Raw genomic sequence first — 115,343 nt, forward strand, 5'->3', positions numbered from 1 at the left:
CAACTCCACCCTGAGCTCTGAATTCTCCATTTGAAATATTGCCACCACTGCTGTTACCCAATCTTGCAATAGGGTTAGGTATTCTTTTTACCTGAAATTGAAATGATCCTACTAAATCATCATTGCTATTTATAACATCAAAGGTTAATTCTCCGGGACGAGTGGGTGAAACTCTATAGGGTGTACCAGAGGCATCAATGATATTGACACCCGCAGTAGAAGAAGAATTATTTTTAATTGTAAATTCTTCCCCATTACTGTTTTCAAGTTGTAATTCGTGTTCAACTCCGACATATAAAGTAGTTGGAACTGATCGCTTCAATAATACTTCTTGAGACGCATAATTCTCAATCGTACTTTCAAGTTGTTTGCACGAGCTCATAAAAATAAAGGAAAGGCAAATAAGTGAGATGTATTTCATCAGCTTGGGATAATTGAGAGGTTTGGCTTCTTATACTATAGCAATTTGAATGTGCAAAAACCAAGAAAGTTCGATTTCGCTATAAAATGGAGAATTGTATGTTTAAAAATCAGCGGTACTGACCGATAAATGTTAAGAGGGTGGACTAAATCAGATTAATTTAAATTATTTGGGAATTCCTGAACTTTAAGACCGAAAGTAAATGTTCACGAGGTAGCCATTAAGACCGTATGGTCATTGGCTTTTAATAAAATCGATATTTAAACATTATACAGGTATCTTTTCTATGAATCAGAAGCACAAAGAAACACTGCATCAGCTCGCAAAAGACGAAGATTCAGCAAAAAAACTTGAAGGGTTATTTAGCGAACTGGAAAATGAGAGGGACACTGCTAAAGAGCATCTAAACCTTCTGGAGAATGCAATACGCAGCGATTACGATTCAATTATTATTACGACTCTGGAACTTGATAAGCCCGGGCCGCAAATCGTTTATGTTAATGATGGATTTACGCGAATGACGGGGTATTCTCGTGATGAAGCAATTGGTAATACGCCGAGAATGCTTCAAGGTGAAAAAACAGATCGCGCTGTGCTGGATAAATTGAAAAAGCGACTCAAAGAGGGACAGGCATTTTTTGGCCACACAGTGAACTACCGGAAAGATGGAACTGAATTCATTAATCAGTGGGATATCCACCCTCTCACAAATGAAGAAGGTGAAATTACGCACTGGGTGTCTTATCAGCACGACATCACCGAGCGAAAACGATCTGAAAAACGGGTAGTTGATACAAATATCGAATTTGACAAACTTGCTGAAGAATCCAAGAAAACACTAATTGATCTGGATGAGCAGGGTAATATAGTTACATCAAATAAAGCCTTCAGGGACCTGATTGGTTTTGATAACGATGAGCTGAAGAAAAAGAAGGTTTGGGAATTGATGGCAGATCCACATGTTGAGACTTTCAGACATAAATTTGACGTCTTTAAACCAAGCGATTTCGATGATAAAGCGTATAGAGTGAGTTTGGTAAATAAAAAAGGAAATGAAATTGAAGTTGAGGCAAAAGCCCGGGTTTTATCTTCAAATGGCCAGAAAATTGTAAGAATTGCTTTTGAGAACAAATCGCTGCAAAAGCGGATTATGAGCATGCTGGCAGGCCGGGACAAAGATTTTGACCGTGTGTTCGATAAGTCAAAAGACTTTAACTATAAGTTGTTCCCCGTAGCAGAAAATCATTATCAATTTGATTATGTCACGGAAACATTTTCTGAGCTGACCGGCATTGCATCCTCAGAAATACAGCAAACTGAATTGAGCGATTTTATTCATGAAGATGATATAGAAAAAGTGCTGAATCATTTTGAGGTTGTCCTTGATGGAAAGCCAAATACTGAACAATTCCGCATCAAAACGAAAGAAGGCGATTATGTAGAAGTCATCGATTACGCCAAGCCGGACTGGGATATTGATGAGTCCACTGTGAAGGCGATTAAAGGCGCAACTTCAACCGAAGTTTCGTCAGAAAAAAACGCATAAATCCTTTGTCACTTCGTTAAATATAAAAATAACATAAAACGCTGGGTTGACCTGGCGTTTTGTGTTTCAAGAAGAACAGGTTTCAACTACGAAATCAATTGATACGAGAATCATCCCATCATTCCACAGAAAATTGTCTATTTTTAGGCGTTAATGTATGAGTAATATTAGAAGTAAAATGGATATTCAGGAAAAACAGGATCGAATTATAAGAGAATTTCAGGCGCTGGATGACTGGCAGGAACGGTATAAGCATATTATAAAAACCGGTCAAAAACTTTCTCCCCTGGAAGACGAACATAAAGTTGAGGATAATCTCGTTAGGGGTTGTCAGTCACAGGTTTGGCTTGTAACAGATTTTGAAGATGGCAACGTTATTTTCAGGGCAGACAGTGATGCTGCTATCACAAAGGGCCTGGTGGCATTGATGGTGAATTTTTATTCAAACGAAGATCCCGACACAATTTTGGCGACCAGTCCGGACTTTATCAAAAAGATTGGGATGCAGGAACACTTGTCTCCGACGCGATCTAACGGCCTCGCATCTATGATCAAACAGATGAAAATCTATGCTATGGCCTACAAGGCAAAAATGGCGCAACAAAACTAACCGTATCTTGCTCAATAACGTACCAAGTGGGTGCTTTTTAATTAAGTCAGAATCGGCCTATATTCTATCGGTTTCACTTTGTCAACTTTTATCAATTTTTCTTATTCCTAATCAATACGATTCATGAACTGTAAATCATTTCAAATTGGCTCTTTTTTTCTTTCACTTATAATTGCCGGAAATCTTTTTTTTGTTAGTTGCTCTGGTGATGGCAATAATGAAACAGCCTCGTCTGAATCATCAAATCAAACGGCACAAACAGTAGAGATACTGAAATACAGTGACTTCAGCTGTCCGGCGTGTGAGAGCTTCGTTCCTATGGAAGAACAACTTAAAAGAGAGTTTGGGGACATGGTCCGGATTACCTATAAACACTTTCCTCTTAGTGGATTTCAATACAGCCGACTGGCCGCTCACGCTGCTGAAGCCGCTCGCGAACAGGGGAAATTTGATGAGATGCACGATTTAATTTTTGAGAACCAGGCGGAGTGGTCACGCGGTAACGCACGGGAGCATTTTGAGAGTTATGCAGAGCAATTAAATCTCGATATGGAACAATTTCGGCAGGATGTAGAATCTGAAGAAATTGCTCAGCGAGTAGAAAACGACAGACAGGAAGGAATGAGACGTTCGGTAAGATCAACACCAACATTTTTTGTAAACGGACGCAAACTGCAGCAAAACCCCCAAAATTACGAGCAGATGAAATCTATCGTAGAACTCTACATGTATCGCTCGAACTGATTATGATATATGAATTCCTGAAAAAATCGCCGCAGTTTGATGACACGGTATTTGTTGCCCCCAGTGCTGATATTATTGGTGATGTAATCTTGGGTAGCGACAGTTCCGTTTGGTTTAATACAACGATTCGGGGTGATGTAAACTATATCCGGATTGGAGAGCGAACAAATATTCAGGATAACGCATCTATTCACGTGATGAATCAAACTGGCCCAACGCATATCGGTGATGACGTAACTATAGGCCACAATGCAATGGTTCACGGCTGTACAATTCACGATCGCGTTCTCATCGGAATTCACGCCACGATTTTGGATGAGGCGGTGATTCCCTCTGATGTGATCATTGCAGCAGGTACGCTGGTGCCGCCCGGCAAAACGCTGGAATCTGGTTATCTTTATATGGGGTCCCCCGCCAGAAAATCTCGTAAGCTTTCAGATCAAGAGATTGCATCCATCAAACAGTCGGCACAAAATTATGTGAAATATCAACGGACGTACCGGCAAGTAGACACTTACGACGAAAATCCTTTCTACACTTCAGAAAAAAAAGTTTGATGAGGCTGTCCTTTTGAGATCAAAACTGATCTAAAGAAATCTTCGTCATTATTCTATTGCTCTTCTTTCAACCCTGAGTGATAGACTAATCTATAATTTACCCTACCAGAGATAACGTCATTTAATATGGCCGGTATTTATATTCATATTCCGTTTTGCAAGCAGGCGTGTAGCTATTGTAACTTCTACTTTTTGACCCGAAAAGAGCTTGTAGAACCCTTTGTTGATGCTCTCATTGAGGAGATCTTATCCTACAGAAGTCATCCCTTTTCAGAGCAAATTATTAAGACTATTTATGTGGGCGGCGGAACTCCCTCGCTGCTTAACCATCAACAGCTGAAGCAGATCTTTGATGCACTTCGGGATGTTTTTGATATTGATGCGGAGGAGGTCACGCTCGAGATGAATCCCGATGATGTGTCGGTAGAATACCTTAACGGCCTTCAGGATTTAGGTGTGAATCGTGCCAGCATGGGTGTTCAGTCATTCGATCCGGCACTGCTTTTGTTCATGCACCGTGCACATGATCCTTCAGAAGCTGAACAGGCGCTGGAGATGCTCCGTACAGCAAACTTTCCATCATTTACTGCAGATCTTATTTATGGCAATCCCGGACAGAGTCTCGATCAGCTTGACAGAGATATTGACCGATTGCTTAGCTATAATCCATCTCACGTTTCTGCTTATTCACTAACAGTTGAAGAAGGTACCCGGCTTGGTAAGCAGGTTGAACTTGGCCGCATAGATGTGCCCGATGATGATATTGTGGCCGAACATTTTGATCTTGTAGAAAAGAAGTTGCTCAAAAAAGGAATTAAACGCTATGAAGTGAGCAATTTTGCAATGCCCGGAAAAGAAGCTATACATAACAGTAATTATTGGCGTCACGTAAATTATCTTGGACTTGGCCCGTCTGCTCACTCACTGTTTTGGGCTGATAATGGAGCCTGCCGGTGGAGCAATAAGAAGGATATTAAACTGTATTTGTCAAAAGATTGGGACCAGCTGATTGATGAAGAGACAACTCTTGACCTGGTGGATCTGGCGGAAGAGAGGTTGATGCTTGGGTTAAGAACAGTAGAAGGTATTTCACCCGGAGAGATGAAATCTTTGTACGGTTATGAACTCACTGAAAAGCAGCTTGAGTGGCTGATTGGACAGCAGAAGGAAGGATTTATTTTGCTTGATGAGGATCACATTCGCCTGTCTGCGAAAGGTTTAAAGATTGCGGACTATCTGATTCTTGATTTGATTTCGAAGCGTTGAAAGTGCATAGAGAATATATCAGATAAAATAAAAAAAGCCCCACCGCGATTAAACGATGAGGCCTGTAGGTGTGTGTGGTAAAACCTATTTAATAAGTGTCATTTGCTTAGTTTCCATGAAGTTTCCTGCTCTGATTCTGTACAGGTAGACTCCACTTGCCAGGTTACTTGCATCAAACACAACACTGTGCTGACCCGCACTCATTCTTGAATCTACAAGAGTCGAAACAAGCTGACCGCTGATATTGTAGACTTCGAGCCGTACTTCAACAGAAGCGGGCAGAGTAAACTCAATCGTAGACGTTGGATTGAATGGGTTAGGGTAATTCTGAGACAGTGTGAACTGTTTTGGATCCTCAGATAACTCGTTGGAAACACCAAGATTTCGAGTAATTGACAGATCAAACGGTTCATTGGCAAATCGGACACCCGCATCAGCCTCCGCTGTTACCGTCCAGATCAATTCAGCTGTTTCACCTTCATTGACTCCCCGTGCAGCGAGAGCTACATCAATGGTCTGGAAATCAAGAGTCAGGGTTGTTGCTGTCCCATTTTCATCGGCCTGAATACTTAGCAGCGGATCACTGAAGTCATTTCCAACACTGTCTGCATGCCATGTATATGTAACGGCTTCAGCAGAAACAGGCTCTTCCCAGCTAATGACTATCTCTGTATCCGGGTCGCCACTCATTAATTCCAGCAGCGTTCCGTCGTCAGGTGAAAGGAGCGCAAAAGTTCCGATGTTGATATCACCGGAAAGCTCAACGTTGCCTTCAAACGCACCTTTGTAAGGCGCCAATTCACTTCTGGTAGTGCCATCAATATCAGTTGTTACTGAAACAAGCGGTGTTCCGGCAAGGTTATCATCACCAATGGATGCACCAGCTAATCTTAGGTTTGTTGCTGAGACAAATTCAACGTCTGCTTCACTAGAATTTCCATCTACATCTAGCGCCTGCCAGTCTGTTAAGGTATCAAAGCGATCTGTTCCAAACTGTGCGACAGCTGCAGATGCAGCTATGTCGAAGTTATTATAGTTCGATTCGAATGTTTCCATAACAGGCCAGTAGTATGCATAGGCATCACTTGCATCATGTTCTACAGAGAACAGATTGTTCATGAAGCTCCACGTCTGAGCTGTTGACTCTACACCTTCAATACCCACTGCGGCCAGATTGCCGGTGTCGGCAGAAGATGACATGCGGAATGTATTATGGTAAATCGTGTTGTTTGAACTGCCGGCAGCGTTATTGAGTACAATACCATATGCGCTATTTCCGGTGGCGCTTCCTGTATTTTCAAATGAGGGCACCGCGAACGTATTATTAACGACCATGTGAGGGCCTAACGTAGCGTTGAACACGATTCCGCCTGCATATGCAGCTGATTCAGTTCTGTTAACCGCAAGAGCTTTGAACTCATTATTTTGAATCAGGGTTTCTCCGGAAGTCAGCACGAGATAAATTCCGGCATAAAAGCCTTGATCTTCCCGCGGATTAACGATCCATATGCTGTTGCCATCGTATACGTTATCCAGGTTCCAGAATGTTGTAATACCCCGGTGGTTCGCGTAAATATCGTTGTCAACAACAGAGGTGTTGTTCGGATTAGTTTGAGTTCCCCATAGGCGCAGTCCGTCACCATATGGTGTGCTTTCGGAACCAATAGTATTGTTTTCGATAAGCAGATTTACGATTCCGCCTGTATCCGCGTTATTTCTGCGAGCACGAATGCCGGCTGTTGCTGTTGCGGTACCGGTATAGGTAATATTGGTATTCTTAATCGTATTGTTAGCTGAAGCGCCATATACACTTACCAATCCGTTACCGCCAATCAGTTCATCTGATGAGGTAATAGTAAGATCACGTGTGTTTCCACCCGGTTCGTTAGAACCGTCAATGGTTACCCAGTTCGAGTTAAGGATCAGAAATCCCACGCCTTCGTTTTCATCTTCAGCAGTGTTATTAGCAGACACTGTGATTGTAGGTGAAGTTCCCGGAGCAGGCTTTATAGTGAGTCCGTTCATTTCAGTGAGATCGTCACGCGATATTTTAATGACGCTGGTGGTTTCATCGAGGTCTTCAGCGATATAGAAAGTTGCTGCAGATGCCAGGCCAACCTCATTTAGTGCGTTGACTGCCTCACCAAGCGATGCGAAACCTTGAGCGTTTGCACCCTGTGGAATGTAATAGTCTCCTGCAAGTGGTTCAAGAGGCTGTACCTCAGGTGTTGGCTCTCCCAGGTTTGAGAAATCGTCCTGATCATTTACGATCCATTCTGAATCATCGGCGTTCGTCCCGAAAGATGCCAGAGGGGTTGGGTTTCCTGCTGTTACAGATGGCTTTCGAAGAAGCGTATGCTCTCTGGCTCCCTCTACAACTCCGGCCACGTCCCAGTTGGTGTCACTGTCGGGGTCGCCAAATACATCGAGTCGTGTGGTATCTGCTGTCGCAGGATTGATGTGAATCAGAGCCCTGGCATCGTTTCCATTAAAATGAATTGGGCTGGGAAAGCCGAGGACTTCATCAGCATTTTCTGTTGCAAACAAGGTTGCGTCGACCTGGTCAGTTATTAACACATATGTGCCGCCTCCTTCAATGGAAGCCCCTTCAGCAAATTCGAAATAGAATTCCCAGCCGCCACCATTTGAGGACTGTTCAATCCGGTAGTTCGCGAGAGCTATCGTAGAGTCGGTATTATTGAAAATTTCCAGCGCTTTATTATTGCTGGACCCTTCAATGTATTCCGAGAAGAAAAGATTAGATGGCAGCTCAGCTACCGGCTCCTCTTCTATCGTTCCGGAAAATGCAGCTAATCCGTTTACACCTTCGAGGGCAAATACGTTGTAGGAGCCGTCATTGTTAACTCGAACTTGCCCTTCGCCGTGTATTGAACTAAATGTATCAACGTCATCGCCTAGCAAAGGAGTTTCGCCAACAGTAACAGGAGATAATGGATCAGTTACGTCATATATATAAACACGCCCGGTTTTGTTACCAGTATCAACTCCATCGGGTCGATATGTATAGACCGAAAGATAGTCAGAACCGTCTATTTGAAAAGCTTCGATTCCGTTTCTGGAGCCAGTGTAATTGGTTGCTGGAAACTGACTGTTTTCTACATACTCACCTGTGCTTGTATATCGTTTGGGTGAAGATCCGTTACCCGCGATATAAAAATCAGAACTTCCGCCTGTCATGAGTGGATAAGCGTCAGCATTGCCGGGAATAGCCACGTTTGAGCTTGAAAGGGTAATTGTATCAATCGTCCAGTTAGCGCCCTGGTCATCAGTTGTTGCAACGTGAACGATACCCGGATCGCTACTGGCTACCGGCATCCATACTTCAATCGTGTTGTCTGCTACAGAACCAACTACTGAAAATTTGTCTCCCACACGACCGTCTACGTTAATTGTGAGTGAATCAGCATAAGCCCCGCCTTCACTGGTCCACCAATAGAGACGGAATGGGCTCTCGGCAGACGTCGTAAGGTTTCCGAGAAATATTATTCCGTCATCGGAAATTTCTAGATCATTAAGAGCATATGTTCCGCCTGAAACGCCGGTGAGATCAAAAGGAGTGGAAGGTGTGATGTCATCACCCGTTTCTGCATCTATTACTCTTATAGTATTATTTGTTCTATCCGCAGCATAAATACGCTCATTTCCATCTACTGTACCATAACCAATCCCTCTCACAAAACCGGCTGAGAACCAGTCTGGTTTTGGGTTTTCGGCTCCGGTTCGATCCGATCGCTCCCAAACCGTTTGAAGTTCCTGAGCTTTTGCATCGTTGGTAAATCCGCCGAAAAGAAGAGCGGAGACCAATACATAAAAGCCAAATTTTAGTAATGTTGGATTCATATCGATTAATTTTAGATTAATAATTGTGACCAGCTCGTGAATTGAGGGTCATTTATCGCTGTTCGAGTACAAAGTTTTTACCTAGGTATTTGACAGGATTTGATTCTTGATAGTTAATCTAAAATCTTTTGATCAAAATGAAAGATTAAAAAGCGCTCGCGAGCCGAAAAGCGACTGATATGGGTGTGGAAGCGGTTCCAAAATAGTGAGGCGGTCGTTAAATTGCTAAGAAGTTTAAGATCCATAGGAGAAAGAGCGTTAAAAAAAGAATTTCTTAAGCATGGCGCCAAAAGATTTTCGCAGATTGTAAAATAAAAAAAGCCCCGCTTCTTTACAGAAACGGGGCTTGAATTCATGAATTAAAATTCAGCTTATCGGCTGAACGATACCACATCAGTTCCATTGAGAAACTCTGCTACGGATGCATGTCCGTTGCGAAGGGCAATCTGTACTGAATTGAACCCTTTGTTATTTCTCAGTGTCTGATCAGCACCGTTCTCTTTCAAATCTTTGACGATCGAAAGAATACCATTGGCTGATGCAACCATCAGTGCTGTATCACCACTGTTATTACGGCGGTTTACATCTGGATTATGCGCCAGTACAATGTCTATCATACGTGGGTTTCCAATTTTGGTTGCCAGCATCAACGGTGAATTGCCTGCCTGATCTACCGTGTCAACAGTTGCGCCTTCAGCAAGTAATACGTTTAAGCTGATGATATCGATGTTGTTTACTGCTTCAATAATATTTTCAGCAACAACAAAATCGGTATCAGTTGTGTGGTTAGTTTGCATCGCGTTTAGCGGTGCAAATGTCGCAAGTGAAATTGCGATTAGTGTAGCAATTATGGACTTCATTATAGTGTCTATTTTACTCTTATAAGTTTCCCTGATTATTTTTTATGCCGGGTTTTTGTCAGGATGTTAGGTGTATTTATCCGGCCTCTAAATTCGGTTGTTATAACGGAATAAAAATAAGGAAGGTTTCGGTTTTTGAGGGGTTTATATGCAACTCATAGAAAGTAATTTGAGCATGATAAACGGAGTAAATAAGTAAATCTGAATAACCTAAAATATTAAGTAAAATCGCTTACAATTTTCCAGAGATTAAAGTAGTAACGCGTAAAGATCGAGAAATGACAAAAATAATTTAAGTTTTTGAGCGAAATACTTATTTCTTGTGCTGTCATTCAGCAAATGATTTACAGGCCTGAGGGAAGATCAGGGTAATGTCTTGATAAAATAAAAGGGAGAAGGAAAATGTAGCCCAAAAGGCTCGGTAATAAACAAGTGAGCTTGCAGAAAAGGAAAGCTTGTTTGCCATGATCGAAACAAACGCATTTGAAAAACCGGGAGATTTTCGCTGATAAAATCGCCCGGTTTTGAATGCAGACTGATAATCAGCTACAGATCGAAGTCGCCGCTTTTCAATCGCCGTCCATAATCGACTGTCGCCTGCCTAACTTTCGGAGAGAGAAGCAGTGCCGATACCATGGTTGGTATTGCCATAATTGCAAACATACCATCTATAAGATTAATGACGGCATCAATAGAAACAACGGCCCCAAAAATAATGGTAACAACATAAAAATAGTTGTAATAATGCTGCCGTTCTGCCCCAATTAAAAAGCCAAGGCACTTGGTGCCGAAATAAGAGTACGTTAACATAGAGCTGATAGCGAATATAACAACGCTTACGACAAGAATATAGGCGCCTGACGGGCCATAAACCTCTACGAAAGCCATGAGTGTCATGGTGATGCCGTTATCAGTTGAACCGCGCCACACATCGGTTACGAGAATTGCCAGTGCTGTCATTGTGCATATCACTATAGTGTCGATCACAGGACCCATCATTGCAACAATTCCTTCACGAACAGGCTCCTTTGTTTTTGCCGCGCCGTGAGCGAGTGACTCTGTACCGATACCTGCCTCGTTGGAGAAAGCACCGCGCTGTATACCTGTTCTTATAATTTCACCTACAGCTCCGCCGAGGGCCGCCTTTGCCGTAAAAGCATCAGTAAATACTAGGGCGAAAGTTGAAGGTATGTCTGCTATATGAATAAAAAGAATATAGAGGACACTGAAAAAGTATAAAACTACCATAAAAGGAACCATCCGCGCGGCGACATGTCCGATGCGTTTGATCCCGCCAAATATAACCAAGGAAACCAGGCCTGCAAGCACAACGCCGGTAAGGAAATTTACCATAAAGAATCCCCCATCAACCTCCCAGCCGGCAGGTTCGTAGACAACGTCGCGTAGAATTTGAGTAAGCTGATTCGCCTGGAAAATTGGCAGAGGCCCGAAAAGGCCACCTAACGCAAAAAGAATGGCAAGCGGCTTCCATTTTGATCCCAGCCCTTCCATAATAACATACATCGGCCCGCCCTGAATGTCACCACGGGAGTCTTTTCCACGATAGAGAATGGCTAGGGTACAAGTGAAGAATTTTGTAGCTACACCCAGAATTGCGCTGACCCACATCCAGAAAAGAGCGCCAGGGCCTCCCATAAATATGGCCACAGCAACCCCGCTGATATTTCCAAGACCGACGGTGGCCGCCAGAGCACTAGACAGCGCCTGGAAGTGGTTGATGTCGCCCGGATCGTCGGGATCATCGTACTTTCCGCGCAGTAGTTCTACTGAATGTTTGAAATATTTATAGGGCGCTAATCGGGAGTAAAGAGCAAAAAAGACACCTCCGCCTACTAAAAGATAGACGAGAGGATCTCCCCACATAAACGATGAAAATTTGGCAAGAACTGATTCTAAAGTTTCCAGGGATAAATCCGGTTAATTTTCGTTTTAAAGTTAAATCAGAAGTGTTTAAGAATTAACCTAAACCATGTTATGAAAATAGCCTGATAGCTAATTATTTAATTAATCAAGAAATTGAATCCGCATGAGGAAAACAAATGATATGTGCTTTAAAGCCTAATTATCGCTTCGGATATAGTGTATGTAATCTATAGGAGGTGCATCGATTTCAGCCTGACCCAGTAAGAGGTTTATTTGTGCCCTGTGGTGCTGACCGTGAAGAATCAAGTGAGTGCAGATTTCACTAAAGCGACTGGTGTAGGTGACGCCTTTCGTATTTTGGTAAATGAGAGGCGTATCCATTTCCAGATCATGATCTCCAATTAAATCAATCCACTCTTTATGTATGCCTTTGGCTTCTGGTTTGATACCGTCGATATCATACTCATACCAAAGATCGATATGTGAAATATCTCTATCGAGTACCCGCCCATACCAAATGCGCTGGGCATTTACAATATGTGATAGAAACGCGATGCATGCCGGCCGACTGCTAAATTCTCTTCTTTCAGTGAGGAGGTCAGTTATTTTACGCGTACACCACAAATCAAAAATGAAAAGTCTCTGAATTGATTGTCGTTCGTTCATCAAACATTGAGGTTAAAATATTGAGAAATCCCGCTGAGAATAAACTGAACACTAATTGCCAAAACAATGAACCCCATCAGGCGTGTCATGACGTTAAGGCCTGTATAACCGATGTATTTCTTTGAAATCGGAGCAAGGCGCAACAGAGCGTATGAAATCAATACCACAAGAAGTATGGAAAGCGCGTGAATTAAATAATCTGAGGGTCCTGTAGCTTGAGAGGCAAATCCAATGACAACCGCAAGGCTTCCTGGTCCGGAGAGAATAGGGAGTGCAAGCGGACTGAATGAGACATCTTCTTTCTCCATGGCCGCTGCTTTTCCCTCTTCTGTGAGCTTTTTTCCTGGATCCTCAGGATTGAGCATGGCATACCCCGATCTCATAATAATGAGTCCACCTGCTATACGAACGCCAGGCAGGCTAATGCCAAAAAAACTGAGTACGTAAGTGCCAATCAGCAAAAACACAATCAGCAGTACAAACATGTAAATGGATGCTTTTTTGGCGGTACGCACTCTCTCCTCATCCGTAAACCGGTTGGTGAGAGACAGGAACACGGGGATTGCCGCCAGTGGATTAGCTACAGAAAAGAGCGACGTAAAACTGGCCAGTAAAAGCGCGATTGATGTAAATAAAAAAGAGCCGTTTTCGGCCAGTGAAGAATCAGATATAAGTTCAAACATACCCTCAAAGATAGAGAGGATTTCAAGACTTTTAAATGCCCAATATCGGAACATTAAAATTTGTATTTTTGATGCCTGAAAATGAATTGGCGTCACGCCATATAATTAACATGAGCGCACTGAGTAAATTAGTACACGGCACTTTTATGAATACAGATTTAATCAAAAAAGAAGTTTTAGAAATTATAGCATCAACTCACAGCAGGGATAAAACGCTGCAAGAAATTGCAGAATTATTGAACAGGGAAGTTCCTGAGTTTAACTGGACCGGCTTTTATCTGTCATCTGTCACTGAAGAGCGGATGCTCGAGCTGGGCCCTTATGTAGGAGAGGAGACCGATCACACGAAAATACCCTACGGGACGGGCATTTGCGGACAGGCGGCTGAAACGCTGGATACATTTGTTGTTCAGGATGTATCGGAAGCGGATAACTATCTTGCCTGCAGTGTAGATGTGAAATCTGAAATTGTGGTGCCAATCATGAAAAATGGTGAATTTGTAGGGGAGCTTGATATTGATTCCCATACAAAGCATGCTATTACAGAAGACCACAAAAACCTTTGTGAATGGATCTGCAAAGAGCTTGAGACAGTTTTTTAAAATTTAATAGATAAGAACAACACCTTAAAATGACTGTCAATTTTTAGATCCCAATTTTTACATGAAAAAACAACAGCAGCTGAATATCCCGAATGAACATCTGGAACTGTTCCGAACCATCGGAAAGGTTGCGGACTCACTCGGGCAGCCGGTATATGTGGTTGGCGGATATGTGCGTGACTACTACCTTGGTCGGCTTGATGCAGATGCGATTGCTGATATTGATTTTGTGACCGTTGGCTCGGGTATTAAACTTGCCAGGAAGGTAGCTAAACAGCTGGGGACAACAAATCTTTCGGTTTTTAAACGATTTGGCACCGCCCAGATTAAACATGATGATCTGGATCTTGAATTTGTAGGTGCAAGAAAAGAAAGCTACCGGCAGGATTCCCGGAAGCCGACCGTAGATGACGGCACACTTGAGGATGATCAGCTTCGCAGGGATCTTACCATTAATGCGCTATCCTGGAGCCTGAACGAAGATTCGTTTGGTGTTTTACACGATCCATTTCACGGTATCAAAGATCTTCAGGATAAACGCATTCGAACACCTATTGACCCGGAAAAAACGTTTGAGGATGATCCGCTGCGGATGATGCGGGCCGTTCGGTTTGCCACACAGCTTAAGTTTGAAATTGACGGTGAAACGTTCAAAGCCATTCAGAAAATGGCACACCGGTTGTCAATTATATCAAAAGAAAGAATTACAGAAGAGCTCAATAAAATTGTGCTGAGCCCCACACCATCTGATGGATTTGCCCTTTTACTTAAAACCGGTCTGTTGAAGGAGTTTTTCCCGGAAATGGTTAATCTGCAGGGGGTGGATGTTCGAAACGGTCAAAAACATAAAGACAATTTCTGGCACACACTGGAAGTGCTCGATAATGTGGCAAAAGTAAGCGATGACTTATGGCTGAGGTGGGCGGCCATTATGCACGATATTGCCAAACCTCCGACAAAGCGGTTTTCAAAATCAGCCGGGTGGACATTTCACGGGCATGATGCACTGGGTGCAAAATGGACCCCAAAGATTTTCAGGCGACTGGGCCTGCCTCTCGATGACCGCATGAAATATGTTAAGAAGCTGGTGCGACTTCATTTGAGGCCGATCGCACTTGTATCAGATGAGGTGTCGGATAGCGCAGTCCGTCGTCTGATTTATGAAGCCGGTGACGACATTGACGACCTGATGAAGCTATGCCGGGCCGACATCACCAGCAAGAATGAGTGGCGGGTTAAGAAATACCGAAGAAACTTTGATCGGGTCGAAGAGAAGATCGAGTCGGTGGAAGAGAAGGATAAAATGCGCAACTGGAAAAATCCTATCAGTGGTGAAGAGATCATGGAAGTGTTTGGTGTAAAACCCGGGCCTTTGGTTGGAAAGGTGAAAGATGAGATTAAAGAGGCAATATTGGAAGGTGATATTCCAAATACATATGAAGCTGCATACGACTACCTGATGAAACTAAAAGAGAAGTACTCCACAAATTGATTACTGATCAGCCAAAATATCAACCGTACAAACTGGGAAATTATGGACAATTTTACAATAATCGGATTAGCGGCAGGCTTCTGCACAACCGCAGCATTTTTGCCACAAGCGGTTAAAACATGGCGATCCAAGTCGGCCAAAGATCTGTCGCTTGGCATGTATCTTATTTTTTGTACCGGTGTTGTGCTTTGGCTTACGTATGGTATCCTCATATCAGACCTGCCGATCATCCTCACGAATTTAGTCACGCTGATATTAGCAATCAGTATTCTATATTTTAAACTGACATTCAAAGAATAAACGATCAACGTAAGTTATGAGCAACAAACTATGGATTGCGGAATCGTTTGGGAAAATAAACCTTGGGTTGCACGTTTTGGAGCGACTGCCAACCGGCTACCATCGAATTGAAACCGGGTTTGCATTTATAGAATGGAGCGATCGTTTTGAAGTGCAGGAAGCCGAAGCGTTCGATTTGGTGATGAAAGAGAGTGATATTCCCGCCGATGGAACGAACCTTATTACGCTTGCCTACGACGCATTTGATACTTACGTGGGTCTTAAAACGCAGTACCGGTTTGAGGTTACTAAGAATATTCCGGCCGGTGCAGGTCTCGGGGGAGGCAGCAGCAACGCGGCTCTAACATTCAGAATGTTGAATAAAATGGAAGGAGCCGGATTATCTGATAATGATATGGTTGATCTGTGTCGCGATCTCGGGGCAGATATTCCATTTTTTATTCATGGAAAGCCTGGAGTTGGAACGGGTATTGGCCAGGAAATTGAACACCTGGATATTCAGCCAGACGCGTGGATTGTTACTATTTATCCCGGGTTTGAAAGCTCTACAGCTGAGGCGTATCGAAACTGCGAACCCAATCCGGAACCGGATTTTTCAATAAAAGGAGTGTTGGAAGAGGAGCCGATTGAAGAGTGGCAGGTTCTACTTCAAAATAACCTGGAACCTGCAGTTATTCCGCGGCATGAGATGATTGGCAACATCAAAGATCAGCTGGTAGACTTTGGAGCCGACTATGCTGCAATGAGCGGCAGCGGTTCCACAGTTTTTGGAATATTTGAACAAGATTTTGTTGCTATTAACGCGTATGAGTCGTTTCATAATCTTGGATTTCAAACAAACTTGACACGGCCCAAATTTAAGCCAGATCACGGAATTTACATTAAAGATTGAATAAGTGGTTACAGCGCTTGCAAGGGCTTCATGCGCTGCAAATTCGGAAGCCTTAAAAAGATTAGAAGCTGTTTTATCTTTGAAGAAAAACAGGCATTTTTAAATAATTTTATAAACTAATATCCCCAAAATTTATGGCTGACAATAATAAAAGCGAAGTGAGAAGCGGAATGGACGTGAATGCATTCCGGGATGACATCAAGCAGCATTTGAGATACACCCTGGCGAAAGATGAATATTCGTCGACTGAATGGGATAACTACCGAAGTGTAGTCTTAACGGTGATGGACCGGCTGCATGACCGCTGGATTGAAACGCAGCAAAGTTACTATAAAAAAGACAGAAAGCGAGTTTACTACCTGTCGATGGAGTATCTGATTGGCCGCCTGATGGATAATATGCTTGTAAATTTAGGCCTGCAGGATGTTGCCGCAGAAGCCATGGAAGACATCGGACTCGACTATGACAAAGTTCGAGCTGCTGAGTGGGATGCCGGTCTTGGTAACGGCGGGCTGGGCCGGCTCGCTGCCTGTTTTCTTGATTCAATGGCTACACTGGGAATCCCTGCCATAGGTTATGGTATTCGATACGATTACGGAATTTTTTATCAATCCATCGAAAATGGCTACCAGGTGGAAAAGCCCGATCTATGGCTGCAGTATGGCAACCCTTGGGATATCGTTCGCCCAAAGGTGCAGTATACGGTTCCTTTTTACGGAAACTCGGTTGCATACAATGATGATGAAGGCAATGTGCGGTTTCGCCTTGAAGATACACATGAGGTGCGCGCTGTTGCCTATGATATACCCATTCCTGGGTACAAAAATGACGTCGTTAATAACCTTCGTCTCTGGAAGGCGGGGGCATCAGCGACCATAGATCTGAAAAGTTTCAACCAGGGTGAGTACATCGATGCCGTGCGTGATACACAGCTGAAAGAAAATATTTCACGCGTACTCTATCCGAACGATAAAATGTTTAAGGGGATGGAGCTTCGGCTCAAGCAGGAGTTTTTCCTGGTCACCGCTTCCTTACAGGATATTTTGAGACGCTTCAGAAAAACAGAGGACGACTGGACAAAACTTCCCGAAAAAGTAGCCATTCAGTGTAACGATACACACCCTAACCTCGCGATACCGGAATTGATGCGAGTACTGGTTGATGAAGAGGGCCTTGATTGGGATAAAGCCTGGGAGATTACGGAAAAAACCATGGCGTATACTAATCATACGCTGATGCCTGAAGCGCTTGAAAAATGGCCTGTGTCGCTGATGCGTAATTTGCTGCCGCGTCACCTGCAGATTATTTATGAAATCAACCGGCGCTTTCTGCAGAAGATTCAGGCAGATGTTGGCGACGATCGCGGAAAAATCAGCCGTTTGTCAATCATCGGCGAAGGCGAGGATCCCGTGGTTCATATGGCGTCTCTTGGCATCGTTGGGTCACATAAGATAAATGGCGTTGCGGCTCTTCACAGTGATTTGATTAAGAAGACGCTGTTTCGTGATTTCTACGAGATTTTTCCGGAGAAATTCACGAATAAGACAAACGGCATCACACCCCGCCGATGGCTGCGACAGTGTAACAGGGACCTGGCTGACCTGATTACATCCAAAATTGGAGAGGATTGGGTCACTGATCTCGATCAGCTCAAAAAACTGGAAGAGTTCGTGGATGACAAATCATTCGTGAAGAAATTCGTTGACGTGAAACAGGCTAACAAACAGCGCATGGCGGATTATATCAAAGAGCATCGTGATATAGAAGTGAACACGTCATCTATGTTTGATATCCAGATTAAACGGATTCACGAGTATAAACGTCAGCTGATGCTTACGCTCTACGCCATCACGCAGTACAACAGGATTAAGGAAAACCCTGATGGTGACTTTGTACCGCGGACCATACTTGTAGCAGGTAAGGCCGCTCCCGGGTATACTATGGCGAAGCTCTTTATCAAACTGATGAATGATGTTGGTGAGAAAATCAACAATGACCCGGATGTGGGCGATAAGCTCAAGTTTTTATTTCTTGAAAATTACAGCGTGACACTCGCTGAGAAAATGATTCCATCGGCAAACCTTTCTGAACAGATATCAACAGCCGGTAAAGAGGCATCAGGTACTGGCAATATGAAATTTGCTCTGAATGGCGCCCTCACTATTGGTACGCTTGATGGAGCCAATGTTGAAATTAAGGAAGAAGTTGGCGACGAAAATATCTTCATCTTTGGAAATACGGTGGATGATGTAGACCAGCTGCGGCGGGAAGGGTATAATCCGTGGGATTACTATAACGCAAACCCTGAGCTCAAGAAAGTGCTCGATCAGATAAAGAACGGATTCTTTAACGATGATAAAGAGCTGTTTGATCCGATTATCGACTCATTGCTCAATAAAGGAGATTACTTCCTGGTTCTTGCTGATTATGAATCGTATGTCGACAAACAGGGAGAAGTTGATGAGCTCTATAAAGATCAAAAAGAGTGGAACCGAAAGGCATTGCTAAATACCGCGCGTGTAGGAAAGTTTTCTTCAGACCGGACGATTCGGGATTATGCGGACGAGATCTGGAATGTGAAAGTAGAACGGTAAACAAAGCAATGCTGGCCGTGAGCTTTTTAAAAAGCTCACGTACACTTGCAATACAGTAAGCCGCGCTGATGATTATGTGTAGCCTGATGTTCTTCGGATTCATAAACTGATCACATCAATCATTTATATATCAGCACGATATTCCTTATTTTAACAAGCTGTAAATAACCGGATACCGGGCATCGGTATACAGATTCCGGTTTTTGGAAATTTTACTAATTAAAAAGATACTGACTTAACATGGCTAAAGAATTTGATGTTTGTGTAATTGGAACCGGCCCTGGCGGGTATGTGGCTGCCATTCGAGCAGCTCAACTTGGATTTAAAACAGCCGTTGTAGAAAAAAGATTTTTAGGCGGTGTGTGTCTGAATATTGGATGTATTCCTACGAAAGCACTTCTGCGATCAGCTGAAGTTTTTGAATCCATTGCCCACGCTTCTGATTATGGGGTGGATGTAAAAGAGTATAGTGCGAACTTTGACGGAATGATAAAGCGGAGCCGGAAAGTGGCTGACAAAATGAGCAAAGGCGTCAAGTTTTTAATGAAAGCCAATGACATTGAGGTTCTCAATGGAACCGGTGTGTTTAAATCTGAAAAAGAGCTGGCTATTCAGGATGATAAAGGAAAAGAGAAAGAGACGGTAAAAGCCAAGCATTTTATTATTGCCACGGGTGCGAGACCGCGACAGCTTCCCAACCTGGAAATTGACGGTAAAATGATTATCGACTCTGAGAAAGCCATGCAGCTCGATAAGCAGCCTAAAAAGCTGGTCATTATTGGTGGCGGCGCTATCGGATCTGAATTTGCCTATTTTTACAATTCTATTGGCACGGAAGTAACGTTAGTTGAGCTGGAAAAAACACTTGTGCCTGTCGAAGATGCCGATGTGGGTAAAGAGCTCAGTAAGATTTATAAGAAGAAGGGTGTCAATGTAATGACCGACAGCACTGTTGAAAAAGTCGAGAAGAAAGGAAAAGGCGTTAAAGTAACTATCAATACCAAGAAAGGCGAAGAAACAGTTGAGGCCGATATGGTTCTCTCCGCCGTTGGTGTGGTTGGAAACGTTGAAAACATTGGATTAGAAAAAGCCGGCGTTGAAACCAAAAAAGGCGACATTGTTGTTGATAAATCCACCTATAAAACTTCAGCCGATAATATTTATGCCATCGGTGATGTGATTGGCGCTCCCTGGCTTGCGCATAAAGCATCTCACGAGGCTACAGTGCTTGTTGAGCAACTTGCAGGCGAAAATCCCCACCCTGTTCGCTACGACAACATTCCGGGATGTACGTATTGTGAACCACAGGTTGCATCAGTAGGGTTAACTGAGCAAAAAGCGAAAGATGAAGGCTATGACGTGATGGTTGGAAAGTTTCCATTCTCCGCCAGCGGAAAAGCCGCCGGCCTTGGACACGAGGAAGGATTTGTAAAAGTTGTCTTTGATAAAAAATATGGCGAATGGCTCGGGTGCCATATGATTGGCTCACATGTCACGGAACTGATTGCCGAAGCTGTCGTGGCTCGCGACTTGGAAACCACAGGACACGAGATCATTAGCGCAGTTCACCCTCACCCAACAATGAGTGAGGCCGTAATGGAAGCCGTAGCAGAAGCATATGGCGAAGGAGTTCATCTTGGGTCAAAGCCTAAGAAAAAATAATGAACTCCGGCAGCTTGAAACTGTTATGCAATTACAAATTAAGTAAAAAAGCCGGGCACTCTACCCGGCTTTTTTATGCGACATCTGAGCAATCGTTGATTAACCTGGTTACCTGAGGCCGAATGTTATCATTGCTGAATTGCACGTAAAGAAGTCCGGTAAGGGCGATCGTTTAGCACATTCTTTTCCAATACTGTCATACCACGTCTCGGCGTGATATTTCCTGCCTTTTCGGAAACTGTAGATCCCACGTCGGGCGCGGAATAGAGTCCTTCATGGACTGCTTTAGCCATTTTTATCATATTTTTGAATCGAACTCAGGATGGTGGTGAGCAAAAAATAGAGATTGATTTTACACCCTGATTATTTCTGTTTTTGAATTTGAGGTATTACCTATTCAAGTATTACTTAGTTATATATAGACCAGAAATTACCGGACTGATTTTTCGTAAGCCTTCGTCATTTTAAGCCAGCATATCATTTTTGGATGCCCTATCTGATGACTTGACAATGGGTAGCTTTCCTTTTGAAAATACTATTCTTTTTGTGCACATCTAGAATTCACAATCAATCTGTATTTTTAAAGCAGATAAAAAGGTCATAAATACCGAATACATATAGGGTCATTTTAATGGGAGGCTTGAGATGGAAAGAAAAAATAAAAATAGAAAATTCAGAACTAACAGAGATCCGAAAGTTGATCTTAGGAAGTACTACACAATATTTTTTGAAGTAGGGTTAATAATAACGTTAATGGTGTTTATCGGGCTAACGCGGATGAACTTTGTACCATCCGATGAGCAAGATTTTGTTTTACAAACACAGGATGTTGTTGAGATGGAGGAAATTATCCAGACGAAACAGCGAGAGATGGTTCCGCCGCCACCACGTCCGCCAGTTCCTGTAGCAGTTCCAAATGATGTTATCATCGAAGACGTGGACATTGATATTAATGCCGAGCTTGATTTGTCTGCAGATGGATATTTGCCACCGCCACCTAAGTCAAAAGAAGAGGAAGTGGAAGATGAGCCGGAACAGGATTTCTTTATAGCTGTTGAAAAAATGCCTGAGATTATCGGTGGTATGAAAGGTATCCAAGAGAGGATTCAGTATCCCGAACTGGCAGTAAAAGCAAATATACAGGGACGGGTATACGTGCAGTTTATCGTCAATGAAAACGGTGAGGTTGAAGATCCCGTGGTACTCCGGGGAATTGGAGGCGGTTGTGACCAAGAGGCTGTCCGGGTAATAAAAGAAACAAAATTCTCTCCCGGAATGCAGAGGGGGCGCCCGGTGCGTGTACGGTATTCATTACCTATAATTTTCATGCTCCGTTAGTATTCGGTTGAAAAACCAGCGTTGACCAACCCCATTTGCCTGATTAGCAAATGGGGTTTCTGTTTTGAGGGCTTTTCAAGACAGTTTCTTGTCAAATTTCGGTATTATCGAGTTATCGAAAATCGGTTAGCGGCGCTCCGCTTTCTCACCTTTTCAGCGGCTGGTTTTGAACGATATCAAAATCCCTGGTTTTGCAAAGCCCTCTTATAAATGGTTATCTTTAATCATGGGAAATCGAGTAGAATTATTTGATTTAGGAACAATGCCTTACCGCAAGGCGTGGGATCTTCAGCGTAAAACACAGAAGCAGCTAATAGACCAAAAACTTGCGGCCAGGAATGATCCAAATCATAAAAAAAAGATACCGGACTCTTTAATTTTTGTTGAGCATCCCCACGTTTATACATTGGGTAAAAGCGGAGATGCAGCTCATCTGCTTAAAGGATTGGTCGAACTTAAAAAGATCGACGCTGATTTTATTGAAAATGATCGCGGCGGCGATATTACCTATCACGGGCCCGGTCAAATTGTTGGATATCCCATCCTGGATCTCGACCGTTACTTTACCGACGTCCATAAATATCTGCGATACCTGGAGGAAGTCATCATCAGAACATGTGCCGACTATGGTATAAGCGCAGGGCGTATTGATGGTCTGACCGGAGTATGGGTTGAAGATGAGAAAATTTGTGCAATGGGTATCCGCTGTTCTCGATGGGTAACCATGCACGGGTTTGCGTTAAACGTGAATGCCGACCTTAGCTATTTTGATCACATTGTCCCTTGCGGAATCCGTGATAAACAAGTGACTAGTCTCTCTAAAATTCTTGGCAAATTTATTGACATAGATGAGGTTAAACGCCGCGTAGCTCATCATTTTTCTGAGCAGTTTGGCGCAGAAATCTCGGAAATCTTTGATGGGGATCAACTGTTAAAGAAAATCAGAAAAACCAGTCGTGCCTGAGAAAAATTCTGCCGGTGCACAAGACGTACCACGTACGATTTTCTAACGAAATAAAAGTTTAACAACTCCTTTACGTTAGCAACTCCACCTTTTGATAAGATCCATCATAATCTTGCCAGCTTATTAACACCTTTGTAAAATTCACAGTATCTTCAGGTGGAAAAACTATTATAGTTTGCACTATCAAAAAAAGACGGCTAAATGATTAAAGAACTGAATGTATTAGAAGACTCTTCACCCGGCCAACGGCGTCCGGATTGGCTGCGTGTAAAACTACCATCAGGTGAAAAGTTTAAAGAAGTATCAGATACTATTCGAAAAAACAATCTGAACACAGTTTGTTCAGAAGCCCGATGTCCAAACATGGGAGAATGCTGGGGAGCCGGTACGGCTACCTTTATGATATTAGGTGATATCTGTACACGATCGTGTGCATTTTGCGCCATTAAAACCGGCCGCCCCGTGCAGGGATTGGATTGGGATGAGCCCCGGCGCGTGGCAGATGCCGCATCAAAAATGAAATTAAAGCATGTTGTGCTTACATCAGTAAATCGTGATGAGCGCAAAGATGGCGGAGCTCCTATATTTGCGGAATGCCATAAAGTTCTGCGTGAAATGATTGAAGGTGTAACTATTGAATCACTTATACCTGATTTCAGAGGTGCCTGGGATGATGCTCTTCAAATAGTTATTGACACCCCGCCGGATGTTCTCAGTCATAATCTTGAAACCGTACCCAGGCTTTACCGCTCAGTTCGTCCACAGGCGAAGTATGAACGCTCGCTGGAGCTGCTAAAACGCTGTAAGGATCAAAATCTCAGAACTAAAACCGGTATTATGGTAGGTCTCGGAGAGACCAGGGAAGAGGTCATTGAGCTGATGCAGGACTGCGTTGATCACAATGTTGATGTACTTACGATTGGCCAGTACATGCAGCCCACGAAAATGCACCATCCGGTTGTAGAGTGGGTTCATCCCGACCAATTTGCTGAATACAAAGAGATTGGCGAGAAACTCGGACTTGAACATGTTGAGAGTGGTCCGCTTGTCCGTTCATCTTATCACGCTGAGCGACACGTCTAAAAAGTTATCTCTCGATTCATTGTTCAATTTGTTATTATTGGAGAACGATGAATTATAACTCATTTGGAAACGCTTCCAATGCTCTCATTACTTTCTGTTATTGCTATTTGTTACCTGATAGGGGCCATACCCAGTTCGCTTTGGTATGGCAAAATCGTGCACAATGTAGATATCAGAGAGCACGGTAGCGGTAATGCGGGGGCAACCAATACGTTCAGAATTCTGGGTTGGAAAGCCGGCACAATTGTGCTGTTGTTCGATTTTGGGAAAGGATTGATATGTACTCTGTTCGTCAGCCAGCTGGCTTATCAAATAGGAAGTGGACCCGTTTCATTCTATGAAGGCTGGGATGTAGACTCCATGGTGCTGATCTTATGCGGAGTTGCTGCAGTTGTAGGCCATATGTTTCCCGTCTATGCAGGATTCAGCGGCGGCAAGGGAGCCGCGACAGCATGTGGCATGCTTTATGGAATAGAGCCGCTGTCGATATCCATCACGCTGGCAATCTTTTTAATTATTATGTTCTCCACTCATTATGTTTCTCTTGCCTCCATCACCGGCGCCTTTGTATTTCCTTTTTCTCAACTGATTTTACGTTATGGATTTGATTGGTACATCGATGGCAGCATTATGATATTCAGCTCATTGATTGCCCTGGGAATTATTGTTAAACATAAAGGGAATATTAAACGGCTGATTGAAGGGAATGAGAATAGGATTCAGTCTTTTAAACCCTCTGAAGGACACTTAAAACAGAAGGCAGACTCTTGAAAAAAGTAAGTATAATTGGTGCGGGAAGTTTCGGGACGGCTCTGTCCGTTGTATTAGGCCATGGAGGCTTCTCAGTAAGCTTATGGGCACGGGAACGCAACGTTATTGAAAAGATTAACTCGGAGCGCATGAATCCTGATTATATCTCTGATGTAGAACTTCCGGATTCTGTCAGCGCTACTGACTCTTTGAAAGTTGCTCTCGAAGATGCCGAAATTGTGCTATTCGCTACTCCTACTCACGCCCTCAGAGATGTCGCTTCAAATGTGAGGCCGTTGTTGACTGGCAAAGAGATTATTGTGACAGTATCCAAGGGTATTGAAAAGGATACGTTAATGACCCCCACGCAGATTCTTGTATCTGTGTTGGATGGTGTTGTATTAGAAGACCAAATTGGCGTTCTAAGTGGCCCCAGTCATGCGGAGGAGGTTAGCAGGTTCAAACCCACAACGGTAGTTGCAGCAGCTTACTCAAAGCGTGTAGCGCGTATTATTCAAGAGACATTCATGACGCCTATGTTCAGGGTCTACCTAAACCAAGACATCATTGGTGTTGAGATTGGTGCGGCTCTGAAGAATATCATGGCAATTGCGGCGGGTATTGCTGATGGAGCTGATATGGGGGATAATGCCGTGGCAGCACTCATTACACGCGGACTTCACGAAATGAAGCGAATGGGAGTGGCAATGGGTGCCTCACAGGATACCTTTGCGGGCTTGACAGGCCTCGGGGATCTAATTGTAACCTGTACGAGTGAGCATAGCAGAAACCGATATGTGGGTTATAACATCGGCCAGGGCAAAAAACTTGATGAAATAATTACAGGAATGAACATGGTGGCTGAGGGTGTTAAGACAACAGATTCAGTGAATCAATGGGCACAGAAGAACAGTATTGAAATGCCGATTACCAGTGCGGTTCATAAAGTACTTTTTGAAAATATGGACCCGACTGACGCACTAATTGAGCTGATGACACGTAATCCTAAGGAAGAGAAGATGATTTAACATTCTCCATCAGGAGCTTAGCTTGTGATGAGATGTTAAATAAAATACAAATAGACGGCAACATGAAGCTCCCCAACGGTGAAATTGTGATCTCCGAAATGAGTCCCGGAGATTTAAAGAATTTGGTACAAACCGGCGAAAGCACTCACCTCGAATTTAAACGCACAATACCAACCGCTAAAAAGATTGCGCGCGAAATTGCAGCCTTTGCCAATACAAGCGGAGGAACAATTTTAATTGGCGTGGATGATAACGGAACTATTCCAGGTATCAGAGAATACTTTGAGGAAGAATTTTTGCTGTTTCAGGCGGCCTACGATCACTGCGTTCCGGAAGTTCCCATCAAAATAGAACTCGTCCATTTCGGACCGGTTGACGTGATGGTTGTACGTGTACCGGAATCTAAAAATAAGCCCATATACAACAAGAACAAGAAAAAGCGGCGGGTGTACGTTAGAAGAAAAGACGCCAGTATGCTGGCAAGTGATGAACTGACTGAGATACTGAAACAGCAATATTCAAGCAAAGGTGTGACTTTTGAATATGGAAAGAACGAGCAGATGCTTTTTCGCTATCTAAACGAATATGGAGAAATTACCGTAAAAAGCTTTGCCAATTTGATTAATCAAACTAGTTACAGGGCGTCAAAAATTTTGGTTAACTTAGTGAGCGCTGGTATACTCAGTCTTTTCACTAAAAATGATATTGATTACTATACGTTTTCAAACAGAACAAAATCGTGATTTTATAGTATGGCTGTTAGAGAAGAAAATCTTGACGACGTTATTTCATCCCTGATTGATGACGATGGAGATGACACCAATGAGGCAAACGGACTTCCCGGTTTTCCAGAGGTATCTGGTGAGGTAGATGAACACCCGATAACTCTTACCGATCGGGCTGCAATTCAGATCCGGAAAATTAAAGAGAATGAAAATCTGGATTCTGAGCTTTATTTGAGAGTTGCCGTTGAAGGCGGCGGTTGCTCGGGGCTAAGCTATAAGCTGGGCTTTGATATCAAAACTGACGACGATGATATTTACGAAAGTCATGGTCTTGAAGTAATTGTGGATCCAAAACACATTATCTATCTGAACGGAATAACTATTGACTATCCGGATGGACTTGATGCAAGAGGGTTTACATTCGAAAATCCCAATGCAAGCGAAGCCTGTGGTTGCGGCTCATCTTTTGCGGTGTAGAGCTTTTTTGCTGACTCTTAATTATTGTCACTTCGAGATAAGGAATTGAGCCGAAAAAGTCCCCCTTTGAAGGGGGAAGAGGCTCGAAAGAGCCGAGGGGGATGACACGCTGAGCGTTGATTTGACTCTAATAATTAGATTTTACCCTTAATTTCACTGCGGTTCATCCCCCATTGCCCCCTTCAAAGGGGGACACTCTTCAATAAACTCTTATGATGAACTCACGTTAATTAGTAAAGTGAGAAAAGTTGACGGATGTGTTTTTTGTAAAACCAAAAGCCTTTGGATCTGTGAGTTAACTTAACTCAGTTACCGTTTCTCAGATCATGTTTGCCTGAATCCGATTCCGCGCGCGAAAATTTATCAGTAATAATTCGTACTCCCCGTTTAAACGTTATATAGTGCCACACCCATTCTGCAAATACACGGAATCTGTTTCTGAATCCAATCAAAAAGAAGATGTGTATGAGAGACCACAGCAGCCAGGCAGCGACTCCGCTGAATTTAAAACCTTTTATATCAGCAACAGCTTTGGCGCGCCCAATCGTAGCCATTGACCCTTTATCAGTGTAGCTAAAAGGTTTTGTTTTCTCACCTTCAACCATATCCTTTATTTTTTTCCCTACATATTTGCCCTGCTGTAGTGCCACGGGAGCCAATGCAGGAAGCGGTTCTCCATCTGAATCTTTTGAGTGGGCCGCATCTCCTATCACAAAAACGTTCGGAAAACCTTTAACAGACAAATCATCTTCGACAAAAACACGTCCCATTTTGTCCTGCTCAACAGAGAGAGAATCTAAAACAGGTGAGGATGTCACTCCGGCAGCCCAGATAATATTTGGTGTATTAATAACCATATCACCGGCGGTAACACTGTCGCTTTTAACATCTGTTACAGGCTGGTTCAGGATGACGGTTACGCCCATGCTTTCAAGATCCTGCTGTGCTTTTTTCGAGAGCGAATCGGGATACCCCAGCAATACCTTTGGGCCGGCTTCAATCAGGTAAACTTTTGTTTTATCCGGGTCTATATTCCTATAGTCGCGCATCATGTTACGCTTGGCAATTTCAGCAATAGCACCGGCCATTTCCACTCCCGTGGGACCCGCGCCAATAACTGCATAGGTTAAGTATGGCTCTTTATCTTCATCAGAGTTTAGCTGATCTGCGATTTCAAGTGAATAAAGTATTCGCTCCCGGATTGCGATGGCATCATCAATACTCTTTAAGCCGGGAGCATGCTTCTCCCATTCATTATTTCCGAAATAGTTGTACTGTGATCCGCAGGCTACAACAAGGTAGTCGTAACTAAGGGGTGAGCGGCCTTTAAACCGTAACAACTTTTCTTCCTTATCGATTGCTTCAACTTCACCAAGCACCGTTCTAATATTATCGTTTGAACTGAATATCGTACGAATGGGGACTGCAACATCACCGGGAGACAGAGCTGCCGTCGCTACCTGGTATAGAAGCGGCTGAAACAAATGGTGGTTTCTCTTATCAACAATTGTGACGTCAAAACCGGTGGCTTTCAGGCTTTTTGCGACTGAAATACCACCGAAACCGCCGCCAATAATGACTACTATTGCAGGTGAATTCATTTAGTTGAGTTTAGCTTTTGCGGATTCAGCCAGCTCGTGAATTTCCTGTTTTGGAATGGTTAGGCTGTTACCACAATAGTGGCAAACCACTTCCTGGCTTTCTCCTTCCATATCTTTGAGTTCTTCATAGCTCAGCATGGAAAGTGCATTTTTGAAACGCTCAGGCGAACATCTGCAAAAGAAATCAACCGGCTGTCGATCTAGTTCTTTTACGTTGAAAGGTGCTGATGAGCTTATCATGATATCGTCGATGTAGTGGCCCTCGTTAAGTAAATCTGCTACAGGAGGAAGCTCTTTTAGAGTATTCTGTAATGTAGTCATCACGTCTTCTTCAGCATCGGGTAAACGCTGTATCAAAACGCCGCCAGCTTGTTTCACGCTTCCGTCATCATTGAGAGATACATCCAGCAGAATACCGGAAAGCACCTGTTCTGACTGCGCCATAAAGTGGGCTATATCTGAATTGATATCGCTGTTGACGAGCTGGATTGTGCTTGTTTTAGGCTCTGCCTCATTATAGAGTGTTTTGGAGACTGTGAGCAGGCCTATACCGAGCCCGTCACTGATGTCCGTATCCGGCTGAGAATAGTCAAGCTCAGCTTGTGGATTTTGTACGTACCCGCGAACTTCGCCAACCCGATTGGCTTCGGCGGCAATCATGCCTACCGGTCCGTTGCCGTCAAAGCGGAGTTTGATCCTCTCTTCGCCTTTTAGTTCAGATGCCAGCAACATCGAAGCTGTTAGCGCCTTTCCGAGAAGTACGGTATTTAGCAGTGATAAGGAGTGGTTCTCTTGTGCAGTTTGAACGACGTCGGTGGTTTTCACAACGGAGATTTTAAATGCTCCATCTTCGTGTATACCTTTAATGAGGCGGTCTTTGAATTGAATTTCTTTCTTTAGTGACATATAAGTAAAAGGGATTGTAAAACGTCTTTTGGAGTTAATTGTCGCCGTATCTGTAACAAAAATATTTATTGATAGCTTCCGAAATGATGGAGAAAAATCTATTAAATAATGACATAATGACCAGTGTTAAGTCATAAATGAAATGTAGTAAGCAACCTGTCAGCACCCAGTGCCCCGAAGGGATCCCTATGGGGGATCTGACAGCGTTGGTTTTTTGACGCTGACATCCCGACCGCTGTCGGGACGGAAAAGAACCGGGAATGATGTCAGGTCTTTATTCGACAAATGTGAATTGACATGACACTATAGCCGGGAAGGAGGCTGCCTGTTTAAAATAGTTTTAAAAGACAGGTGAGATGTCAATCAAGCACAAACCGAAAAGTAATAGTTCCCCACTGCGGTTCCTGAGGTACACCCTGGGGGAGCCGCGAAAATCGCCAGCTTCTAAGTGTTCTCATGACTTCACGCTCAAGTTCTGGGTTCATCTTTCGCAGTGGAAACACACGGCCCAGGGATCCATCAGGGTTAACTTCAAACCGTATGGTAATAACAGCTTCGTTATTGGTCGGGTTCGACGGCAGGGGCTGAACCATTGGTGACCGATCGAGATCGCCTTCCCATTGCAGTTGATAGGGTGATGATCGATCCTCAGTGTTGCCTGTTCCCTGGTCAACGTTTACATCTCCTTCAAGGCCGCGTTCATCACCGCTTTCAGCAACGCCTTCCTGGATTTGCTCAGCCTCTTCGGTTTTGGGAGGGACTTCCGTCTCTTCAACTTCCTCGGTATCATCAGGCGTCTCGGGATTTATAATCTCAGTTTCAGGCGTTTCTATAACCTCTTCGTCCTGAATTTCTTCTTTTTGATCCGTAAGGTCAACAGGCTTTGTTGCCTCTTCTTCGGGCTGCTGGGGCGTTTCTGTAGGCTGAGTAATCTCGGGATCAGGATCATCAGGCTCTTCTTCGGCGGGATTTGGGCGGGTAGCAACCTCTTCCTGTTGCTGTTCAGCCTGCTGCGCCATTGTGCCGCTGCGGAATTCGCCAAGCGTTACTTCCATATAAGCTGGGCGATTTTCCACATCAAAATTAATAGTGTAGATGATGGCAAAAATGAGGAGAATCAGATGTAATCCAGCCGTAATGGCCCATCCGAAGAGGTCCTCGTTATCGATAAATCTGTTAATCCAGTTAAGCATTAATTAGACTCTTGTTCAGTTGCCATAACTATGTTCAGGTTTAAAGCCCTCCCGATGTTCATTGCCCGTACGGCATCTTCTACGCGGGCATCACGGTCAGCCCGTACAACAAGTGTGCTGTTTGGCCGCTGCTGATCCGCATTTCGAATCGCATTCGAGAGGTTACCAGTCGACACCTGTTCACCATTTACAAAGAAATTTCCTTCGCTTGTAATCGCTACTGAAATTTGTTGAGCTTCAGCAGTTGTGCCGGCTTCAGCACGGGGAATGTTTACCTTAATGCCAAAATTGGTCACAAATGATGAAGTCAACAGGAAGAAAATCAGCAGCAACAGAATAATATCTGTCAGCGATGATTGAGAGAACATCGACAGGGGCTCATTTTTTTCGCTGTCTTTTCGGAAATCCATTTACTACGCCTCCTGCTTTTTCTTGCGCGAAGGAGTTTGGAGAAGATCGACAAAGTCAGCCGATGCATTCTCAAGTTCAAATATCATTCGGTTAATTTTACCCAGCAGAAAGTTATAGAATCCGTAGGCGATAATGCCCACAATCAAACCAGTGGCAGTTGTAATCAAAGCCTCCCAGATGCCGCCTGCTAATACGCTGGGATTTACATTACCCTGCAGCGATTGAATGTCCATAAACGCCTGAATCATACCGGTCACCGTACCCGTGAATCCCACTAACGGCGCGACACCGGCAATTGTTGCGAGCCAATTCATCCGTTTTTCAAGATAATAGATTTCTTTTTTACCGGCATTCCGAATCGCTTCTTCGATATCACGAATGGGTCGGCCGAGACGGCGAATTCCCGATTTTAGAATCCGGGCTAGCGGTTTATCAAACTCCTCGCAATACTGGATGGCACGCTGCTGGCTGCCTGATTTAAGCAGAGACTCAATATTATTGAGCATTGCTGCCACGTCCATTTTAGAGTTTTCGAGTTTTCGCCAGCGTTCAGCAATCACATAAATAGCGAGCACCGAAAGTATAAATAGCGGAATCATTAAAACACCGCCCTGCGTCAGAATTTCTAAGAAAGACATAGACGTGTCCTCGTTTAGCATTTGAGCAAGGGTATCGGCTTCGGTAGCCTGGAATAACAGTCCTGTAATTATGTTCATGAAGATGATATTTACTGTATACGTTGAATAAAATTATCGTTGTTAAATGGCTCCGGAAGTGTGGTTGCTTCCTGCTGTGCCTCTCTGATTGTGGGAAATTGACCGATCCCAACCCGGTAATAAGTTTGTCCGTCGACCACTCGATCGTTCACCGTGATGCGAAATCCTTCCTGGCGGAGTTCATCGGCTGTTTGTTCGGCCACGCCGCGATCCCGCAGTGAATGCACCACAATGGTGAATACATCTCCCTCAGGCTCAGCAAGATCACCATACAGTCCATAAGGATCTGTTGTAGTTACCTCGTCGATCGGGTCATCGAGTGGCTCCGGATCATCCTCGGGCTCGGGTACTTGTACTGGTTGAGGTGGTTCAGGTTCCGTGTATGCCGTAATATCGCGTTCGGCGGTTACCGGCGGATCTTCCAGCTCAACGTCCTGCTGCTGAGAGGTTTCAGGTTGCTCGGGCGGGTTGATGAATTCCGTAAACACAAAATAGGCAGCAAACAAAAACACGCCGGCTAGCACCACAACAATGATCGTATTCATCGGGTCGCGCGATTTTGAAGCCGTTTTTCGTTTTGAATCACTGGCCTTTTTAGCAGGGGCTGTACCGGCTTTATTGATATCTTCTTTGGGCGTCGGTTCAGGTTTTACATCAGATTCTGACGGTTCTTCCTGGAACAGTTTGCCAAAGGGTTTTAAGATTTCAGTTTCATCATCGTCCTCATCATCCACGTGGCCGGCAAGTGTTTTTCCAATACCAAACACATCATCTGCATCGGTTTGGTCGCTATCAGACTCTTTTTCCTGATCGGCTGATTCCATTTCAGGTTCTTCTTCAGGTTGCTTCTTTGATGTAGGAGCAACGCCGGGCTTGGGTGGTTCCAGTTCTACTGGTTCCATACCGGCATGGGAGAAATTGATTTCTGAATCCAGCTTGTCGGATGCCCGAAATGTGAGTTTACCACCCTCATCAAAATAGAAAAGTCCAAAGCCTTTTATCTCAAGGGCTTTGCCGCGCTTTGATGCATCCAGTATTCGCGATATAAGCTCATCCAGTTGAGCTTCAACATCTTCACGTGTCATTCCGGTTTTTTCTTCCAGTAAGCTGATCAGCTCTTCTCTATCGATCGTCATTCGTGTGTGATATTTCCGGTTTGAATTCAATTTTATCTTTGGGCGGCATCAATACTACACGACCATCGTCTAATTTTTTCTGTGTCTGTGTTTGGTGAACTTTATGGAATTGTCCCAGCCCGTCAATCTGAACACGGTTTTCTTTTACTATCTGTTCTTTGACGACCTGTATAAAGCTTTTTATAAACTGTGGTTCCATTGCCTTTATTTAAAAGAGATATGTAATTCCAACGTAGGCCTGAAATCCCCGTTCGCGATAACCCTGCCAGATTTCATAGTCTACATCATTGATATTCAATAGCTTGGCGTAAATCCCGGCGTTTCCGGCAAGGGCAAGCTCAAAACGAGCACCAAGCAAAAAGTAGGGGTCCAGATCATTCCCAACAGGATTAAACCGGCTTCCTGAATAATCAACCCATCCTTCTACTACTAGATCTCGAACAGGGCGAACCGATGCTGTTCCCGTTAAACCGAGGGATTCAGTATAAGGTATTTTATCGTTGCCCGACAACCGCGGACGCTGCCAGTATGCATCGGCGCTGACCCAGAATTTTTCAGCCGCCAGTTGCTGCGAAAAGGAAGCATAAACTTTAAAGAAGTTAGCGTTTTCAAACTGCGGGCTGTAAGAATACCGGGTAGTAATATCTTGGGCGTCTGTTATCTGATTTCGTGTAAAATAAGTATGGTTCCGAATATGCTGAAACTGAATGCCGCCTGTAAACATAGTGCCGCTTAGCGGTTCTATGATGACTTCGGAGCGCAATTCGCTGGTATACTGGTGTGATAACGGCGTTGATAAGCCAATGAATCGGTTTATCGTTTGAAGGTCCAGTAATGAGTTGTAGTTGGGGCTTCCGGAAATACGTGCACGAAGATCAATTCCATCAAGCAGCGTGTGCCGGGCGTCTAACTTTGGAGCAATGTAGAACTTGGATTCGTTAGATGCATCAGACACCAGGGCCACGCCAAATGAGGCATCAATATCGGTTTGATAGTTCAAGAGCCGCTCGTACCGGGCGCCTGCCTGTGTTACACTCCAGCCGCTGGATTCATAACCAATCACGTCAATCGAGCCGGCATCAATATTAGCGTAAGCGGAAAAGACTTCTTCAGTACGTGAACCGGCCCATGAGTAGATTCCGTCCACAGTAACTCCCCATTCAGACGGAGTGCCCTCTGATGTCTGGCCGCCAGGATTTGAAACATCAAACTGGTGGCTGTAGAAGTTGAAATCTGATTGGAATCCTGTGACTGATGTTCTGTTAAATGCTAAACTTCCGCCAAAATTTCCGCCAGTACGGCTTGATCGCGCTCCTGCTTGTTGAAGGGGAGTTCCACCTACTTGATCAGCAGGCAGATAGTTGAAAGCTGAAAATACACCGCTATTTAATTTTAATAGCGCACTTTTAGACAGGCGAAGTTGAGCTCTGATGGTAGCGTTAAGATCACGGAATGAGCTGTCAAATTCATCAAGATGACCATTTGATGAGCGATGGCTGAGATTGCCCGACACCCAGTGCTTATTTCCAAAACCTTTAATTGCGTAAATATCAGCCTCGGGCGTTACGTAAGTTCCGATGCCAAGCCGTGCAAAACCAGTGGCCGGATCAACATAGGAAAGGGGCGTGTAGGTGGGGGCGTCGGGACGGTCGAGCTGACCCACAGGTACTGACGCTGCAATGGCTTCCTCTGATTCGATAAATGGAGTGCGATTAGGATTTATCTGAAAGACCCTCGGTTTTGGATTGAATCCAAGAATAGGCTGGCGCCGCAATCCGGGAAACCGGGCCTGGAACTGGCTTCGGATTTCAATATCCTGGGGGTCGATTTCAGGTAGAAGGTTTTGCTGAGCCTGCGGATCGGTCTGTTGCGCGTTCAGCGATATCGCAGAACCCATAAAGAGAAGTAGTAAGAATAAAAATGTGGCAGCGTTTTTTTGCATTGAGATATCGTTCAAAGTTCAATCCGGTAAAATATGAATTTTCAAGGGTTCTTCTTACCCTAAAAATTTAAGTTCGATTAATAATCTTTTTTTAAATAGTGATGAAGGAGTTACCCACCACTGACATAAAAACTGTTTATAAAAATCGAACTCAGATTATAGGAGCAAATGCATGTACTTTATTTAAAAAATGTTCCCAGCCTCTTCAACGGGTCAGGCCCTTCTTGAGTGTGTAATACTTATCAAACCAAAGAGAAAATGGCCCGGCTAAGAGTATGAGCAAAATAGTCACTGCATGGGCAACGGTTGCAAACGTGAGTCCTGTAGCAAGCGGCACATTATAAAGCAGCCACATACTCTGCTGCATCAACAGGTGATAGGAGCCAATTCCGGCCGGCGTTGGAATTGTAACGCCAACAGAAGAAACGACAGTCAGAACCATTGCAGACTGAAGCGTCAGCCCATAAGTTTCACCCAGTTGGAGCATCGAAAACGGAATGTAAATCATCAGAATATAGCCAAACCAGATGCCCGCAGTCAAAAGCAGAAAAACCGGCCAGTTATCGATATTTTTAATCGAAACGAGCCCTTCACCAAACGATCGGCTAATCTCTACAATACGCTGCAAGAATGGATTTGTAATTTTATTGCTGTGATCGAGGTGGGCCAAAAATTTATAAAAGGCCCACATCAAACCGATGACGAAAATCAGAATTGCAGGTAAAACAAGGTAAGTGTACCAGGTCCAGCTGCTGATACCGAAAAGCTCTTCTAGTAAATCGAACTCCCTGGTTAGTGTGAGTGCCACAATCCCCATCAGTAAAAACATACTGCATACATCAATGAAACGCTCTAATACAATGGTGCCGAGTAGATTTCCGGAGCTGATCCCGTGCTTTTTTGCCACATAGACGGGCCTGGAGACTTCGCCAAGCCTTGGTACCAGGGTGTTCATAAAATAACCAAACATTACACCTGCAAAAAGAGTTGAACGCGGTATTCTGGTTTTTACATCCTTATGCAGGAGAAGGCGCCATCGCTCGGCTCGCAAGTAGTGACTGATGAGAAGCGCGATCACGAAAAATGGAAGCCAGTAAAAAGATACTTGTGAGAACTGCTCGCGAAACTCTGCAGGATCTACCGTTCGAGCGGCGAGCCAGATAAATATTCCGGCTACAATTAGTGAAACTACTACATTCAGCACTCGCTTGTTCATGAGTCTGTATATCGCAGATCAATTATTTCGGCACTTTGTGGCTCGTTCAGCTCAAATAAGTTTTCATCAGGTTCAACAAACTCCCCATCTTCGAACCGGGTCGTCAACTGATTGTTTGCCTGATCAGTAGCCTGGATCACTGTTGGCAGTCCGTTACTGTTTAGCGTAATTGTTACGGTTTGAAAGACGGTAAACGGGTCGTCAGATTCAAGCGTGATTTCAGTTCTGTTGCCGGAAATAGCGGACTCACTAATCGAATAGCTTGTATCAACTCCCTGGAGCATCCTGGAGGGAGCAAAATCGTCTTCCTCCTCAACATAGTCACTAATAATAACACGATTTTTGGTGGCATCGTACACGCGTGAAATATCACCATCCACTACCATTACCTGGTTGTTCCCTTCAATTTTATACTGATCTCGGCCTATCCAGATCCTTCCCTCATTCTGCTGAGTTTCACCGGTAAAAGAGTCCTCATAGCGATGTGTGAAATCAGCACGGAATATCATTCCCTGTTCAAACATCGATTTCAGCCGGTCGAAAACCTGGGTGTCCTGGGCAGAAATGGTTTGTGGCTGCACACTTAAAAGGAGCGCAGTAATAACGCTAAATGCAAGTGTTTTACAGGCCAAGTTCATCAAATATTTCATCCAGCTCCTCTTCTTCGTTAATCTTTACATCCCGAGCTGTGCTGCCCTGGTATGGGCCAACCACACCCGCATTGAACAACTGGTCGATGATGCGCCCGGCACGGTTATACCCGATTTTGAGCTTTCTCTGAAGCAGCGAAACGGAGCCCTGTTGATGAAGGACTATAATTTTCGCAGCATCTTTGAACAATTCATCAATATCGTCCAGCGGGTCGGGGATGCCCGACTCTTCATCTTCTACTTTAGGCAGGTGGAAAGGTTTCTTAAAGCCTTGCTGCGAGCCAATAAACTGTGTAATACGCTCAACTTCTTCGGTTGAAACGTACGCATTCTGAATCCGTGTCATGCCGGCACCGCTTGAAAAAAGCATATCGCCGCGCCCAACAAGCTGATCGGCACCGCCGGTGTCGAGAATTGTCCTGGAATCGACCTTCGAAGCTACCTGGTATGCAATCCGGGCGGGAAAGTTTGCTTTAATTGTTCCTGTAATAACATTTACAGATGGCCGCTGGGTAGCTACACAGAGATGAATGCCAATGGCACGGGCAAGCTGTGCAAGGCGCGCGATAGGTTCTTCGATCTGTTTACCGGCAGTCATCATCAGGTCGGCAAGTTCATCAATAATTACAACAATATAGGGCAGATGCCGGTGGCCCAGTTCCTCGTCGAGTTCACCGGCTTTGAATTTGTCGTTATAGGATTTAATATCTCGGACGAGCGCCATTTTCAGCAGCTCGTACCGTTCGTCCATCTCTTCTGTAACGCTTTCAAGTGTTTCAAGAGCTTTACTTGTGTCCGTAACAATCGGCTCTTCAGCACCCGGCAGAATCGCCAGGTAATGATTTTGAATATTTCGATAAAGCGATAATTCAATCTTTTTGGGATCTATAAGAACAAATTTCACATCATCAGGATGACACTTGTAGAGCAGACAGGTGATGATGGTATTTATACCAACCGACTTACCCGATCCCGTGGCCCCGGCAATGAGAAGGTGGGGCATTTTGGTTAAGTCTACCAAAAACACATCATTCTCAATGGTTTTACCAAACGCAACGGGTAGTTCCATGTCTGATTCCACGAAACGCTTGGTATTAATAACCGATTTGATGAATACCGTTTCGCGAGAGCTGTTGGGAACCTCAATCCCGACAGCCGACCGCCCCGGAATAGGCGCAATAATACGAAGCCCGTGTGCCGCTGTGGCCATTTTCAGATCATTAGCATAGCTTTCGATCTTACTGATTTTCACGTCAGGTGACGGCTCCAGCTCATAAAGTGTAACCGTTGGGCCTACAATGGCATTGATGGCCAGGATTTCAATTTTGTGGCGTTTCAGCTTGTCAAGAATGATCTTTTTGTTAAGCTTAATCTCTTCAAGATCCACTTCATTTCCCTCATTCGGAGGGCTGTCGAGCAGGTCAATTCCCGGGAATTTATATTTTATAACCGGCGTGCTCTTTGCTTTATCCCGGTTTTTGCGATCCAGTTCTTTACCGCCGGCCTCTTCCTCGCCCTCGCCAACATAAACTGCAAGATCCACGTCATCGTCATCATCAACGTCTTTTTCTTCGCCTTTTTCAAGAATTGCACGTGGCGGCTGATTTTCAAGGTCAGCCTGCTGTTTCTTCATCTCCTCAACCCGCTGCTTATCCTGTTCCTGTGATCGTTCGACGATATCATCTATCGATGAAGAAGATTCTGTCTTGGCGGTTGAATTTGGACTTCGGCCATTTTTCAGGGCCGCTTCCGCTTTTTGCTGTTGTGCAATAGATTTTTGCTTCTCTTTTTCAGCGGCTTTCTGTTCCTTCTCTTGCTGCTTTCGTTCTTTTCGCTCTTCTAAATTACCACGAAGTCCGGTTGTCCAGCTTTTAAATGTGTCGATCGTTTTTTGGAGGTCGCGGTCAACAAGTATAAGTGCCGATACAAAAAGAAGAACCACGAGCATCACTATGGACCCGATGCCAAGAATCGTTTGCAGAATGGCGGCCGTGCCGAGGCCGAAATTTCCGCTCCAAACGGTTGTTACCAGCTCCAGTTCGTTATGAATCCACCCAAAAAGTGTTGATACGAGCAGCATCACCCAAACCCCATATGCCAGCGGCCAGCCAAGATCCCGGACATCTTTTTGCCGAAAAAGGCACCATCCGACGGATGCGATCATCACCGGAATAAATATGCTCGTGTATCCGAACAGTACGTGGACAAACAGGTACGAAATATAGGCGCCAATGACACCCAGCCAGTTCTGGATATTCAGCGACGGTCCCTGATCAACCGAGAAGATAGCGCTGGAGCTCATCGTTTTTACGGCTCCGTAATCGTTGGGGTGATAGGATGCAATACTGAGTAAAATAAGGGCAGCCACGGAAATCGTGAGAATACCGGCTACTTCAAGCTTACGGGTGGTGTCGAAACTACTTAAAAAAGAGGTCTTGTTTTTTTTCTTAGCCATACAAATTGGTGATGATACCGTCATTTAAAACCGGTAGTATATCGCAAATATCGCGCTGTGCACAATAATCAAGATCCTGATCGCCGGCGATCTCCTTCAGGCGTTCTGCATGATTGGATCTGTGAATGACATCAGAAATATTCTCTCTGAATTTCTCGTATAGCCCAAAGGCCACCTTTGAGCCGTCCCGGGCTTCATGCGGGAGGGTTCCGTTTCCGAGGTTATAGATAACATTTCCTGCAAATAGGAGATCTTCAATTGCCATTCGTCCGCGCCATCCCGCGCAAATCAGCACGATATCTTTCTGTTCTTCATTCAGGGTATGCACTATAGTGGATAAATTCAAAAAAGAACCGATATAAAGATTTGACGACCCGACAGCTTTTTTGATCGCCTTTGTTCCGTTGGTGGTGTTAAATATCAGGGTTTTATCTTTAACGCGATCCACGGAATACTCCAGCGGTGAGTTTCCGAGGTCGTATCCTTCAATTTTCACCCCATCTTTCTCACCGCAGAGGAGCAAGTTGTCGGAGTCCACACTTTGTGAAATTCTGCTGGCCTCACCCATATCTTCCACAGGGATGATGCCTTTAGCCTGGTTCATTAACGCGGTAATAATCGTAGATGATGCGCGAAGGACGTCAATTACTACTACAATTTTTTTTCTAAGTTCCTCTTCCTGGAAGGTTTGTGAAGAGAAGAAAACGTCAAGTGTATTTAAATTTGCCATTTGATTCTGTCTTTCTTGTTAGTTTTTTATAAATGGTGGCTTCACAACCGTAGCAGTAACCCGGTCTTTCCTGATTTTCACGAAGAGTTCCGTGTCAGGGACAGCATGCGAAATCGCAATATAAGCAAGTGCGATTCCTTTGTTCAGCGTGATGGATTGCGAACCGCTTGTTACCTCGCCAATTTTTTCTCCGTCTGTATCAAGAACGCTGTAGCCGGAACGCGGAACTTTCCGGGGTTCATTTATCACAAGGCCCATCAATTTACGGGAAAGCCCGGCTTCTTTTTTCTCCACAAGGGCATCTCTGCCAATGAACTCACCTTTATCCAGTTTCGTGAGCCAACCCATACGAGCTTCAAGCGGATGGGTGTCGGCAGTAATGTCATTTCCATAGAGGGCAAAACCCATTTCCAGACGCAGAGTATCCCGGGCGCCTAAGCCTGCGGGTTCTATGTTAAATTCCTCGCCGGCTTCCATTATTTGATCCCAAATAGCAAGCGCATCAGCTTTTTCAGTATCAATATAAAGCTCAAACCCCTGTTCACCCGTATAGCCTGTTGCCGAAATTATGACTTCGTCCTCACCAGCTACACTGCCTGTTTTAAATGTATAAAACGGAATATCAGAGGGATCAAAATTTACCAGTTTCTTAAGAATATCAATCGACTTTGGGCCTTGAAGAGCCAGAAGCGCCATGGAATCTGACCGATTGGTCAGGGCGGCACCGGTATTGTTATTTTTTGAGATCCAGTTCAAGTCTTTTTCAATATTGGCGGCATTAACAACCAGCATGTACGAGTTGTCTGCGAGCATATAAACAAGAAGGTCATCCACAATACCCCCATCTTCATAGCACATGGCGCTGTACTGCGCTTTCCCGGGAGTCAGCTTGGATGCATCGTTTATCGTCACTTTCTGAATTAACGCAAGTGCATGTTCTCCTTCAACGAAGAACTCGCCCATGTGGGATACATCAAACAATCCGGCCCGATTGCGAACGGCATTGTGCTCCTGCTTGATTCCCTCATACTGAACGGGCATGTCGAATCCACCAAAATCGATGATTTTAGCACCTGCGTCTACGTGTTTGGGATAAAAAACTGTGCGATCTGCCATATGCAGTGTCGAATATTATATTAAGTCTATAGTTTAATTGGGACGTAAAGGTACGGAACATTGGAGAGATTTTTTATATCTGTGCGATATTCTTATTAGGCCATATTATGGCTGAATGAGTATAAAAGAGTGATATTTTATACTGCTCAGAATATGACGGTGATTTTGTGCACCACCCTGCCTGAACTAATAAATAAATGTGATGAATTTTATTCATCAAACAGGCGAATGATGCGAACACTTCGGGTATATCTCTCGTTTATAAAGGGCGATTAAATCCGTATTTTTAAAGATAAGTTAAATCTGCAGAACAAACTGAGGTTATGTCCATAAAGAAAGAGCAAGTTAAATCGGCACTAATGCACGTGCTGCACCCCACCTACAACAAAGATCTGATTTCTCTGGATCTGGTCCAGGATTTAATAGTTCAGGAAAAATATGTTTCGTTTACCCTTGAACTGCCTGAGGAAAACAAAGCCCTGGCTGCTGAGTTGAAAAAAAAGTGTTCAGAAGCCATTCATAAGTTTGTTGATAAAGATGCTGTACTTGACATAACCATTGGCATTAATATTTCTAAAAAGCGAGAGCTTGAAGGCGACGCCAAGCCGGCTGACGCTGCACCAAAGCAGCAGGAACAGCAGCCAATACTGCCCGGCGTCAAAAATATTATTGCCGTTGCGTCGGGAAAGGGTGGCGTGGGAAAATCTACGGTAGCCGCCAATCTTGCGGTTTCACTGGCAAAAGCCGGTTACAGCGTTGGCCTTCTTGATACAGATATTTACGGCCCAAGTGTGCCCACAATGTTTGGCGTAACTGAACGGCCAAACATTACAACCGATAAAAAACTGGTCCCTGTATTCAAGCACGGTGTACACCTTGTATCGATGGGGTTCCTGGTTGATACCGATCAGGCAATGATTTGGCGTGGTCCTATGGTCACCAGTGCCGTGAAACAGTTTATGCAGGAAGTAAAGTGGGGAGAACTTGATTATCTCGTGCTGGACCTGCCTCCGGGCACGGGCGACATTCAGCTAACCATTGTACAAACCGTCCCTCTGACCGGAGCTGTCATTGTATCAACACCTCAAACAGTTGCACTTGATGATGCACGGAAAGGGGTTGCAATGTTCAGTAAAGTAGACGTTCCGGTACTGGGGATTATCGAGAATATGTCGTACTTCACGCCACCTGATATGCCGGAAAAGAAATATTACATTTTTGGAAAACACGGTGCCCGGAAACTCGCCCAAAAGCTTGATGTGCCGTTCCTTGGGGAGATCGCTCTGCAGGAAAATATTCGCGATACAAGCGACAAAGGTACCCCTGTTGTGGAAGCAGAACCTGATTCAGCTGCAGCCGCATCATTTAATCAGATTGGGGAGCGCGTTCGCCAGGCGTTGATCACGCGGCAGAAGGAATCCGGTGAATCTGACAAAATTGAGATTAATATTCGTCCATAATCCTATTCTAAACACCGGATGAGCAAAAATAACGAAAATAACAAAACCGAAAAGAGCTGGAATCGATCGATCATTGAGTGGGGATTGCTAATTCTCATCGCAGGAACACTTTACGCTACAGGGTATCATACTCAGGTCATTGGCATCGCCCAGCGCGGTTTATTGGCAACCGGGCTTATCACACCATCATTTGAAATTGATAAGGATAGTATGCGTGATGCCGGTTCTGAGTTTTATTTCGCCGATGATAGTTTTGAAACCACAAGTATTGCCAAATATCGCGGCAAGGTAGTGTTTTTGAATATCTGGGCTAGCTGGTGTCCGCCCTGTATTGCCGAAATGCCATCTATCGCCTCTCTTTACTCGGACATGAAAAACGATGAAGACGTGGTGTTTCTTCTCGTGTCACTGGATGAGAATTTCGATGACGCAAAGAAGTTTATGGTATCACGGGATCTGGATCTTCCAATTTATCATTTCCGAGGAAAAGATCCGGCTATTTTTACCAGCAATGTTGTGCCTACCACTTACGTGATCACACCATCAGGCAAAATAGCTATGGAAAAACAGGGGATGGCGGCTTACGACTCCCCTGATTTTGCGGAGTTCCTTTTAAAGCTGAAAGATCTGTAAATACAAATGTTAAGTGGTAGCAGCGATTTGGGCAAAAAGCTCTTCGTTACTCTCCGTTCTCTCTATCACTTTCAGAAGCATTTGCATGGATTCTTTGGGAGATTTCTTGAGCAGAAATCTGCGAACCATGTTTCGTTCTTCAAGCGAGTCTGTGATAAATTTGTCTTCATTTCGTGTGCCGGAAGCTGCAATATTTATAGCAGGATAAATTCTGTCGTTAGCAAGCTCACGGTCTAAAACAAGCTCCAGGTTGCCGGTTCCTTTAAATTCCTCGAAAATCAGGTCGTCCATTCGTGAGTTGGTTTCAACAAGACAAGTGGCGATAATGGTTAGAGATCCGCCACCCTCAATTTTCCGAGCCGATCCAAAAATCTTTTTGGGGATTTCCAGGGCACGGATGTCGAGACCGCCGGAAAGCGTACGCCCGCTGTTTGTTTGCGCGGCATTGTAAGCTCTGCCCAGCCGGGTGAGAGAATCTATAAGGAGAACTGCGTTTTGACCAGCCTCCGCCTTTCGCTTTACGTAACCAAGCGCCATTTCTGAAATCCTTACGTGACTTTCGGTTGGTTTGTCGTTTGATGACGCGAATACTTCAGCCTGAGTTGACCTGATGAAGTCCGTAACCTCTTCTGGGCGTTCATCAACCAATAGGATGGCTGTGCTGATGTCGTCGTAATTATCACTGATGCTCCGGGCAATTTTCTTAAGCAATACTGTTTTACCGGTTCGTGGAGGTGCAACAATCAACGCCCGCTGGCCGCGGCCTACAGGAGAAATAAGGTCCATCACCCGCAGTTCATGATCGTCTGGGTTGTGACCAAGCTTAATTTGCTCAACCGGCATGATTGGGGTCTGCAGTTCAAACCGATTTATTTTTTGCCAGAATTCGGCCGGATTGCCATTCACTTTTTCAATAGAGTGAACATGACGGTTTCCGCTTTGATCCTCTTCAAATTCTCCCTCAAGTATCAGTCCCGATCGTAAATCGTGGTGACGAACTTCATCAGGCTTCAGGAATGGATCGTCCTTGCTGTCGCTAAACTCAAAATCCAGTTTACGGATAAAGCCATATCCCTTTTGATTAATTTCAAGCACACCGCTATAACGACCGCCAATGCGTGTTTTTTGATTGGTGTGAAACTTGGGGGTAAATACGTTGCCGCCTTTCCCTTTTTTGGTATTGGATTTTTTTTGGTGCCGTCCTTTACCTTTTTTTGAACGTGCCATACAGTAAGTTTGATGTTAGTAAAAATGTTGCTTCAGGTATCCCGATTTAGTCAATGGGGGTTAAAAAGAAGTGAGAAGCGATTGGAGAAAAGTGAAGTGGCTTATTTACCACCTCACTTAATATAGAAAGGAATCAGAGAGATAAAAAATTATCGTACAGTTGTGGTTTCATTTATCCATGAATAGCACTCATGTTGTGAGCCATCAATGGCAATTTGATCTCCGGCTTCCCAGCCCCGGAAAAACTTATCTTCATCAGTTGGCAGTACGGGCTCATATGCATTGTAAAGCCTCTGTACTTCATTACTTACAGACGAATCTACACTCCGGGCTCTGTCGAGATAGTCGAGTACCAGCCAGTATACGCGTCGATCATCCCGGTCGATTTTACGGGTGCCCGTACAGCTTGAGATGGTTCCCGCATAGATTCTGGCGATCCTTATGAAAGGTTGTCCCCAGGACGGGTCCAGCTCTGATGCCTGTCGGGCATATCTTCTCGCCTGTCGGTAGTTCTCCATGTTCTGATACGTGTCCGCTATTTCAAGAGTAATATCACGCTTAGTGGTAGTATCAGGTGCTTTTTCAGCGGCTTCTTTCAAATACTCGTTTGCCAGGCTGTAATCCGCGTTTTCCATTGCGATATTTGCGAGCTGTCGTGTGTTTTCAAAATTGGGCTCCAGCTCATATAGTCTTTCTGCCATTTCAATCGCTTTTTCACGATTTCCCTGACCCTCATAAAGTGTTGCAAGCTCGTTGAGGAGTTCAGTGTTTTCAGGATCATCTGCAAGCTGCCCTTCAAGAAATTCTATACGCTCCACAGGGTCGGAAAATAATTCGTCACGAGCGTCACTGATGGCTTCTTGCAGATTGTTTCCAGCCAGCGGTTCGATGATGTCGATCATTTCAAGTGCTTTTTCGCGCTCGCCGTCGTTTACGTACTTCTGAAGAAGAATGCGTGCATAATATCCGTCGGATGCTTCGCTTAAACGTTCGGGATTTTCATTAAAAAGCTCTTCATACATTGAGTATGCTTTATCCATCCCGTCTTCAATAAAACTTGAGTTTCGCTGGTAAAACTGACCCAGGTTAAATTTCCATTCAAACCGATCAATTTCTTCCTCACTAAATGTGTCGAGTGCATCCTGAAACACAATCCGTGCAGTGTCGAAGTAGGCTTCTTTGAGTGATGGATCTTCCTGCTGTTCTGCAATTTCAGTGTAAATTCGTCTCATGCGGTCATACTGTGTCGGGAGGCTAAATCGGCCAAATCCCTCAATTTCGCGTGGCTTTTTCTCCAGCATCCATTTGCCAAACTGAAGGGCCATATTGTAATCACCTTGTCGGTAATTATCATAAAAAATGGAGTATGCTTCAATCTCGCTCATGCCGTAAGGAGGCTCGCTTTGGGCCATGGCAGTTGTAGAGAAGCCCGCTATAAATAGGATGATTACAATGTATTGTTTCATAGGTCTGTGATCTTGGTTCTAAAGCAAATAAGTAATGGTTATCTACTGAAATCGTTGTTGCAGGAACATAAATTCAGCAAGATTTAATGAGAGCTTAAAGCCCCATATATTCTCTTTAACTAAACTGTTAGATTCTGTTCCCCGAACTCCATAATTAAAGCTAATATCAATAGAAGATCGGTTTCGTGCTGATGGAATAGTTAAACCGGCGTGAAGCATTGCCGTTTCAATATCCTGGCCGGCAATGGTTAAATGTCCATCATCGTACGTGGCACCAATACTATATCTGAAATTAGAGAAGAACCCGCTGGATTGCTGGTCCATAAATGGTTGATATTGATATCCAAGGCCAACTTTTGTACGATCTTTATAATAACCCTTCTCAGTAAGATTATAGCTGAACTCTGATTCATTCCAGTTCTGAAACAGATACTCTGCTGAGAAACTGTGATAGGGATTTAAATAATACGTAACCCCGCCATTAAATTCCAATGGTAACTTTAATGTGCCATCAGAGCCGGCAGTTGAGTTATTAAGCCGTATTCGTTCATTTGAACCTTCAACAATACGAAATGTTTCAAAGGATCTTTCGGTAGTAATATTTACAGGCAGATTAACTGATCCTGAAATCGACAACCGGTCATTGCTTCTGAATAACTGATCTGACTGGGTATAAATCCCGAAACGGTTTCCAAATCCGGCGCCAGTTATTTCTTCATCAATAACCGGTGGCTGACCCGTTCGCTGGAATCCCAAATCAGAGAAGTTTGTGGTGAGCTCTTCTGAGAGCGTGCTAAGGTAAGCTGAAGCAGCATAACCTATGCTGATATTGTCGTTAAATTGATAGCCCAGGCCAAGTTCAAAGCGGTTTATACCACCCGTTCCAATTGTATTGGTAATATATTCTACTGGTGTATCAAATCCGTCGCTATCTAGTGTTCCGCGGTTCACACGGGCAAAATCTGCGCGCGTAACGGGTGTGAAGGAGATAGACGCACCAAGCTGATTGCGGAGCAGCGGGAAAACGAATTGGAAACTTTCGAATGTAAACCTGGAATTTTGTGCGGTTGATAAATTATCAGATGCCCGAAAGTTTGTTAGTCCAAGAGTGAGTTGACCCTGAGAAAATTCTGACTTTCCCCATTGGGCCGGGTTGGATATGCTGGGTGCAAAAGGTGAATATGTTGATACACCAGACAGCCCCATCCCATTGGTATTGGATGAGTGGATGTCAACCGGCATTCCAAGCCCGATTCCTGAATAAATTGATCCTGACCTGGAAAGACCTTCCTCAATAACCTGCGAAAAGCCTGCAACAGGCAGCAGTAGAAAAAGTACGTATAAAAAAAGTGCTCTGAGATGCATATTAATTATCGGGATTTATAGTGGTAATGATCAATCGCGGCCTCACATTTTCTGGAGCATCTGTTCCTAAAAGTTTGGTAGAAACATAAAGGCCATTGTTCGCCTGGTTGGTGATGTAGAGCGGCGTTGAATCCGATTGTCCATAAATTTGGTCGATTAAATACTGAGTAATCGTTATTCGATAAACGTCATCGTCTTCATCAAGTGTTGCCCCTACGGTAGCCTGCCGGACAAAAATTTCAGAATGTAACGACAGAGGGTCCGTTTCAAATGTGTGTCCCCTCAGGAAATTATTTTCCAATCTGGTAAATCCCATTGGAGCTGTATTCTGTGGGCCGGGATCTACGTTAAAAACGAGTTGTGCATTAACAATTTCTTTGCCTGCAAACTGTTCCGATTCAAAATCAAAATCTACCCTTAATATGTTCTCCATTGTATTGTGCAAAACAAATCCATCGGTGTTGTCAGGAATATTTGTCCGGCTCATAGAGTTTCCATGATCGAGTACGGGCAGGGTGGCCACGAGAGAATCCTGGGCATTTTCAACAATGAAACGGGTAACGGGCGTACTCGATGTATCGTCTACAGCTCTCTGGTGTCTTAGAAAGTCTATTTTGGTGTTTTGTTCCGCGGGCACGATTGCTAAGCCGGGGAACTGAAACCTGTATAGGGAATCTCGCATCGCTGTTGAGTCGTTAAAAAACTCGCGAAAACGTTCTGTAAAGGATGCGCTGACGGGAACCTTCAGGGAGTCTTCATCAGAAACCTGGAACGAGCCGATCAGTGTTGATTCATCGATTGCAACCGGGTTATTATATTGGATTTCCCGGCCTCTCCAGCGTTCGTCTATTTCATAAATATTGTACTGAGATGTGCTGGTTGTATCTCCGTAACCGCGGGGGTTAAACTGCAATACTATGTTTAAAGAATAAGTGTCGGAGAAGCTATCAATCTCGGCTTGAGTGATTGACGGCTTCAACAGGCTGGAAGAAGTCACTGTTCCGTAAACAGGGTCGTTAACGATACCCATTGCCGAGTACGCAAGCTGGCCTGAAAAGCCGTTATCCGATACTATGCTAAGGCCATCCACAGCGTAGGTTGTAGTTGCCACACGCTCCTCGCCATCGGTGAGTTCACCTCCTACAATCCCTTCATTTTCACATGAAGAAATGGATAAAAACAGGGCAAGAACCATAAAGGCAGTGATCGCTGATCGACTGCCTTTTTTAATACGAGAACACACGGATGTGTCGCCGGTCGGTTGAAATAAGGATAATTTATTAGTCCTCTTTTCCGGTGATTGACCGGTAGTAGTCTGAGAATTTTTTCGATACATCTTCGGGCGAACCCTGAATTTTTGTGGGATTAATATTTAGTTCTTTGAAAAGATCGTCGAACTGATCTTTGAGGTGGTTGCCTGTAACAACATGATCGCTGTGAGCAAGGCCGAGCTTTAATAGATTTACTGAGTCGTTCTCTGTCAGGCTGTCGATATCTACATCATCAGGAAGCCCTAAAAGCTCCAGGATGCGTGTGCTATCGAAATGACCTTTGTTTTCAGCATGGTGAAGATTATAAACTACTTGGGTGTCTTTAAAAATCTTCTCGTCTTTATATTTTGTTTTTACAAGTAACGGAATCAATCCGGCCGGCCAGTCGTGGCAGTGGATAATATCCGGTTCCCATCCGAGACTGATAACAGTTTCAAGTACGCCTTTATTGTAAAACGCCAGCCTTTCATCATTGTCGTCGTAAAATTCACCTGTTTTAGGATCATTAAACATCGCTTTTCTCTTGAAATATTTATCATTATCGAGAAAATAGACCTGAAGTTTGGCGTTGGGAATACTTGCCACTTTTATTTTCATGGTATCGACTTCTCCACCCACTTCTACTTCAATTCCTGAAAGGCGGATCACTTCGTGAAGCCGGTTTCGGCGGTCATTGATGGACCCGAATTTTGGAAGCAGAATTCGAATTTCGAAGCCCTCGTCCTGGAGTGAGGCCGGCAAAAATCTTAATAGATCTGCGGTGTAAGTCATTCGGGCAAACGGGGCGATTTCGGTAGCTGCGTATAGAATTTTCATAGTGGAGTTATTCGGTTATTAAAGGTTCTCCTGTGAACTGTCGGATTGATCATCCCTGAACAAGTGATGCTGGTTCTCGGGACTGTCAAGAGAGTAAAAATCGAGTAAAGTATCGCCACGCAATCCGAGTCTCAGCGTCTCAACGGAAATAACTTCGTCCGGTTTGATGTTGCCAAGGTTTACGTTCGATCCAAATTTTTTGATAAACCAGATTTGCTGGTCTTTCTGGGGGGCTTCAAATATAAGATTATCTTTCGAAATCTGATCGGTTATTTCTTCAATAAGGCCTGACCGTACTTCGCCGTTGGGCCGAAACACTCCTACAGTTCCGCTTTCCCTTGCTTCACAAATGACTTTCCAAGATCCGGCGTCAAGTTCATTTTCAATAATCTTTACCCATTTGTAAGGGGGCATAATGTCATCCGGGTTTTTGCTTCCAACCTCAGAAAGTACATTATAATTTCTGCTTAAATCACGAATGATATCAAGTTTTTTATGCTCTGAGAGACGAATAGTACCGTTTGACACTTCGAGGTAGTTAATATCATAACGGTCCAGGAATTTTAAATATTTGCCAAGTTCGTCCCGCAACAGGTAGGCTTCAAAAAGAGTGCCGCCAAAATAAACCGGTATATCATGATTTCGGTAAACGGCCAGTTTATCTTTTAAGTTGGCTGTCACATACGACGTTCCCCAGCCGAGTTTTACGATATCCACATGGTGCGAGGCTACGTCACAAAAATCTTCGGCTTGCCGGACACTATATCCGGTATCGATTGCGAGAGTAATGCCGGTGTTACGGGGTTTCTGAGAGCGTTCTGGAAGATTACTTAAATGAAATGACATTCAATATTTTGTAATTAGTGCGAATTTCATAAGATACAAAACCGTGCTTTTGAATAAAAGTGCAGATCACAGGCGTCATAAACGGCCTGTCAAGGGAGTCTGTTGCTCATTTCTGCCATTTTCTTGATTTGTTGCGTATCAACATTTTGGAGCATATCGGGTGTGTAACGCCAGTTCCAGTTATCGCCCACGGTTCCTGGTGTATTCATTCTGTGAGAAGAGTCAAGATTCATAAAGTCCTGAAGGGGGAAGATAGCCTGATCGGCCACGGAAAACATTCCCAGGCGGATTAGCTCCCACTGTATGTTCTGGCCGTCGCTTCGTGTGTATTCCCTTGCACGATGCTGCTCAACTTCCGGAGCCGATTTGTACCAGCCAATCGTGGTGTCATTGTCGTGTGTACCGGTATAAGTGACACAGTTTTGAGAGTAATTATGGGGCAAAAAGCTGTTGGTTGAATCGGAATCAAAAGCAAACTGTAAAATTTTCATACCCGGAAAATTAAACTGGTCACGTAAATCTTCAACTCCTTGCGTCATCAGTCCAAGATCTTCAGCGATGATAGGCAAGCTGCCCAACTTCTTTTTAATTGTGGTAAAGAGCTCAACCCCGGGTGCTTTTACCCACTCCCCGTTTATCGCATTCTCTTCGGAGGCTTTAACTTCCCAATATTCATCAAATCCTCTGAAATGGTCGACCCGAATGGCATCAAAAAGATCAAACATCTGTTTAAAGCGTTCTATCCACCACGAGAAGCCGTCTTTTTGAAGTGCCTCCCATTTGTATAGGGGATTGCCCCACAGCTGGCCGGTGTCGCTGAAATAATCAGGGGGAACACCGGCAACCAGTTTCCGATTACCCTGTTTATCTACCGCAAAATATTCGGGGTGGCTCCACACATCAGCACTGTTGTGATCAACAAAAATCGGAATGTCGCCTACAACACGGATATTTTTAGAATTGGCATAGTCTTTCAGGGTGTTCCATTGTTCAAAAAACTCAAACTGAAGCCAGGTCTCATATTCAATAACTTCGGCAAATCTCTTTTTTGCTTTTTTCAGAGCGGATGATTTTCGTTGTGCGAGGTCTTTATCCCACTTATTCCACGGCTCCCGATTGTTATAATTCGAACAGGCTATAAACAGCGTATAATCTTCGAGCCAATAACTATTGCGCTCCTTAAAAGCTTTAAGCCTTTTTTGATCTTCTTTCGAATTGGACGACCGAAATTCTTCAAACGCCTTCTTATAAAGCTCATCTTTCTTCTGATAGGATGCCTCGTAATTTGCTTCCACTGTAATTGGCAAACGTGCCTTGGACAGGTCATCAGTTGAAATATAGCCCTTCTCTTCCAGCTTGTCGGGGCTGATGAGGTAGGGGTTGCCGGCAAAAGCAGAGTAGCTGGCATACGGCGAATTTCCATACCCGGTTGGGGATAACGGCAAAACCTGCCAGATGGTCTGGCCGGTTTCTTCCAAAAAGTTGATGAATTCGTATGCTTCGTGCCCCAGGTCGCCCATGCCATAGTTAGAGGGAAAAGACGTGGGGTGCACTAACGTGCCGCAAGATCTCGGAAATCTCATGTGTTTGAATCAGTTTATTCAGGTTTTAAAACTATGCCGGCCAGGGGGGGTACTTCAATGTTGATATGAGCGGGCTGGCTGTGCCATGCACCCTCAATCCCCTGGATGATTCCCGGACCGGCATTGCTGCCGCCGTAGAATTCTGAGTCGCTGTTTAAAAGTACCGAATAATTTCCTGCTTTTGGAACACCAAATTTATAGGATTTATGAAGAGTAGGGGTGAAGTTAAGAATGAAAACGAGAAAGTCTCCCGGATTCTTCCCGCGGCGTACAAAAGAGAGCATGCTGTTGTCAGCATCACTAATATCAATCCACTCAAATCCTTCCCATTTAAAATCAACTTCGTGCATGGCCGGTCTCGCTTTATAGAGACGATTCAGGTCTTTCAATAGATTTTGAACACCTTTATGGTTTTCCCACTGCAGCAGGTGCCAGTCGATGGAGTTGGCCTCAGTCCATTCGCTCCATTGCGCAAATTCGTTTCCCATAAACAAAAGTTTTTTTCCCGGATGACCATACATGTAGGTGTACAGCAGCCTCAAATTAGCAAATTTCTGCCAGTCGTCACCAGGCATTTTACCGATGAGCGACTGTTTCATATGAACCACTTCATCGTGAGAAAGTGGCAGGAGAAATTGCTCTGTAAAGGCATAAATCATAGAAAAAGAGAGCTGATCCTGGTGATAACGCCTGTAAATCGGATCTTTCTCAATATAGTCGAGCGTGTCGTTCATCCATCCCATATTCCATTTCAGGTCGAACCCAAGCCCGCCGGATGACGTTGGCCGGGAGACGCCCTGCCAGGATGTTGACTCTTCCGCCATGGTAAGAACACCCGGGTAGTAATCGTGCACCAGGTCGTTAACACGCCGCAGAAAATGAATCGCTTCAAGATTCTCACGCCCGCCATACTGATTTGGGATCCATTCTCCCTCATCCCGTGAATAATCGAGGTAAAGCATCGAGGCCACCGCATCTACCCGAATACCGTCGATATGAAACTCTTCGAGCCAGTAAATTGCGTTTGAGATCAGGAAATTTGTCACTTCGCTGCGCCCGAAATTGAAAATGTGCGTTCCCCAATCTTTATGCTCGCCCGCCCGCGGATCCTCATGTTCATAAAGAGCGGTGCCGTCGAACCGCCGGAGTCCGTGCTCATCTTTTGTAAAATGCGCAGGTACCCAGTCAACAAAAACGCCAATATTTTCTTTATGGCACGCCTCAATAAAATAACGCAGGTCATCGGGATCACCGAAACGGCTGGTGGGCGAAAAATAGCCCGTTATTTGGTAGCCCCAGGAGGGATCATATGGATGCTCAGCGATAGGCATAAGTTCAATATGGGTGAATCCCATCTCCTTAACATACGGAACAAGATCCTCCGCCAGTTCTCGGTAAGATAAAAACCCCGGGTCCCTATCCGGATGCCGTTTCCACGATCCGGCGTGTATTTCATAAATGGAGATCGGCTGATCATCCGCCTGAATATCCATCCGTTTATTCATCCAGGAGGAGTCGCCCCAGGTGAACGAACTCTCGTAAACTTTTGACGCTGTACCCGGCCGCATTTCAGAGTAAAAAGCATAGGGGTCCGCTTTCTTGAGTGGGGCTTCAGCAAACGGAGACTTTATTTCATATTTATAAATGTCACCATCTGTGATGAGCGGTATAAATATTTCCCAGATCCCTTGAGCAGGATGTTTCCGCATACAGTGAGTTCTCCCGTCCCAGTTATTAAATGGGCCAATAACACTGACACGCTCTGCATTGGGAGCCACAACTACAAAGTGTGTTCCCTCCACTCCCTCAACTTTTTTCTTATGGGCGCCCATCCATTCATAGGCATGATGGTGATTTCCCTCTCCCCAGAGCTGAAGGTCAAATTCTGAGAGCACGGACCCAAAACTATAAGGGTCATGAATTTCAAATGTGTCGCCATCACGCGGCTCTATAACAAGCGTATAGTCACAGCGGTTTTTCCGGCGCGGAAAAACGTGCTCAAAAAGATCGGTTCCCTCAATACGCTCTACTTCTGTGGGAGTGTCGCGAGTCGGTATTTTTAGCAGCACAGATTCGGCGTCGGGTCTGAATGCCCTAAAGACAAGCTTCTCCGTTCCGTTAACGTTTACAGAATGCATACCCAGTACCGAAAAAATGTCTCCGTGAGTTCCGTTGGATATGGCTTGAATTTCTTCGATTTTAAGTGTCGGCTTTTTCACATCTGTAGGGATTTGGTTGATAGACGGTTGCTCACTCTAATATTAAAGGGCAAAGCTTCTCGTTCTGAAAAGGAACCTAAAGCTATGGATAAATACAAGTATTAAAGAATGAATGTTGTCCGTTACATCGCAAGTAGATACCTGTTTTCGAGAAAACATGTATCATTAATATCAATATTAACCGGAATTAGTATTGCTGGCATCACAATAGGCACGGCTCTTTTAATTGTTATTCTTTCGGTGTTTAACGGTTTTTTTGAGGTGATCCACGGCTTTTTGCTCTCTTTTGATCCGGACATCCGCATTGAGATGGCCGATGGCAATGCAATGGCCTATGATGCTGCTGTGATGGATTCGGTAAGGACTCATCCGGATGTATTAGAGCTCACGCCATATATCGAGGGAAAGGTAATGCTTGCATTTCGAGACGGCAAGAATGAGGTAGTAACAGCCCGGGGTGTCGAGCCGGGCGGCTACATTCGCCTGAATGAACTTGAGAACAGCGTCAGGCGGGGAGTTTTCGATTTGTCGGTACAGCAGGGGCGTCCGGGCGTAGTACTTAGTGAATCTTTAAGTAATCGTTATGGGGCAGATCCCGGTACGGAAGCGGCACTTTTGAGCACTATAGGAATGCGCAGGGCACTTACCCAGTTTTCTGCACCGCGATCGAGCCGGTTTGAAGTGCGCGGAATTTACACGATTCAGCAAATACTAGAAGGGGATGTGATTTATATTGGCATATCAGCAGCCCAGCGCCTGTTCAATATGCGAAATGAAGTGACCGGCTACGATTTGAAACTTGTAAATACCGATAAAGCAGCCTCAGTGAAAGAAGATCTTCAGGGGATTCTCGGCTCTGAATTTTCCGTCTCAAGCTGGTACGATCTGCAGCGTCCGCTGTATGATGTGATGGCGTTCGAAAAATGGGGGTCATACATTATCTTGATGCTCATAATTTTTGTTGCTGCTCTAAACATTGTGGGTTCTCTCACCATGATTGTACTCCAGAAGCGAAAAGATATCGGGATACTGCGCTCGATGGGCATGACCCAGGCAAACATCAAAAAAGTGTTTCGGATGCAGGGTGTTCTCATTGGCGTGATAGGCTGCGGGATCGGCGGGCTGCTGGGCCTTGGCCTGGCGCTTGCACAGCAGGAGTTTGAGCTTGTTCAGCTATCATCTGCATTTATCATTAGTGCGTATCCGATCTCCATCAACCCGTGGGATATTGTACTGGTGATGGGAACTACGATGTTTTTATGCCTCGCCGCCAGCTGGTATCCATCACTCAGAGCTGCTGCAGTTGAGCCGGCTGATGCGGTCAGGAATGAATAAGTAGCGCGGCGTCGCTTTCAAGGTACAAGGTGCAGGGTACAGGGGTATCTATTATCTATCATCTATTATCTATATCCATCACCCAAACAACCCGGAACTTAAATACCGGTCACCGCGGTCGCAGGTAATGCAGACGATCACGCCTTCATCAATCTCGTCGGCAACTTTTAAAGCAGCGGTTAGCGCACCGCCACTGCTCATCCCGCCGCTGATTCCCTCCTCTTTCGCCAGCCGCCGGGTCATGGAGGTTGCCTCATCCTCACTCACATCAATCGTGCGATCGACCCGGTCTGCATCAAATATAGTAGGCAGAAATTCCTTTGACCATCGCCGGATTCCGGGAATGGACGACCCTTCTGTTGGCTGGGTGCCTACAATCTGAATCTCTGAATTCTGGCTCTTCAGGTAGCGCGAAACGCCCATAATGGTGCCGGTTGTACCCATCGACGACACGAAATGGGTAACCTTGCCGCCGGTATCACGCCAGATTTCCGGGCCTGTGGTTCTCTCATGCATTTTAAAATTGTCATCATTGCCAAACTGATTCAGCATGAAATAGCCCTTCTCATCAGCCATCTCCTGGGCAAGGGTGCGGGAATACTCGATGGTTTTATCAGCAGGTGTGAGAATCAGTTCGGCACCAAACGCTCTCATTGATTGCTTTCGCTCTTCGGTGGCGCTTTCGGGCATGATCAAAGTCATGTCCAACCCTTTCATTGCCGCTATCATGGCCAGGGCGATGCCGGTATTTCCGCTGGTTGCCTCCACCAGCCTGTCGCCCGGCTTGATGTCGCCCCGCTCCAGGGCTCCGTTAATCATGCCAAGGGCTGCCCGGTCTTTCACGCTGCCGCCGGGATTTTGCCCTTCAAGCTTACAGTAGATCGTAACATCCGGGTTCTCAGGAATGCGTTCCAGTTTTATTATAGGTGTGTTGCCGATGAGTTCTTCGAGTTTCATTGTAAAGCTATTAATTTATCGGAAGGTTATCGTGTCGGTCTCGCCGTCTGTATTCGTCATTTTAGCCTGGTAATAGACTTTAGTTTGTGCGGGCACGCTCCTCGTTAGCCATACATTTCCGCCGATGATGCTTCCTTCACCAATGACTGTATCCCCGCCCAAAATGGACGCTCCTGCATAAATGACCACATGATCTTCAATAGTTGGGTGCCGTTTCTTGCTTGCGTCTTCCTTATTTACACTCAGTCCGCCGAGGGTAACACCCTGGTAAATTTTTACGTGGTTTCCTATTGTCGTGGTTTCGCCAATGACAATTCCTGTGCCGTGATCAATACAAAAATGATCCCCGATTTCCGCTCCGGGATGTATATCAATACCGGTCTGACGATGTGCATGCTCCGAAATAATTCTTGGAATCAGGTTAACGCCATTTTTCAGCAGACAGTGGGCAATCCGATGGGCCGCAAGCGCATAAAAACCCGGGTAGGTCCGGATAACCTCCGCTTTTGATTTGGCAGCCGGGTCGCCTTTATACATTGCCACAACATCCTGAAGAAGCATCGCATGAATGGGTGGCAGTTCATCAAACACATGATCGTTAATAGCCTTGTCCGTACTCTGTACACACTCACTATTCTGGTTGAGAATAGCACTTAGTTCTTGTTTCAGCTCCACCAGTTTCAGTTTGATGGATTCCTCATCAGAATACCGCTCTTCAGAAAATTCAGGGAAAATTAAGCCCAGCAAGTTATTGAAAAAGCGAATAATTCGATCCGGCGGCGGACAGGCTGAAGCATCTTTATGATACTGTAACAGGGTCTTAATAAACGTGTCGGGTAAACTCAAGCAAAGAGGATTGGGTTGAGTGGTTTATTGCTTAAGATAACACGAATTCAGACAAAATTACTCCGTCCGGATGGATGAGTGAATGTGATGAGTCAAATGTCAAATGAATGGAAAAAGCGGCTACTCATTTTTCCTGTTGTGATTCTCATCCTTCCCTGTAGGCGGCCGGTACTTCTGGAAGGGAATCTTAAGCAGGTTTACAAAATTTTCATTCTCCTCGGGATCCATGTGCGTGTCGATGCCATAGGTGATATCATTCGGGCTGTTCACTTCTGCGTAGGTTCCAAAGAGCCGGTCCCAGATGGCAAAGATGTTTCCATAGTTGGTGTCTGTAAGCGGCTGGGCGTAATGGTGATGAACCTTATGCATGTTTGGCGTGATGAAGACATACGACAGCGCCCGATCGACTTTCCGAGGCATGTTGATATTGGCGTGGGTCAGGTGCGCGAACAAAACCGAAAGACTCTGATACAGCATCACGATGCCGATGGGAATGCCAATCAAAAAGACGCCGAGGATGGTAAAAAAGATTCTAAAGATTGTTTCGCCGGGATGATGTCGCAGACCGGTGGTTACATCAACAGTGGTATCGCTGTGATGGATGAGGTGAAATTTCCACATCCATTTTACTTTATGCTGAATCCAGTGTATAAGCCAGGCGCCCACGAAGTCGAGCAGCATCACACCGAGAATAACTTTAATCCAAAGCGGCAGCTCAGTGATGTAAAGCAGCCCGAATTCATTTGCGGCTACCCAGGTGGATGTGGCATACAGAACGCCGGCCAGGCCAAATCCGATGATGGCCGTGAACGACGTAAAAAGCAGGTTGATGCCGGCATGGCGGTATTTATTGTATCGAAACTGGAAAAGCGGGATCACGCCTTCCATCACCCAGAAAATAAAGATTCCGCCGATCAGCACTCCGGCGCGGAAGGTGGTGGGGACATCATCAAAAAAATGGACGATGGATTCAATCATGATTGGATATCCAAACTGTCAGGTTTTAAGCGTAATAATATTTTCATCCTTTACAAAACCACTTTAATTGGGGATTTCTTTAACTTCTGGAGGTGAACATCTTGCAGAAAAAAGTAATTTATACTTTTATCTCCTTCTTTTTTAGCACGAAGAACTCCATTCTCATACAGATACGTTTTGTAATTGAATCTTTCCATAAAGGCTTTAAGTTGAAAAGCTGAACTTTCATGATCATCTAAATCTTCAGAAACTTCGATCATCCAGGATGGTCTCGATCTTTTTAAAAATTCACCAGCCCCTTTTACACATTTGAGCTCATGGCCCTCTACATCACATTTTATTAATGATATTTTCGTAGCGTCATCTAAAAATAGTGAATCGATTGTTTTTGTTTTTACTTTGTGATAGAATTTTGAATCATCTTCTTCTCTTACATCCAACAAAGACGCCCGGTAATAATTTCTTGCACCCGCTTGAACAGGTATTTCAATGCGGGCTTCACCAACCGAATCAGATATGGCAAATTGACCGGCTGATACATTTGATAGTTTAAAGCGATCTATCACTTTTGTAAGCATAGTAAATGTAAAGGGTACCGGCTCGATGCTTACTACTTTCGAGGAAGCAGGAGATAAATATACCGTGTATAATCCGATGTTAGCCCCAATATCCACAGTTACGCGCTCTTTATCTGCCAACTCCATTGCAACCAAAAGATCGGGTTCGGTAGTGATGTCAAAATCACTGATGATGCTGTAATATTGCCTTTCTTTGTACCAACTAAGCACAAATTTTGGCGTCATTTTTTGAATTACTCGCTTTAACATTTCGAAAAAATATATCCAAAGTTTTCACTTTGCAACAGGTTTTTGGGATAAATCGGCATTTCATACATAGGATTTCTGGATAAACCTGAATGTTATATTTTAGATTATTCCGTCTTCAGTGTCATATCCCCCGGATTAATCCATCCCCTGCGGCGCATGAATTCAGAGATCATCAGGCAAAGAATTGCAGGACCGATGATATGAAGCATGATCACAATTGCCAGAATGTCCCAACTGAAACCCATGGAGGTGAACGTGAAGATCTGCCCGACAAAACCGGCCGTTCCCATTCCCGCGCCTTCCGGAGTATTCTGCATCCCGAACACCAGCGTGGAGAGCGGGGCGAGTATTGCGCCGGCCAGTGTTGGCGGAATTATGATGAGGGGATGTTTCAGCACGTTGCCGATCTGCAGCATGGAGGTGCCGATGCCCTGCGCGATAAAACCACCTACCCCGTTTTCGCGGTAGCTGCTGACCGCAAATCCCACCATTTGTGCGGAACAGCCGACTGTTGCAGCCCCGGCGGCCAGCCCATCGAGCCCGATCATGATGGCAATGGCCGCGCTGGAGATTGGGGCAGTGAGCGCCAATCCCATAAGTGCCGCTACCAGAACACCCATCAGGAATGGTTGCTGCTCTACCGACCAGTTGACCAGCTCGCCGAATGCCACAAGCCCCTGGTCGATATAAAAACCAAGATATTCAGCCGCAAAGAAACCAACGACAATGGTGGCGAGCGGTGTCAAAATAATATCAACCCGGGTTGAGCCCGCAACGAGTTTGCCACATTCAGTGGCTAAAAGTGCGGCTACGTACGCCCCGGCAGGCCCGCCGCTTACTGCGCCAAACGCTCCGGCTGCAGCGGATGCAAACATCACCAGTGGCGGGGCCTTTAGACCGTACGCAATGGCTACGCCGATGGCCGGACCCATCAGGTCCATGGCTACTTGTCCCATCCGGATCATCATTTCAATGCCGGTTTGCTGGCCGGCTGTTCGTATAATCAGGCCGATAATAAGTGACGAAAACAGACCAAGCGCCATGTAGGAAAGTGCCGTTACCAGGTACGTTCTTAAAGAGAGTTCAACCCCTTTCTTTTTTAAAAATGACAGCACGTTAATAAATCGGGTTATAAAAGTGTTTGAGAGGGCTTTTCAAAACAAGGCTTTTGCTTAACCCATTTATATGATCGGGTACAATGTAGTGAAATTACAGCGGAATAAACCGAAGCTGCATCACTATTACAATAGCGTGGGAATCCAGATTGCCCGGTGAGGAGTTGCCCGTCGCATAGTTTAGATGTGCCCGTGCAATCTCGCGGTCATCACGACACAGGTAACGCGACAGACCGAGGGTGATTTGTTCTCTGTGGAAAGATTCATCTGCAGGAAAACCGGCACCCTGCCCCGGGCTCTGATTCATGCGGTCAAAGCGTCCAAGAATATGCCACTCATTGGTGATGCCATAGCCGATCTCAGCATAAAATCCATCGAGGTTGTAGCTGCCATCAAGCCCGGTTTGAATCCCATGACTCTCATCTTTCACTTGCAGTCCCATGTATTCGAACTGCGTGTAGAGCCGGTCGATGCCAAGGTTGGAGGTTGCTACCCGGACTGATGCTGATGTCCGGTTGATATCAACCGGCCCGGTGCCACGTTCCACGATATCACGCTGCTGGTTGGTGGAGAGGTGTCCGCCAAGTGTCAGGCCCGGAGTTATCTCCAAATCAAGCCTGGCGCCATAGAGACCGCCACCGGGTTTCCGCTCAGTGATATGTGTTTCGGCTTGTGAAAACCGACCGGTCCCGTTCCCTGCATGAACACCGTACCAGAGACTTTTGTGGCGACCGTAAACCATCACACCAATATCGCGAAACGCATCGTAACCCATTCCCGATGACAGTGCCGTTGAAATGCCCGGACGCTCCCAGAAAATCAGCTTCGATGAGACAAGTCGAGCCGTATCGTATGACTGACCCGGCATGATGAACTGACCCACACGTATATTGAATGCAGGATGGAGTTTCGCGTCTGCATAGAAATCAAACAGGATATTATCGGAGCCGGCAAGGTCGGTCCAGATAGTTGTGCTGAACCGTTCACTGATATCACCCCGGGCGGTAATTCGTGCACGTCTGAGCCTGAAACCGTTCGTGTTTGCTGTCTCCCCGGATGCCAATTCTATTTGCTGATCGGCGATGTACCACGTTTGCAGGTAGCCGCCCACATCAAGGCTGATTTGGGCATTTACGGGTGATGTTATGAGTAAAGCAATGATGAAAAGCGTACTCTTGATGGTGTGTTTCATAGCAGGCCAACTATTTCGTGCTTGGCACATCTGAAATTAGGCAACAGATTCAATGATGTTGCAATATTTAGTATATCACTCCAGTGTTAAAAGTGTATGAAAGGCATGAAAATTAAGACTAACTCTTTTTGGCATCTTGAGGAATTAAATGGATACAAAACATCTAACCCGGATTATTCACGATGATAAGTGTAATCCAATGTAATACACTAAAAATATTACACATATATAAAATGGATAGTAGTCCAAATTTGGGCTACATGTATTGCGGCGAAATTTTGTCGGGAGCTTCGTTGTATGGAAAAAAAGCGTACTCTGAGTACGTCAGGTACTTTTCCGCCGCTTTTCTCCCTACGCCTTGCTCCCGACAAAATTTCTTGGTGAATAATCCGGGCTAAGCCGGGAGCTGTAACAGATTGGAATACTTGATCTTTTTTAGTACCGTTAATCGTATGATGCATTAACATTGCAAATAAACCACGGTAATGGCCATAGACTACAAAAAAAGAATTACAATTGAACCGGGTAAGCGTGGTGGAAAGCCATGTATACGAGGAATGCGAATCACGGTGTACGACATTCTGGAATATCTGGCATCCGGGATGAAAGAAGAAGAGATACTCGATGATTTTCCGGAATTGAAAAAAGAGGATATTCGTGCCTCACTTCAGTTTGCAGCGGACCGCGAACGTAAACTGACCAAGTCGTCGCTTTGAAATTACTTTTCGATCAAAATTTATCTTTTCGTCTTACAGCCCTCCTGGAAGAATTATTTCCTGGCTCGCTACATGTTAAAGATATTGACATGGAAAAAGCTTCAGATAGCGAGATATGGGAGTATGCTAAAAAACATGAATTGATCATTGTTTCCAAAGACAGCGATTTTCATCAAAAAAGTTTTTTGTACGGCCCGCCACCGAAAGTGATCTGGATAGAGAAAGGAAATTGTTCAACTAAAGACATCAGTAAATTATTGAGAAGATCATTTGGCCAAATTGAATCCTTCGCTAATGATGCTAAAAGTGCTTTTTTAATTCTCTGAATTAAACTTTACTGATCAGAAAATGTAACCATGCCCAACGAACCCGACCCCATAAAAGTCCTAATCAACGGCGTACTCGATCTGCACACCTTTCGCCCAAATGAACTGGGCGATCTTCTGCCGGAATACATCGAGGCGTGCCTGGAAAAGGATATCACCTCGCTTCGGATCATCCATGGAAAAGGTACGGGGGCGCTTAGGCGCGGGGTTCATGCCCTGCTTGATAGAAATCCACACGTTGTGTCATACAGTCTGGCAACCGACAGAAGTAGCTGGGGTGCTACGCTTGTGGAGATAAAGCGGGATGCAAACAAATGATGGATACTGTTATTGAAACCAGAAGATCTCCCCTCGAGGGGAGAATTTCTCGCCTCAATGCACTTAATGTATTAGAATCGATATCATGAAATTTAAACTTCCACACACACTGGTTCTCATGTTTGGTTTGATGGTTGTGTCGCTGGTCCTCACGTGGGTGGTGCCATCCGGAGAGTTTGAGCGTTCTCTAACCGAAACAGGCCGGGAAGTCGTGGAGCCGGGGACATTTACGGAGGTTGAAGAGAAGCAGTATCTGAATCCGCTGGCGCTGCTCACCGTTGTTCCGCGGGCACTGGCTGATGCGCAGGGGATCATCTTCTTTATTTTGATCATTGGCGGCTCCATAAAAGTAATCCGCGATACGGGATCGATTGATGCGCTTCTGGGCCTGATAGTCCGGCGCTTTGGTGACAGGCCGGCATGGCTGATATTTCTGATGATGTTTGCTTTTGCGGCCGCATCTGCCACGCTTGGAATTGCAGAGGAATATGTGCCGTTTGCGATCATATTGGTCAGTCTTTGCACGGCTTTACGGATGGATGCCATCACGGCAATCGGCACGCTCGTAGTAGGCTATGGAATTGGGTACGGCGTGGCGTTTATGAACCCGTTCACGCTTGTGATTGCCCAGGAGATTTCGGGTCTGCAGCCGCTGAGCGGCATGTGGTTTCGCCTGGCCATTGCCCCTGTGTTTCTTGCTATAGGGTTTCATCACGTTTGGAGTTACGCAAAATGGATTAAAGCCGATCCTACAAAAAGCTACATGTCGGACGTTCAAGATAAGCAGATAGATCAGACAAATGACTACCCTGTGATGACGACCCGCCGGAAATGGATCCTAACCGCTACCGGGCTTGCACTGATCGGTTTGGTTATCGGCATAAAAGAAGCCGGCTGGTACCTGACCGAACTCGGGGCCATGTTTGTAGGGTTGGCAATTGTGGTGGGAGTGTTGAGCGGAAAGGGAGCAAATAAAACCGCAATCTCATTCAGCGAAGGCGCAGCGGAGCTGACCGGCACGGCACTGTTAATTGGATTTGCGCGGGCCATTGCACTGCTGATGGAAGATGGCATGATTCTCGACACAGTGGTAAATGCATTGGCCACACCTCTTTCCTATGTCGGGGCAGAACTTTCAGCTGTGGGCATGCTCTTTATTCAAAGCATACTGAACTTTTTTATTCCATCGGGCAGTGGCCAGGCGTATGTCACGATGCCGCTAATGGCGCCGATTGGAGATTTGGTGGGTGTCTCCCGGCAGGTGGCCGTGCTGGCCTACCAGTTCGGCGATGGGCTGATGAATATGATTGTCCCCACAAACGCGGTTCTGATGGGTATCCTGGGCCTGGCCGGTATTCCGTACGCGAAATGGTTTAAGTTTGTCTGGCCGGTTATTTTGAAGCTCCTGGCCGCTGCCGCTGTTGCCATGGTGATTGCTGTGTGGATTGGGTATTCGTAAAAGGCTTATAAACATATCAACGTCATCGCGGACTTGATCCGCGACCTCCCATCTGTGCATAACAGGAAATCTTGCCACTGGCAAAACCTATGTTTCGAACGAGAATGGGAGATGCCGCATCGGAGTGCTGCATGAATCTGCTAGATTGAGAATCACAGCCTCACACAATCTGTTCATATAGATCCTCAAACTCCGGGTTAATACTCCTAATCAACGCGATCTTCCATTCTTTTTTCCATTTTTTAATCCGTTTCTCAGCCTCTATCGCATCAAGAATTGTAGGGTATTCATCAAACCAAACGAGTTTATTTAGGTTGTATTTACGTGTGAATTCGGAACCACATCCTGTTTTATGTTCGTAGACTCGTTTAGGCACCGTACTCGTAACACCTGTGTAAAATACTGTGTTGTATTTATTTGTCATTATGTAGACGTAACCTTTTCTCATATCTGTATGAGGATAAAAACAGGGATTCCTTACAGTTTTATGTCTTTGATGTTAATGGTGTTATTCTGCACTTGATGCGGAATCTCACATCTAAGTCAAGAGGTAAGTATAGTCACTGGCAGATAGTACAGTTTGAACAAGAATGGGAGATGCCGGATCGGGGTCCGGCATGACTTAAATTGGCTAATAACTATATCAACGTCATCGCGGGCCTTGACCCGCCATCTCCTGTCTGTGCCAATAGGAAAAGAGTAGCCAAGGACGATGTACACAGTTCGAACGAGAATAGGAGATCCCGGCTCCGGGACCGGGATGACTATGGAAGTATGTAAAATAATTTTACAACTACAGTAACAAAGTCAAAGTCCCCGCGTAGGAGCCATGTATAAGTTTTTAACAACGAACCTCACATCTTTATGGCTACTTCTACAAAAAAACGTGCTCTATTCTGGACTTTTCTTTTACTCATTATCAGCATCGGCGGGTTCTTCGTCTATAGCTATTCAAATACCGAAACCGACGAAAGTGCCTCTATTCAAACAATTACTGTTGAAACAGGTACAATCGTGGAAAAAGCGCTCGCCGTTGGCACCATCGAGCCGGAAACGGAAATTGAGATCAAGTCAATTATCCCCGGTGTGGTGGACATTATCTTTGTAGAAGAAGGGCAGTATGTAAAAAAAGGGGATCCGCTGGTAGAAGTCCGGCCTGATCCGACACCTATTGAACTTGCCGAGGCCCAACGAAACCTCGAACGTACGCTTCTTGAGAAACGAAACCTTGAGAATGAACTGCATCGGGCTGAACAGCTTAAAAAACAAAATTTAGTGTCTGATCGTGAGTACGAGCAGGTAAAAGAGCAGGTGGATGACGTGAAAATCAGGGAGCAGATCAGCCGTGAACGGCTGGAGCTCCTGGAGTCGGGCCGCATCACGATTGGGGATAAACTTATTGAATCTGTCATACGGGCACCGATTGACGGGTATATTCTCGAGCAGCTGGTTGAGGTTGGTGATCCGATTGTGCCACTGACATCATACCAGGCCGGAACACCTCTGATGACCATCGCACAAATGGAAAATCTCCTCTTTAAGGGCACAGTGGATGAAATTGACGTTGGTAAAATTGCCATTGGACTCCCTGTTGAAATTAAAATTGGCGCTCTTCCCGGCGTGATTGTAAAGGGTGAGGTGTCCAAGATTTCACTGAAAGCCCGCCAGGAAGATAATGCAACTGTATTCCCGGTTGAGATTGCCATTACGGATCGAGGCAACACAACACTGCGGGCCGGCTACTCGTCCAATGCAGATATTATCATCAAGCGAAGTATTGATGTCCCCGTGATCCCGGAACGTCTTGTGAACTTTAATGAGGATGGAACCGCAAGCGTTGACGTTCCCGGCGCCCAGCCCGGTGAGCGGATACCGGTTGATGTAGAACTTGGCCTCAGTGATGCTATTACGGTAGAGGTGCTTTCAGGTCTTGCCGTCGGGGATACGGTCCTCGAGCCCGAATCCAAAACATTGACCATCCGCTGACCAAATCGCCCGGAGTAAATAGATGAGACTTTTTGAGATAATATCCGAGCTCTTCCGAAACCTGAATCAACAGCGGCTGCGAAGCTTCCTCACCGTCTTTGGGATTATGTGGGGCACCGCCACACTGATCCTGCTGTTAGCATTCGGTTTTGGTTTTCGCGATCAAACCGTGCTAAATATGCGCGGTATGGGCGACCAGATTGCCATTATGTTTCCTGGTCAGACTACAAAAGCGTTTGAGGGATATGGTATTGGACGGCCTGTCCGCTTCAGAGAAGACGACGTGAATATGATGCGAAACCGGATTCCCGAAATAAAAGTTGTGACGCCCGAATATATTCAGGGCATGCAGCTTACAAAGGGCGAAAATATACGAAGCTCCAACGTTGGCGGTGTATATACCGAATATAGCGACATGAGAAATATCTTTCCTCAATCGGGCGGGCGATGGCTGAACCAGGCGGATATTGACCAGCAGCGACGGGTCATTTTCCTGGGGAATCAGCTGGCAGACAATCTGTTTGGTGATGAGGATCCGGTTGGCAAACAAGTATTTGTTCGGCAAACGCCATTTACGATTGTCGGCGTGATGCAGGAGAAAACACAGAATTCTTCCTATTCACAACGCGATCACGACCGGGCGTTTATACCGGCCACAACGTTTTCAGCTATGACCGGTACAAAATACCTGAATAACATAATCTACACGCCCGCAAGCATTCAGCAGGCAGAATTTGTGCAGGACAGGGTCTATGAAGTTTTTGGTTCCAAGTACCGCTTTGATGCGACCGATCGTAATGCAATCGGGCTTTGGGACACCAACGAATTCTGGGAGTTTATCGATATTCTATTCTATTCCATTAACGCGTTCCTTGGCCTGATCGGTTTTTTTACGCTTGCCGTGGGCGGTATTGGAGTCGCAAATATCATGTTTGTGGTTGTGCAGGAGCGAATGAAAGAGATCGGTATCCGTCGCTCGGTTGGGGCAAAACGATTCACCATTATGGGACAATTCTTCCTTGAAACCTTCCTGATTGTGGGAGCGGGAGCCGGCGCCGGGTTTTTATTGGGCTGGGGACTTGTTCAGGCCACACAGAATCTCCCCATCAAAGATTTTGTGGGCACACCGTTTTTTGCGCCCGAAGTGGGCATCATCGCGTTTGTGGTTCTCGGTTTTACCGGGTTTGCAGCCGGGTTGCTCCCGGCCTGGCGTGCAGCCAATCTTTCCATCATAGACTGCCTGAGGTAATGACGTATGATTAAAAATCTTTTCGGTGAATTTTTTGCAGATCTGTACCGCCAAAAGTTGCGGTCATCTCTTACACTTACGGCCATTGCCTGGGGAACGTTATCGGTGATAATTCTCCTGGCGTTCGGCCGCGGACTTGGAACCAGCCTGCTCGACGGAATGCTTGGTGCGGGAAACCAGGTGATGATTGTGTACGGAGGACAGACCGGAATGAACTACAATGGCTTACCCATGGGACGGCCAATTCGATACATAGAAGAAGATGTGGAGCGGATCCGCCAGGTGGTGCCGGGCATTGAATATTCAAGTCCGCAGTATGGCCGATACGGAACGCGGCTCGAACGAGATGGCAACATAACGACGACATTCATGGAGGGCGTGGGTCCCGATTTTGAACTCATGAGGACCATGTACCCGGCAATGGGTGGCCGGTTTATTAACGCAGCTGACATTGAGGAGAGTCGGAAAGTTCTGTTTCTCGGTGATGAAATAGCAGTTACTCTTTTCGGAGAAGATGACCCAATCGGGGGCGAAGTGCTTCTCAATGGCGTCCCGTTTACGGTGGTTGGCGTGATGAAGCCAAAGATGCAGACATCTATGAATAACGGCCCCGATGCCACTCGGGCTATTATTCCATATCCTACGTTTAGAAACTTGTATGGTAACCGGAACGTAGGATCGATACTAGTCCGGCCTGCGTCTCCTGAACTGCAGCCGCAGGTTAAGGAGGGAATTATTAACTATTTGTCGGCCAAGTATAATTTTCACCCGGATGATGAAGAGGCCGTTCCAATGTGGGATTTCATTGAGCAGGAAGAACAGACGCGAATGGTCGCAATGGGTCTGGAGTATTTCCTGTTCACCATTGGTTTTTTTACGCTGATGATAGCCGGCGTAGGGGTGGCAAACATTATGTTTGTGGTCGTAAAAGAACGAACCCGTGAGATTGGCCTTAAAAAGGCAATTGGCGCCCGCAAGGTTCACATCATCAGCCAGTTTCTGTTCGAGGCAATCTTTATTTCGCTTCTCGGCGGAGCTCTTGGTCTAGCCATTTCAACAGCTATCGTTGAGTTCGTGCTGTATCTGAACCTGAATGACGGAGCCGGAGAATTTCTTGGCAGTCCTGAGATTTCGGCGATGTCAGTCATCGTAACCGGGGGCGTACTTATTTTGATTGGCGTGCTTTCGGGTATTTTCCCTGCCATCAAAGCAGCGCGGATGGACCCGGTGGAGTCGTTACGTTACGAGTGACAAACATGGCATGTCTCGATGTGGCTCTGACCTGTGTTTCTTCATAAATTTAGGAAAATAACATGAGTTAAATTGTCAGCAATAGACATGCCATGTTTCTTTCCGATCGGATGCCTTTGCCAAAGCTAAACATAGCATGTCTCGAGGTGGCTCTGAGCTACGTTTCTTAAAAAGTTTTCGAGAAGATTAAGAGTTATGAAGCCGGCAAGAGACATGCCATGTTTTTTAAGATGGAATGCATTGCCATAAAAAAACCCGGACGATCTAAGATCAGCCCGGGTTTTAAGTTTTATTGAATTTTGCAGCCAATGGTGGCCTGCAATTAAATGCATTCTATTTAATCAGCATCATCTTACGTGTGATGGTTGTGGATCCGGTATTCAATCGATAGAGATACATTCCGCTTGAAAGCTGGGATGCATCAAAATTGACCGTGTACGATCCGGCAGCCTGCTCACGATTGATAAGAGTTGCTACTTCGCGACCTACCATATCAAATACTCTTAATTCAACATCGGCCTGTTGCGGCAGAGAGTACGTGATGTTTGTCGTAGGATTGAAGGGATTTGGATAGTTTTGCTTCAGCTCAAACTGGCCCACAACTTCAGAATCCGTTTCTGATGAGGTTACTACACCGCGCTCGAGTGTTACACTTGAGCCTGCACCCGTATTCAGTCCGCTGCCATCAGACGCCGTAGCCCGGTGGTAAATCGTAGCCGATGAACCTTCCTCAACACCGAGTGAAGCAAGAAGTCCGTCAACAGTACCAATCGTTAGCGGAAGTGATGGATCGCTCCCTGCATTGGCTGAAAATACAATATTCCCGAACTCACTGTCGAGAGCAACTTCCCAGATGTACACAACCGGGTCGCTATTGGCGTCTTCAGACGATGTCCAAGCAGGTATAAAATCAGCAGTGCTTTCGCCTTCAACAACAACTGTAGCTCCATCAGCAGGGGACGTGATGGCCGGAGCGGTTTCCGGTGCTACGTTAGGGGCAAGCAAGATCTGGCCGCGTATTTCGCCAGCGGGATCATCTACCGAGTGAACATTTACGTAGAGCCCTGCTGTAACAAGCTGACCAATTTCCGTTTCAGAGAGATTAAATGTATTGTCTGCTGCGCTGTATGTTCCGGCGCGTGCATCTGTTTCGTCATCCAGCTCTGGCGTAAGGGGATAAATTACACCACCGTTATCATCAGCCGCCGCTTCATGAATATGTGAGCCGGCTGACCCAATATTATTACTTTCCAGGCCGCTGAAACTTCCGGTGGCAGTTAGATTTCCGTTTCTGAATTCAAAAGCCATTCCGCCCTGGGCTCCAGTCATCACAGGGTCAACTTCAGAGAGTCCTGTGAGAGAAGTTGTGAAGTAGTGCTGGGCAAGTGGGACAACCTGTCCGCGGATTTCGCCGCCATTATAATCAGCAGTATGGATATTAGCGTATAGAGACCGGCTAACTAAAAGCCCAACTTGGTCCATGGTCAATGTGGCTTCATTAGCTGTGGGCAGATAAATGCCGCCTCGGGAATCTTGGTCAAGATCGGGTGTTAGTCCAATTTCAACTCCACCATTTTGGCCGGCAAGACCTACGTGGAGGTGTGAGCCGATTTCGGTTGCATAATCAGATCCCAGATTCCCAAAGGAACCCGTTGCGTTGATTGTGCTTGTTTCAGCATACCACTCAACCATTACAGCACCTGTTGCCTGGCTCGTATTTTGCGGTATTTCGTTCATCCCGGATAATGGCGCATAAAAGTAAATATTCGCTTCAGGAACAACCTGTCCGCGAATTTCGCCTGCCGGATAATCTTGCGAATGAATATTCAAATAGTGGCCGCGATCAACAAGTGTTTGAACAATTGCAGCATCCACATTTGTAAATGTATTGTTTTCGGCTAAAAACGTTCCGCTTCGGTTATCATCACTCAGTGTGGGAGTAAGTGAGATTTCAACACCGCCGTTTTGTCCTGCAAAGCCTGTGTGGAGATGTGCACCGCTGCCTGTTTCGCCAACAACGATATAATCGCTTGTAAGACCATTAAACGATCCGGTAACAACAAGATCGGTTCCGTCGTACTCAAGAGAGAGTCCGCCCTGGGCAGTACTTACATTCGAAGGAACCTCATGGCCGCCTGATGCATACGTTTGAAAGTAGGTTTTACCAACCGGCAGTATTTGTCCTCTGAGTTCACCACTCGGATATGTCTCTGAGTGAATGTTAACATATAGCTGCCTGGCTCTCAGTGCATCAATTTGTTCTGTGGACAGAGTTGCTGTTTCGCTAAACGTGCCGGCAGTATCGTTGTTAGTTAGTGTGGGATTCAAAGGTATTTCAACACCTCCGTTTTGTCCGGTGAAACCCATGTGTATGTGGGCTCCTGTGCCGCCAATAGGATTAAGCGGTGTAGAAAGTCCTTCAAAAGAACCGGATATGGTCAGGACGGAACCGTCAAGCTCAAGGGCCACTAATCCGCTTCCGGTTGTAAATACAGGCGACACTTCATTTGCGCCGCTTAAAAACGCGCGGTAATCTTCAGTCTCACCGTTTTGAGCGAAGAGAGCGCTTCCAGTCGTTAGTAGAATCAACAAAGCAGAAGCAATTGCTGTTGACAATTTAAATATGGTAGCTTTTTTCATTGTATAATTGATTGGTTGGGGTTAAATAAAGTTCTTTAGTTTCCTTGAAGATTAAATAGAAGACAAGCGTGAAAAGTTCCTTTACTTTATTAATGGTTTAATTGTTTTATACTAAAATCGAAATTAATTAATGGTTAAAATTAATATTCAGGTATAAAATCACCTGAGACCTTGGTTAATTAGCCAATACATACATTTCAATAAAAGGGTTGCCTCTGTTCTTAAAAAAATCTAATTTTCTGTTTTAACTGCATCTGAGATACAATTTTCGTGAGAATGTTTTGTAATGAAAAGGATCATTATGTCAAAAAAGAAGGGTTGTCAATGAAAAAGTTTTTACGATTTCTGATGGGAACGCTGTTTGTGCTGGCGGGAATAAACCATTTTATCAACCCGGAATGGTACTACCCGCTAATTCCCCCTTATTTGCCACTGCCTGAACTTTTCAACTATCTGTCGGGAGCCCTTGAAGTCATTTTAGGGTTCGGTTTGATGACGGCCACTTACCGGAAAATGTCGGCTTATGGGATCATACTTTTGATGATTGTATTTATTCCGGCTCATATTCATCACATACAGATGGATGGATGCGTGTCCGATCAAATTTGCATACCGGCGTGGGCGGCATGGATACGGTTGGTAATTGTTCACCCCCTCATTATGCTGTTGGCATATTATATCCGTGAGTAATCTCCGGCAATAAGGCAGCCGGTAGATTCTGCCAGTGGTAAGACGTATTGCTTGTGCATGAAAGAGAGTGCGGATCAGGTCCGCGATGACGTTGGTATGGATACGGGTCGGTTCAAGTCATGCCGCACCCCGATGCGGCATCCCCAATTCTCGCTCGGCCTGTAGATTCTGCCAGTGGTAAGACGTATTGCTTGTGCATGAATGGGAGATCGCGGATCAGGTCCGCGATGATGTTGGTATGGATGCGGGTCAGTTTAAGTCATGCCGCACCCCGATGCGGCATCCCCAATTCTCGCTCGGCCTGTAGATTCTGCCAGTGGTAAGACGTATTGCTTGTGCATGAATGGGAGATTGCGGATCAGGTCCGCGATGACATTGATTAGGATCCGATGCTCTTTAATTTACATATTTAATCATCCGACGGCCTGAAATCTTGCGGCTTGTCGGGTTTGTTATCCAAGATAGACTCGATTTTTTCAATGACGTCATCAGTCAGAAGATTCACTTTATCGATGGCTTTCATGTTTTCCTGTACTTGCTCCGGTTTGGACGCTCCGGTTATGACAGTACTCACATTTTCATTCTTCAGGCACCATGCAAGCGCCAGGTGGGGCATGCTGATGCCAATTTCGTCAGCAACATCTGCAAGCTCGCCAACTTTTCGCAGCCTTTCTTTGCCTTCCTCGCTATCGAGGAGTGATTCTTTCAGCCATTCGTACTGATCCATGGATAGCCGGCTGTCTTCTGGGATGCCATCGTTGTATTTGCCCGTAAGCAGGCCGCTTGCCAGCGGACTCCAGATCGTTGTGCCGAGTCCGATATCATCGTAGAGCGGCTGAAATTCGCTTTCCACTTTGTCGCGGTGAAACATGTTGTATTGCGGCTGATCCATCAGCGGCGGACGCAGACCGTATTCTCTCGCAACCTGGTACGCCTTCTGAATCTGAACCGCACTCCATTCGCTCGTTCCCCAGTAGAATGCTTTGCCGGAGCGAATAACCTGATCCATTGCGCGAACTGTTTCTTCGATAGGCGTGTGAATATCGGGCCGGTGGCAGAAGATTAGATCCACATAATCTGTTTTCATACGCTTGAGTGCAGCATCAGCACCTTCAATGATGTGCTTGTAGGAGAGGCCGGTATCGTTCGGACCGTCACCGCTCCAGAATAATTTCGTGGAGAGTACGAGGTCCGACCGCTTCCAGCCTGCTTTCTTGATGATGTTGCCCATCATGATTTCAGACTCACCCCCGGCATACGCCTCTGCATTATCAAAAAAATTGACGCCGGCATCGTATGCTTCGGTCATACAGTCGTACGCCACCTGCTGATCTACCTGGTCACCAAACGTAACCCACGAGCCAAAAGAGAGTGCTGATACCTTGAGTCCCGATCGTCCTAAATATCTGTATTTCATGATAGTATTTGATTTTGTTTGTTTTAAAAGTTAACGGTATCTGAAGTGACTACGTTCTTTTCGGCTTGATGAAATCTGCATCCAAAAGTTTTAAAGTCGGTTGCAGTATGTATACATTATCACTTTGAAATTCAGATAAGTGCGTTCCCCACCTTTGTAAGGAGGGGACAGGGGTGGTATTCTTAGGAGCATTCGCCGCAAATTTTCTTCGATCTCCGATTAAACCACCCCCTAACGGAATTAGAAAACTTATTGAAATTATTCGTAGTGTGATGTGGATATAAAACTAACTTAGAATCTATAATGAATATCCTGTTTTTGATTGCGGGTGTAATACTGCTAACCATTGGCGGCGAAACTCTTATTCGCGGTGCGTTATCAGCATCCGACCGGCTGGGAATCTCTCCCTTATTGAGCGGTTTGGTGATTGTGGGATTTGGCACGTCATCGCCGGAACTGGCGGTGTCAGTTGAGGCGGCCCTCAACTCAAATCCGGATATCTCCATCGGGAATGTGGTGGGGAGTAACATCAGCAACGTGCTTCTTATTTTGGGTGTTTGTGCGCTCATTACGCCCATGACCGTTCAGCCGTCGGCCCTGAAACGTGACGGACTTGTGGTGCTGGCGGCCACTGTTATTTTTATGATTACCATCATTGGCGGGTTGCTCAGCCGGGTGGATGCCATCATATTATTAGTGCTGCTCGCTGCGTACCTGACGTGGGCCTACATAAGTGAAAAGAATCCGGAGAGTCCCCAGGCTGAGGTTTATGAAGCAGAAGCGAAAGAAGTAGACAAAAAACCGGCCTCAGTTTTTGGGACGGTGGCAGCCATTGTGGGTGGTTTGGTATTGTTGATTGGCGGTTCAAATGTGCTGCTGAAAGGAGCGATTGGTATTGCGGAATCCTACAATGTCTCTGAAGCCGTGATCGGGCTAACGCTTGTGGCAGTGGGCACCTCGCTGCCTGAGCTGTCGATTTCGGTGCTGGCAGCCTTCCGAAAACATGCTGATGTGGCGATCGGCAATATCTTGGGTAGCAATATTTTTAACCTGCTGGGCATTTTAGGCGTGTCGGCCCTCATCACTCCGCTGACCGTTAACCCCAGGATTCTCGCATTTGATCAGTGGGTGCTGCTTGGAATCTCCATTCTCATCCTGGTATTCCTGTTCACGGGCCGGCGCCTGAATCGGTGGGAAGGCGGAGTTCTGCTGTTGGGCTACATAGCGTATGTGGTATTGAGTTTTACGCTTTTTCCAGGCTGACATACGGTTGGTGAAAATAAGCTGAGTCGTTCAGAGTGTCCTTATTATTACGTCTGTAGCGTATGCTGATGTTCGGCCTTTGATATTTGCTTCGGTTTTATCATTATAGTACTATTAATTCGGTGATAACGTGAATAATGTTGGTAGTATGTTGATGTTATGCTTCATGCGAGAAAAATGAAATCTGAGATTAAAATAAGAGTTCTTGTCATTGACCAAGGAGATGACACCATTCATTTCCAAGGATTCTTTAGTAACGAACTCTGCTCAACGACTTTGGAATTTTATGACTACTCAGATGTGTTTCAAGATTCCCGAGTAAGCTAACTGAATTCCCCAAATTGGTTAGTGAAAAAGCCACTTATGAACTTGGAGAAAAAGGAGACAAGTGGGCCTACTACCTTTTGATTGAAGCTTATTGCATTGAACCAAATGGACATTCTGCTTTGAAAATCGAAGCAACTAACAAAGGAACTGGACCTTCACATCACGAATCAAAACTTGAAATCGAATCAGAACCGGCTTCGTTGAACAGATTTGGAAATGGACTAAAGACTTGGATTCCATTGGAAGAAAAGGTATTCGAATGGAGACCAAATGAATGAAAAATAAAAATGGCTATAAGTAACATCGGCTATAGCAAATGGGGTCAATGTGCTAATAAAGAAAGCAATGACATCTTAAAAACCATTATCTCAAAAATAACGTAAATTGGAGTATGGAAAATTTATTAAACAGAATTACTCTAAATCCGGAAATATGCCACGGTAAACCAACCATTAGAAATAAAAGGTATACCGTGGAACTGATTCTTGATCTATTATCAGCAGGAATGACTGAATCGGAGATATTAAAAGATTATCCTGCACTGGAAAATGAGGACATTAAAGCCTGCCTCGCTTATGCTTCAAAAATCACTAAATCAAAAAGCTATTTTAAAACGGCATGAGGTTTTTAGTTGATGCACAACTACCCCCTTTGCTTTGTGAAATACTTAAGAAAGAAGGCATAAAATCAAGTCATGTTGACTCTTTACCAGCAGGTGACGAATCCTCTGATAAAGAAATAACAGAATACGCAGATCAGAATGATTTGATAGTAATAACTAAAGATTTAGATTTTTACTATTCACATATGATCAATGGTGAGCCTAAAAAACTCCTGCTAATAACCACAGGAAACATCAAGAATAAAGATCTATTTGAAATATTTAGAAACAACATAATCAACTTTAAAACCCTTTTTGATAAGTGTAATTACGTAGAACTAAATAATGACGGCTTAATAGGCCACGAAATTTAACGTTCAAAACAGCGTATATAACTTATGCGCGGGAATGCATTAAGTTCAAGATTTATAGTTTGAAACAAGATAATTTTTGGATGAATAAAAAAATTCCTAAGAAAAAAGGTGGAACGAATAAGTAAATGCTCCGAATAACCCTGCATTTCTTAACTCCGGACCGTTGACAATAACATAATCAAGACGAATATGAAGAGAATATATTTCGTCAACCTGAATAAAAGTTGGCTTTTGGTCACGGTTGTCATTTTATCAATCGTATGTTTATGTGTTGTAATATTTGAACTGATTCCATTCGAGAATTCGGAAATAAATAAATGGATTAGCGTCACCGGATTTCTTCTACAAGCACTGTTTTTCAGCATGATGTTTTGGTTTAGAAACTATGTTCAATGGAATAGAAAGGGAGCATTTATCCGAATGAATTCTTTTCTGGGCAAATCGGTGAGATTTGATGAAATAAGATCGACCGAACTAAATGATCAAGAGTTGACCATAATCAAAACTAATGGTCAAAAAGTCATGTTTGATTTGACTGAAATTGCTGCATCAGACACTTAAAAACTGAATGAAATAATTGTAAAAAACACTGTTCTCAACAATGTATAAGCTAAATTGCGGCGGATTCGATTACGATTGAAATCATTCAGATTTTTAAGTTATCAATTCATTTATCCAAACCCGTCGTCCTTACACAACCTTGACCTTATCCCAAATCATCCACAACGCCGGATTCGTATTTGAATTGGAGTCAAGAATGAAGATCTTTAAACCGAATGTGATCCACTGTTCATAAGTTGGGTTAACCGGCATGCTAAGAGCAGTGTTTTTTTAAGAAATTGAATGACAGATATAGTAGAATGGATTTAAAATTATCAGGAAAAGTAGTGAAAGTGCTGGATGAACAATCCGGCGAAAGTAAAAACGGCCCCTGGAAAAAGCGGGACTTCATCCTCGAAACGCCGGGCAAGTATCCCCGGAAAGTGTGCATTACTCAGTGGGGCGAGCAGATCGATCAGGCCGACGTTAAAGAAGGTGAGGAGATTACCGCCTTTATCGATATTCAGAGCCGCGAATACAAAGGCAACTGGTACACGGATGTAAAAGCATGGAAAGTAGAGCGGGGAGCCGGTGGATCTAATGATTCGGTAAACCCGGATGATAATGTGATTGATCTCGGCCCGCCCGTTGATGAAGATGATGTGCCGTTTTAAGGTTGAGGTTCTTTGTTTTGACTTCACTCAGCCTCAACCTTCTTCGAGAGGGCAGCGCGGGTCGTATCGCACACGGAATTACTAAAGGCTGAGGTTCTTTGTTACCACTCTCCTCAGCCTCAACCTTCTCTGAAAGGGCAATACGGTTCGCTACGCACACGAAATTACTTGAGGCTAAGGTTCTTTGATTCGGCACGCCTAAGCCTCAACCTTTTCCGAAAGGGCAGCGCGGTTCACATCGTGTACAGAATTACTAAAGGTTGAGGTTCTTGGTTACGACTCTACTCAGCCTCAACCTTCCCCGATAGGGCAACGCGGTTCGTATCACACACGGAATTACTTGAGGTTGAGGTTCTTCGTTTCGGTTTCACTCAGCCTCAACCTTCCCCGATAGGGCAGCGAGGGTCGTATCGCACACGGAATTACTTGAGGTTGATGCTCTTTGTTTCGGCACGCCTTAGCCTCAACCTTTTCCGAAAGGGCAATACGGTTCGCTACGCACACGAAATTACTTGAGGCTAAGGCTATTTGTTACCACTCCCCAAAACCTCAATCTTCGTCGAAAAGGCAACGGAACTGCTGAACTAATTACTCTTTGAATTGCGGTACCAATCTATGATCCGTGTTCTGCTCAAACGCATAGGCAATTTCCAGCAGTACCGGTTCACTCCAGGCGCGGCCGAAGAATGAGACGCCAACCGGTAGTCCGTCAATAGATCCCATCGGCAGGGAGATAATGGGGTAGCCCGCGCGGGCGGATGGTGAGCTGGAGGATAGCTGAAAGTTATCGCCGAGAATGAGGTCCGTTTTCCAGGCGGGCGAGCCTGTTGGCGATACCAATGCATCCAAGTTGTTTTCGTCCATCACGCGATCAATTCCTTCTTCGCGGCTGACCCGCAGCATCCGCTCACGGGCGTTTTGATACTCTTCGGAATCGAGGCCGCCTTTTTCAGCAGCCGTTAAAATCAGGTCGTAGTCAAAGCGGTCCCTCATGGTGTCGGAATTTAAAATCTGCTTGGCCATCTCTTCCATCGAGGCAACAATCGCATCGTTATTAAGTGATTCCAAATAATCGTTTACGCCGTTTTTGAATTCGTAGAGCAATACCTGGAAAGCGTCGCCGCCAATATTTTCTTCTGTGATGTCATCAATCTCAATTACTGTGGCTCCCAGATCTTCCAGGGTTCGCATGGTTTCAAGCATGAGCGTATCCACCCGGAAATGATTACCCATTGGCCCGGTGTAAAATCCGATTCGTTTTCCTTCGAGTCCGTCTTCATTTAAAAACTGCGTATAGTCGTTATGAATGTGATCAGCAGCATCAACAGAAAGCTGATCGCTGCGATCCGGCCCTGCCAGTGCGCCCAGCAGAATTGCGGCGTCGCGAACGGTTCGCGTCATCGGGCCGGCGCTGTCTGTGGTATATGAAATCGGAATGATTCCGCCGCGGCTCCACACACCCACGGTTGGCTTCATCCCAACGATTCCGTTTGCGTTGGACGGGCACACAATGGAGCCGTTGGTTTCGGTGCCGATGGTCAGCGTTGCCAGGTTTGCTGATGCTGCCGCGCCTGATCCCGCACTCGATCCGCAGGGGTTCCGTGACGTTTCATACGGGTTGTTCACCTGGCCGCCCAGCGAACTCCATCCGCTTGACGAAAAGCTGCTGTGGAAATTGGCCCACTCGCTTAAATTGGTCTTCCCCAAAATAACAGCCCCGGCATCGCGAAGTTTATCGGTAATAAATGCGTCAGTCGGTGGTATAGATCCTTCCAAAAACAGAGATCCGGCTGTGGTAGGCATATCCGCCGTGTTGATATTATCCTTCAACAGGATAGGTACGCCATGAAGAGGCCCGCGGACATTACCATCGCGCCGTTCCTGGTCGAGCCGGCTCGCGATGTCAAGTGCATTGCCGTTCACCGTAAGAATTGAATTAAGAGAAGGCCCGGTTTGGTCGATTGTTTCAATGCGATTCAGGTAAGCTCGAACCACCTGGTTAGAGGTCAAGTCTCCTGATTCATATCTCTCCTGAAGTTCACTGATGTTTATCTCTTCCAGCCCAAGGTTCTGAAATTCTGATGAGTCTTGTGAAATAGTACAGCCAGATAAGAGCAGTAGAATGGGTAGGATCAGTAATCTGTGTTTCATACGGAGAGAGCATTGATTAACATTTCACCGAAAGTAAGGCATATTTCAGGTGGGGGTCAACTATACTGGATATATCACCAAGAAATATTTATCAGCATGCGAAGGTAAAAAGGCTTAAGGACTTTTAGGCTGGTCTTTTTTATTCTGCAAGGAAGGCGGGGGGGGCAAAAACTGGTAGTTACTCCACATTGAGCGATAGGAAGCAATCTGTTAATCATAAGTGGTTTAATTCCCCGACCCCCAAAAATATGCTCCTCATAGGCCGATAAATTGTAAGTTCTAAATTGATACCTCGTGGGCTCTGCCCCGAGGCAGTTCATCAAAAGCACCTATTCAGCTCGTGATGCATCCACGGCTTACATCACTCGGACTCCCCTTCGATTGAATTCATTTCTTCTGCGGAATCAATCGCCTCGGGGTGCTTGGGACGACTGCCTTCTCTTACCCCGCACTGCGCGCCGAAACAACACGGCGCTTGGGCGGGGCTACTGAGCTGTCGCCCCTGTCGGGGCTTTTTGTTTCGCAAAGGCGCGAAATCTATTAACGTTGGTAAAAAAACAAAGCATGTGCTCTAAAAATGAAATCGTCTTTAAAAGCTTAAGAGTAACCCTTTTTCCAATCTGTCACTGGCAGCCACTAATGTTGTCCAAAAAAGCAGGGCGACACCATTTCAGAGGTGACAGGATGCGGTATCCGATCCGGAAGGGGGGTAGTCCGCCGGCTGACGGAGGGGTGTTCATTAAGCCATTCCTGGTTTTTTACAATCTGTCACTAGCCGAGCTTACAGTTCCGAATCAGGATGGGAGATGCCGCATTGTGGTGCGGCATGACCAGGTAATCTTAATAAACCTTTCAAGACGATTTGTCGAACGTAATGTTTTCAGCTTTAGAAAATGATTTAGCCAGCGACTCTCTATTTACAGGCTTAGGAATAAAATCTATAAAGTTCGTTGTTTCTGCGCGCTTATAATTGTATTGGTCGCTGTTGCCGGAAATATAGATAACCGGGATCATGCTTTTATCCTGGATGGATTTTGTAGCCATGATGCCATCAATATCATCCTGTAAAGATATATCCATGGTGATGACGTCGGGCTTGAGCTTAAGTGCCATCTCTATGGCCTCGGCCCCTGTCGTTACTTTGCCAACTACTTTGTACCCCAGACTTTTGATTAGCTTTTCCAATAGAATAGACTGAATCATCTCGTCTTCAACAATAAGGATATTTTTGACGGGGTTTTTTTGATGGTTGTATGACCCATTACCGCTGTGACCGTTAGTTGATGAGACATCTCCGTTTTTGGCTTTACCGATTGTGTTAGTAAGCTCCTCGGGGACCTTTTTTGCCTCAAAAAGGCTAATGGAAGACGTATTAGAACCGGATTTAGTTTTTTCTTTACCGTTATGTTCTCCTTTTTTAGATATCGATTGTTGAAGTTCTTTTACAACAGCCGGGACAAGGGCCCCCATTTCTTGTTTTGATAAGGTTGCTTTTGCCCCGTTCTCCAGGAGCGTTGAGGCTATGTCTTCCGGCAGAGCGTCTGAAATTAGCAAAAACGGGATGTTAAGGTCAGAATCATTCAGAATGTCAAGAGCCTCCACGCTGTCAAAACCGGGCATATTATGATCGCATAACACTATATCCCAACGATCTTTCCGGATGGCTGATATTAAACCTGCAGCTGATTCAACTCTGTGTGACTTTGGTTTAAAGCCTCCTTTTCGCAGATGCCGGATCATTAAATCCGCATCATCTCTGGAATCTTCAACAATTAATACGCGAACAGGATGGCCTGTTTTTAAAACTCGTCTGTTTTTCTCCGAAAGCATATTAGAACCTTTATAAACAGTTAAATGAGCAATATCGTCCTTTCGACGACCTTTAAATGACAATGGTTAGTCACTACCGGTGATTATTATCGGAGTGAAAACTGCGCAGTTAAATTAGAATTTAAGATTAGTTTCTTAAGTCTCCACTGTTTTCGCCTATAAAGTGTTTACTAACTCTATGACTGCAAAAGATTTGGTCTTAAGTGGGGTGTTATGGCTTATAAATTAATGAAAATAAATGACTTAGAATCGGTATGGGGTAGGCTCCGTAATAGTCTCGGATATATCAGTAATTATCTGTTGGAAAGGTGACTGAGTGATCAATCGTAGTAACAATTAGTTATGACCAGTTTCTTCTTTATCAGACTGAGTTTTTCAGGCCTGCGACCTTTTTAGTTTTGATTGGCAACTCATCTAATGATGACGATGATATTTACTCATAAGCGGTTTAATTCCCCGACCCTTTGGGTTGGACGAGATGAAAGTCCCTCCTTGCGAGGAAAGGGGCACTCACCCAGTGGCTTATACGTTTAAAAAATTATGGATTTCAGGTTATTACCTCATGGGCTCTTCCACGAGGTGTTCCATTTATACCTTTTGACCTGAGTTCGAAGAATACCTATTAAACGGTCGTTATGATGCCCAGATCGATAAGAGGGTCTCAAGTTTTTCAGGTGAGATGGGTTTGCTGATGTAGTCTGTTGCGCCATGTTTGAGGCACTCCTCACGATCGCCTTTCATTGCTTTTGCCGTGACAATAAACACCGGGAGATCTCTCATTGATGGATTTTGCCTGATCTTTTCAATTGTTTCAAACCCGTCCATCTCGGGCATCATCAGGTCGAGAAGCACGAGCCCAATCTCCTCTTTGTGAGTCTGCAGCATGCGGAGCGCTTCATGGCCATTTTCTGCTCGCCGAACTGTCCGACCGCTGTTTTCAAGAAGTGAGGAAATGGAAAAATAACTTTGATCATCGTCATCAACCAGAAGAACCCATTGCTGTTGCGAAGTACTTATGGATGCTTCCGGTTTTTCGGTTTTATCTGATGGTTGAATTAATTCTGAAATACGGCTCATCAATCGCGAGTGGCTGCCAATATTCTTAAGAATTACATCGGATGCGTGTGTCAGAAGCTCTTCCTTCTGGTGGTTAGTCAAAGACCGGCCCGAGTAAATGATGACGGGAATATCTGCAAGTTTAGGATCGTCAGACAATTGCAGCAGCACGTCCTGCCCGTTAGCATCGGGGAGGGTCAGGTCGAGCACGATGCAGTTGACTGAAGCAGCCTCCAGGGTTTCAAACGCTTCCCGGGCGGTTGTGGCGATAAGGCAGCGATCAACAATTTCTTCGGCGAACTCACTAAGTGCTTCGTTATGAATTTTATTATCATCGATTAGCAACAGGGTTCGTTCAGTCTCATCAGACTCAGCCGAGGTCCCGGGCGGCGGAGTGGTCAGCAATGCCCGGATGTTTTGCGAACTGAGAGGCATAGACATTTTACCAGACAACCCTTTCATATCAACTGCCGGCATAGGATGCGTTTCGTCAGTAATCATCCAGATGGCGTATTCATGAGTGTTATCGTTCAACAAGTGTTTAGCTACACTCCACCCACTAAAATTTGACGCATAAGGGTCAATCAATACCGTAGAAGGAGAATATCGTGCTACTTCTCGTAAAGCATCTTTACCGCTGCTTATAACGTTCAATGTTCCGGAATGGTCGTCAATTTGTTCGGTTAGTGTGCTGATAAGATGTCGGTTATCGGAAATGAGTGTCATGCGCTCTGCCCTGTCGGCTTCATCTTTAAAATCGGGGGGCTGATGAAGTCTTTCAGGTCCATGTTTTCTTTGCGGCTCTGCATCGGCCGCTTCTTTAAGCGGGATTGATAAGTTAAACGTGCTGCCCATGCTTTCCCTGCTTTTGAGTGTAAGAGTGCCGCCCAGCAGTTCGGCTATATGCCGGCAAATGGAGAGCCCAAGGCCGGTTCCTCCAAATTTCCGCTGCGTTGATCCATCAGCCTGCCTGAAACTTTCAAAGACCAGTTCTTGCTTATCGGCGGGAATACCTATGCCGGTGTCTTTTACAGAGAAGATGATCTGATGCTCGTTAACCAAAGAAGAGGTTTTTTCTGTAAAAACATCGAGATCAATGCGTCCTTCTTGCGTAAATTTCATAGCGTTTGAGAGCAGGTTTCTGAGTACTTGTTCGAGCCGGAGCTGATCAGATACCAACCTGCTGGGGCAGTTATCATAAACCGTGACGGAGAAGTCCAGTTTTTTTTCATCTGCAATGGGTTCAAAAACATCGCTTACATTTGCGACAAGACTTTTCAGTTCAATTGTCTCAAAAGAGAGTTCCATCTCACCGGATTCTATTTTTGAGAGGTCAAGAATTTCATTAATGAGGCTGAGAAGGTTTTTGCCGGACTCCTGAATGACATCGATATATTTTTGCTGATCCCCGGTAAGATTCCCGCTTTTTGATTTTAAAAGGAGCTTGCTAAGCAGGAGTATGGAATTTAGCGGGGTGCGAAGTTCGTGGCTCATATTGGCCAGGAATTCCGATTTATGCTTAGAGTGTTCGGCCATCTCCCTGGCAATATCCTTTTGCTCTTTTATACGCCGGGCATCTTTTTCGCGGTCAGTGAGGTCAAACCCGATAGCGGTAAAAAACTGCTGGTCGTTCTGGCGGATCAGCTGCAGATGAATTTCAATCGGGTAGGTCGTGCCATCTTTCCGGATATGCTTTGTGAGATAGAGATCTTTATCAAGTTTGCCATCAAGTAACGGCTGAATAATCCGGTTGAAATCGTCGGGTGTTTCAAGGTATGGATTGATGTCGATGGGCGTCATCTCGTGAACATCGTCCTCATCATACCCCAGGTTGTTAAGGGCCGCTTCATTCAGGTATCGATACTTTAGTGTCCGGCAATCAAAAATATAAATTTCATTCAGGCTATTTTGAATGACGGTGAGCAGCCGGTCTCGTTCAATCTGGGCTTGGCGATGTTTTTCTCTGAGTTTGGCCTCCTTCAGTTCGCGTTCAATGGCAGGCACAAGCCGCTGCAAGTTATCCTTCATCATATAATCATTAGCGCCGGCCTTCATTGCTTTTACGGCAAGCTCTTCACCGATAGCGCCCGACACAAGAATGAAAGGAATATCCAGATTATGTTCCTTGAGTATCGCCAGAGCGGTAAGCCCATCGAAGCCCGGCATGGAATAGTCGCAGATAATGAGGTCACAGCTGTTCTCCTGAAGGGCACCAACGAAACCGTCTTTGGTATCCACGGAATGGACGTCAGGGACATATCCGCCCCGGCGAAGATTCATCAAAATGAGCTCTCTGTCGTCAACGGAGTCATCAACCAGTAAAAGTTTAATCGATCTTTTTGGAGTGGTCATATGAGATGGTTGTAGATGAAAATACCGGGATCAAACGAAATGACAGTATACTGAAAATTTAGAACCGTGTGAAGATCGTTGGTGAGATTCGAAAAGGGGTAAAGGAGTGTATTCCGTTTTCTTGAACTGGATCAGATCCCTATTTCAGATTCACGGCCTCAACGAACATACCCATGCCCCCCATAACGGACGCTTTGCGTTGTATTGTGATTCTTTCCTCTCTCCAGATGGGATTTGAAAGCTCCTTACATGTTTCATGTCTGAAATTTGCTCATGGCATTGATCTTACATTCAAAAAGCGCCAAAAATGATCCACTGCGAATTGTACAACAAAATTAAATTATGAGAAAAAAGAGCCGATAAGTAAAAAAAGAACAAGCCCAGGATGCATTAGTAGGGCTGTATAATATTCGGAAAGCTGCGCCATACAAAAGAATTGAAATATGACATGAAAAAGATTCCGACAGATCTCGAAATACTTACAGAAATCTATAACCGGTACCAGGATACGTTTCGTGCCTATGCAACTGAAGAGCCGGACAGGATTGCGAGGATCCGGGTTCCAATAGATATTGCCGAGGTAGCGGAAGAGGTGGGTGTAGATGAAGACATGGTATTTGGCCGCCTGTATTATCACTTCAATAAAAAATACAGCTACCGGGACGAAAATGGTGATAGGATTACCTTTTTTACATCTCTGAAATTTGAGGGCATGAGCGTTAATTTTCCGCTTGTAGCATCTGTTCTGGCCGATCTTGAGACTGAAAACATGAAATATAAAACAGCAATCTCATTAGCAACAGGCGCTATTTCTATGTCTGTTATAGCGCTGGCACTCTCACTGTTTGCCTGAGTTAAGAGATGGTTTACAAAGCCCTCTGAGAAAAGAATACTTCTAAAGATTTACCTCAATCATGAATACTTAAGTAAGATTCCCCAATACCCAATTTTACACCGGGGGGACATTAAGCGTGAGCCAGTACTCACTAATCAGCACGGCAGCTTTTTCGAATTCGATAAAATCAACAGGCTTTTGGATATAGCTGTTGGCCCCAAGGTCGTAACTCTTATTGATGTCTTTGTCTTCACCGGAGGAGGTCAGTACAATTACGGGCGTATGTTTGGTAGAGCCGGAGGACCTAATTTTCTTGAGGATGGTAAACCCGTCAATGATCGGCAGGTTTAAATCAAGCAAAATTAAGTCGGGCGGCAAATGGTTGTTTTTTTCGATAGTCTCATCATTGTAAAGGTAGTCAAGTGCCTGGGATCCGGTTTCTACAAGTTTGATATTCGCATAGTTTAGCTTCTTAAGTGCACGCATCGTCAGCACCCCATCGTCGGGGTTGTCCTCAATAATAAGGATAGATTTATCTGAAGGATGCATATTTATTTAGCTTTATTTTATTATAGTGACGGGCTGTTCATATGATGATATCTGTTTTTTACCGAATGTACTCTAAGTTGATAATAACGTATAGTTCTAAAAATACATTGCCGCAGATGTATGCGAATCGTGCCAAGATTATCGGCAAATATATAACTATCTGAATTAGTAAGGTACATTCTAATCAATGCTTTGATTTGGACTGGTTCTCATCGTAAAACAAAACTCAGCGCCTTCTCCCGGTTCCCCTTCAGCCCATATTTTACCGAGGTGACGGTGAATAATTCGCTGAACCGTAGAAAGACCTATGCCTGTTCCCGGAAAATCTGTCTCTTTGTGAAGTCGCTGAAAGGGAGTGAAAAGCTTTTTCGCGTAGTTCATGTCAAAACCTGCACCGTTATCGCGCACAAAGTAAACAATCTCATCATCAACATTTTTTGACCCGACCTCAATGCGGGTTGTCTCCTCTTTTGAGGTAAACTTCCAGGCGTTTTCGAGCAGATTTTGTAGCACAACTTTCATCAGGTTTTCATCCCCCATAACATACATATTGGGCTGGATGATGACTTCTGTGTCCCTGTCCGGATTCATTTCTATCAGGGAGTTAGATATTGACTCCGCAATGTCTGACAGATTAATTCTTTTTTTGGACAGCTCGGTCCGCGATACCTTTGCCAGTTTAATCATGTCGTCTATCAAGGTAGACATTCGCTGGGCGGCAGACCGAACACGATTGAGGTAGTTTGTTGCTGTAGAGTCGAGGGTGTCGCCGTAATCTTCAATAAGAGCCTGGCTGAACCCGTCTATGCTTCGCAGCGGCGCACGCAGGTCGTGAGAAACTGAATAGCTGAACGCTTCAAGCTCTTTATTGGCAATCCGGAGCATTTTTGTGCGCTCAATGACTTTATTTTCGAGCTCATCATTCATCCGCGCAATCTGCCGCTCCGTTTTCTTTCGTTCGGTAATATCTTTGGATATACCCCGGTAGCCCTTAAAAATTCCATTGTTGGTAAAAAGGGGGATACCGCTTGTTTCAAAAATGGCGATGTTGCCATCCGAATCCTCGAAATACTGTTCAACGCCCACAAACGCCTCCTGCCTGATGGCCAGTTCCGTAAACTCTTCTTCTACTTCTTCGCGCTGGTGGGCAGGTGTAAGGTCGAGGATGGAGCTTCCTAAAACATTATTGAGCTCGTAGCCAAGAATAGTTTGAATTTTCAGGCTTGAGTAGGTGAAATGGAAATTTTCATCAATTTCCCAGATCCAGTCATTTGTAGTTTCGATGAGGCTCCTGTAGCGCTCCTCACTTTTCCGGAGGGCATCTTCAACCTTTTTGCGGTCGGTGATATCCTGTATGTAGCCTACAATTTCCGTCAGGTTTGAGTCCTGGTCGTAACTGCCGGTCGCTTTTAAAATGGTGTAGACGTTTTCTCCATCAACCCTGGAGGCAGGCATTTCGTGATTGTTAATCTGCTCTTTTTGCTGCAGGCTTTCCCAAAAAAAGACCTGGTGCATGTAGTTTGTAAACCGGTCGTTAAAATTACTTTCAAGTGCAGCTTTTTTCGATTTAAAACCAAAGAGCGTCATAAATGCCTGGTTACACTCTTTTATGATACCAATGGGTGAGGCGATGAAGCTTGGGTTTAAATCTTCTGTGAAAAGTGTCCGGTAGCGTTGCTCAGAATTTCGGATCTCTTTTACATCATATTTTTTTTGAAGAAGGCGTTTCAGCTGGGGGAGTAGTTTCTGAAGATGTCGTTTCAGATCCGATAGTTTTTTGGTCTCATCGGTGTAAAAAAGACGAATCAAATCATTTCTGCCACTTCCAAAAGCCACCTGCAGACAAATGGAGAGAATGCGGTTTTGCTGCCTCAAAGATTCAGGGAGCGTCTCATCATCTGTGAATGATTGATCGGCAATCCAGACTTCATCAATTACCTCCAGGCTCGGTTTAAAAAACTCGCTGCCGTTTCCGGATAGTCCGATCAGGGATTCTGCCTCAGTAAGACCCGAGTTGCTTCTGTAGTTATGAAGGATGATCCAGACTGAACTTTTCGCCAGCTTTGATCTGCACTCCGCATACACCGGTTTCATCTGCCCGGCTAAAATCCTGAGCGTCTCGCCCAGAGCCGTATGGTAGCTGTCGGCCAGGAAGATCTCGCGGGTCAGCTCCGGCAGAAGTTGCTCTGCACTACCCGTTGTTTTGCCGGACGATTTGTTCATAGTGAGGATGGATCCGTCTGATTATTTACACCACATTAAAATATGCGTAGCATTTTGATAAGCCAAGAACAGAAATGATAATTGATGATAATGCAAAATTGCCACCTGCAAACTCGGATAATTATACTTCCTGAAACTACTTTTTTTTACGATTTATTTTGAAAAAAACTCTATTAAAACTCCTGCCGACATTAGGGGCCCTTCGCCTGCTTTCCGAAGCTTCAGCGTTGGCCGGACTCGGCTATCGGTGACAGAGATTTTTGGGAGCCATTCATGCAGGCGGCGTGGAACAACGTATTGCAACAATCTCAGTAAGGTATGCCGCTCTTGCTGACCGCAATACCTTTTCATGTCGACTGAATCCCGATGTATTTTTAAGCGGGATGAGCGGAGACATCTCCTTGTTCTTAGATCCATCTTAAACGATGGCTTATAAACTCCTTCCGCGAAGGACGCTGCCTTTCGCTACCAGTGACAGATTCTAAACATGACGTTTACTCCCCATACTTTTCCCTAACTAGGGGACAGGTGGACCGTAAATAGTAGGGAAAACTCCCGGCTATGATGGCTTCCGGGCACGGTTTGCCCGCACGGGTACACTTTGAGAATGCTCACCTTGTGAGCGCTCAAACTGATTTCTCCCGTGCTGTGATGCACCATAGGCACAGGCACCCATGCTATCCCTTTACCCAACAAGGCCGGAGACCTTAGTCCTAAGGAATATTTCTTGAGCAAAGACTCTAATTATCCCTGTCACTTCTTAAATGGGTTTGCCCTGTTTTTCGGCAAAAATCAGCGGCTATCGATGACAGTCGTTGTTTATTGAAAAAGACGGTTCATACGCCTGAAAAGTCGAAAAAGGTAAAGTGCCGCGCCGCAAAGCTTTTTTGAGTAAAAAATAATCAAAGCTTAATCTACCTGTAAACTTCTGATTGTCATCAACATATAGATTAAGATGTATACCGAACTGCATATTTGGCTGATTGGCAGAATATGCGGATGTATAGATGGGTTACTGCCGACATAATTGTCATTAAGATTTTTTAATATTAGAAATATTTTATATCATGACGTTGGTGATTTTCAAAGTCGGTTAGTGCAGTACAGCCGCAGAAGATATCGGCAATTATACTGAAATAGATCTACAGGCATTTGTATACATTTACTATTGAGGAATGATGGATAGGAAGTATAGCCCAAAGAAACGGCGGGGAACTGTCGAGTCGTATATGCAAAAGAACAATCATGCAGCCGACGATAAGAAATATTACGAATTAGAAAGCCTCAAACGAAAGTACAAGCATCTTAAAGCTGTGCATCAGCTGCAGAATCGGACGGTGCGGCACTTTATGCATAATGTGATGTCGCCGCTGAGTGCAGTTTCGGGTTACCTGGAACTCCTCATCAACAATCTTGACGGCCAGCAAAAAGCAGACAAGCTTTCAAGGTACAGCAAAAATATTGGTGACGGACTGAATGAAATAGGGTTCCTGCTCGAGCAGCTACACGACATATACAAAGAAGACACCTATGATGGCAGTACGTCAGGATCAGGGCAGCCGGTGGTTGAGCTGAACTGGCTGGTGAATGAAGTGAAGCAAATTGTGTCGAATTCTACAGAGCTCAGGGCCTCGTCAATTACCTTTATTGAATCAGGCGAGCCGGTATTTGTCAAAGCTGAACTGTTTCAAATCAAGCTGATGATCTATAATCTTATCATGATAGCGGATGGCTTCTCATCTGAAAATGGCACGCTTGAAGTTGAGGTAGACCGGGACGAATCAGAGTTTGCTCTTCTCATAAAAAATTCGGGTGATATAATCACTGACAGATCACTCAAAGAGATTTTTAAATCAAGAGAAATCATGCGGTTAACGGATGATGTTGAGGGTGACAGTCCGGCGCTTCTTGGCCTGAAAATTTGCGCCCAGATAAGCGATCAGATTAACGGAAGAATCATCATGGATAAACGCGATCGTAAAACGCCCCAGTTTGTATTGACCGCTCCCGTTTCTGACTCAGGATCACCATTTTAGACCCCCTTCGACGCATCCTTAAGCAATGATATGGCAGTGAAGTCCTTTCGGTGTTTTAAAAAGCTGCATCTGAAATTCGTGGAGCTGATCCCTGAAATTTTCAAATTTGGCCGGAATTTCTCCGGTTGGCGCAAATATGGTAAAGTCGGTAACCTCCCGTTCGTTTCTGAACTTCGCCTGAAGGACATGGATTTTGTCGTGATCAGGCACTAAAAAGTAGTCAAGCATCTCTTTGAAACTCACGTTGAAAGAAAGCTTCAACAATTCGTGAAATGTGCCCTCATCTTCCGTTTCGGCATCAGGTGCCTCAACGTTGATATTTTTCTTCTCTTCATCTTCCGGTTTGCTCCCGTCCTCTGCAAGACGAAATGTCGGCACCAGCTGTGTAAGCTGGTTATAAGGCGCGAATCCCTGGAGAGGCTGCACGCCTTCTACGGCATGACCTGACGATACTGAGGCGGGAAGGACAAAGTTATTTAACATTCTGTACCTGAACGTCGGCGGTGGTTTCTGTGAGATACTAATAAGTTATTATCGACTCACCATTCTGAATATTAATTCTCTGTCCTCAAAAGCTTTATGGCGGGAGATTTTACAATGACATTAAGATGCCCGGGCGGTAAAAAAGATCGCCATAGCTTAAGGTTTTTTAATCTTTCCCGATAACATTCTGGAGCTAATAACAGCAAATAGAGCGGGCCGACGGGCAGGATAACAGCACTGCATCTCCAGGAGACATTCAGGAACAAAAGCAGTCAAAGATCCGAAATAATTGCCCGGAAACAGGTAAATCCGCAACTCAATACTGATTTAATAGAACGAAAGGAGTAAGAATGGGTAAAGTTAAGGCGCTTGTTGTTGATGATTCAAAAATAATGAGAAGTGCGGTAAAGCGGGCACTTGATCAGCTGATGCTGGCTGATTTTGAATATGTGGAAGCGATGGACGGACAGGATGCCCTCGACAAATTCAACGACGAGATTCAGATTATGTTTGTAGACTGGAACATGCCAAACATGACAGGTGTGGAATTCTCAAGGGCTGTTCGTGATAAGGGGGATACCGATCACATCCCGATTATTATGGTGACGGCAGAAAAATCTATGGGTAAAGTGGATAAAGCGCTGAACGAAGGCGGTGCCAACGAATATATTACCAAGCCTTTTACAGCAGATAAGATGCACAAAACAATCAGTCGCTATTTCGATGATGATGGGAATATCATTGGCGAAGAGAGTGAGGAAGAGGAAGAAAAAAGTTTCTTTTCAAGTATCCTGAAATCGTAAAAAAGAAATCTTAGAAATGATACCTAAAAGTCTAAACGGCATCAACGAAATCCCCACTGAAATAATTGGGCTGGTTAAAGAATCAGTGATAAATACATTCGCCTCTATCATTGGCAGTGAGCCAAGCTACATTGAGCAGAATGGACAGGCGAAATCCCTGAACGGAATTATCGGAAATATTGCGGTTTTTAACCAGCAGCATACGCTTTCGCTAATGATTGTAATTCCACGGGAAACTGCTCTTAAACTGTCTGAAGTGTTTATCGGGGCGGAAATTCCGTTTGAAAGTGATGATATGGGAGACCTGGTAGGAGAAATATCTAACATACTTGCCGGCGATGTTGCAGCCAATATCGAAACGGTAGGGTTCAGAGGGCAATCCTCATTGCCAACAGCAACCCGCGGGAGCGACCTTACGCTGTTTATGCCAAGTAAACCCCCTACTGAGAAAATGAAATTTGTCGGCCCCAGCGGAGAATTTTGGGTGAACATGGCATTAAGCGAATCCAGATAAAGGACGTATTTATGAGTGATCAAAATGAAAAAAATGTAGAGGTTCTTGCCGAAATTATTCGGGCATTGGCCGATGTGTGGCCAAACGACCGAGAAAATGTGATGGTGGCAGGAGCAAAATTTGAAGCGTTTATCAGCGAGCTGGGCGACCAGGGTGTTCAGCTGCAGCGCCTGATTAACTTTGCCTGGAAAGGTCTTAAGCATCTCTACGAGAAGGACGACTATTTTACAAGCGTAAAGACGTCTACAATGCAGGGTGTTAATACCATCAGGGAGTATATGATTGCCGATGGTAACATTCCTGTTGAGGATTTTGAGCGCTCATGCAGCGATCTTGAAAAGGCAATATCCGGCGGAAAAGAATCAGCTGACAAAGTTATCGAACTTGATGAGATTAACGAGGAAGAAGTAACAAAGAATGACAGGTCCAATGAGCCGAAACAAGCGGATGAGCCGGATGAACGCATCAAAGGCGTAACGATTGATGATCTGGCATCGAATATTATGATGCTGAATGAAGAAACCATCAAGACGGAAGAGCTGGAGCTGCTTACAAAAATTCTTCGGCATTTATCCAAGCAAGAATCTGGTGAAGCATCGGTGGCTTTGATAGCTGCAGCTGAAAAGGCTGAGGAGATTGCGGGCAAAAAGTCTCCTGAAGAAGGATGGCTCATGTTTATTTCGGAAAAAACAGAACAGGCCATTGAAGCGGTCAGTGAAGAAGGATGGGCGTCTGATGAGTCATCTGCTGAGAAAACTCATCAACCCGAAACAGAATCAGCCAGTGAAGAACCCGAGGTATTTTTAATTCCAACAGATTCTGAGCCCGGTATGCTTGGCGAATTCGTAACCGAGTGTTCCGACCTGGTTGAAACCGCCGAAAGTGCACTGCTCGATCTCGAAGAATCGCCGAATAACGACGAGCTAATAAACACCGTATTCAGAGCATTTCATACGGTAAAGGGAACATCTGCTTTTATGGGGCTCGACCCGATATCGGAATACACTCATTCGGTTGAAACGCTGTTAAGCATGGTGCGTGAGGGAGAACAGCAGTTTGATATGGCATGTGCCGATATCACCCTGGAGTCGATCGATATTCTGAAGAAGATGCTGGGAGTGGTGGAAACCAGCCAGCCCGGAGACCCGCTGCCTAAGCCGCACGGATACGACCGCATGATGAAAGTTTTGAACCATATTTTTGATGACAACGACTCGCCTGCCGACGCACTGAAAAAAGAAGGGGGCACAGTTCCACCACCGGTGAAAGCGGAAAGCACTCAGTCTGTCAGCCAAAATAATGAATCAGCTCCTGAAAATGAAGCTGGTGCACCTGATAAATCGAATCAGAAATCTGAGGTAGAATCTACGGTTCGTGTGAATGTGGGCAGGCTCGACAGGCTGATTGATATGGTTGGTGAACTTGTGATTGCACACTCCGTCGTGGCACAGGATAGCTCTATTTCGGATGATTCGGACCTGATGAAAAAAGTGAACCACACATCAAAAATTTTACGTGAACTACAGGATACCAGTTTGATTCTGAGGATGGTTCCGCTTCGTGCCACCTTCCATAAGATGAACCGCCTGGTGCGTGATCTTGCCAGAAAAGCGGGCAAATCGGTCAAATTTTCAACAATAGGTGAAGATACCGAGATTGATCGCAATATGGTCGACATCATCAATGAGCCGCTGGTTCACATGCTAAGAAACGCTCTTGACCATGGAATTGAAGATCCTGACACCCGTAAAAGTGCAGGCAAGCAGGAGACGGCGAATATCTGGCTGCGAGCTTACCAGGAAGGTGGTAAGGTTGTCATTGAAATTGAGGATGACGGAAAGGGAATTAACAAAGAAAAAGTACTCGCCAAGGCTATAGAAAAAGGCCTGGTTGATCCCGATAAGAAACTGACAGACAGTGAAATTTTCAGCCTCATCTTTCTGCCCGGATTTTCATCAGCTGATCAGGTGACGGACCTTTCGGGCCGTGGGGTTGGGATGGATGTTGTTCGCCGGTCGATCGAACAGCTCCAGGGAAAAGTGGAGGTCAGCTCTAAACCGGGCGAAGGAACAAAAGTATCTCTCGAGATCCCGTTTACTCTTGCTATTACCGACGGTATGCTCGTGAAAGTGGGAGAGCAGCGGTTCATTGTTCCTACTATTAACATAGATATGACATTTCGCGCAGAAGACGACGATATTTATACCGTAATGGGCGAGACGGAGCATGTGTCGTTCCGCGGAAAATCAGTGCCGGTGATTCGTCTGCATAAGCTATTTAATATAGACGGTGCTATAGAAGATCTGCTTCAAGGCACTATGCTGATCATCAAAAATAATAACAGACAGTACGCACTGCTTCTGGATGAAGTGATTGGCCAGCAGCAGCTCGTAGGGAAGTCGATAAATATGATGGTAAAAATGCCGCACATTTCGGGCGGTGCCATCTTAGGAGACGGTCGTGTTGGCCTGATTCTGGACACCGCTGCGGTGGTACAATAACAGAAATGAAAAATAGTGGGTGCCGATAAATAGTGAAGCGGTACCCCGGGATTTAATATCCCTGAATTAGGATGAAAAAATGCAGGCAGAAAGCAGATTAGATAATTTTTCAACAATCTCACTTGGCAAAGGCGATTTCGACCGTGTGAGAAAAATGCTGCACAGCTATAGCGGTATCTACCTGCATGAGGGCAAGGAAGCTCTTGTGCGTGCACGATTGATGAAGCGTGTGCGTAAACTCGGGCTCGAAAGTTTTTTAGAGTACCTGGATTATGTTGAAACAGACGAAACAGGCGGTGAATTTTTGTCGCTTGTTGATGTGCTGACAACTAACAAGACGAGCTTTTTCAGAGAGAAGCAGCACTATGATTTCCTGGTAGAAAATGTGATTCCACACATGAGTGGCAGGGAGTACAAATGGTGGTCAGCAGGATGCTCATCAGGTGAGGAACCCGTTACATTAGCCATGACACTGTTTGAACAAAAAGAGTTTCAGAATCAATTTTCGGTTAAAATGCTGGCCACGGATCTTTCGCGCGATATTTTAAGGCGGGCAAAATCGGGAGTTTATCCCACTGAGAAAATGAAGGGGCTCCCTGATTATTTCCTCAGGAAATATTTTGACGCTCATGATGAAGGAGCAAAAGTAAAACCGGCCATCCGCGAGCTGATTACCTACGGCCGTCTGAATCTTCTTGAAAAGTGGCCGATGAAAGGCCCGTTTCATGTAATAATGTGCAGAAACGTGATGATCTATTTTAACAGGCAAACGCAATCGGAGCTGGTATCAAGATATTATGATTTGCTTGAACCGGGCGGATATCTCTTTTTGGGGCACTCTGAAAGTGTTTCCGGGAAAGATCATGGGTTTGTAAATATTAGTCCGGCTGTATATCAAAAACAATAGTTAATAGTTATGGGTCGCACTGAATGAAATCCATTGTTGGAGTAAGTGACATGCATGTGTCGGACGATCCCGGGGAAACGATTATAACGTATGCTCTGGGCAGCTGCCTGGGGATCGCAATTTTCGATCCTGTTGCCGGTGTTGGTGGATTGCTACACGTTATGTTGCCGCTTTCTAAAGCTGACCCCGAAAAAGCGAAGCTCAAACCGGCTATGTATGTGGACTCCGGCCTGGCTCAACTTCTTGGTATTTGCTACGATTACGGAGCCTCAAAAAAAAATATTGTAATAAGCGTAGCCGGTGGTGCGAGTATGAAGAAAAACGATGACGATGATTACTTCAAAATTGGGAAGCGAAATTTCACAACACTAAGAAAGTTGTTGTGGAAAAATGGGTTCATGATTGAGAAACAGGATGTTGGCGGTAATAACTCACGGACTATGGCTCTTAGGCTGTCAGATGGACTTGTTACCGTAAATAAACTTCCAATAGGGACAACCTGTGCCTCGGGAGACCAGGTTAGGTGTAATGTTTAAAATAGACTATAACTGATGATTTAAAGGGTATTATTATGAAAATTAATGTTTTAATCGTAGACGATTGTTCGGTGATGCGTTTGATGATGAAGAGAACGCTGAGCATGAGTGATATTTCTATAAACAGAATATTTGAGGCCTCAGATGGCGAACAGGCTCTCGAGCTGGTAGATACCGAGAAAATTGATCTGATTATTCTGGATCTGTACATGCCGGTTATGGATGGTATGGAGGTACTCGAAACAATTCGAAATAGATCTGTATCAAAACATATTCCCATTTTGATTGTATCCACCGAAAGTAATGAAAGTATGATAAAGCAAATAGAGATGCTTGGGTCGGGATTTGTACACAAGCCGTTTACGCCGGAGATGCTGCGTGAAGAGATTTTCAAAGTATCAGGTGAAAACACCGAATTCAAAGCAACTATTTTTAAAAACTGACGATTGAAATAATCTTGCATACCCAGAAAAGAATACCTTATTAACCCGGCCTATTTATGAAACACAATGTGCTAATTGTGGAGGATGATCCAACCATGCGTGTGATCCTCAAGCGAACACTGACGGAAAGTAACCTCGATATCGGGGAGATTTATGAGGCCGAAAACGGTAAAATAGGCCTTGAAATGCTCAGGCAGTATGATGTTGATCTCATGCTTGTGGATATATATATGCCGGTGATGGATGGGATGGAGATGCTCGATTATGCCTCGGATAATCCTAAATTCAGGGATATTCCTGCGGTTGTTGTATCAACAGAAAATGATGAGAAACGGATCGATGCCATTTTAAGACGCGGCATGGGGTTTGTCCACAAAGAATTTACCACCACTTTACTCGAAGACCAGATACGAAAAAAAATAATTAAGGATTAACGATGACAAAAATGCTTCATGAAGAGAGGCTAAAAGGAATTGCCTATCGAACATTTGAAATCACCTGCTATATGTTTCCGCTCGAGGAGTGGGAAATAGAAGATGACTCCGTCGATCTTGGCGAAAACAGTATCAGCGCCATTGTGCATTTTGATGGTGCAGCGAAAGGTGGAATGCAAATCAGGGTGACACCTGACCTGTTTGACACTATTGCCGAAAATATGCTCGGAATGGAGGAAGGAAGCCTCGAGCTAAAAGAAGGAGCGCTAAAGGAAATTGCGAATATTATTTGCGGAAACACTGTTCCAATTTTTGCCAAAGGCGAAGATATATGTTACATCCGCACGCCGAAAATTGTTGGCAGTAAACAGGAGGCTGAAGAAGAGTTTAAGTCGATGCAGCGAGAAACCGTACATGTTCATCTTGATGAAGGGGTTGCGGAAATAACAATCTACTATTCAGCGGGCTGATATATGATTAAAGTACTGATTGTTGATGATTCCGCACTTGTACGCAAGGTGCTGACTGAAGAGCTAAACAGGCAGCCTGATATTGAGGTCGTGGGCACAGCTATTGATCCGTATGCGGCGCGTGAGAAAATTGTAGAGCTCAAGCCGGATGTGCTTACACTTGACCTGGAGATGCCCCGGATGGACGGGCTGTCGTTTCTTGCCAAGCTGATGAAACACTACCCCATGCCTGTGGTGGTTGTGAGTTCGCTGACGCCTAAGAATAGTGAAAATGCATTAATGGCTCTCAGGCTGGGGGCCGTTGATGTTATAAGTAAACCAGGTTCATCATATTCAGCTCAAAATATTTCTAAAGCTATTGTAAAGTCGGTGAGGGCAGCCTCACTTGCCAAATTTGACAGACATACCGGCGCAAACGAGCAGGTAGATGCAACTGATACAAAACCCCAGGTAAAACCTAAACCCACTCTTTTTCATACAACAGATAAAATCATTGCAATTGGCGCATCAACAGGCGGGACAAAAGCACTGGAGAAAGTCCTAATGGGGTTGCCGGCCAATATGCCGGGAATTGTTATTGTTCAGCACATGCCGCCTGTGTTCACAAAAAGTTTTGCAGATCGCCTTGATTCTGTATGCAGTCTTCGGGTGAAGGAAGCGGAAGATAATGACCTTGTAGAATCGGGTGTGGCATTGCTGGCTCCCGGTAACTTTCATATGCTCGTTGAGCGAAGAAGTGCAAAATATCACGTTCGTATTAAATCTGGCCCGCCCGTTCATCATCACCGTCCGAGTGTGGACGTGCTTTTCAATTCCGTGGCTGAATCGGTTGGCGTTAACGCCAGTGGTGTGCTTCTGACCGGAATGGGAGCCGATGGCGCAAAAGGACTGTTGGCCATGAAAAATGCAGGTGCACATACCATCGCACAGGACGAGGCAACCTGCGTAGTGTACGGTATGCCAAGAGAAGCATATAAAATAGGTGCGGTAAATGAAGTGTTGCCCCTTCAGAATATCTCAAATGCCATCATTAACAGCATTAAGGGAAAGCCGTTTCAGGCAATCATAAATTAACCGTCAAAGAAAAAAAGATATTATGTCTTTAAATGTTCTCGTCGTGGATGACAGTTCTGTCATGAGAAAAATGATTATCAGAACTCTAAGTATGAGTGGTGTTCCGATCGGTGACATATTCGAGGCCGAAAATGGTCAAAAAGGCCTCGATTTGCTCGAAGAAAACTGGATAGACATGCTTTTTATAGATGTAAATATGCCGGTGATGGATGGTTTGGAGATGCTGACTGTTGTTCGCAGCAAGCCTGAAACGAGAGATTTGCCCGTACTTATTATTTCTACCGAAAGTAATCCTCAGCGAATCGATCAGGTAAATGAAAACCGTGCGGGCTTTGTCCACAAACCTTTTACACCCGAAAAACTTCGGGAAAAAATAATTGAACTTACAGGTATTCATATGGGCTGAGGTTCTTGGCAGCGACTCCTCTCAACCTTAACCTTTTACGATGGGGCAACTCAACTCTGCGGCAAAGACAGGGCGACTAAAGGCTGAGGTTCTCTGTAGCGGCTCCTCTAAACCTTAACCTGTTCAGAAAAGGCAACTCAACTCCGCGGCAAAGAAAGAGCGGCTGAAGGCTGAGGTTCTTGGCAGCGGCTCTCCTCAACCTGAACCTTTTCCGAAAAGGCAACCCATTCCGCGACAAAGACAAAGCGACTAAAGGCTGAGATTCTTTGCAACGACTCTCCTCACCCTCAACCTTTTCCGAGGGGGCAACTCAAATCGCGACAAAGACAAAGCGACTAAAGGCTGAGGTTCTTTGCAACGATATTCCTAAACCTCAACCTTGTCTGAAAAGGCAACTCAAATCGCGACAAAGACAAATCGACTAAAGGCTGAGGTTTTTTGCAACGACTTTCCTCAACCTCAACCTTTTCCGAAAAGGCAAAACATTCCGCAGCAAAGACAAATCGACTAAAGGCTGAGGTTCTTTGCAACGGCACTCCCCTAAGCACCTGTTTTGAAAAGATTAATGTAATGGCTGCTATTTTGACGGGAAAAGTAATAAGACAAAAAAAGCTTAAAATATAAAAAAGTGGTTTAGCTGGTCCATACTTCTGCCGATAATAATTGTACTTATCAGTATGTCAGCCTGAAGCTTACGACGAAAAATATCAGAGAGCCACAGGTTGATCAATTACCACACGACTATAAATGTGGGTTCTGTGTTTAACGCAAAACGTGAATCTCAAAAAAAGTGACGGCTAATGTGGGCTGTACTACATTGAGGTAAACATCAATCAGCGATTGGCTCTGTGCTCCGCATGGAGAAGATCACTATCAACCAAAAATATGGCAGAATAAAGATCTGCTTTTGGAGTGAACATATGAGTAAAGCAAAAAGGTATAAATTGAATTTTTTTACCAATAAAACGATCGGGCAAAAATTAACGGCATCATTTGCCATTTTGGCTTTCATTACGCTTGTTCTTGGCGGAATTGGATACTACGGGGCAGTAAGCAGCGACAATTCAATTTATGAAATAGGGGTTGTGCGCTTGCCAAGTGTTGAGTCTCTTATGAAGATGAACCAGTCTTTAACTGCTATTAATGCGGGCGAAGAAGCGTTACAAAACCCACTGTTATCGTCGGATGAACGCGCATCGGTCATTAAAAATATTGAGAGTGAATGGATCAAATTAGAAGCAGCATGGGCCATTTATGAGCCCTTGCCTCAAACAGAAGAGGAAGCTAAAAGCTGGGATGAATTTTTAATTACGTTCGATAACTGGAAAGAAGACCATTTGCAGTTCATGGCATTGGTTGATCAACTTATGATGCAAACAAATGATGAGGAAATTTCATCAGAGCTGTTGACGCAGATAAGAGATCAATTCATGAACAACAACAAAATTTCCAAAGAAGCGAATGTCCGTGAAATTAATGATCTGGTTGCTATTAATAGCCAACTGGCAAAAACAGAAGTAGACAAAGCAGTTGCTGAGAATTCAGTATTAGCCACAGCGAGTATGATCGCTCTGTTTCTGGGCGTGGGCGTAGCTGTGTTACTCGGCTTTTTTATGACCCGGTCTATTAATTCATCACTTGGAGAAATTATTTTGTCTCTTGCCGGAGGATCTTCCCAGGTAGATTCGGCCTCGCGGCAGTTATCTGAGTCAAGCCAGTCGATGGCGGAAGGGGCCAGTGAACAGGCCGCAAGTTTACAGGAAACAAGTTCGTCGCTCGAGCAGATGTCAGCCCAGACCAAGCAAAGTGCACAGAACGCAGCTCAGGCTGAAAAAGCGATGAAAAACGCCCAACCGCTTGTTGATGAAGGTGTAGAGGCGATGGTGAGAATGAACAAAACCATGGAAGATATCAAAACAGCTTCTATGGAGACATCAAAAATCATAAAAACCATCGATGACATTGCTTTTCAAACCAACCTGCTGGCTTTAAATGCTGCAGTTGAAGCCGCACGGGCCGGCGAGGCAGGAAAAGGATTTGCAGTCGTTGCAGAAGAGGTGCGAAATCTTGCCCATAAGAGTGCACAGGCTGCTAAAAATACGTCAGAACTGATTGAGAAATCACAGGAAAGAAGTGATCGCGGCCTTTCAGTGGCACAGGAAGTGGCAGAAAATCTGAGTAAAATTTCCAAGAGTGTGAATGATGTTAGCACCCTGGTTGTGGAAATCTCGGCGGCATCGGGTGAACAAGCCACTGGTATCCAGCAGATCAATACGGCGATGAGTGAAATGGATAAAACCGTTCAAAACAACGCTTCAAACTCTGAGGAATCAGCCAGCGCAGCGGAAGAGCTGTCATCCCAGGCAGCCGAACTGCGCCAAATGATTGATCAGCTTGTGTTGCTTGTGGGTGATTCCGCTCAAAAGAGTGTTGGTAAAAAACAGAAAAAAAAGCAGCCCCGAACGATTGAACGAAGCCGTACAACGTACAACGATTTTCAGAACGGAGGTTTCGACAGGCCACCAGTAGAAAAGCAGGAGCTGAAAGCACCGAAAAAAATGGATGCAAGGGAGTTGATCCCGCTGGACGACAGTGACCTGAATGGGTTCTGAAAAAGTACGATGGCCTGGTTGTAAAGATATTGTCAGTTAGCTGAAAGAGTGATTTAAAGAGGTGCCGATTATTTAATGAGAGTCATTCACTGAGCTCCATCAAACGAGATTCTGTCTAAGTTAACCAAGGCAGGTACCAACCGGGTGGCATTGAAAAACATGCCCGGCTAATAGGTTAGAACGAGCTTGGTTTGTTTAAGGTATATCGCACAAAGTCGATAAGCTTCACAGACTAAGCCGGAGCGGTAAGATACTTAGTTCCAGGACCTGTTATCCGGTGAATGGGACGTGTGAAAAAAATCAGATGAACATTTTAAGAAAAAATATAAGATAAACAGTTATGGAAAATACAGAAGAAAAAGACGTGGCGGTAGAAGAGCTAGTGCATACTGTAGAAGGGGGAAAATTTCTCAGTTTCTTTCTGGGAAAAGAGGAGTATGCGATTGAGATTTTGAAGGTTCAGGAGATTATCGGCTTGATGCCTATCACTCCGGTGCCGCGTATGCCGGGATACATTAAAGGTGTGCTGAACCTACGGGGAAAAATTGTGCCGGTGATGAATCTGAGATCCCGGTTTGGCCTGAAAGAAATCGAATATACCGAGGAGACATGTATTATTGTTGTTCAGGAAAATCAGTACCTCATGGGCGTAATCGTTGATAAGGTATCTGAAGTTGCAGATATAGACGGCGATCAAATCGAGGAAGTTCCTTCACTGGGGGCCGGTGAACAAAGCGATTACTTATCCGGTATTGGAAAAGTGAAAGAGCAGGTAAAAATGATCGTAGATGTCGAGCGAGTGCTGTTTGATGTTCCTGATGATGTGCTGGATGGCAGTACAAAAGCGGCGGGGGCTGTGGCATAATCTGTATTTATTTGTGACGTATCCGGGTTAAAGTGCCGCTCAATTTCACGAAAGTAGATTAAGATTAAAATCTCTTATCTGCTTTATAAACTTGCCGATAAAGCGTATTACAGGTCAGCAGTATAATGATTTGATTATACGATATACCCAATTTTAAAACTGATCTGTGGGGTTGATATATCGCCTCATCCAAAATCCTCTAACAAAAGTTAACCTGCATCAGAGTTCATGAGTAAATTAAAAGAATTATTCGAAGGCCTTACATCAAGCAGTGGCGGTTCGCTTACAATTGGTAAAAAAATAATGCTGTTAGGGATTGGCGGAGCAGCCATTACTCTGCTTCTTGGCCTGGTCGCAATCTTTTCTCTCGCCAAAATAAATACAAATTCAGATAAACTGGTTAATACGTACCTGCCCGAATCAGGTATTACATCAGCCCTGGATAAAAATGTTCGGCAGGCCGGGAGTTCAATTCTAAGCTATAACCAAACATTTGACGAACAGTATTGGGAACAGGCGATAAGTGATTTTTCTGAAATTGATGCAGAATTGGAACGGGCAAGAGAGCTTGCCAGTAATCGTGATGTGCCAAAATTGAAAAAACGGCTGACAGATCTCGAAAATGCATCAGCCCAATATCAGCAATCTGCACTTTCTTATTACGAAGCCACAAGAGATCTCATTCGGTACAGAGAGCAAAGTGACCAGTCGAATAAAGATTTTCAGCTTAGTATGAAAGATTACCTGGAAGTCTATAACCAAAATTTGACAAGCCTTATTAACCAAGGGGCAGGTTCTTCGCGGATTCAGACATCACGCTCGAGAATTAATCAGGCCGAAGACCTGATGAAAGGATTAAACGGCGCTATGGCTGCGTTATGGCGGGCGGAAGCGATGAATGATGCTTCTGTGCTGGAAGGTATTCAAGCAATGTTTGTGGAGTACAGGAACGAAATCGGGGATCTGTATGATGCAACCACAGATCCGGAGCTGCAGATGTTTTTGGGTATTGGTCTTGCATCTCTGAACGATAACGTGACCAATGTTCAGTCCATGATTGAGGCGAGGAATACCGTGAATCAGGAAGAGATGATAAGAAATAACGCGTATGAAGAGATTTTGGTGAATACTTCTGTGCTTTCACAGAATGCTAAGGATGAAGCAGCAGGCCAGGGAGAGCAAACACAGGCCGTTGTAGCCCAATATATTTGGATCCTGTCTATCGGTGTCTTCCTTGCGGTTGGCGGTGCTGTACTGTTCGGGTGGATCATGAGTGTGTCAATTAATGGCGCGCTCAGTAATATTATAGATCGACTGTCGTCAGGTGCTGAGCAGGTGAACTCGTCATCAAATCAACTATCCGGTTCAAGCCAGGAGCTCGCGGAAAGTTCCAGTGAACAGGCAGCCAGTCTTCAGCAAACAACATCCTCCCTTGAAGAGATTGCATCGCAAACCAAAAAGACGGCTCAGAATGCCGGTGAAGCAGATCTTGCTATGAAAGAGACTGAACCCCGGGTTGCCAGCGGGGTTGAGGCGATGAAGCGTATGAACCAGGCGATGGAAGAGATTAAGAACTCATCGCTGGAAACATCAAAAATTATTAAGACTATTGATGATATTGCTTTTCAGACCAATCTGCTGGCACTAAATGCAGCCGTTGAAGCGGCTCGTGCAGGTGAAGCCGGGAAAGGATTTGCGGTGGTGGCTGAAGAGGTTCGAAGCCTTGCACAACGAAGTGCGGAAGCGGCAAGGAATACATCTGAGCTCATAGAAAGCTCCCAGGCTACATCAGACCGCGGAGCAAATGTTGCAGCAGAGGTATCTGAAAATCTGCAGAAAATTGAGGAGAGTGTCTCCAGTGTAGGTACACTTGTTAATGAAATTGCGGCTGCTGCTAATGAACAGCGTACCGGTATAGAAGAAATGAGCACGGTGATGCACGAAATGGATAAAGTTGTGCAGGGAAATGCATCGAATTCTGAAGAATCAGCCAGTGCCGCGCAGGAGTTATCATCACAGGCTACGGAACTCAACCATATTGTTAACAGCCTCAGGTGCCTCGTAGGTGGAGCATCCGGCAACAGCTTATCAACAACTCCATCTGGCCGTTCAGACTTGAAGATGCCTGCCCCAATGAAGAAAGCGGCGTTTAATGGGTCAGGTTCATCCTCTTTTAAAAACACGAATGGAGCGCGTAAAGAGACCAATAGAAGTTATTCCGCGAACGGTAACACGAACAATGGCCACGGAAGAAATGGTGACAGCGAATGGCCGAATGCCTCAGGTTCATTGCCCGTAAGAAAACAGGGGGGCACTTCAGATGCTCATAAGCTCATTCCGCTGGATGATGATGACCTGAGTGATTTTTAAGAAATAATGAGAGCATTAAAATTTAGCTGAGGAGGAGAGTTTCCTTAAGCGGAAATCCTATTAGCCGATAATGGAATACGGACAGTACAATTGGGATGGTACAGGTCTGTCAAATAAATAACGTGTAAAACTCAATAAAAACAGTAAAAACCTATGGATAGCGGGATAACAAAAGGCATAACATATTTAAAAGCTGGTTTGATGGTATTGCTGGCGGCGGGGTCATTTACCTTGTTAGCGTCGGAAAACACAATGGCACAAAGCAGCGAAGAAGTTTTTACCGTAGTTGATGAGATGCCTGAAATGATTGGCGGGGCTGAGTCACTCTATGGCGAAATTAAATATCCAAGAGCGGCTGCCCGATCGGGGATTGAAGGACGCGTATTCATTCAGTTTGTAGTTGATAAGGATGGTAATGTTAGAGATGAAAAAGTATTGAGAGACATAGGCGGAGGATGTGGCGAAGCAGCTCTTGAGGCCGTGAGAGAAGTAAAATTTACTCCTGGCAAGAAAGACGGAGTTGCTGTAAACGTACAGTATTCTATGCCTGTTACTTTCAAACTTGAAAATGGTTAGTGGAATAAACAGACGGGGAAACCCATTAAAGCGTTGCTCTTAGCCGGGCAACGCTTTTTTTTTGCGATGAAATTTGATGCTCGGATTATGATACATCATGAACAATCAAATATTTGAGGTTAGAAAGGAGTTTTGTTGTGTAGGGATATTCCTTTATCAAAAGCAGTAATTTTCTATTTTTGACTTCACAATTTTGTAATCTAAATAAGCAATTCTTTTATGCCAGATCCTTTCAGAGGCTTTTCAGGGCATCAAAATGTAAATCAAGATTCTGGTGTTGACTGTTATTAAATGATCTTTAATATTGTCGACACAAACACCAATCGCCAAAAGATAAAGGGCTGTTATAAAAGCTATCCGCAAAGAATTTTGCAGAACTATTTTTGTTATTTTGGTTTAATGAATGCACAGGAAACCTAAGTCCCGATGAGCACAAACCAATATACAACAGTTCCGGAACCACCCGACTACCTTAGCCAGGATATCCGTAAAACTTGGTACATGGCAGGATTGAAGATGGTAAAAGAAAATCGATTAGATGACGAGGCCTACAAGCTGCTCAAAGATCTCTGTTACTGGGAGGAGCAGAAGCTCTCAACGCTTGAAAAGCTGAGAGCCGTACAAACCGGCCCGGGTTCTGCCCCCACTAAAATGATGCGGTCTGTTGCGCTCAAAAATTTGAAGACCATTAAAGCGGAGATCGACCAGATTCGATCAGATTTGAATATTGAGCAGCATGAATCTGCATGGATTTCAGATTCTCAGCCGATCTCGGAAGAGGCTTATAGCTGTTTACCTGTTCCCCTGGCCAGTTGCTGCGAAGTGTTGAAGGATCCGGTAAACAGAGATTTATTTCTCCTGTCATTTTTGCCGGCTATTGCAGCTCATATACCTAATGTGGTGGCCGAGCATGCGGATGGATTTTATACGGCATCTCTAAATATTTTTTTGATTGACAGATCGGGAACTGCTGAAACCTATTCAAAACAAGCGGTTCGTTATTTTGAGGAACCATCAAGAAAGATCACGCCCGGCACACCAGGATTGTGGAGCTCTGTTCAGGCTGCATCAAGCCGAAAACAAGATGCAGGGGCAGGTTTTTGGGGGCGGTCGCATGCCATTTATCAGACAACGCCGCAATTTACAGATGAACCATATGAATCGGAGATAAAAGACAGGAGCCTGCAGGACGCAGTGTTTCGAGAGGCGTTTCGGGTGGTCAAGCGGGGAGGAGGCGACGGGCTATATACGCTATCGAACGGAATTGTTGGAGATATTGATCACTACCGATCATTTTGGTCCCGATTCGACAGTACCATCCTTTCATCATTTCTGGTTTACTGCGGTAAAAAAGAGGCAGAGTGGCAAAGTCATAGGCCCGATGCTGCTTCGCGCGCACTCAATCAGCGGCTTGACGAACTCAGAGATTTGCTCGGTCACATAAACACCCGGCTCCTATCACGTGAAGAGCCCCTGATAGCGGAACTGGCCGACAACCAGTGGCAGATGATTGATGATACATTTGCCGAAAAGATGGAGATTATTGAGGAACTAGCGCTGCCGCCCGAACTTAAGAAGGCAAATTATAAAGCTGCTATCTACACTCTTAAACTCACAATTATTTTTTCTGTCATTCGCCAATTTGACGAAGACGGGAAGCTGCTCACTGAACTGGAATTTCTGACGCCGGACGATGATGATTTAATTGCCGCCCTTTGGATTGCCGATACCTGTCTTAAGCATACAATTCGGGCATTTGAACAGCTGCCTATTGAAGCACAGCCCGATGCTAGGGGAGACCGGTATCACAAATTTTATAATGTGCTTCCACCAGCGTTCGAAACATCTGAGGCGGTAGAGCTGGCAGGTAAAATGAATATTGCAAATCGGACGGCGAAACGGTATTTGAACACACTCATTGATGAGCAAAAACTAACTCGCATCAGGAAAGGAGAGTACGAAAAAGTGGGGTAGTTGGGTAGAGTGTTAATCTCGATCTCAACTTTTACCAAAAAAAACTCGTGTCATGACTGTGATATAGCCCTGAACGCTTTCTGGGTGAGTTTTTTAAAAAATCGAGCTATGACGGGTCAATATAGTATTCAAGGTTGGTTCATCTGATGACTCGAATGCGACAACTTGAACTTACCGCTGACACGATATTAGCGTCATTTCAATTTTCATTTGTCGAATAAAGCTTGAGAATTCCCGGCGCTTTTTCGGGTTTCTGTCAGCGTCAATATTAACGCTGTCAGATCCAGTAGGTGTACCGCTGTCACGTCATCTTCGGCGGACAGGTTATTAGCTGATCCAGCACTAAGCAGCTTCCTCGCCGACAAGCAGTGTCTGATTGAGATCTTCTTCGGAGTGCTCTTTCCTGTAATTTTTCAGTCTGGCACCAAGTTCGGTCAGCTTACCTTTGTATCCGGCATACAGCGTGCCTGTTTTTTCGTGAGTTCGGATAATATCACCGAGCTTTTCGAGGCGCTGTTCCGCAGAATTTACCTCATCAATCAATTCTTGGAACGTATTGGAGAATGAGTTGGACTCGTCATTCATTCGGGCAATTTCCACTTTGCCTTTAATATGAATAAACCGAAGGACAAGCAGGAACCGCTCGATTTCGCGAACGCCGGTGAGAAGATGTTTCAGTGCCTCGGGAAGTTTACCGAGATTTGAAGAAATAGAATCAATTTTTGGGATGAAGGCATCATAAAGAAGGCCCAATGCTTTGCTCTGGGTAATCAGCTGATCGGAGGTTTCTGTGTCAGGACCGTTTATTTCCTCAAGAAAATGCTTTGTCATTTCAGCCTGCAGCTTTGAAGAGATAATATTGAAATTAAGTTTTCCGATGAGTTCACTCAATCCAAAAATATTCTTCTGCATCTCAATTAGATGTGTTTCGCCGTCCATGGACTGGTCACCCATTTTTTCAGCTACCACGGAGAGCGAACGATCCTGTTGATCGAGCTTGGCAGAACTAATCTGGGCATTCTTGGACAGAAGCAATACCGATCGTGAAAGCTTTAGAATATAATCGGAATGGCCCACGAGCGAGGTGTGAATCTGGCGAAGCTGTCCAAGGGCAAGCACCAGTTCGCGAAGTATTTTTTCGACCTCCAAAAGTTCGTCGGGGATGTATTCTCCAGTACGTTTGTTAGCGTCGCCGGTTGATTCTAAAATAGATTCCCGGTTTTCCATCTCGCTTTGGAGGGCATTCCACATAAACTCGTCGTAGCTGGAGAAACCGATATTTTTCAGTTCCGTCACAAATAGTGCATGTGAGGAACGCATAGCGGTTTTTTTATCAGAGATGGACTCCTGTTTTCGCTCGTGGTCTAAAACTGTTTTATAAATATCCTTAATCTTATTAAAAAGATCACTGCCTGGCTTTAGGCGTACAGATAAGTAGCCCCCATCACATGGAAAGGCCAGAGCCATGACCCAATAATAAGATCCGTCTTTGGACATGTTTTTTACATAAGCCGCCACCGGCTTATCCTTCTTGAGATGATCCCAAAACTCATAAAAAACAGACCGGGGCATATCGGGGTGGCGGATAAGCTTGTGGAGCTGCCCCACAATATTGTCTGCATTATACTTACTGATCCTTACGAATACATCATTCGCATAGGTAATCGTAGATTTTTGATCTGTTATGGAGAAAAAGAGCTCATTGTACTCAAACCGGCTTTCCCGGTTGATGGGAGTCGGAGAGCTGAAATCTTTAATCTTATTATTCTGGTCAGTAGTTGCAGTCTGCATAAAATGAGTGTTATGGGGTCTGCTCAGCCGGGAAAAGTGAGTAAGAACATTTTTTATTCCATCAATCCGGAGAAGGTTAACTCTTTGATATTAATAGTTTATTTATCGGATGATTTTAAAAATAGATAAACAACTATTTGATATTCTTGAAGATAATTTGACGCTGTATTCAATAGTATTGAAATAACAGTTTATTCAATGACCGGGTCGGTAAGGGGTGCCAGGTATTGAAATGATCAAAAAGAGATGCTTATGGTTAGTATCTCGCAGTGAGAATTAAATCGGGCGCCGGGGATTCCGGTCAGATATTGCGATGGGTTTTTATCCCAGAGCTGAGGGATGGGTATCTGAGTCATAAATTGATCATCGATTGATTCTAAAGCGAAACTGACCATCCCTTATTGCCTCCGCCGAAGGAGTACCCACCAAAAAGCTCATACTTTTTTTAAAAAAATAGGTACTACCGGAAAGTTTGTGGGTTGATGGCAAAATATGTGAATAATCGCTCAGAACATGTTCAAATTTTTCCAAAATTATAGGCCATTGCTTTTGCAGATTCTTCTCTTCGCCATCAACTTCAATGGCTCGATCTTTCCAAGGGGCAGGCAGGATGAGTGCTCATTTGTTAGCAAGTGAGCGGCGTGGGTACATTCGTCGTTTTCAATATCGCCTTGTCGTCACGCCGCCCGACACCCCAGCCGAATCATTGTCAATCTGCCAGTCCCTTTGGGGAATAAAACGGTGTTTTACCGTTTTGTGCCCCGTCAATAGGATGCCCAAGGCAGAGAATCTGCAAAAGCAACAGGTTTTGTGCTATAAAATGGCTGGAATAATCTCCTTATTGACCACCTGGCTTAATCAGACCAAAATAGGATTATAACATGTACCCACAAACTTTCCGATAGAAACAAAAAATATGGAATTCAAGTTATTATTTCATGAGCTCTGACCCTACCTACCTATGTAGTTCAATCCAAGCTTTCAGGAGAGCAGAAGAGAGAGAAGCAAATGCCGTTTTCCTCACTGTTTTCAGTCAATAAGATGATACCCCTTCTTCGGCTGGCGATGATCTGGGCAAGACTCAGCCCGATACCGAGGTTATTCGCTTTGGTGGTGACAAACGGGTAGTAAAGAGTTGATGCAATCTCGTCGGGAATCGGAGATCCCCAATTGGTTATATTGATTCGATTCTCGGATTCGATCTCTATTTTAATGGGGTGACCGGCACCTGATGAATGCTCTGTTGCATTATCAATCAGCAGTGTCAGGATTTGCTTGAGTTCGGCAGAGTTAAACTGAAAGTTATTCTGACTATTGTTTCTTACCGAAATTCTGTTTCGAATTTCCGGGTCGAACGTGTAAAGGATTTCGCGAATGACAGATTCCGCGTTTGATAGTTCGGAATCCGGCTCGTCCTCAATGAATGCGTCCGCGTGATGAAGAAGTTCCAGTTCATCCATGATTTCAAACAGGTAGTCGAGGCCTTCGCTTACTTTGGAAAGTTTGCGCTGATCTGTTTCGTCGGATACACTTCCGACCAGTTCAAGATATCCCTGCATCCCGGTCATAGGTGACCGCAGGCGGTGAAGCAGAACCGCAATCATGTTGCGAATCGTAAACAATGTATTCTCATCCGGTATAGAAGCAGGGTGTTGTAATACCAATTTCGTAAATGTTTTTTTATTCAGGCTAATAAGTTCCCGCTTAGGTTCCAGCCAGCGGTTATCAAAGAAGACAAGACCGCCGGGGAGTTCAATGTGAACCACATTGTTAATTGATTCCCCGATGGGATTGTAGGGACCACACGCAGCAATAGAAGCACTGTTTGCCTCAAAGATCAGGTCCTGGTCTGTCTCTAACAGAAATACAGGATTGTCGGACTCAGATATCAACGATCTGAGGCCTTTTGCTGTATGATCTTTCATTTTGCGGTTGTCCATCGTGCTTAGTTTCAACTCCATTAACATGCCAATCTAATCTAAAGGTTTAATACAAACGGTAAAACTCTTTTGAATGATTATTCAAGAGAGCGATGGGGCATGGTGAGTTTATCAGCCGGCGCTTTTTACTCTTAAGTGAAAATTTAATGATGGAAAAATTTGCCTGCCAGACGGTCAATTCTGCTGTCAGGTATCGGAAGAGGGATGAGGGGATAAATGTAATCAAGCTCAGCTCCGTATTTGTAGATGAAAAAGCAACTGGCACGCCATTTGCAGATTATACAATTGAACGAATACAGTATACAGTACTGAAAAGGAATTGTTCCTTGTTTCATTCCGCCGGGCAGTGCCTCGCGGACCGACTCAAACCAGATTACAGACTACAATATATTCATTATGAAATTTGTCGACAGTAACCACAGTCAGTTTTTAGCCCGTGCGATGGACAGCTATACGCTAAGGCAGAGAGTGACGGCGGGTAATATCGCAAACGCCGATACTCCGGGCTTTAACAAGCACCGGGTTGATTTTGAAGAGGAGCTTCAGCGCGTTAAAAACAGCGAGGGTGCCCGGGGAATGAAAGAAGTGACACCAAGCATCGTGGAAACAGATCAGAAAATTGAACTGGAGGACGAACTGCTTGAGATGGCCGACACGCAGGCCCGTGTTCAGCTTGTCACACGATCGCTTCGACATCATTTTGAGATGATGAAGAACGGAATTACCGGTATTAACCGATAACGACTAACCCCACTATAATATGCTACCTGACAGAGTATTTTCAACATTTCAAACCGCAGGCCGCGGTCTTGCTGTTCAGCGTGAAAAAATTGCCGCTGCTTCAAGAAATATTGCCAATGCCGGTGTATCTGCACCTAAAGGTTCTGATGATATGTATCGGCCCCAAACGGTGCAAACTAAAGCCGTGCACCAGGATAAGTTTAAAAACCTTTTGGTAGACAGCATCTCTACGCTGAAAACATCAAACGACAAACACTTTTCGTCTCCGTCGCCGATGCAATCTTCAGTACAGAACAATGCCGGCGGAATAGGCCCGGAATTTGAAGTTACGGAACAGGAAAATTACAGGTATGAATTTGATCCCACTCATCCTGATGCGGATGAAAACGGGATGGTACAATATCCTGATGTAGACCTGGTGCATGAAATGACGCAGCTTGTGAGTGCCAACCGTTTGTATGAAGCAAACTTAAGCGCCGTGGAAGCGGAAAAACAAATCATTAAACGTTCATTTGAAATTTAAGACCGATGATTACAAACCCCATCATCCATCAACAACAACACCTGGGAATTCAGACCAACGGACTGCGGAAAACAGGAGCAGCAACTGCGCCTCCTAAACTGTCGGTGGAAGAATCGTCCATGATTAAGAAAAATTTTACCGCTTCAAAGCCTGTTCAGCTGTACGACCTGAAGGGTGGCGTTAGCGAGCACCACTTTGGTGATCGTGGCATGAATGTTGACACCAGAGTGTAAGAATCAATTATAGCAGAAACGGAATAATCTCATGGATCCAATTGAACTAAATGGCTTACGTCCGATTCAGGAAACAAACATTTCTCCTGAACGCTCATTAAAGGGCTCATCTCCCTCCGGTGAATCATTTGCTGATATGCTTACAAAAGCAGTTGGCAGCGTGGACCAGACAATGAAGGAATCTGAACAAAATATTCAGAGTTTCATTGCCGGTGAAACGGAAAACGTCCACGACGTGATGATCTCAATGCAGCGTGCGCAGCTCAGCTTTCAGATGATGGTTGAAGTGCGAAACAAAGCGATTGAGACCTACAATGAAATAAGCCGTATGCAAATATAAGAGCGCCATTAAATGAGCAACCTAACCGACAGTTTTCAACAATTTTTCGGCCCTCTGAACAACGCACAGCGCACCCTATTTGTAGGGATGGTGACGGCGGTTGTTATCGTTATGGGCCTCGTATTCTACTGGGCTCTCAAGCCTGATTATTCCCTGCTTTTCGGATCGCTTCGGCCAGAAGCTGCGCAGGAAGTTATCACACAACTTGAGGAGCAGGGTGTAGAATATAGAATTGAGGGTGAGGGAAGCTCTATTATGGTACCCAGTTCAGATGTGCATCAGCTGCGAATGAAACTGGCATCTGTCAGTTCTACAAATTCAGAGGTTCAGGGCTACGAGCTGTTTGATGCCAACTCGCTGGGAATGACTGATTTTATGCAGCAGGTGAATAAGAAACGAGCGCTGGAAGGAGAGCTTTCACGGTCGATTAACAGCTTCGACCAGGTCGACTATTCCAGAGTTCACCTTGTGCTTCCGGAACGGTCGCCATTCGAGCGGTCGGCTGTTGAGGCATCAGCATCGGTTATAATTACGCTCCAACAGGGAAAACGGCTTGAAAAAGACCAGGTGAACGGTATAAGTGCACTCATTGCCGGAAGCGTGGAAGGCCTGAACACCGAATCTATTACTATTCTTGATCAGGCCGGAAACAGACTATCTGCCCCGTCGGATGGAACAGGGGATTTTGCGAGCGGCAACCTGCAAATGCAGCTTAGAAAAACCACGGAATCGTATCTTACCGAACGTGGCCAAACCATGCTCGATCGCGTGCTTGGCAACGGTAACAGTATTTTGCGGGTGTCGGCAGAGCACGATTTCGACCGCTTAGTTCGCGAGTCAGATTTCATCGACCCTGAGAGCCGCTTGTTGATTTCGGAAGACCGGCGAAGTGAAACCAATAATGAAGAGAATCTGCAGCAGGTTCCGGTAGACGAGTTTACACCTATCGATCAGCGAGGCGAGTCGGTTGTGGTATCGCGGCGAGATAATGAAACAAGCTCGCAAACACGAAATTATGAAGTAAATAAAACCCGTGAGGTGTATGAGAAAACCCAGGGTGAAATTAAGAAACTGTCTGCCTCCGTACTTATAAACTATAAACAAATTCTGCAGACCAACGAAGAGGGTGAAGAGGTAATGGTAGCTGAGCCGTATGCACCTGAAGAGATTGAAGAGTTTGGCAGTGTTGTCCGAACAGCACTCGGCATGTCGGAAGATAGGGGGGACCAGCTGACGATTACACAAATTCAGTTCCACGACCCGACATCTGTAGATTCTTATGGCTATTACAATGAACAGCCGACACCCTGGAACGAGATTTTCCGCTGGGTGCTGATTCTTGCCAGCTTCTTTACCATTGTTATGCTCATCATGAACATCAGGAAGCGAATGGGACAGGAAGAGCCTGAAGTTGCTATGAGCCTGCCTCCTACGCCGGAGAAAAATATGGATGAGCTGGAGCTTACTGATGAAGAGAAACAAAGTCTTGAAGGAATGAGCGACGAAGAAGCAGAAGATTTTATTGACAAAAAACTGACAGATAAGTCACGTAAGCAGCTTGAGCAGAAAGCGTATGTGATGGAAGAGATTAAAGATTTTGTGGAGCTGAAGCCCGCTGAAGCTGCACACGTAATTCGAGCGATGATGACCCTGGAGGATGATTAATCAACGATATGGCTGTAAAAACAAAAAATAAAGACTTAATAGGTGACGCATCAAAGTTGACCGGAACTCAGAAAGCGGCCGTATTTATAATTACGGTCGGTAAGCAGACGGCATCAGAAATGATGAGATCTCTGAAAAATTCCGAAGTCGAGAAGATTATGCTCGAGATCGCAAAAATGCGAAATGTGAAGACAGAGGTTGTAGACTCCGTTCTGAAGGAGTTTTATAAGATGATGGAAGCCAAGCAATACATTCTTGAGGGCGGGTTTGATTACGCCAATGATCTGCTGGCGGAAATGGGCGGCGGAGAGAATTCCGAGAAAATGCTCAGGAAACTCAAGGCACAGTCCGGTACGTCGGTATTTGATGAGTTCCAGGAAACGAAAATTGTTCAGATAGCAAACTTTATCCAGAATGAACATCCGCAGGTTGCCGCTCTGATATTTTCCCAGCTTCATATGGATAAGGCTGCTGAAATTCTTGTTCATCTCGAACCGGAAATGCAGGGAGAAATTATGTACAGGCTTGCTTCCATGGACAAAATTTCATCGGAAGTGATCGAGGAAATTGAAGAGGTCATCAAAGAGCAGATGGGTGGAATGGATGCCCTCGGTGATCGTGTGAAAAGCGGAACCGCCACTGTGGCTCAAATTCTTAACGAGGCTGAAATTACGGTCGAGCGCCACGTTCTTGATTCAATCCAGGCACGTGACGGCAAAATGGCCGACGATATTAAAGAACAAATGTTCTTGTTCGAAGACATCATTCACTTCGACGACAGAACCGTTCAGCTTATCATCAACGAGATGGAGAAAGCCGATATGGTTATGGGTCTCAAAGGTGTGGAAGAGCAACTGGCTCAGAAATTCCTCGGAAACATGTCGAACAGGGCGGCCGATATGCTCAAAGAGGACATGGAAGCCCTTGGTCCTGTGCCGCTTAAGGATGTGAAAGACGCCCAGAGCCGAATCATCAAGAAAATTAAAGAGCTGGAAGACGACGGGCAGATTTCAACCCGTAAGATGGAAGAAGAAGAAATTGTTGAATAGCGGATAGGTCTCATGAA

103 protein-coding genes (2 of these 103 running past the window's edge) are annotated in these 115,343 nt (G+C 44.9%); 58 read left to right on the forward strand and 45 right to left on the reverse strand.

Features of this window, described 5'->3' with window-relative positions:
* Positions 1-421 carry the 5' portion of a GldM family protein gene (locus AABW11_RS03600; protein ID WP_340103405.1) on the reverse strand. It extends 248 nt beyond the left edge of the window, so only the first 421 of its 669 coding nucleotides appear in the window; the start codon lies at positions 419-421; its stop codon lies off the left edge, out of view.
* A 286-nt stretch (positions 422-707) separates the two neighbouring features.
* On the opposite strand from AABW11_RS03600, the gene AABW11_RS03605 reads away from it, so the two are divergent.
* From AABW11_RS03605 to hemW, 5 genes are all read left to right on the forward strand, one after another.
* Positions 708-1,967, forward strand: a complete 1,260-nt coding sequence (locus AABW11_RS03605) for a PAS domain-containing protein (protein WP_340103406.1) — start codon at positions 708-710, stop codon at positions 1,965-1,967.
* Between the two features lie 157 nt (positions 1,968-2,124).
* On the forward strand, positions 2,125-2,577 hold the full coding sequence (locus tag AABW11_RS03610) for a SufE family protein (protein ID WP_340103407.1): 453 nt from the start codon (positions 2,125-2,127) through the stop codon (positions 2,575-2,577).
* Positions 2,578-2,700: 123 nt separating this feature from the next.
* Positions 2,701-3,321, forward strand: a complete 621-nt coding sequence (locus AABW11_RS03615; RefSeq protein ID WP_340103408.1) for a DsbA family protein — start codon at positions 2,701-2,703, stop codon at positions 3,319-3,321.
* Positions 3,322-3,323: 2 nt separating this feature from the next.
* Entirely contained in the window at positions 3,324-3,878 is a 555-nt protein-coding gene (locus AABW11_RS03620) for a gamma carbonic anhydrase family protein (protein WP_340103409.1), read from the forward strand.
* 126 nt (positions 3,879-4,004) lie between these two features.
* Positions 4,005-5,144: a radical SAM family heme chaperone HemW gene (gene hemW, locus AABW11_RS03625; protein WP_340103410.1), complete on the forward strand. Its 1,140-nt coding sequence runs from the start codon at positions 4,005-4,007 to the stop codon at positions 5,142-5,144.
* 84 nt (positions 5,145-5,228) lie between these two features.
* Here the strand turns inward: hemW and AABW11_RS03630 are convergent, their stop codons facing one another.
* The 5 genes from AABW11_RS03630 to AABW11_RS03650 all read right to left on the reverse strand — a co-directional run bounded on the left by AABW11_RS03630 (position 5,229) and on the right by AABW11_RS03650 (position 13,152).
* Positions 5,229-9,005 (reverse strand): lamin tail domain-containing protein, encoded by a 3,777-nt coding sequence (locus AABW11_RS03630; protein ID WP_340103411.1) that lies wholly within the window; start codon positions 9,003-9,005, stop codon positions 5,229-5,231.
* Between the two features lie 371 nt (positions 9,006-9,376).
* Positions 9,377-9,865 carry an ankyrin repeat domain-containing protein gene (locus AABW11_RS03635; RefSeq protein WP_340103412.1) on the reverse strand — a complete coding sequence of 163 codons (489 nt, stop codon included), beginning with the start codon at positions 9,863-9,865 and terminating at the stop codon, positions 9,377-9,379.
* Positions 9,866-10,411: 546 nt separating this feature from the next.
* On the reverse strand, positions 10,412-11,749 hold the full coding sequence (locus AABW11_RS03640) for an alanine/glycine:cation symporter family protein (RefSeq protein WP_340103413.1): 1,338 nt from the start codon (positions 11,747-11,749) through the stop codon (positions 10,412-10,414).
* A gap of 195 nt (positions 11,750-11,944) precedes the next feature.
* Complete coding sequence (locus AABW11_RS03645; protein ID WP_340103414.1) at positions 11,945-12,415, reverse strand: DinB family protein; 471 nt, start codon at positions 12,413-12,415, stop codon at positions 11,945-11,947.
* Positions 12,415-13,152, reverse strand: a complete 738-nt coding sequence (locus AABW11_RS03650; protein WP_340103415.1) for a MarC family NAAT transporter — start codon at positions 13,150-13,152, stop codon at positions 12,415-12,417. Before AABW11_RS03650 ends, AABW11_RS03645 begins: the two co-directional genes overlap by 1 nt.
* A 92-nt stretch (positions 13,153-13,244) precedes the next feature.
* Here AABW11_RS03650 and AABW11_RS03655 point away from each other — a divergent pair, with 92 nt between their 5' ends.
* From AABW11_RS03655 to lpdA, 6 genes are all read left to right on the forward strand, one after another.
* The gene (locus AABW11_RS03655) at positions 13,245-13,700 is read left to right on the forward strand and encodes a GAF domain-containing protein (RefSeq protein ID WP_340103416.1); all 456 of its coding nucleotides are present in this window, start codon (positions 13,245-13,247) and stop codon (positions 13,698-13,700) included.
* Positions 13,701-13,761: 61 nt separating this feature from the next.
* Positions 13,762-15,192: a CCA tRNA nucleotidyltransferase gene (locus AABW11_RS03660; RefSeq protein WP_340103417.1), complete on the forward strand. Its 1,431-nt coding sequence runs from the start codon at positions 13,762-13,764 to the stop codon at positions 15,190-15,192.
* A 42-nt stretch (positions 15,193-15,234) separates the two neighbouring features.
* Positions 15,235-15,492, forward strand: a complete 258-nt coding sequence (locus AABW11_RS03665; RefSeq protein WP_340103418.1) for a SemiSWEET transporter — start codon at positions 15,235-15,237, stop codon at positions 15,490-15,492.
* A 16-nt stretch (positions 15,493-15,508) separates the two neighbouring features.
* On the forward strand, positions 15,509-16,384 hold the full coding sequence (gene ispE, locus AABW11_RS03670; protein ID WP_340103419.1) for a 4-(cytidine 5'-diphospho)-2-C-methyl-D-erythritol kinase: 876 nt from the start codon (positions 15,509-15,511) through the stop codon (positions 16,382-16,384).
* Between the two features lie 134 nt (positions 16,385-16,518).
* Positions 16,519-18,978 carry a glycogen/starch/alpha-glucan phosphorylase gene (locus AABW11_RS03675; RefSeq protein WP_340103420.1) on the forward strand — a complete coding sequence of 820 codons (2,460 nt, stop codon included), beginning with the start codon at positions 16,519-16,521 and terminating at the stop codon, positions 18,976-18,978.
* A gap of 240 nt (positions 18,979-19,218) precedes the next feature.
* Positions 19,219-20,640, forward strand: a complete 1,422-nt coding sequence (lpdA, locus tag AABW11_RS03680; protein WP_340103421.1) for a dihydrolipoyl dehydrogenase — start codon at positions 19,219-19,221, stop codon at positions 20,638-20,640.
* A gap of 128 nt (positions 20,641-20,768) precedes the next feature.
* Here the strand turns inward: lpdA and AABW11_RS03685 are convergent, their stop codons facing one another.
* A complete protein-coding gene (locus AABW11_RS03685; RefSeq protein WP_340103422.1) occupies positions 20,769-20,933 on the reverse strand; it encodes a hypothetical protein in 165 nt (54 codons plus the stop codon).
* Positions 20,934-21,285: 352 nt separating this feature from the next.
* Between AABW11_RS03685 and AABW11_RS03690 the strand changes: the two genes are divergently transcribed.
* From AABW11_RS03690 to AABW11_RS03720, 7 genes are all read left to right on the forward strand, one after another.
* Complete coding sequence (locus AABW11_RS03690) at positions 21,286-21,978, forward strand: energy transducer TonB (RefSeq protein ID WP_340103423.1); 693 nt, start codon at positions 21,286-21,288, stop codon at positions 21,976-21,978.
* Positions 21,979-22,204: 226 nt separating this feature from the next.
* Positions 22,205-22,942 carry a lipoyl(octanoyl) transferase LipB gene (gene lipB, locus AABW11_RS03695; RefSeq protein WP_340103424.1) on the forward strand — a complete coding sequence of 246 codons (738 nt, stop codon included), beginning with the start codon at positions 22,205-22,207 and terminating at the stop codon, positions 22,940-22,942.
* A 201-nt stretch (positions 22,943-23,143) separates the two neighbouring features.
* Positions 23,144-24,025, forward strand: coding sequence for a lipoyl synthase (gene lipA, locus AABW11_RS03700; RefSeq protein WP_340103425.1), 882 nt, complete (start codon positions 23,144-23,146; stop codon positions 24,023-24,025).
* Between the two features lie 78 nt (positions 24,026-24,103).
* Positions 24,104-24,796, forward strand: a complete 693-nt coding sequence (gene plsY, locus AABW11_RS03705) for a glycerol-3-phosphate 1-O-acyltransferase PlsY (protein ID WP_340103426.1) — start codon at positions 24,104-24,106, stop codon at positions 24,794-24,796.
* Positions 24,793-25,803, forward strand: a complete 1,011-nt coding sequence (locus tag AABW11_RS03710) for an NAD(P)H-dependent glycerol-3-phosphate dehydrogenase (protein ID WP_340103427.1) — start codon at positions 24,793-24,795, stop codon at positions 25,801-25,803. The genes plsY and AABW11_RS03710 overlap by 4 nt, the downstream gene beginning before the upstream one ends.
* A gap of 62 nt (positions 25,804-25,865) precedes the next feature.
* Positions 25,866-26,546 (forward strand): AlbA family DNA-binding domain-containing protein, encoded by a 681-nt coding sequence (locus AABW11_RS03715; RefSeq protein WP_340103428.1) that lies wholly within the window; start codon positions 25,866-25,868, stop codon positions 26,544-26,546.
* A 9-nt stretch (positions 26,547-26,555) separates the two neighbouring features.
* Positions 26,556-27,005: a HesB/IscA family protein gene (locus tag AABW11_RS03720; protein WP_340103429.1), complete on the forward strand. Its 450-nt coding sequence runs from the start codon at positions 26,556-26,558 to the stop codon at positions 27,003-27,005.
* Positions 27,006-27,310: 305 nt separating this feature from the next.
* Here AABW11_RS03720 and AABW11_RS03725 read toward each other — a convergent pair whose 3' ends face one another.
* From AABW11_RS03725 to gcvT, 13 genes are all read right to left on the reverse strand, one after another.
* On the reverse strand, positions 27,311-28,606 hold the full coding sequence (locus tag AABW11_RS03725; RefSeq protein ID WP_340103430.1) for an NAD(P)/FAD-dependent oxidoreductase: 1,296 nt from the start codon (positions 28,604-28,606) through the stop codon (positions 27,311-27,313).
* On the reverse strand, positions 28,607-29,512 hold the full coding sequence (gene hslO, locus AABW11_RS03730; RefSeq protein WP_340103431.1) for an Hsp33 family molecular chaperone HslO: 906 nt from the start codon (positions 29,510-29,512) through the stop codon (positions 28,607-28,609).
* 359 nt (positions 29,513-29,871) lie between these two features.
* A complete protein-coding gene (locus AABW11_RS03735; RefSeq protein WP_340103432.1) occupies positions 29,872-30,705 on the reverse strand; it encodes an energy transducer TonB family protein in 834 nt (277 codons plus the stop codon).
* Positions 30,705-31,115: an ExbD/TolR family protein gene (locus tag AABW11_RS03740; protein WP_340103433.1), complete on the reverse strand. Its 411-nt coding sequence runs from the start codon at positions 31,113-31,115 to the stop codon at positions 30,705-30,707. The genes AABW11_RS03735 and AABW11_RS03740 overlap by 1 nt, the downstream gene beginning before the upstream one ends.
* A gap of 3 nt (positions 31,116-31,118) precedes the next feature.
* Positions 31,119-31,832 (reverse strand): MotA/TolQ/ExbB proton channel family protein, encoded by a 714-nt coding sequence (locus AABW11_RS03745; RefSeq protein ID WP_340103434.1) that lies wholly within the window; start codon positions 31,830-31,832, stop codon positions 31,119-31,121.
* An 11-nt stretch (positions 31,833-31,843) separates the two neighbouring features.
* Positions 31,844-32,968 carry an SPOR domain-containing protein gene (locus tag AABW11_RS03750; protein WP_340103436.1) on the reverse strand — a complete coding sequence of 375 codons (1,125 nt, stop codon included), beginning with the start codon at positions 32,966-32,968 and terminating at the stop codon, positions 31,844-31,846.
* A complete protein-coding gene (locus AABW11_RS03755; protein ID WP_340103438.1) occupies positions 32,955-33,167 on the reverse strand; it encodes an HU family DNA-binding protein in 213 nt (70 codons plus the stop codon). Before AABW11_RS03755 ends, AABW11_RS03750 begins: the two co-directional genes overlap by 14 nt.
* Before the next feature lie 9 nt (positions 33,168-33,176).
* Positions 33,177-34,910 (reverse strand): hypothetical protein, encoded by a 1,734-nt coding sequence (locus AABW11_RS03760; protein WP_340103439.1) that lies wholly within the window; start codon positions 34,908-34,910, stop codon positions 33,177-33,179.
* Between the two features lie 205 nt (positions 34,911-35,115).
* Positions 35,116-36,126 carry a lysylphosphatidylglycerol synthase transmembrane domain-containing protein gene (locus tag AABW11_RS03765; RefSeq protein WP_340103440.1) on the reverse strand — a complete coding sequence of 337 codons (1,011 nt, stop codon included), beginning with the start codon at positions 36,124-36,126 and terminating at the stop codon, positions 35,116-35,118.
* Complete coding sequence (locus AABW11_RS03770) at positions 36,123-36,758, reverse strand: LolA family protein (RefSeq protein WP_340103441.1); 636 nt, start codon at positions 36,756-36,758, stop codon at positions 36,123-36,125. Before AABW11_RS03770 ends, AABW11_RS03765 begins: the two co-directional genes overlap by 4 nt.
* Positions 36,748-39,231, reverse strand: coding sequence for a DNA translocase FtsK (locus AABW11_RS03775; RefSeq protein WP_340103442.1), 2,484 nt, complete (start codon positions 39,229-39,231; stop codon positions 36,748-36,750). Before AABW11_RS03775 ends, AABW11_RS03770 begins: the two co-directional genes overlap by 11 nt.
* Complete coding sequence (locus AABW11_RS03780; protein ID WP_340103443.1) at positions 39,224-39,961, reverse strand: 2-phosphosulfolactate phosphatase; 738 nt, start codon at positions 39,959-39,961, stop codon at positions 39,224-39,226. Before AABW11_RS03780 ends, AABW11_RS03775 begins: the two co-directional genes overlap by 8 nt.
* 18 nt (positions 39,962-39,979) lie before the next feature.
* On the reverse strand, positions 39,980-41,077 hold the full coding sequence (gene gcvT, locus AABW11_RS03785; RefSeq protein ID WP_340103444.1) for a glycine cleavage system aminomethyltransferase GcvT: 1,098 nt from the start codon (positions 41,075-41,077) through the stop codon (positions 39,980-39,982).
* A gap of 323 nt (positions 41,078-41,400) precedes the next feature.
* On the opposite strand from gcvT, the gene AABW11_RS03790 reads away from it, so the two are divergent.
* Together AABW11_RS03790 and AABW11_RS03795 are read left to right on the forward strand one after the other, a co-directional pair.
* The gene (locus AABW11_RS03790) at positions 41,401-42,537 is read left to right on the forward strand and encodes an Mrp/NBP35 family ATP-binding protein (RefSeq protein ID WP_340103445.1); all 1,137 of its coding nucleotides are present in this window, start codon (positions 41,401-41,403) and stop codon (positions 42,535-42,537) included.
* Positions 42,538-42,555: 18 nt separating this feature from the next.
* Complete coding sequence (locus AABW11_RS03795; RefSeq protein ID WP_340103446.1) at positions 42,556-43,170, forward strand: redoxin domain-containing protein; 615 nt, start codon at positions 42,556-42,558, stop codon at positions 43,168-43,170.
* 9 nt (positions 43,171-43,179) lie between these two features.
* Here the strand turns inward: AABW11_RS03795 and rho are convergent, their stop codons facing one another.
* From rho to glgB, 8 genes are all read right to left on the reverse strand, one after another.
* A complete protein-coding gene (rho, locus tag AABW11_RS03800; protein ID WP_340103447.1) occupies positions 43,180-44,397 on the reverse strand; it encodes a transcription termination factor Rho in 1,218 nt (405 codons plus the stop codon).
* 149 nt (positions 44,398-44,546) lie between these two features.
* On the reverse strand, positions 44,547-45,863 hold the full coding sequence (locus AABW11_RS03805; protein ID WP_340103448.1) for a tetratricopeptide repeat protein: 1,317 nt from the start codon (positions 45,861-45,863) through the stop codon (positions 44,547-44,549).
* A gap of 42 nt (positions 45,864-45,905) precedes the next feature.
* Positions 45,906-47,228 carry a hypothetical protein gene (locus AABW11_RS03810; RefSeq protein WP_340103449.1) on the reverse strand — a complete coding sequence of 441 codons (1,323 nt, stop codon included), beginning with the start codon at positions 47,226-47,228 and terminating at the stop codon, positions 45,906-45,908.
* Between the two features lies 1 nt (position 47,229).
* A complete protein-coding gene (locus AABW11_RS03815; protein WP_340103450.1) occupies positions 47,230-48,471 on the reverse strand; it encodes a DUF4270 family protein in 1,242 nt (413 codons plus the stop codon).
* Positions 48,472-48,508: 37 nt separating this feature from the next.
* On the reverse strand, positions 48,509-49,315 hold the full coding sequence (locus AABW11_RS03820; RefSeq protein WP_340103451.1) for a glycogen/starch synthase: 807 nt from the start codon (positions 49,313-49,315) through the stop codon (positions 48,509-48,511).
* Between the two features lie 18 nt (positions 49,316-49,333).
* Positions 49,334-50,161: a phosphosulfolactate synthase gene (locus AABW11_RS03825; protein ID WP_340103452.1), complete on the reverse strand. Its 828-nt coding sequence runs from the start codon at positions 50,159-50,161 to the stop codon at positions 49,334-49,336.
* Positions 50,162-50,250: 89 nt separating this feature from the next.
* Positions 50,251-51,744 carry a 4-alpha-glucanotransferase gene (gene malQ, locus AABW11_RS03830; protein WP_340103453.1) on the reverse strand — a complete coding sequence of 498 codons (1,494 nt, stop codon included), beginning with the start codon at positions 51,742-51,744 and terminating at the stop codon, positions 50,251-50,253.
* Between the two features lie 14 nt (positions 51,745-51,758).
* On the reverse strand, positions 51,759-53,963 hold the full coding sequence (gene glgB / locus AABW11_RS03835) for a 1,4-alpha-glucan branching protein GlgB (RefSeq protein ID WP_340103454.1): 2,205 nt from the start codon (positions 53,961-53,963) through the stop codon (positions 51,759-51,761).
* Between the two features lie 108 nt (positions 53,964-54,071).
* Between glgB and AABW11_RS03840 the strand changes: the two genes are divergently transcribed.
* The gene (locus tag AABW11_RS03840) at positions 54,072-55,298 is read left to right on the forward strand and encodes an FtsX-like permease family protein (RefSeq protein ID WP_340103455.1); all 1,227 of its coding nucleotides are present in this window, start codon (positions 54,072-54,074) and stop codon (positions 55,296-55,298) included.
* Between the two features lie 78 nt (positions 55,299-55,376).
* On the opposite strand, the gene cysM is transcribed toward AABW11_RS03840, so the two are convergent.
* From cysM to AABW11_RS03870, 6 genes are all read right to left on the reverse strand, one after another.
* A complete protein-coding gene (gene cysM, locus AABW11_RS03845; protein ID WP_340103456.1) occupies positions 55,377-56,255 on the reverse strand; it encodes a cysteine synthase CysM in 879 nt (292 codons plus the stop codon).
* A gap of 15 nt (positions 56,256-56,270) precedes the next feature.
* Positions 56,271-57,101 (reverse strand): serine O-acetyltransferase EpsC, encoded by an 831-nt coding sequence (gene epsC, locus AABW11_RS03850; protein WP_340103457.1) that lies wholly within the window; start codon positions 57,099-57,101, stop codon positions 56,271-56,273.
* A 120-nt stretch (positions 57,102-57,221) separates the two neighbouring features.
* Positions 57,222-58,079, reverse strand: a complete 858-nt coding sequence (locus tag AABW11_RS03855; RefSeq protein WP_340103458.1) for a sterol desaturase family protein — start codon at positions 58,077-58,079, stop codon at positions 57,222-57,224.
* A 50-nt stretch (positions 58,080-58,129) separates the two neighbouring features.
* Positions 58,130-58,882 (reverse strand): FkbM family methyltransferase, encoded by a 753-nt coding sequence (locus tag AABW11_RS03860; protein WP_340103459.1) that lies wholly within the window; start codon positions 58,880-58,882, stop codon positions 58,130-58,132.
* Between the two features lie 128 nt (positions 58,883-59,010).
* Positions 59,011-60,021 carry a PTS transporter subunit IIC gene (locus tag AABW11_RS03865; RefSeq protein WP_340103460.1) on the reverse strand — a complete coding sequence of 337 codons (1,011 nt, stop codon included), beginning with the start codon at positions 60,019-60,021 and terminating at the stop codon, positions 59,011-59,013.
* A 94-nt stretch (positions 60,022-60,115) separates the two neighbouring features.
* Positions 60,116-61,213, reverse strand: coding sequence for a porin (locus AABW11_RS03870; protein WP_340103461.1), 1,098 nt, complete (start codon positions 61,211-61,213; stop codon positions 60,116-60,118).
* Positions 61,214-61,698: 485 nt separating this feature from the next.
* Here AABW11_RS03870 and AABW11_RS03875 point away from each other — a divergent pair, with 485 nt between their 5' ends.
* The 4 genes from AABW11_RS03875 to AABW11_RS03890 all read left to right on the forward strand — a co-directional run bounded on the left by AABW11_RS03875 (position 61,699) and on the right by AABW11_RS03890 (position 64,032).
* The gene (locus AABW11_RS03875; RefSeq protein ID WP_340103462.1) at positions 61,699-61,929 is read left to right on the forward strand and encodes a DUF433 domain-containing protein; all 231 of its coding nucleotides are present in this window, start codon (positions 61,699-61,701) and stop codon (positions 61,927-61,929) included.
* Positions 61,926-62,255 (forward strand): DUF5615 family PIN-like protein, encoded by a 330-nt coding sequence (locus AABW11_RS03880; protein ID WP_340103463.1) that lies wholly within the window; start codon positions 61,926-61,928, stop codon positions 62,253-62,255. Before AABW11_RS03875 ends, AABW11_RS03880 begins: the two co-directional genes overlap by 4 nt.
* Positions 62,256-62,285: 30 nt before the next feature.
* Positions 62,286-62,573, forward strand: coding sequence for a Smr/MutS family protein (locus AABW11_RS03885; protein WP_340103464.1), 288 nt, complete (start codon positions 62,286-62,288; stop codon positions 62,571-62,573).
* A gap of 85 nt (positions 62,574-62,658) precedes the next feature.
* Positions 62,659-64,032, forward strand: a complete 1,374-nt coding sequence (locus tag AABW11_RS03890) for a YfcC family protein (protein WP_340103465.1) — start codon at positions 62,659-62,661, stop codon at positions 64,030-64,032.
* Positions 64,033-64,192: 160 nt separating this feature from the next.
* On the opposite strand, the gene AABW11_RS03895 is transcribed toward AABW11_RS03890, so the two are convergent.
* Positions 64,193-64,480: a GIY-YIG nuclease family protein gene (locus AABW11_RS03895; RefSeq protein WP_340103466.1), complete on the reverse strand. Its 288-nt coding sequence runs from the start codon at positions 64,478-64,480 to the stop codon at positions 64,193-64,195.
* Positions 64,481-64,896: 416 nt separating this feature from the next.
* Between AABW11_RS03895 and AABW11_RS03900 the strand changes: the two genes are divergently transcribed.
* Genes AABW11_RS03900 through AABW11_RS03910 form a run of 3 tightly spaced genes read left to right on the forward strand, consistent with a single transcriptional unit; the run spans position 64,897 to position 68,518 of the window.
* Complete coding sequence (locus tag AABW11_RS03900; RefSeq protein ID WP_340103467.1) at positions 64,897-66,018, forward strand: efflux RND transporter periplasmic adaptor subunit; 1,122 nt, start codon at positions 64,897-64,899, stop codon at positions 66,016-66,018.
* Between the two features lie 22 nt (positions 66,019-66,040).
* On the forward strand, positions 66,041-67,267 hold the full coding sequence (locus tag AABW11_RS03905; RefSeq protein WP_340103468.1) for an ABC transporter permease: 1,227 nt from the start codon (positions 66,041-66,043) through the stop codon (positions 67,265-67,267).
* Between the two features lie 6 nt (positions 67,268-67,273).
* Positions 67,274-68,518, forward strand: coding sequence for an ABC transporter permease (locus AABW11_RS03910; protein ID WP_340103469.1), 1,245 nt, complete (start codon positions 67,274-67,276; stop codon positions 68,516-68,518).
* 333 nt (positions 68,519-68,851) lie between these two features.
* On the opposite strand, the gene AABW11_RS03915 is transcribed toward AABW11_RS03910, so the two are convergent.
* On the reverse strand, positions 68,852-71,158 hold the full coding sequence (locus AABW11_RS03915) for a CHRD domain-containing protein (protein ID WP_340103470.1): 2,307 nt from the start codon (positions 71,156-71,158) through the stop codon (positions 68,852-68,854).
* Positions 71,159-71,482: 324 nt separating this feature from the next.
* Here AABW11_RS03915 and AABW11_RS03920 point away from each other — a divergent pair, with 324 nt between their 5' ends.
* Complete coding sequence (locus AABW11_RS03920; protein ID WP_340103471.1) at positions 71,483-71,848, forward strand: DoxX family protein; 366 nt, start codon at positions 71,483-71,485, stop codon at positions 71,846-71,848.
* A gap of 409 nt (positions 71,849-72,257) precedes the next feature.
* Here the strand turns inward: AABW11_RS03920 and AABW11_RS03925 are convergent, their stop codons facing one another.
* Entirely contained in the window at positions 72,258-73,265 is a 1,008-nt protein-coding gene (locus tag AABW11_RS03925; protein ID WP_340103472.1) for a potassium channel beta subunit family protein, read from the reverse strand.
* Positions 73,266-73,565: 300 nt separating this feature from the next.
* Between AABW11_RS03925 and AABW11_RS03930 the strand changes: the two genes are divergently transcribed.
* From AABW11_RS03930 to AABW11_RS03950, 5 genes are all read left to right on the forward strand, one after another.
* Positions 73,566-74,528, forward strand: a complete 963-nt coding sequence (locus AABW11_RS03930) for a calcium/sodium antiporter (RefSeq protein ID WP_445263738.1) — start codon at positions 73,566-73,568, stop codon at positions 74,526-74,528.
* Positions 74,529-74,869: 341 nt separating this feature from the next.
* The gene (locus AABW11_RS03935; RefSeq protein WP_340103474.1) at positions 74,870-75,133 is read left to right on the forward strand and encodes a hypothetical protein; all 264 of its coding nucleotides are present in this window, start codon (positions 74,870-74,872) and stop codon (positions 75,131-75,133) included.
* Positions 75,134-75,246: 113 nt separating this feature from the next.
* The gene (locus AABW11_RS03940) at positions 75,247-75,477 is read left to right on the forward strand and encodes a DUF433 domain-containing protein (protein WP_340103475.1); all 231 of its coding nucleotides are present in this window, start codon (positions 75,247-75,249) and stop codon (positions 75,475-75,477) included.
* Positions 75,474-75,830: a DUF5615 family PIN-like protein gene (locus AABW11_RS03945; protein ID WP_340103476.1), complete on the forward strand. Its 357-nt coding sequence runs from the start codon at positions 75,474-75,476 to the stop codon at positions 75,828-75,830. The genes AABW11_RS03940 and AABW11_RS03945 overlap by 4 nt, the downstream gene beginning before the upstream one ends.
* An 860-nt stretch (positions 75,831-76,690) precedes the next feature.
* Complete coding sequence (locus AABW11_RS03950; RefSeq protein WP_340103478.1) at positions 76,691-77,044, forward strand: DUF3127 domain-containing protein; 354 nt, start codon at positions 76,691-76,693, stop codon at positions 77,042-77,044.
* Between the two features lie 588 nt (positions 77,045-77,632).
* Here AABW11_RS03950 and AABW11_RS03955 read toward each other — a convergent pair.
* From AABW11_RS03955 to AABW11_RS03965, 3 genes are all read right to left on the reverse strand, one after another.
* Positions 77,633-79,195: an amidase gene (locus tag AABW11_RS03955; protein WP_340103479.1), complete on the reverse strand. Its 1,563-nt coding sequence runs from the start codon at positions 79,193-79,195 to the stop codon at positions 77,633-77,635.
* Positions 79,196-80,047: 852 nt separating this feature from the next.
* Positions 80,048-81,025: a response regulator gene (locus AABW11_RS03960; protein ID WP_340103480.1), complete on the reverse strand. Its 978-nt coding sequence runs from the start codon at positions 81,023-81,025 to the stop codon at positions 80,048-80,050.
* A 633-nt stretch (positions 81,026-81,658) separates the two neighbouring features.
* Entirely contained in the window at positions 81,659-84,433 is a 2,775-nt protein-coding gene (locus AABW11_RS03965) for a response regulator (protein ID WP_340103481.1), read from the reverse strand.
* 448 nt (positions 84,434-84,881) lie between these two features.
* Here AABW11_RS03965 and AABW11_RS03970 point away from each other — a divergent pair, with 448 nt between their 5' ends.
* Positions 84,882-85,286, forward strand: coding sequence for a hypothetical protein (locus tag AABW11_RS03970; RefSeq protein ID WP_340103482.1), 405 nt, complete (start codon positions 84,882-84,884; stop codon positions 85,284-85,286).
* Positions 85,287-85,382: 96 nt separating this feature from the next.
* Here the strand turns inward: AABW11_RS03970 and AABW11_RS03975 are convergent, their stop codons facing one another.
* Both AABW11_RS03975 and AABW11_RS03980 read right to left on the reverse strand, forming a co-directional pair.
* Entirely contained in the window at positions 85,383-85,817 is a 435-nt protein-coding gene (locus tag AABW11_RS03975; RefSeq protein WP_340103483.1) for a response regulator, read from the reverse strand.
* Between the two features lie 180 nt (positions 85,818-85,997).
* Positions 85,998-88,040, reverse strand: coding sequence for a sensor histidine kinase (locus AABW11_RS03980; RefSeq protein ID WP_340103484.1), 2,043 nt, complete (start codon positions 88,038-88,040; stop codon positions 85,998-86,000).
* A gap of 1,229 nt (positions 88,041-89,269) precedes the next feature.
* Between AABW11_RS03980 and AABW11_RS03985 the strand changes: the two genes are divergently transcribed.
* Positions 89,270-90,076, forward strand: coding sequence for a sensor histidine kinase (locus tag AABW11_RS03985; RefSeq protein WP_340103485.1), 807 nt, complete (start codon positions 89,270-89,272; stop codon positions 90,074-90,076).
* Positions 90,077-90,094: 18 nt separating this feature from the next.
* Here the strand turns inward: AABW11_RS03985 and AABW11_RS03990 are convergent, their stop codons facing one another.
* Entirely contained in the window at positions 90,095-90,559 is a 465-nt protein-coding gene (locus tag AABW11_RS03990) for a hypothetical protein (RefSeq protein WP_340103486.1), read from the reverse strand.
* Positions 90,560-90,909: 350 nt separating this feature from the next.
* On the opposite strand from AABW11_RS03990, the gene AABW11_RS03995 reads away from it, so the two are divergent.
* From AABW11_RS03995 to AABW11_RS04065, 15 genes are all read left to right on the forward strand, one after another.
* Positions 90,910-91,362: a response regulator gene (locus AABW11_RS03995; RefSeq protein WP_340103488.1), complete on the forward strand. Its 453-nt coding sequence runs from the start codon at positions 90,910-90,912 to the stop codon at positions 91,360-91,362.
* A 16-nt stretch (positions 91,363-91,378) separates the two neighbouring features.
* Positions 91,379-91,876, forward strand: a complete 498-nt coding sequence (locus AABW11_RS04000) for a chemotaxis protein CheX (RefSeq protein ID WP_340103489.1) — start codon at positions 91,379-91,381, stop codon at positions 91,874-91,876.
* A gap of 11 nt (positions 91,877-91,887) precedes the next feature.
* The gene (locus tag AABW11_RS04005) at positions 91,888-94,377 is read left to right on the forward strand and encodes a chemotaxis protein CheA (protein ID WP_340103490.1); all 2,490 of its coding nucleotides are present in this window, start codon (positions 91,888-91,890) and stop codon (positions 94,375-94,377) included.
* Between the two features lie 79 nt (positions 94,378-94,456).
* A complete protein-coding gene (locus AABW11_RS04010) occupies positions 94,457-95,284 on the forward strand; it encodes a CheR family methyltransferase (protein ID WP_340103491.1) in 828 nt (275 codons plus the stop codon).
* 23 nt (positions 95,285-95,307) lie between these two features.
* The gene (locus tag AABW11_RS04015; RefSeq protein WP_340103492.1) at positions 95,308-95,820 is read left to right on the forward strand and encodes a chemotaxis protein CheD; all 513 of its coding nucleotides are present in this window, start codon (positions 95,308-95,310) and stop codon (positions 95,818-95,820) included.
* 35 nt (positions 95,821-95,855) lie between these two features.
* Positions 95,856-96,263: a response regulator gene (locus AABW11_RS04020; protein WP_340103493.1), complete on the forward strand. Its 408-nt coding sequence runs from the start codon at positions 95,856-95,858 to the stop codon at positions 96,261-96,263.
* Positions 96,264-96,319: 56 nt separating this feature from the next.
* Entirely contained in the window at positions 96,320-96,697 is a 378-nt protein-coding gene (locus tag AABW11_RS04025; protein ID WP_340103494.1) for a response regulator, read from the forward strand.
* 2 nt (positions 96,698-96,699) lie between these two features.
* The gene (locus AABW11_RS04030; RefSeq protein ID WP_340103495.1) at positions 96,700-97,167 is read left to right on the forward strand and encodes a chemotaxis protein CheX; all 468 of its coding nucleotides are present in this window, start codon (positions 96,700-96,702) and stop codon (positions 97,165-97,167) included.
* Between the two features lie 3 nt (positions 97,168-97,170).
* A complete protein-coding gene (locus AABW11_RS04035) occupies positions 97,171-98,241 on the forward strand; it encodes a protein-glutamate methylesterase/protein-glutamine glutaminase (protein ID WP_340103496.1) in 1,071 nt (356 codons plus the stop codon).
* Positions 98,242-98,263: 22 nt separating this feature from the next.
* Positions 98,264-98,647 carry a response regulator gene (locus tag AABW11_RS04040; protein WP_340103498.1) on the forward strand — a complete coding sequence of 128 codons (384 nt, stop codon included), beginning with the start codon at positions 98,264-98,266 and terminating at the stop codon, positions 98,645-98,647.
* A 944-nt stretch (positions 98,648-99,591) separates the two neighbouring features.
* Positions 99,592-101,259, forward strand: coding sequence for a HAMP domain-containing methyl-accepting chemotaxis protein (locus AABW11_RS04045; protein ID WP_340103499.1), 1,668 nt, complete (start codon positions 99,592-99,594; stop codon positions 101,257-101,259).
* A 340-nt stretch (positions 101,260-101,599) separates the two neighbouring features.
* A complete protein-coding gene (locus AABW11_RS04050) occupies positions 101,600-102,124 on the forward strand; it encodes a chemotaxis protein CheW (protein WP_340103501.1) in 525 nt (174 codons plus the stop codon).
* Between the two features lie 228 nt (positions 102,125-102,352).
* A complete protein-coding gene (locus AABW11_RS04055) occupies positions 102,353-104,494 on the forward strand; it encodes a methyl-accepting chemotaxis protein (protein ID WP_340103502.1) in 2,142 nt (713 codons plus the stop codon).
* Between the two features lie 153 nt (positions 104,495-104,647).
* Complete coding sequence (locus AABW11_RS04060; protein ID WP_340103503.1) at positions 104,648-105,070, forward strand: energy transducer TonB; 423 nt, start codon at positions 104,648-104,650, stop codon at positions 105,068-105,070.
* A gap of 426 nt (positions 105,071-105,496) precedes the next feature.
* Positions 105,497-107,044 (forward strand): hypothetical protein, encoded by a 1,548-nt coding sequence (locus tag AABW11_RS04065; protein ID WP_340103504.1) that lies wholly within the window; start codon positions 105,497-105,499, stop codon positions 107,042-107,044.
* Positions 107,045-107,386: 342 nt separating this feature from the next.
* Here the strand turns inward: AABW11_RS04065 and AABW11_RS04070 are convergent, their stop codons facing one another.
* Complete coding sequence (locus tag AABW11_RS04070; protein ID WP_340103505.1) at positions 107,387-108,835, reverse strand: PAS domain-containing protein; 1,449 nt, start codon at positions 108,833-108,835, stop codon at positions 107,387-107,389.
* Positions 108,836-109,803: 968 nt separating this feature from the next.
* Entirely contained in the window at positions 109,804-110,775 is a 972-nt protein-coding gene (locus AABW11_RS04075) for a sensor histidine kinase (protein WP_340103506.1), read from the reverse strand.
* A gap of 396 nt (positions 110,776-111,171) precedes the next feature.
* Between AABW11_RS04075 and AABW11_RS04080 the strand changes: the two genes are divergently transcribed.
* The 7 genes in view from AABW11_RS04080 to AABW11_RS04110 are tightly spaced (at most 31 nt apart) and all read left to right on the forward strand, a layout consistent with a single transcriptional unit that may run on beyond the window.
* Positions 111,172-111,516 carry a flagellar basal body rod protein FlgB gene (locus AABW11_RS04080; RefSeq protein WP_340103507.1) on the forward strand — a complete coding sequence of 115 codons (345 nt, stop codon included), beginning with the start codon at positions 111,172-111,174 and terminating at the stop codon, positions 111,514-111,516.
* Between the two features lie 19 nt (positions 111,517-111,535).
* Entirely contained in the window at positions 111,536-112,039 is a 504-nt protein-coding gene (locus tag AABW11_RS04085) for a flagellar basal body rod protein FlgC (protein ID WP_340103508.1), read from the forward strand.
* A gap of 5 nt (positions 112,040-112,044) precedes the next feature.
* Positions 112,045-112,272 carry a hypothetical protein gene (locus AABW11_RS04090; protein WP_340103509.1) on the forward strand — a complete coding sequence of 76 codons (228 nt, stop codon included), beginning with the start codon at positions 112,045-112,047 and terminating at the stop codon, positions 112,270-112,272.
* Positions 112,273-112,303: 31 nt separating this feature from the next.
* The gene (fliE, locus tag AABW11_RS04095; RefSeq protein WP_340103510.1) at positions 112,304-112,612 is read left to right on the forward strand and encodes a flagellar hook-basal body complex protein FliE; all 309 of its coding nucleotides are present in this window, start codon (positions 112,304-112,306) and stop codon (positions 112,610-112,612) included.
* 12 nt (positions 112,613-112,624) lie between these two features.
* Positions 112,625-114,277 (forward strand): flagellar basal-body MS-ring/collar protein FliF, encoded by a 1,653-nt coding sequence (gene fliF / locus AABW11_RS04100; RefSeq protein ID WP_340103511.1) that lies wholly within the window; start codon positions 112,625-112,627, stop codon positions 114,275-114,277.
* 8 nt (positions 114,278-114,285) lie between these two features.
* Complete coding sequence (gene fliG / locus AABW11_RS04105) at positions 114,286-115,326, forward strand: flagellar motor switch protein FliG (RefSeq protein WP_340103512.1); 1,041 nt, start codon at positions 114,286-114,288, stop codon at positions 115,324-115,326.
* Between the two features lie 12 nt (positions 115,327-115,338).
* Positions 115,339-115,343, forward strand: the 5' portion of a protein-coding gene (locus tag AABW11_RS04110; RefSeq protein WP_340103513.1) for a FliH/SctL family protein. The gene runs 685 nt beyond the window's last position; 5 of the gene's 690 nt are visible here — the first part of the coding sequence; it begins with the start codon at positions 115,339-115,341; its stop codon lies beyond the right edge, outside the window.

Source organism: Rhodohalobacter sp. 8-1, from assembly GCF_038150125.1.
Taxonomy (GTDB): domain Bacteria; phylum Bacteroidota; class Rhodothermia; order Balneolales; family Balneolaceae; genus SW132.

What these genes read in the sequence shown, in the direction of transcription:
- AABW11_RS03605 (WP_340103406.1), top strand. Translation starts at nt 708, where the DNA reads ATGAATCAGAAGCACAAAGAAACACTGCATCAGCTCGCAAAAGACGAA.
- AABW11_RS03610 (WP_340103407.1), top strand. Translation starts at nt 2,125, where the DNA reads ATGAGTAATATTAGAAGTAAAATGGATATTCAGGAAAAACAGGATCGA.
- AABW11_RS03615 (WP_340103408.1), top strand. Translation starts at nt 2,701, where the DNA reads ATGAACTGTAAATCATTTCAAATTGGCTCTTTTTTTCTTTCACTTATA.
- AABW11_RS03620 (WP_340103409.1), top strand. Translation starts at nt 3,324, where the DNA reads ATGATATATGAATTCCTGAAAAAATCGCCGCAGTTTGATGACACGGTA.
- hemW (WP_340103410.1), top strand. Translation starts at nt 4,005, where the DNA reads ATGGCCGGTATTTATATTCATATTCCGTTTTGCAAGCAGGCGTGTAGC.
- AABW11_RS03630 (WP_340103411.1), bottom strand. Translation starts at nt 9,005, where the DNA reads ATGAATCCAACATTACTAAAATTTGGCTTTTATGTATTGGTCTCCGCT.
- AABW11_RS03635 (WP_340103412.1), bottom strand. Translation starts at nt 9,865, where the DNA reads ATGAAGTCCATAATTGCTACACTAATCGCAATTTCACTTGCGACATTT.
- AABW11_RS03640 (WP_340103413.1), bottom strand. Translation starts at nt 11,749, where the DNA reads ATGTGGGGAGATCCTCTCGTCTATCTTTTAGTAGGCGGAGGTGTCTTT.
- AABW11_RS03645 (WP_340103414.1), bottom strand. Translation starts at nt 12,415, where the DNA reads ATGAACGAACGACAATCAATTCAGAGACTTTTCATTTTTGATTTGTGG.
- AABW11_RS03650 (WP_340103415.1), bottom strand. Translation starts at nt 13,152, where the DNA reads ATGTTCCGATATTGGGCATTTAAAAGTCTTGAAATCCTCTCTATCTTT.
- AABW11_RS03655 (WP_340103416.1), top strand. Translation starts at nt 13,245, where the DNA reads ATGAATACAGATTTAATCAAAAAAGAAGTTTTAGAAATTATAGCATCA.
- AABW11_RS03660 (WP_340103417.1), top strand. Translation starts at nt 13,762, where the DNA reads ATGAAAAAACAACAGCAGCTGAATATCCCGAATGAACATCTGGAACTG.
- AABW11_RS03665 (WP_340103418.1), top strand. Translation starts at nt 15,235, where the DNA reads ATGGACAATTTTACAATAATCGGATTAGCGGCAGGCTTCTGCACAACC.
- ispE (WP_340103419.1), top strand. Translation starts at nt 15,509, where the DNA reads ATGAGCAACAAACTATGGATTGCGGAATCGTTTGGGAAAATAAACCTT.
- AABW11_RS03675 (WP_340103420.1), top strand. Translation starts at nt 16,519, where the DNA reads ATGGCTGACAATAATAAAAGCGAAGTGAGAAGCGGAATGGACGTGAAT.
- lpdA (WP_340103421.1), top strand. Translation starts at nt 19,219, where the DNA reads ATGGCTAAAGAATTTGATGTTTGTGTAATTGGAACCGGCCCTGGCGGG.
- AABW11_RS03685 (WP_340103422.1), bottom strand. Translation starts at nt 20,933, where the DNA reads ATGGCTAAAGCAGTCCATGAAGGACTCTATTCCGCGCCCGACGTGGGA.
- AABW11_RS03690 (WP_340103423.1), top strand. Translation starts at nt 21,286, where the DNA reads ATGGAAAGAAAAAATAAAAATAGAAAATTCAGAACTAACAGAGATCCG.
- lipB (WP_340103424.1), top strand. Translation starts at nt 22,205, where the DNA reads ATGGGAAATCGAGTAGAATTATTTGATTTAGGAACAATGCCTTACCGC.
- lipA (WP_340103425.1), top strand. Translation starts at nt 23,144, where the DNA reads ATGATTAAAGAACTGAATGTATTAGAAGACTCTTCACCCGGCCAACGG.
- plsY (WP_340103426.1), top strand. Translation starts at nt 24,104, where the DNA reads ATGCTCTCATTACTTTCTGTTATTGCTATTTGTTACCTGATAGGGGCC.
- AABW11_RS03715 (WP_340103428.1), top strand. Translation starts at nt 25,866, where the DNA reads ATGAAGCTCCCCAACGGTGAAATTGTGATCTCCGAAATGAGTCCCGGA.
- AABW11_RS03720 (WP_340103429.1), top strand. Translation starts at nt 26,556, where the DNA reads ATGGCTGTTAGAGAAGAAAATCTTGACGACGTTATTTCATCCCTGATT.
- AABW11_RS03725 (WP_340103430.1), bottom strand. Translation starts at nt 28,606, where the DNA reads ATGAATTCACCTGCAATAGTAGTCATTATTGGCGGCGGTTTCGGTGGT.
- hslO (WP_340103431.1), bottom strand. Translation starts at nt 29,512, where the DNA reads ATGTCACTAAAGAAAGAAATTCAATTCAAAGACCGCCTCATTAAAGGT.
- AABW11_RS03735 (WP_340103432.1), bottom strand. Translation starts at nt 30,705, where the DNA reads ATGCTTAACTGGATTAACAGATTTATCGATAACGAGGACCTCTTCGGA.
- AABW11_RS03740 (WP_340103433.1), bottom strand. Translation starts at nt 31,115, where the DNA reads ATGGATTTCCGAAAAGACAGCGAAAAAAATGAGCCCCTGTCGATGTTC.
- AABW11_RS03745 (WP_340103434.1), bottom strand. Translation starts at nt 31,832, where the DNA reads ATGAACATAATTACAGGACTGTTATTCCAGGCTACCGAAGCCGATACC.
- AABW11_RS03750 (WP_340103436.1), bottom strand. Translation starts at nt 32,968, where the DNA reads ATGACGATCGATAGAGAAGAGCTGATCAGCTTACTGGAAGAAAAAACC.
- AABW11_RS03755 (WP_340103438.1), bottom strand. Translation starts at nt 33,167, where the DNA reads ATGGAACCACAGTTTATAAAAAGCTTTATACAGGTCGTCAAAGAACAG.
- AABW11_RS03760 (WP_340103439.1), bottom strand. Translation starts at nt 34,910, where the DNA reads ATGCAAAAAAACGCTGCCACATTTTTATTCTTACTACTTCTCTTTATG.
- AABW11_RS03765 (WP_340103440.1), bottom strand. Translation starts at nt 36,126, where the DNA reads ATGAACAAGCGAGTGCTGAATGTAGTAGTTTCACTAATTGTAGCCGGA.
- AABW11_RS03775 (WP_340103442.1), bottom strand. Translation starts at nt 39,231, where the DNA reads ATGGCTAAGAAAAAAAACAAGACCTCTTTTTTAAGTAGTTTCGACACC.
- AABW11_RS03780 (WP_340103443.1), bottom strand. Translation starts at nt 39,961, where the DNA reads ATGGCAAATTTAAATACACTTGACGTTTTCTTCTCTTCACAAACCTTC.
- gcvT (WP_340103444.1), bottom strand. Translation starts at nt 41,077, where the DNA reads ATGGCAGATCGCACAGTTTTTTATCCCAAACACGTAGACGCAGGTGCT.
- AABW11_RS03790 (WP_340103445.1), top strand. Translation starts at nt 41,401, where the DNA reads ATGTCCATAAAGAAAGAGCAAGTTAAATCGGCACTAATGCACGTGCTG.
- AABW11_RS03795 (WP_340103446.1), top strand. Translation starts at nt 42,556, where the DNA reads ATGAGCAAAAATAACGAAAATAACAAAACCGAAAAGAGCTGGAATCGA.
- rho (WP_340103447.1), bottom strand. Translation starts at nt 44,397, where the DNA reads ATGGCACGTTCAAAAAAAGGTAAAGGACGGCACCAAAAAAAATCCAAT.
- AABW11_RS03805 (WP_340103448.1), bottom strand. Translation starts at nt 45,863, where the DNA reads ATGAAACAATACATTGTAATCATCCTATTTATAGCGGGCTTCTCTACA.
- AABW11_RS03810 (WP_340103449.1), bottom strand. Translation starts at nt 47,228, where the DNA reads ATGCATCTCAGAGCACTTTTTTTATACGTACTTTTTCTACTGCTGCCT.
- AABW11_RS03820 (WP_340103451.1), bottom strand. Translation starts at nt 49,315, where the DNA reads ATGAAAATTCTATACGCAGCTACCGAAATCGCCCCGTTTGCCCGAATG.
- AABW11_RS03825 (WP_340103452.1), bottom strand. Translation starts at nt 50,161, where the DNA reads ATGTCATTTCATTTAAGTAATCTTCCAGAACGCTCTCAGAAACCCCGT.
- malQ (WP_340103453.1), bottom strand. Translation starts at nt 51,744, where the DNA reads ATGAGATTTCCGAGATCTTGCGGCACGTTAGTGCACCCCACGTCTTTT.
- AABW11_RS03840 (WP_340103455.1), top strand. Translation starts at nt 54,072, where the DNA reads ATGAATGTTGTCCGTTACATCGCAAGTAGATACCTGTTTTCGAGAAAA.
- cysM (WP_340103456.1), bottom strand. Translation starts at nt 56,255, where the DNA reads ATGAAACTCGAAGAACTCATCGGCAACACACCTATAATAAAACTGGAA.
- AABW11_RS03855 (WP_340103458.1), bottom strand. Translation starts at nt 58,079, where the DNA reads ATGATTGAATCCATCGTCCATTTTTTTGATGATGTCCCCACCACCTTC.
- AABW11_RS03860 (WP_340103459.1), bottom strand. Translation starts at nt 58,882, where the DNA reads ATGACGCCAAAATTTGTGCTTAGTTGGTACAAAGAAAGGCAATATTAC.
- AABW11_RS03870 (WP_340103461.1), bottom strand. Translation starts at nt 61,213, where the DNA reads ATGAAACACACCATCAAGAGTACGCTTTTCATCATTGCTTTACTCATA.
- AABW11_RS03875 (WP_340103462.1), top strand. Translation starts at nt 61,699, where the DNA reads ATGGCCATAGACTACAAAAAAAGAATTACAATTGAACCGGGTAAGCGT.
- AABW11_RS03885 (WP_340103464.1), top strand. Translation starts at nt 62,286, where the DNA reads ATGCCCAACGAACCCGACCCCATAAAAGTCCTAATCAACGGCGTACTC.
- AABW11_RS03890 (WP_340103465.1), top strand. Translation starts at nt 62,659, where the DNA reads ATGAAATTTAAACTTCCACACACACTGGTTCTCATGTTTGGTTTGATG.
- AABW11_RS03895 (WP_340103466.1), bottom strand. Translation starts at nt 64,480, where the DNA reads ATGAGAAAAGGTTACGTCTACATAATGACAAATAAATACAACACAGTA.
- AABW11_RS03900 (WP_340103467.1), top strand. Translation starts at nt 64,897, where the DNA reads ATGGCTACTTCTACAAAAAAACGTGCTCTATTCTGGACTTTTCTTTTA.
- AABW11_RS03905 (WP_340103468.1), top strand. Translation starts at nt 66,041, where the DNA reads ATGAGACTTTTTGAGATAATATCCGAGCTCTTCCGAAACCTGAATCAA.
- AABW11_RS03910 (WP_340103469.1), top strand. Translation starts at nt 67,274, where the DNA reads ATGATTAAAAATCTTTTCGGTGAATTTTTTGCAGATCTGTACCGCCAA.
- AABW11_RS03915 (WP_340103470.1), bottom strand. Translation starts at nt 71,158, where the DNA reads ATGAAAAAAGCTACCATATTTAAATTGTCAACAGCAATTGCTTCTGCT.
- AABW11_RS03920 (WP_340103471.1), top strand. Translation starts at nt 71,483, where the DNA reads ATGAAAAAGTTTTTACGATTTCTGATGGGAACGCTGTTTGTGCTGGCG.
- AABW11_RS03925 (WP_340103472.1), bottom strand. Translation starts at nt 73,265, where the DNA reads ATGAAATACAGATATTTAGGACGATCGGGACTCAAGGTATCAGCACTC.
- AABW11_RS03940 (WP_340103475.1), top strand. Translation starts at nt 75,247, where the DNA reads ATGGAAAATTTATTAAACAGAATTACTCTAAATCCGGAAATATGCCAC.
- AABW11_RS03945 (WP_340103476.1), top strand. Translation starts at nt 75,474, where the DNA reads ATGAGGTTTTTAGTTGATGCACAACTACCCCCTTTGCTTTGTGAAATA.
- AABW11_RS03950 (WP_340103478.1), top strand. Translation starts at nt 76,691, where the DNA reads ATGGATTTAAAATTATCAGGAAAAGTAGTGAAAGTGCTGGATGAACAA.
- AABW11_RS03955 (WP_340103479.1), bottom strand. Translation starts at nt 79,195, where the DNA reads ATGAAACACAGATTACTGATCCTACCCATTCTACTGCTCTTATCTGGC.
- AABW11_RS03960 (WP_340103480.1), bottom strand. Translation starts at nt 81,025, where the DNA reads ATGCTTTCGGAGAAAAACAGACGAGTTTTAAAAACAGGCCATCCTGTT.
- AABW11_RS03965 (WP_340103481.1), bottom strand. Translation starts at nt 84,433, where the DNA reads ATGACCACTCCAAAAAGATCGATTAAACTTTTACTGGTTGATGACTCC.
- AABW11_RS03970 (WP_340103482.1), top strand. Translation starts at nt 84,882, where the DNA reads ATGAAAAAGATTCCGACAGATCTCGAAATACTTACAGAAATCTATAAC.
- AABW11_RS03975 (WP_340103483.1), bottom strand. Translation starts at nt 85,817, where the DNA reads ATGCATCCTTCAGATAAATCTATCCTTATTATTGAGGACAACCCCGAC.
- AABW11_RS03980 (WP_340103484.1), bottom strand. Translation starts at nt 88,040, where the DNA reads ATGAACAAATCGTCCGGCAAAACAACGGGTAGTGCAGAGCAACTTCTG.
- AABW11_RS03985 (WP_340103485.1), top strand. Translation starts at nt 89,270, where the DNA reads ATGCAAAAGAACAATCATGCAGCCGACGATAAGAAATATTACGAATTA.
- AABW11_RS03990 (WP_340103486.1), bottom strand. Translation starts at nt 90,559, where the DNA reads ATGTTAAATAACTTTGTCCTTCCCGCCTCAGTATCGTCAGGTCATGCC.
- AABW11_RS03995 (WP_340103488.1), top strand. Translation starts at nt 90,910, where the DNA reads ATGGGTAAAGTTAAGGCGCTTGTTGTTGATGATTCAAAAATAATGAGA.
- AABW11_RS04000 (WP_340103489.1), top strand. Translation starts at nt 91,379, where the DNA reads ATGATACCTAAAAGTCTAAACGGCATCAACGAAATCCCCACTGAAATA.
- AABW11_RS04005 (WP_340103490.1), top strand. Translation starts at nt 91,888, where the DNA reads ATGAGTGATCAAAATGAAAAAAATGTAGAGGTTCTTGCCGAAATTATT.
- AABW11_RS04010 (WP_340103491.1), top strand. Translation starts at nt 94,457, where the DNA reads ATGCAGGCAGAAAGCAGATTAGATAATTTTTCAACAATCTCACTTGGC.
- AABW11_RS04015 (WP_340103492.1), top strand. Translation starts at nt 95,308, where the DNA reads ATGAAATCCATTGTTGGAGTAAGTGACATGCATGTGTCGGACGATCCC.
- AABW11_RS04020 (WP_340103493.1), top strand. Translation starts at nt 95,856, where the DNA reads ATGAAAATTAATGTTTTAATCGTAGACGATTGTTCGGTGATGCGTTTG.
- AABW11_RS04025 (WP_340103494.1), top strand. Translation starts at nt 96,320, where the DNA reads ATGAAACACAATGTGCTAATTGTGGAGGATGATCCAACCATGCGTGTG.
- AABW11_RS04030 (WP_340103495.1), top strand. Translation starts at nt 96,700, where the DNA reads ATGACAAAAATGCTTCATGAAGAGAGGCTAAAAGGAATTGCCTATCGA.
- AABW11_RS04035 (WP_340103496.1), top strand. Translation starts at nt 97,171, where the DNA reads ATGATTAAAGTACTGATTGTTGATGATTCCGCACTTGTACGCAAGGTG.
- AABW11_RS04040 (WP_340103498.1), top strand. Translation starts at nt 98,264, where the DNA reads ATGTCTTTAAATGTTCTCGTCGTGGATGACAGTTCTGTCATGAGAAAA.
- AABW11_RS04050 (WP_340103501.1), top strand. Translation starts at nt 101,600, where the DNA reads ATGGAAAATACAGAAGAAAAAGACGTGGCGGTAGAAGAGCTAGTGCAT.
- AABW11_RS04055 (WP_340103502.1), top strand. Translation starts at nt 102,353, where the DNA reads ATGAGTAAATTAAAAGAATTATTCGAAGGCCTTACATCAAGCAGTGGC.
- AABW11_RS04060 (WP_340103503.1), top strand. Translation starts at nt 104,648, where the DNA reads ATGGATAGCGGGATAACAAAAGGCATAACATATTTAAAAGCTGGTTTG.
- AABW11_RS04065 (WP_340103504.1), top strand. Translation starts at nt 105,497, where the DNA reads ATGAGCACAAACCAATATACAACAGTTCCGGAACCACCCGACTACCTT.
- AABW11_RS04070 (WP_340103505.1), bottom strand. Translation starts at nt 108,835, where the DNA reads ATGCAGACTGCAACTACTGACCAGAATAATAAGATTAAAGATTTCAGC.
- AABW11_RS04075 (WP_340103506.1), bottom strand. Translation starts at nt 110,775, where the DNA reads ATGGACAACCGCAAAATGAAAGATCATACAGCAAAAGGCCTCAGATCG.
- AABW11_RS04080 (WP_340103507.1), top strand. Translation starts at nt 111,172, where the DNA reads ATGAAATTTGTCGACAGTAACCACAGTCAGTTTTTAGCCCGTGCGATG.
- AABW11_RS04085 (WP_340103508.1), top strand. Translation starts at nt 111,536, where the DNA reads ATGCTACCTGACAGAGTATTTTCAACATTTCAAACCGCAGGCCGCGGT.
- AABW11_RS04090 (WP_340103509.1), top strand. Translation starts at nt 112,045, where the DNA reads ATGATTACAAACCCCATCATCCATCAACAACAACACCTGGGAATTCAG.
- fliE (WP_340103510.1), top strand. Translation starts at nt 112,304, where the DNA reads ATGGATCCAATTGAACTAAATGGCTTACGTCCGATTCAGGAAACAAAC.
- fliF (WP_340103511.1), top strand. Translation starts at nt 112,625, where the DNA reads ATGAGCAACCTAACCGACAGTTTTCAACAATTTTTCGGCCCTCTGAAC.
- fliG (WP_340103512.1), top strand. Translation starts at nt 114,286, where the DNA reads ATGGCTGTAAAAACAAAAAATAAAGACTTAATAGGTGACGCATCAAAG.